The organism is Parazoarcus communis SWub3 = DSM 12120, assembly GCF_003226565.1.
GTDB classification, from domain to species: Bacteria; Pseudomonadota; Gammaproteobacteria; order Burkholderiales; family Rhodocyclaceae; genus Parazoarcus; species Parazoarcus communis.
In genome coordinates, this window is record NZ_QKOE01000002.1 from 115,343 (window position 1) to 230,685 (window position 115,343).

At 63.7% G+C, this 115,343-nt stretch carries 98 protein-coding genes, 1 tRNA gene and 1 pseudogene (2 of these 100 running past the window's edge); 54 read left to right on the plus strand and 46 right to left on the minus strand.

Features of this window, described 5'->3' with window-relative positions:
- The 8 genes from DNK49_RS04180 to DNK49_RS04215 all read left to right on the plus strand — a co-directional run.
- Positions 1-339 carry the 3' portion of a thiamine pyrophosphate-dependent enzyme gene (locus DNK49_RS04180; protein WP_110523081.1) on the plus strand. The gene continues 1,815 nt to the left of window position 1, outside the view, so the window shows 339 of its 2,154 coding nt (coding positions 1,816-2,154); the start codon falls outside the window, past its left edge; its stop codon occupies positions 337-339.
- A 22-nt stretch (positions 340-361) separates the two neighbouring features.
- On the plus strand, positions 362-1,978 hold the full coding sequence (locus DNK49_RS04185) for an indolepyruvate oxidoreductase subunit beta family protein (RefSeq protein WP_110523082.1): 1,617 nt from the start codon (positions 362-364) through the stop codon (positions 1,976-1,978).
- A 105-nt stretch (positions 1,979-2,083) separates the two neighbouring features.
- Entirely contained in the window at positions 2,084-2,968 is an 885-nt protein-coding gene (locus DNK49_RS04190) for a DMT family transporter (protein WP_110523083.1), read from the plus strand.
- Positions 2,969-3,242: 274 nt separating this feature from the next.
- A complete protein-coding gene (locus DNK49_RS04195; RefSeq protein WP_165843262.1) occupies positions 3,243-8,333 on the plus strand; it encodes an autotransporter domain-containing protein in 5,091 nt (1,696 codons plus the stop codon).
- 126 nt (positions 8,334-8,459) lie between these two features.
- Positions 8,460-9,341: a cache domain-containing protein gene (locus DNK49_RS04200; protein ID WP_110523085.1), complete on the plus strand. Its 882-nt coding sequence runs from the start codon at positions 8,460-8,462 to the stop codon at positions 9,339-9,341.
- 49 nt (positions 9,342-9,390) lie between these two features.
- Complete coding sequence (gene tpx / locus DNK49_RS04205) at positions 9,391-9,891, plus strand: thiol peroxidase (protein ID WP_110523086.1); 501 nt, start codon at positions 9,391-9,393, stop codon at positions 9,889-9,891.
- 311 nt (positions 9,892-10,202) lie between these two features.
- Entirely contained in the window at positions 10,203-11,279 is a 1,077-nt protein-coding gene (hppD, locus tag DNK49_RS04210; RefSeq protein ID WP_110523087.1) for a 4-hydroxyphenylpyruvate dioxygenase, read from the plus strand.
- Positions 11,280-11,424: 145 nt separating this feature from the next.
- Positions 11,425-12,651, plus strand: a complete 1,227-nt coding sequence (locus DNK49_RS04215) for a glycoside hydrolase family 2 TIM barrel-domain containing protein (RefSeq protein ID WP_110523088.1) — start codon at positions 11,425-11,427, stop codon at positions 12,649-12,651.
- Positions 12,652-12,684: 33 nt separating this feature from the next.
- On the opposite strand, the gene DNK49_RS04220 is transcribed toward DNK49_RS04215, so the two are convergent.
- Entirely contained in the window at positions 12,685-13,539 is an 855-nt protein-coding gene (locus tag DNK49_RS04220) for a tellurite resistance TerB family protein (RefSeq protein ID WP_110523089.1), read from the minus strand.
- A gap of 33 nt (positions 13,540-13,572) precedes the next feature.
- Positions 13,573-15,081: an AMP nucleosidase gene (locus DNK49_RS04225; protein ID WP_110523090.1), complete on the minus strand. Its 1,509-nt coding sequence runs from the start codon at positions 15,079-15,081 to the stop codon at positions 13,573-13,575.
- Between the two features lie 139 nt (positions 15,082-15,220).
- Between DNK49_RS04225 and DNK49_RS04230 the strand changes: the two genes are divergently transcribed.
- Entirely contained in the window at positions 15,221-15,505 is a 285-nt protein-coding gene (locus tag DNK49_RS04230; protein WP_207806881.1) for a hypothetical protein, read from the plus strand.
- Entirely contained in the window at positions 15,492-15,812 is a 321-nt protein-coding gene (locus DNK49_RS04235; RefSeq protein WP_110523092.1) for a hypothetical protein, read from the plus strand. Before DNK49_RS04230 ends, DNK49_RS04235 begins: the two co-directional genes overlap by 14 nt.
- 168 nt (positions 15,813-15,980) lie before the next feature.
- On the opposite strand, the gene DNK49_RS04240 is transcribed toward DNK49_RS04235, so the two are convergent.
- Positions 15,981-16,532, minus strand: a complete 552-nt coding sequence (locus DNK49_RS04240; protein ID WP_110523093.1) for a cohesin domain-containing protein — start codon at positions 16,530-16,532, stop codon at positions 15,981-15,983.
- A gap of 58 nt (positions 16,533-16,590) precedes the next feature.
- Positions 16,591-19,539 (minus strand): fibronectin type III domain-containing protein, encoded by a 2,949-nt coding sequence (locus DNK49_RS04245; protein WP_110523094.1) that lies wholly within the window; start codon positions 19,537-19,539, stop codon positions 16,591-16,593.
- A 484-nt stretch (positions 19,540-20,023) separates the two neighbouring features.
- On the opposite strand from DNK49_RS04245, the gene DNK49_RS04250 reads away from it, so the two are divergent.
- The 3 genes from DNK49_RS04250 (at position 20,024) to DNK49_RS04260 (ending at position 22,309) form a co-directional block, all read left to right on the plus strand.
- Positions 20,024-20,470 carry a hypothetical protein gene (locus DNK49_RS04250; protein WP_110523095.1) on the plus strand — a complete coding sequence of 149 codons (447 nt, stop codon included), beginning with the start codon at positions 20,024-20,026 and terminating at the stop codon, positions 20,468-20,470.
- A 103-nt stretch (positions 20,471-20,573) separates the two neighbouring features.
- A complete protein-coding gene (locus tag DNK49_RS04255; protein WP_110523296.1) occupies positions 20,574-21,047 on the plus strand; it encodes a GNAT family N-acetyltransferase in 474 nt (157 codons plus the stop codon).
- A gap of 257 nt (positions 21,048-21,304) precedes the next feature.
- A complete protein-coding gene (locus tag DNK49_RS04260; RefSeq protein ID WP_110523096.1) occupies positions 21,305-22,309 on the plus strand; it encodes a zinc-dependent alcohol dehydrogenase family protein in 1,005 nt (334 codons plus the stop codon).
- Positions 22,310-22,393: 84 nt separating this feature from the next.
- Here the strand turns inward: DNK49_RS04260 and DNK49_RS04265 are convergent, their stop codons facing one another.
- From DNK49_RS04265 to DNK49_RS04275, 3 genes are all read right to left on the minus strand, one after another.
- Positions 22,394-23,188, minus strand: a complete 795-nt coding sequence (locus tag DNK49_RS04265) for an ABC transporter ATP-binding protein (protein ID WP_110523097.1) — start codon at positions 23,186-23,188, stop codon at positions 22,394-22,396.
- A gap of 50 nt (positions 23,189-23,238) precedes the next feature.
- Positions 23,239-24,129 (minus strand): ABC transporter permease, encoded by an 891-nt coding sequence (locus tag DNK49_RS04270; protein WP_110523098.1) that lies wholly within the window; start codon positions 24,127-24,129, stop codon positions 23,239-23,241.
- A 96-nt stretch (positions 24,130-24,225) separates the two neighbouring features.
- Positions 24,226-25,197 carry an ABC transporter substrate-binding protein gene (locus DNK49_RS04275; RefSeq protein ID WP_110523099.1) on the minus strand — a complete coding sequence of 324 codons (972 nt, stop codon included), beginning with the start codon at positions 25,195-25,197 and terminating at the stop codon, positions 24,226-24,228.
- Positions 25,198-25,460: 263 nt separating this feature from the next.
- Here DNK49_RS04275 and DNK49_RS04280 point away from each other — a divergent pair, with 263 nt between their 5' ends.
- From DNK49_RS04280 to DNK49_RS04315, 8 genes are all read left to right on the plus strand, one after another.
- Positions 25,461-26,582 (plus strand): alpha/beta hydrolase, encoded by a 1,122-nt coding sequence (locus tag DNK49_RS04280; RefSeq protein WP_110523100.1) that lies wholly within the window; start codon positions 25,461-25,463, stop codon positions 26,580-26,582.
- A gap of 307 nt (positions 26,583-26,889) precedes the next feature.
- A complete protein-coding gene (locus tag DNK49_RS04285) occupies positions 26,890-28,932 on the plus strand; it encodes a cation:proton antiporter (RefSeq protein WP_110523101.1) in 2,043 nt (680 codons plus the stop codon).
- A gap of 95 nt (positions 28,933-29,027) precedes the next feature.
- The gene (locus DNK49_RS04290) at positions 29,028-29,954 is read left to right on the plus strand and encodes a LysR family transcriptional regulator (RefSeq protein WP_110523102.1); all 927 of its coding nucleotides are present in this window, start codon (positions 29,028-29,030) and stop codon (positions 29,952-29,954) included.
- A 2-nt stretch (positions 29,955-29,956) separates the two neighbouring features.
- The gene (locus tag DNK49_RS04295; RefSeq protein ID WP_110523103.1) at positions 29,957-31,852 is read left to right on the plus strand and encodes a sensor histidine kinase; all 1,896 of its coding nucleotides are present in this window, start codon (positions 29,957-29,959) and stop codon (positions 31,850-31,852) included.
- Positions 31,849-33,183, plus strand: a complete 1,335-nt coding sequence (locus DNK49_RS04300; RefSeq protein ID WP_110523104.1) for a sigma-54-dependent transcriptional regulator — start codon at positions 31,849-31,851, stop codon at positions 33,181-33,183. Before DNK49_RS04295 ends, DNK49_RS04300 begins: the two co-directional genes overlap by 4 nt.
- A gap of 229 nt (positions 33,184-33,412) precedes the next feature.
- Complete coding sequence (locus DNK49_RS04305; RefSeq protein WP_110523105.1) at positions 33,413-34,378, plus strand: TAXI family TRAP transporter solute-binding subunit; 966 nt, start codon at positions 33,413-33,415, stop codon at positions 34,376-34,378.
- Between the two features lie 82 nt (positions 34,379-34,460).
- Positions 34,461-37,076 (plus strand): TRAP transporter permease, encoded by a 2,616-nt coding sequence (locus tag DNK49_RS04310; RefSeq protein WP_110523106.1) that lies wholly within the window; start codon positions 34,461-34,463, stop codon positions 37,074-37,076.
- 222 nt (positions 37,077-37,298) lie between these two features.
- The gene (locus DNK49_RS04315; RefSeq protein WP_110523107.1) at positions 37,299-38,609 is read left to right on the plus strand and encodes a Glu/Leu/Phe/Val family dehydrogenase; all 1,311 of its coding nucleotides are present in this window, start codon (positions 37,299-37,301) and stop codon (positions 38,607-38,609) included.
- A gap of 102 nt (positions 38,610-38,711) precedes the next feature.
- Here the strand turns inward: DNK49_RS04315 and DNK49_RS04320 are convergent, their stop codons facing one another.
- The 3 genes from DNK49_RS04320 to DNK49_RS04330 form a co-directional block, all read right to left on the minus strand.
- The gene (locus DNK49_RS04320) at positions 38,712-39,644 is read right to left on the minus strand and encodes a branched-chain amino acid transaminase (protein WP_110523108.1); all 933 of its coding nucleotides are present in this window, start codon (positions 39,642-39,644) and stop codon (positions 38,712-38,714) included.
- A 261-nt stretch (positions 39,645-39,905) separates the two neighbouring features.
- Positions 39,906-40,787, minus strand: coding sequence for a LysR substrate-binding domain-containing protein (locus DNK49_RS04325; RefSeq protein WP_110523109.1), 882 nt, complete (start codon positions 40,785-40,787; stop codon positions 39,906-39,908).
- A gap of 16 nt (positions 40,788-40,803) precedes the next feature.
- Positions 40,804-41,145, minus strand: coding sequence for a hypothetical protein (locus tag DNK49_RS04330; protein WP_243632234.1), 342 nt, complete (start codon positions 41,143-41,145; stop codon positions 40,804-40,806).
- 426 nt (positions 41,146-41,571) lie between these two features.
- Between DNK49_RS04330 and DNK49_RS04335 the strand changes: the two genes are divergently transcribed.
- The 5 genes from DNK49_RS04335 to DNK49_RS04355 all read left to right on the plus strand — a co-directional run bounded on the left by DNK49_RS04335 (position 41,572) and on the right by DNK49_RS04355 (position 50,173).
- Entirely contained in the window at positions 41,572-46,104 is a 4,533-nt protein-coding gene (locus tag DNK49_RS04335; protein ID WP_165843263.1) for an EAL domain-containing protein, read from the plus strand.
- A complete protein-coding gene (locus DNK49_RS04340; RefSeq protein WP_110523111.1) occupies positions 46,097-47,557 on the plus strand; it encodes a GAF domain-containing protein in 1,461 nt (486 codons plus the stop codon). The genes DNK49_RS04335 and DNK49_RS04340 overlap by 8 nt, the downstream gene beginning before the upstream one ends.
- On the plus strand, positions 47,538-48,152 hold the full coding sequence (locus DNK49_RS04345; protein ID WP_110523112.1) for a biliverdin-producing heme oxygenase: 615 nt from the start codon (positions 47,538-47,540) through the stop codon (positions 48,150-48,152). Before DNK49_RS04340 ends, DNK49_RS04345 begins: the two co-directional genes overlap by 20 nt.
- Before the next feature lie 264 nt (positions 48,153-48,416).
- Positions 48,417-49,160, plus strand: a complete 744-nt coding sequence (locus DNK49_RS04350) for a hypothetical protein (RefSeq protein ID WP_110523113.1) — start codon at positions 48,417-48,419, stop codon at positions 49,158-49,160.
- Positions 49,157-50,173, plus strand: a complete 1,017-nt coding sequence (locus tag DNK49_RS04355) for a DUF6976 family protein (RefSeq protein ID WP_243632235.1) — start codon at positions 49,157-49,159, stop codon at positions 50,171-50,173. The genes DNK49_RS04350 and DNK49_RS04355 overlap by 4 nt, the downstream gene beginning before the upstream one ends.
- A gap of 92 nt (positions 50,174-50,265) precedes the next feature.
- On the opposite strand, the gene DNK49_RS04360 is transcribed toward DNK49_RS04355, so the two are convergent.
- Together DNK49_RS04360 and DNK49_RS04365 are read right to left on the minus strand one after the other, a co-directional pair.
- Entirely contained in the window at positions 50,266-51,963 is a 1,698-nt protein-coding gene (locus tag DNK49_RS04360; RefSeq protein WP_110523114.1) for an AAA family ATPase, read from the minus strand.
- Positions 51,964-52,143: 180 nt separating this feature from the next.
- Positions 52,144-53,106, minus strand: a complete 963-nt coding sequence (locus tag DNK49_RS04365; protein WP_110523115.1) for a TerC family protein — start codon at positions 53,104-53,106, stop codon at positions 52,144-52,146.
- A 603-nt stretch (positions 53,107-53,709) separates the two neighbouring features.
- Between DNK49_RS04365 and DNK49_RS04370 the strand changes: the two genes are divergently transcribed.
- Together DNK49_RS04370 and htpX are read left to right on the plus strand one after the other, a co-directional pair.
- Positions 53,710-55,053 (plus strand): hemolysin family protein, encoded by a 1,344-nt coding sequence (locus DNK49_RS04370; protein ID WP_110523116.1) that lies wholly within the window; start codon positions 53,710-53,712, stop codon positions 55,051-55,053.
- A 33-nt stretch (positions 55,054-55,086) separates the two neighbouring features.
- A complete protein-coding gene (gene htpX, locus DNK49_RS04375; protein WP_110523117.1) occupies positions 55,087-55,962 on the plus strand; it encodes a protease HtpX in 876 nt (291 codons plus the stop codon).
- A gap of 197 nt (positions 55,963-56,159) precedes the next feature.
- Here the strand turns inward: htpX and DNK49_RS04380 are convergent.
- Positions 56,160-56,244: transfer RNA gene (locus tag DNK49_RS04380), tRNA-Leu, on the minus strand.
- Positions 56,245-56,435: 191 nt separating this feature from the next.
- Here DNK49_RS04380 and DNK49_RS04385 point away from each other — a divergent pair.
- The 5 genes from DNK49_RS04385 (at position 56,436) to DNK49_RS04405 (ending at position 60,126) form a co-directional block, all read left to right on the plus strand.
- Entirely contained in the window at positions 56,436-57,146 is a 711-nt protein-coding gene (locus tag DNK49_RS04385) for a Crp/Fnr family transcriptional regulator (protein ID WP_110523118.1), read from the plus strand.
- An 89-nt stretch (positions 57,147-57,235) separates the two neighbouring features.
- Positions 57,236-57,541: a N(2)-fixation sustaining protein CowN gene (cowN, locus tag DNK49_RS04390; RefSeq protein ID WP_110523119.1), complete on the plus strand. Its 306-nt coding sequence runs from the start codon at positions 57,236-57,238 to the stop codon at positions 57,539-57,541.
- Positions 57,542-57,736: 195 nt separating this feature from the next.
- The gene (locus DNK49_RS04395) at positions 57,737-59,089 is read left to right on the plus strand and encodes a (Fe-S)-binding protein (protein ID WP_110523120.1); all 1,353 of its coding nucleotides are present in this window, start codon (positions 57,737-57,739) and stop codon (positions 59,087-59,089) included.
- A 62-nt stretch (positions 59,090-59,151) separates the two neighbouring features.
- Positions 59,152-59,565 carry a group III truncated hemoglobin gene (locus tag DNK49_RS04400; protein WP_110523121.1) on the plus strand — a complete coding sequence of 138 codons (414 nt, stop codon included), beginning with the start codon at positions 59,152-59,154 and terminating at the stop codon, positions 59,563-59,565.
- Positions 59,566-59,652: 87 nt separating this feature from the next.
- Positions 59,653-60,126 (plus strand): hypothetical protein, encoded by a 474-nt coding sequence (locus DNK49_RS04405; RefSeq protein ID WP_110523122.1) that lies wholly within the window; start codon positions 59,653-59,655, stop codon positions 60,124-60,126.
- Between the two features lie 26 nt (positions 60,127-60,152).
- Here the strand turns inward: DNK49_RS04405 and DNK49_RS04410 are convergent, their stop codons facing one another.
- On the minus strand, positions 60,153-60,857 hold the full coding sequence (locus DNK49_RS04410) for an EF-hand domain-containing protein (RefSeq protein WP_110523123.1): 705 nt from the start codon (positions 60,855-60,857) through the stop codon (positions 60,153-60,155).
- A 350-nt stretch (positions 60,858-61,207) separates the two neighbouring features.
- Here DNK49_RS04410 and DNK49_RS04415 point away from each other — a divergent pair, with 350 nt between their 5' ends.
- From DNK49_RS04415 to DNK49_RS04425, 3 genes are all read left to right on the plus strand, one after another.
- A complete protein-coding gene (locus DNK49_RS04415) occupies positions 61,208-61,918 on the plus strand; it encodes a response regulator transcription factor (protein WP_110523299.1) in 711 nt (236 codons plus the stop codon).
- 107 nt (positions 61,919-62,025) lie between these two features.
- On the plus strand, positions 62,026-63,141 hold the full coding sequence (locus tag DNK49_RS04420) for a HAMP domain-containing sensor histidine kinase (RefSeq protein ID WP_110523300.1): 1,116 nt from the start codon (positions 62,026-62,028) through the stop codon (positions 63,139-63,141).
- A 151-nt stretch (positions 63,142-63,292) separates the two neighbouring features.
- A complete protein-coding gene (locus DNK49_RS04425; RefSeq protein WP_165843264.1) occupies positions 63,293-66,889 on the plus strand; it encodes an EAL domain-containing protein in 3,597 nt (1,198 codons plus the stop codon).
- A 48-nt stretch (positions 66,890-66,937) separates the two neighbouring features.
- On the opposite strand, the gene DNK49_RS24940 is transcribed toward DNK49_RS04425, so the two are convergent.
- Positions 66,938-67,072, minus strand: a complete 135-nt coding sequence (locus tag DNK49_RS24940; RefSeq protein ID WP_279386403.1) for a hypothetical protein — start codon at positions 67,070-67,072, stop codon at positions 66,938-66,940.
- Here DNK49_RS24940 and DNK49_RS04430 point away from each other — a divergent pair.
- Entirely contained in the window at positions 67,071-68,684 is a 1,614-nt protein-coding gene (locus tag DNK49_RS04430; protein ID WP_110523125.1) for a methyl-accepting chemotaxis protein, read from the plus strand. The two genes, DNK49_RS24940 and DNK49_RS04430, sit on opposite strands and share 2 nt — an antisense overlap.
- A gap of 51 nt (positions 68,685-68,735) precedes the next feature.
- Here the strand turns inward: DNK49_RS04430 and DNK49_RS04435 are convergent, their stop codons facing one another.
- Positions 68,736-69,713, minus strand: a complete 978-nt coding sequence (locus DNK49_RS04435) for a LysR family transcriptional regulator (protein WP_110523126.1) — start codon at positions 69,711-69,713, stop codon at positions 68,736-68,738.
- Positions 69,714-69,832: 119 nt separating this feature from the next.
- On the opposite strand from DNK49_RS04435, the gene DNK49_RS04440 reads away from it, so the two are divergent.
- The 4 genes from DNK49_RS04440 (at position 69,833) to DNK49_RS04455 (ending at position 74,355) form a co-directional block, all read left to right on the plus strand.
- Complete coding sequence (locus DNK49_RS04440) at positions 69,833-70,291, plus strand: (2Fe-2S)-binding protein (protein ID WP_110523127.1); 459 nt, start codon at positions 69,833-69,835, stop codon at positions 70,289-70,291.
- A gap of 11 nt (positions 70,292-70,302) precedes the next feature.
- Positions 70,303-72,516 (plus strand): xanthine dehydrogenase family protein molybdopterin-binding subunit, encoded by a 2,214-nt coding sequence (locus tag DNK49_RS04445; RefSeq protein ID WP_110523301.1) that lies wholly within the window; start codon positions 70,303-70,305, stop codon positions 72,514-72,516.
- 95 nt (positions 72,517-72,611) lie between these two features.
- Entirely contained in the window at positions 72,612-73,631 is a 1,020-nt protein-coding gene (locus DNK49_RS04450; RefSeq protein ID WP_110523128.1) for an XdhC family protein, read from the plus strand.
- A 265-nt stretch (positions 73,632-73,896) separates the two neighbouring features.
- Positions 73,897-74,355, plus strand: a complete 459-nt coding sequence (locus tag DNK49_RS04455) for a bacteriohemerythrin (protein ID WP_207806882.1) — start codon at positions 73,897-73,899, stop codon at positions 74,353-74,355.
- A 42-nt stretch (positions 74,356-74,397) separates the two neighbouring features.
- On the opposite strand, the gene DNK49_RS04460 is transcribed toward DNK49_RS04455, so the two are convergent.
- Positions 74,398-75,036 carry a pyridoxamine 5'-phosphate oxidase family protein gene (locus DNK49_RS04460; protein WP_110523129.1) on the minus strand — a complete coding sequence of 213 codons (639 nt, stop codon included), beginning with the start codon at positions 75,034-75,036 and terminating at the stop codon, positions 74,398-74,400.
- A 92-nt stretch (positions 75,037-75,128) separates the two neighbouring features.
- Between DNK49_RS04460 and pdxR the strand changes: the two genes are divergently transcribed.
- Positions 75,129-76,565 carry a MocR-like pyridoxine biosynthesis transcription factor PdxR gene (pdxR, locus tag DNK49_RS04465; RefSeq protein ID WP_207806883.1) on the plus strand — a complete coding sequence of 479 codons (1,437 nt, stop codon included), beginning with the start codon at positions 75,129-75,131 and terminating at the stop codon, positions 76,563-76,565.
- A gap of 150 nt (positions 76,566-76,715) precedes the next feature.
- Positions 76,716-78,335 carry a methyl-accepting chemotaxis protein gene (locus tag DNK49_RS04470; protein ID WP_110523131.1) on the plus strand — a complete coding sequence of 540 codons (1,620 nt, stop codon included), beginning with the start codon at positions 76,716-76,718 and terminating at the stop codon, positions 78,333-78,335.
- Here DNK49_RS04470 and DNK49_RS04475 read toward each other — a convergent pair.
- From DNK49_RS04475 to DNK49_RS04510, 8 genes are all read right to left on the minus strand, one after another.
- The gene (locus DNK49_RS04475; RefSeq protein WP_110523132.1) at positions 78,329-78,916 is read right to left on the minus strand and encodes a histidine phosphatase family protein; all 588 of its coding nucleotides are present in this window, start codon (positions 78,914-78,916) and stop codon (positions 78,329-78,331) included. The genes DNK49_RS04470 and DNK49_RS04475 overlap by 7 nt on opposite strands.
- Positions 78,917-79,046: 130 nt before the next feature.
- Positions 79,047-79,529, minus strand: a complete 483-nt coding sequence (gene nikR / locus DNK49_RS04480) for a nickel-responsive transcriptional regulator NikR (protein WP_110523133.1) — start codon at positions 79,527-79,529, stop codon at positions 79,047-79,049.
- Positions 79,530-79,657: 128 nt separating this feature from the next.
- Positions 79,658-80,329: an energy-coupling factor ABC transporter ATP-binding protein gene (locus tag DNK49_RS04485; RefSeq protein ID WP_110523134.1), complete on the minus strand. Its 672-nt coding sequence runs from the start codon at positions 80,327-80,329 to the stop codon at positions 79,658-79,660.
- Entirely contained in the window at positions 80,326-81,093 is a 768-nt protein-coding gene (locus DNK49_RS04490) for an energy-coupling factor transporter transmembrane component T family protein (protein ID WP_110523135.1), read from the minus strand. The genes DNK49_RS04485 and DNK49_RS04490 overlap by 4 nt, the downstream gene beginning before the upstream one ends.
- Positions 81,090-81,704, minus strand: a complete 615-nt coding sequence (gene cbiM, locus DNK49_RS04495; protein WP_110523136.1) for a cobalt transporter CbiM — start codon at positions 81,702-81,704, stop codon at positions 81,090-81,092. The genes DNK49_RS04490 and cbiM overlap by 4 nt, the downstream gene beginning before the upstream one ends.
- Positions 81,704-82,201: a carboxypeptidase-like regulatory domain-containing protein gene (locus DNK49_RS04500; protein WP_110523137.1), complete on the minus strand. Its 498-nt coding sequence runs from the start codon at positions 82,199-82,201 to the stop codon at positions 81,704-81,706. The genes cbiM and DNK49_RS04500 overlap by 1 nt, the downstream gene beginning before the upstream one ends.
- Positions 82,198-82,920 carry a DUF4198 domain-containing protein gene (locus tag DNK49_RS04505; RefSeq protein WP_110523138.1) on the minus strand — a complete coding sequence of 241 codons (723 nt, stop codon included), beginning with the start codon at positions 82,918-82,920 and terminating at the stop codon, positions 82,198-82,200. The genes DNK49_RS04500 and DNK49_RS04505 overlap by 4 nt, the downstream gene beginning before the upstream one ends.
- Before the next feature lie 17 nt (positions 82,921-82,937).
- Complete coding sequence (locus DNK49_RS04510; protein ID WP_110523139.1) at positions 82,938-84,956, minus strand: TonB-dependent receptor; 2,019 nt, start codon at positions 84,954-84,956, stop codon at positions 82,938-82,940.
- Positions 84,957-85,184: 228 nt separating this feature from the next.
- Here DNK49_RS04510 and DNK49_RS04515 point away from each other — a divergent pair, with 228 nt between their 5' ends.
- The 4 genes from DNK49_RS04515 to DNK49_RS04530 all read left to right on the plus strand — a co-directional run bounded on the left by DNK49_RS04515 (position 85,185) and on the right by DNK49_RS04530 (position 89,406).
- On the plus strand, positions 85,185-86,993 hold the full coding sequence (locus DNK49_RS04515; protein WP_110523140.1) for an ABC transporter transmembrane domain-containing protein: 1,809 nt from the start codon (positions 85,185-85,187) through the stop codon (positions 86,991-86,993).
- A gap of 8 nt (positions 86,994-87,001) precedes the next feature.
- Entirely contained in the window at positions 87,002-87,247 is a 246-nt protein-coding gene (locus tag DNK49_RS04520; RefSeq protein ID WP_110523141.1) for a VF530 family protein, read from the plus strand.
- Between the two features lie 152 nt (positions 87,248-87,399).
- A complete protein-coding gene (locus tag DNK49_RS04525) occupies positions 87,400-88,962 on the plus strand; it encodes an MFS transporter (RefSeq protein WP_207806884.1) in 1,563 nt (520 codons plus the stop codon).
- 105 nt (positions 88,963-89,067) lie between these two features.
- On the plus strand, positions 89,068-89,406 hold the full coding sequence (locus DNK49_RS04530; RefSeq protein WP_110523142.1) for a zinc ribbon domain-containing protein YjdM: 339 nt from the start codon (positions 89,068-89,070) through the stop codon (positions 89,404-89,406).
- 42 nt (positions 89,407-89,448) lie between these two features.
- Here DNK49_RS04530 and gstA read toward each other — a convergent pair whose 3' ends face one another.
- From gstA to DNK49_RS04580, 10 genes are all read right to left on the minus strand, one after another.
- Positions 89,449-90,054: a glutathione transferase GstA gene (gene gstA, locus DNK49_RS04535; RefSeq protein WP_110523143.1), complete on the minus strand. Its 606-nt coding sequence runs from the start codon at positions 90,052-90,054 to the stop codon at positions 89,449-89,451.
- 74 nt (positions 90,055-90,128) lie between these two features.
- Positions 90,129-92,063 carry a sigma-54-dependent Fis family transcriptional regulator gene (locus DNK49_RS04540; RefSeq protein ID WP_110523144.1) on the minus strand — a complete coding sequence of 645 codons (1,935 nt, stop codon included), beginning with the start codon at positions 92,061-92,063 and terminating at the stop codon, positions 90,129-90,131.
- A gap of 213 nt (positions 92,064-92,276) precedes the next feature.
- Complete coding sequence (locus tag DNK49_RS04545) at positions 92,277-92,888, minus strand: VOC family protein (RefSeq protein WP_110523145.1); 612 nt, start codon at positions 92,886-92,888, stop codon at positions 92,277-92,279.
- A gap of 70 nt (positions 92,889-92,958) precedes the next feature.
- Complete coding sequence (locus tag DNK49_RS04550; RefSeq protein ID WP_110523146.1) at positions 92,959-94,533, minus strand: GMC family oxidoreductase; 1,575 nt, start codon at positions 94,531-94,533, stop codon at positions 92,959-92,961.
- A gap of 35 nt (positions 94,534-94,568) precedes the next feature.
- Entirely contained in the window at positions 94,569-95,153 is a 585-nt protein-coding gene (locus tag DNK49_RS04555; RefSeq protein ID WP_243632236.1) for a twin-arginine translocation signal domain-containing protein, read from the minus strand.
- Between the two features lie 66 nt (positions 95,154-95,219).
- On the minus strand, positions 95,220-95,990 hold the full coding sequence (locus tag DNK49_RS04560; RefSeq protein ID WP_110523147.1) for a lipoate--protein ligase family protein: 771 nt from the start codon (positions 95,988-95,990) through the stop codon (positions 95,220-95,222).
- Complete coding sequence (locus DNK49_RS04565) at positions 95,990-96,700, minus strand: dihydrolipoamide acetyltransferase family protein (RefSeq protein ID WP_110523148.1); 711 nt, start codon at positions 96,698-96,700, stop codon at positions 95,990-95,992. The genes DNK49_RS04560 and DNK49_RS04565 overlap by 1 nt, the downstream gene beginning before the upstream one ends.
- A 3-nt stretch (positions 96,701-96,703) precedes the next feature.
- Positions 96,704-96,949, minus strand: a complete 246-nt coding sequence (locus DNK49_RS04570; protein ID WP_110523149.1) for a lipoyl domain-containing protein — start codon at positions 96,947-96,949, stop codon at positions 96,704-96,706.
- Positions 96,950-96,967: 18 nt separating this feature from the next.
- Positions 96,968-98,002, minus strand: coding sequence for an alpha-ketoacid dehydrogenase subunit beta (locus DNK49_RS04575; RefSeq protein ID WP_110523150.1), 1,035 nt, complete (start codon positions 98,000-98,002; stop codon positions 96,968-96,970).
- 16 nt (positions 98,003-98,018) lie between these two features.
- Positions 98,019-99,029, minus strand: coding sequence for a thiamine pyrophosphate-dependent dehydrogenase E1 component subunit alpha (locus tag DNK49_RS04580; protein ID WP_110523151.1), 1,011 nt, complete (start codon positions 99,027-99,029; stop codon positions 98,019-98,021).
- Between the two features lie 452 nt (positions 99,030-99,481).
- Between DNK49_RS04580 and DNK49_RS04585 the strand changes: the two genes are divergently transcribed.
- Positions 99,482-100,369, plus strand: a complete 888-nt coding sequence (locus DNK49_RS04585; RefSeq protein WP_110523152.1) for a transporter — start codon at positions 99,482-99,484, stop codon at positions 100,367-100,369.
- A 106-nt stretch (positions 100,370-100,475) separates the two neighbouring features.
- Here DNK49_RS04585 and DNK49_RS04590 read toward each other — a convergent pair whose 3' ends face one another.
- From DNK49_RS04590 to DNK49_RS04610, 5 genes are all read right to left on the minus strand, one after another.
- The gene (locus DNK49_RS04590) at positions 100,476-100,853 is read right to left on the minus strand and encodes a c-type cytochrome (protein WP_110523153.1); all 378 of its coding nucleotides are present in this window, start codon (positions 100,851-100,853) and stop codon (positions 100,476-100,478) included.
- A gap of 75 nt (positions 100,854-100,928) precedes the next feature.
- A complete protein-coding gene (locus DNK49_RS04595) occupies positions 100,929-102,917 on the minus strand; it encodes a pyrroloquinoline quinone-dependent dehydrogenase (RefSeq protein ID WP_110523154.1) in 1,989 nt (662 codons plus the stop codon).
- Between the two features lie 295 nt (positions 102,918-103,212).
- The gene (locus tag DNK49_RS04600; protein WP_110523155.1) at positions 103,213-103,737 is read right to left on the minus strand and encodes a TPM domain-containing protein; all 525 of its coding nucleotides are present in this window, start codon (positions 103,735-103,737) and stop codon (positions 103,213-103,215) included.
- A gap of 24 nt (positions 103,738-103,761) precedes the next feature.
- Positions 103,762-104,655 (minus strand): TPM domain-containing protein, encoded by an 894-nt coding sequence (locus DNK49_RS04605; RefSeq protein WP_110523156.1) that lies wholly within the window; start codon positions 104,653-104,655, stop codon positions 103,762-103,764.
- A gap of 42 nt (positions 104,656-104,697) precedes the next feature.
- Positions 104,698-105,327 (minus strand): LemA family protein, encoded by a 630-nt coding sequence (locus tag DNK49_RS04610; RefSeq protein WP_110523157.1) that lies wholly within the window; start codon positions 105,325-105,327, stop codon positions 104,698-104,700.
- A gap of 150 nt (positions 105,328-105,477) precedes the next feature.
- Between DNK49_RS04610 and DNK49_RS04615 the strand changes: the two genes are divergently transcribed.
- On the plus strand, positions 105,478-105,690 hold the full coding sequence (locus DNK49_RS04615) for a dodecin (RefSeq protein ID WP_110523158.1): 213 nt from the start codon (positions 105,478-105,480) through the stop codon (positions 105,688-105,690).
- Between the two features lie 17 nt (positions 105,691-105,707).
- Here DNK49_RS04615 and DNK49_RS04620 read toward each other — a convergent pair whose 3' ends face one another.
- The gene (locus DNK49_RS04620; protein WP_110523159.1) at positions 105,708-106,643 is read right to left on the minus strand and encodes a sensor domain-containing diguanylate cyclase; all 936 of its coding nucleotides are present in this window, start codon (positions 106,641-106,643) and stop codon (positions 105,708-105,710) included.
- Between the two features lie 187 nt (positions 106,644-106,830).
- Between DNK49_RS04620 and DNK49_RS04625 the strand changes: the two genes are divergently transcribed.
- Positions 106,831-107,253: a hypothetical protein gene (locus DNK49_RS04625; RefSeq protein ID WP_110523160.1), complete on the plus strand. Its 423-nt coding sequence runs from the start codon at positions 106,831-106,833 to the stop codon at positions 107,251-107,253.
- A gap of 139 nt (positions 107,254-107,392) precedes the next feature.
- Entirely contained in the window at positions 107,393-107,701 is a 309-nt protein-coding gene (locus DNK49_RS04630) for a Rieske 2Fe-2S domain-containing protein (RefSeq protein WP_110523161.1), read from the plus strand.
- Positions 107,702-107,711: 10 nt separating this feature from the next.
- Here DNK49_RS04630 and DNK49_RS04635 read toward each other — a convergent pair whose 3' ends face one another.
- From DNK49_RS04635 to DNK49_RS04645, 3 genes are read right to left on the minus strand one after another with little or no spacing between them, the layout of a single operon-like run.
- Complete coding sequence (locus DNK49_RS04635; RefSeq protein ID WP_165843273.1) at positions 107,712-108,074, minus strand: isochorismatase family protein; 363 nt, start codon at positions 108,072-108,074, stop codon at positions 107,712-107,714.
- Between the two features lie 18 nt (positions 108,075-108,092).
- On the minus strand, positions 108,093-108,599 hold the full coding sequence (locus DNK49_RS04640) for an ankyrin repeat domain-containing protein (protein WP_165843265.1): 507 nt from the start codon (positions 108,597-108,599) through the stop codon (positions 108,093-108,095).
- Between the two features lie 23 nt (positions 108,600-108,622).
- On the minus strand, positions 108,623-109,099 hold the full coding sequence (locus DNK49_RS04645; protein WP_110523162.1) for a hypothetical protein: 477 nt from the start codon (positions 109,097-109,099) through the stop codon (positions 108,623-108,625).
- Between the two features lie 264 nt (positions 109,100-109,363).
- Here DNK49_RS04645 and DNK49_RS04650 point away from each other — a divergent pair, with 264 nt between their 5' ends.
- A complete protein-coding gene (locus DNK49_RS04650; protein WP_110523163.1) occupies positions 109,364-112,066 on the plus strand; it encodes an AAA domain-containing protein in 2,703 nt (900 codons plus the stop codon).
- Between the two features lie 302 nt (positions 112,067-112,368).
- Here the strand turns inward: DNK49_RS04650 and DNK49_RS04655 are convergent, their stop codons facing one another.
- Positions 112,369-113,346, minus strand: a complete 978-nt coding sequence (locus tag DNK49_RS04655; protein WP_207806885.1) for a hypothetical protein — start codon at positions 113,344-113,346, stop codon at positions 112,369-112,371.
- A gap of 316 nt (positions 113,347-113,662) precedes the next feature.
- On the opposite strand from DNK49_RS04655, the gene DNK49_RS04660 reads away from it, so the two are divergent.
- On the plus strand, positions 113,663-114,127 hold the full coding sequence (locus tag DNK49_RS04660; RefSeq protein WP_110523164.1) for an Lrp/AsnC family transcriptional regulator: 465 nt from the start codon (positions 113,663-113,665) through the stop codon (positions 114,125-114,127).
- A gap of 115 nt (positions 114,128-114,242) precedes the next feature.
- Positions 114,243-114,404, plus strand: a pseudogene (locus DNK49_RS24555) (IS21 family transposase); the annotation flags it as partial.
- Between the two features lie 402 nt (positions 114,405-114,806).
- On the opposite strand, the gene DNK49_RS04675 reads toward DNK49_RS24555, so the two are convergent.
- Positions 114,807-115,343 carry the end of a PQQ-dependent dehydrogenase, methanol/ethanol family gene (locus DNK49_RS04675; protein WP_110523165.1) on the minus strand. Its footprint extends 1,539 nt past the window's final position, so only the last 537 of its 2,076 coding nucleotides appear in the window; its start codon lies off the right edge, out of view — the gene reads right to left on this strand; the stop codon is at positions 114,807-114,809.

Here is a 115,343-nt window from a genome sequence, read left to right on the forward strand (position 1 = left end):
GTCAAGCCCTGGGTGGCCGGACGGCTCAAGCGCGGCGAACGGGTGCAGCGGGTCAAGTACGGGGTGGACGAGGATGTCTGTTCCGGCGATCACGCCTGCATCCGCCTGTCGGGCTGCCCGACGCTGACCCTCAAGGACAGCAGCGATCCGCTGCGGGTCGATCCTGTGGCCACCGTCATCGACGGCTGCGTGGGCTGTGGCCTGTGTGGCGAGAATGCGCATGCGGCCACCCTGTGCCCCTCTTTTTACCGTGCCGAGGTGGTGAGCAACCCAGGGGTATTCGAGCGTCTGCTTGCCCGTCTGCGCCAAGGCGTCATCGGCCTGCTGCAACCCGCCTGAACCTGTTTCGGAGACTCCCGCCATGACTGCCGTGCCCGCGTTCGCTTCCGTCCCTGCTTTTGATTCCCTCCACGCTGCCGCCGACCCCCAGGCCGGCACCCGGCCGCTGACAATTCTCATTGCCGCACTGGGCGGTGAGGGCGGTGGCGTGCTCGCCGAGTGGCTGGTCGAACTGGCCACCCGATGTGGCTATGTTGCCCAGAGCACGTCGATTCCCGGTGTGGCCCAGCGTACCGGCGCCACCACCTATTACGTGGAGATCCATCCCCAGCCAATCAGCGAACTGGCGGGGCGCCGGCCGGTGCTGGGGCTGGCTGCGGTTCCGGGGGCGGTGGATGTCTTCATTGCCTCCGAGTTGCTCGAGGCGGCGCGCCATGCCGGCAATGGCATGCTCGATCCGGCGCGGACCCTGGTCATCGCCTCCACCTCGCGCAGCCTCACTACTGCCGAACGCATGCAGATGGGCGATGGCCGCAGCGATGGTGAGCACCTGCTGCGCACGGTGCGTGAGCACAGTCTGGCCTGTGTGGCCTTCGACATCGCCGGTACTGCGCGTGCCTGCGCAACGGTGCCCAGCGCGGTCATGTTTGGTGCCCTGGCCGCCAGTGGTCGCCTGCCTTTTCCGCGCGAAGCCTGGGAAGCGGTGATCCGTGCCTCCGGCCGTGGCGTCGAGGCCAGTCTGCGCGGCTTCGATCGCGCCTGGCAAAACGTGGGTGGCGCATTTGCCCCGGCGGCCGGGTTCGTGCAGCCGCCGCAGTCCTTGCCCGCCAACGCAGCCGCCGGGTTTCCTGCCGAGGTTGCCGACATCGTGAATTTGGGTCTGGCACGTGTCCGTGACTATCAGGATGCCGCATATGGCGAGCGTTACCTGGCGCGTGTCCGTGCCGTGCTGGCCTGCGAGCGCCGTCTCGATCCCGAGGTGGCCCAGGGTTACGCCCTGACGCGGGAAACGGCACGTTTTCTCGCATTGTGGATGGCGTTCGATGACATCGTCCGGGTCGCACGCCTCAAGTGCAGCGCTACCCGCTTTGCCCGCGTGCGTCGCGAGGCCGGTGCGGGCGACGATGATTTGCTGCGCATCGTCGATCACTTCAAGCCGGGCGTTCCCGAGCTTGCCGGTCTGTTGCCCGCCCGGCTCGAGGCGCCTTTGCTGCGTTGGGCGGCGCGGCGCCGTGCGAACGGCAAGGCACCGCTGGAGCTTGCCCTTCATCTCGATGTGACCCGCATCCGTGGCTTCCTGGCCTTGCGTCTGGTTGGCGGTCTGCGCTGGTTGCGCCCGCATGGTATGCGGTTTGCCCGCGAGCAGGCGATGATCGAGCAGTGGCTGGCCTGCATCGTCGACACGGGCGACTGGGGGCTGGCCCACGAGTTGGCGCTGTGCGGCCGGCTCATCAAGGGCTATGGAGCGACCAATGATCGCGGCCGCGACAATCTGGCCCACATCCTGACCCACCTCGCGGTCGGCGCACAGCCGGCGGCCGTCCGCGCCGAGGCGGTACGCCGTGCCCGCGAGGCGGCCCTTGCCGACGAGGCCGGCACCACGTTTGACCAGGTGCTGCGCGAGCATGGCGCGCCATCGCGCCCGGTCAAGGCGCAGCCCATCAACTTTGTTCCACGTCGTGTGCAGGGGTCACGCTGATGCAGCGGATCACGACATCCCGCCGTGTCTTGCCGTATCGCGGTCTGGCAGCGGTGGCAGTCGTTGTCGTGTAGGCTGTTCGTTTGCCGACCGGAGTCGTCTGTCTTGCTGCCCACCCGCACCCTTGTCGCCCTCGTCCTGCTGACCTTGTTCTGGGGCGTCAACTGGCCGGTGATGAAGCTGTCGCTGGGCGAGATCACGCCGCTTTATTTCCGCGCCATCACCATTACCGGTGGCCTGCTGTTGCTGCTGGTGTGGTTTCCCTCGCGTGGCATCAGCCTGCGTGTGCCGCGCAGCCAGTGGGGGCGGGTGCTGGTGCTGGCCTTGCCCAATATCATCGGCTGGCATTGCTTTTCCATCTTTGGCCTGCAGGCACTGGCTTCCGGACGAGCGGCCATCCTGGGCTTCACCATGCCGATCTGGACGGTGTTGCTCGGCGTGCTGTTCTTCCGGGAGCGGATGAGTCCGCGCCTGTGGCTGGCAACCGCCTGCGCCGCCGGTGCGGTGTTGCTGCTGCTGTGGCATGAACTGGGCCAATTGTCAGGCAGTCCGGTCGGCATGGCCTGGATGCTGGCTGCCGCGGCATCGTGGGCGACCGGCACCTTGCTCCTGAAGCGCCTGGGGCCGGCGGTTTCCACCGAAGCACTGACCGTCGCCATGCTGGCCTGCGCCCTGCCCGCGTTGTGGACGCTGGCGGTGGTGATCGAGCCGGTTCCGTCCTTCGACTTCTCGCCACGCATGTGGCTCGCCCTGGTTTACGGTGTGGTCATTGCCTGTGCTGCGGCCCAGGTGCTGTGGTTCTCCATTGCCCGCAGCCTGCCACCGGTGGCCAGCGCGTTGTCGGTAATGATGATTCCGGTGATCGGCCTGCTGTCAGCCATGCCGATCACCGGCGAGACACCGCACGTGCAGGACATGATGGCCGCCGCGCTGATCATGGTCGCGCTGTCGGCGGCGCTGTTGCCCAGACTGGAGAGGTCAGAGCTATAACTTTCGGCTGAAACTCAGTCAGGGTTCTTCGGGCTGCACGGGCTTTTGAAGCGAAGAAAAAACACAATGGAATTGCTTCTTATTGCCCGGATCGTGCGTTATTGCGTCATTTCAGCCTTTTCAGGCGCATTTGTTACGATATGTTGGTGATAGCATGTGCATGCTTTCATTCGATAATCCTGATGTTCCCGGATTGCGTCGGGTCAGCCCCGGATGCATCTGCCGACTAGCCCGAAGGGCAGTGGGAACGATCATTTCGGAGTTGTGCCCGATTATGTCCAGTCCTTTGTCCTGCCGCCCTCGCCTCAGCATTCTTGCGCTGGCGCTAAGTCTGACGTTCAGCCAGCAGGCCGCTGCCGGAAATTTCCGTTGGACGGGTAGTACCAACGATCAATGGGAAACCTCAGGTAATTGGGATTGGGATGGGTTTGCCCCCCCTGGGCCTGCGGATACGGCTACGTTCGATCTACTGGCGGCACCGGTTGCGCGGCTGTCGACGACCACCTCGATCAACATGCTCGTGTTGGGTGGCGCCAGCGTAGGTCGGCTAAACATCACTGGCTCATTGACTACCGGGGCTGCGCTGATCGCCAACAGTTCGGGTTCAACGGGTGAGCTGACCGTTAGTGGAAATGGTGCAGCGTTCGTTGTTTCGGGTGGGGCACTGACGCTGGGCCAGGCCGGTACCGGCACCCTGACGGTGCAAAACGCGGCCAGTGCTTCGTCATCTGCAGGTTCGGTATATATCGGTGGTGCCCCGGGGGGCAACGGAAATCTCATCTTGCAGACCGGAGGTAGTTTCGATGCCGGTACCTCGTTGCTGTACGTGGGCTTCGGCGGCAGCGGTAATGTCGGGATCACCGAAGGGCAATTGCATAGCGATGGTGCGCGCCTGGGAGATGGCCTTGGCAGCGTTGGCGAGGTGAGCCTGACCGGTGTTGGCAGTAGTTGGACCAATGCCGGATGGCTTGATGTTGGTGGTGGAGGCACCGGCACGCTGACACTTACCGCAGGTGCGACGGCGAGCACCAATGGTGCAGCCGTTGCAAGTACAGCAGGTACATCCAGCTCAATCGGTGTGTCCGGTATCAACAGCATGCTGACGATCAATGGTGCCTTCTCCTTCTACCTGGGTCTTTATGGCAACGCGACCTTGACCCTTGGCACTGGCGCAGCGATCAGCTCGGGTGAGACCTTGATTTCCCGATACAGCACCTCCACGAGTTCGGCCACGGTGACCGGAGGCACATGGACAACAGGTCGCCTGATCATGGGGGGCGATCCGTTTGACGTCCTTTCAACAGGTGGCACAGCAACCCTGATTGTGCAGGCCAGCGGCACGCTGAACACTGCTGATGCTTGGTTGGGTGCCGTTGATGGCGGCACCGGTACAGTGAATTTGAATGATGCCAGCTGGGTGGCGAGTGACCGGATTTCTGTCGGGTTTGGCGGCAGTGGCATTTTGTCGCTGACCAACGGCGCGGTGGTGAGCAGTACGGGGGGCTTGGTTGGTCATCTGGCCAGTGGCGACGGAACAGTCACGGTTTCCGGTGCTGGCAGCGCTTGGCACAACAGCGGGGTACTGTATGTGGGCAACGAAGGCGAAGGGGCGCTCACGGTGTCGGCGGGCGCTGCCGTGACCAGTACTGATGGATATGTCGGTGTTGCCAATGGCGCGCAAGGTGAGGCTGTGATCACCACAGGCGCAAGCTGGATAAATAGCGGAGATCTATTAGTCGGGCAGAGCGGTGGGGCTGTGGGCGAGGTCACTGTCAGCGGTGGTGGAAGTCTGTCCAGCCTGCAGAACATTCTCGGGGATCTGGCGGGTTCGCAAGGCACACTGACTGTTACTGGTGCCGGATCCACGATGACCGCAAGTTCGGACTTCAATGTCGGCCGTTTTGGTTCGGGGATCCTGTCGATCAATGCGGGTGGTCAGGCTAGTGGTAATCGTATCTTCATTGCCAACGAGAACGGCAGTAGTGGCGAGGCGGTGGTTTCAGGCAGCAACTCGCAATGGACCTCCACCAACAAGCTTCATGTTGGTCTTGGCGGGAGCGGCGAACTGACCGTGGCCGATGGGGGTACCGTCAGCGCGACCGAACTGGGTATCGCCACTCAAGCGGGTTCAACCGGGGTGCTCAACGTTGGTGCCAACGCCGTTTCCGCGCCTCAGCTTGCGGGTGTGCTCGATAGCCCGGCCATCGTGTTTGGTGCAGGTAACGGAACCCTGAACTTCAACCATAGTGGCGACTACAGCTTGGCAGCCGCCTTGACTGGTAACGGGACGGTAAATCAGCTCTCCGGTAACACCATTTTCAGCGGGAACTCTCTGGCTTTCGCTGGCAATACCACGATCAGTGGAGGGGTGCTGACGGTCGGTGGCAGCCTAGGGGGCACCTTGCAGGTGTCATCGGGAGGAACCTTGTCCGGGGTTGGAACGGTGGGTAGTACCACGGTTGCAAGCGGCGGCACGATTGCACCCGGCGATACCACGGGCGAGCTGATGGTGAATGGCGACCTGGTTTTGGCAAGTGGGTCGATCTACCGGGTGCAGGCGACTACGACAGGCGCTGATCGCATTTCCGTTAGCGGCAATGCCTCGTTGGCGGGTAACTTGAATGTGATTGCCGGCTCTTCCTCCTATGTTCCCGGTACCCAGTACGTCATCCTCAGTACTGGAGGCACGCTCAGCGGTCTGTTTGCGAGCGTCGCGAGCAACTTCAACTTCATGAACCCAGTGGTGACCTACAGTGGAAATGCAGTTTACCTGACGCTCAATGCGATCGAGGAAACCTCTGTATCGTCTTGGACAGGCTTGGCAAGTAGTGATTGGAACAATGCAGCCAACTGGGGCTGGGATGGCGTTGTGCCTGCTGCCGGCAGCAATGCCACGATTGATGTGGCTAGTGGCACCCGCATGCCAGTGTTGGACGGAAGTGGTGCGGTCGAGACTCTGATCGTCGGTGCCACGGCAACAGGGGGGTTGACTGTTAATGGCGCATTAGCTTCCGGAACGTTGGTGGCCGGCAATGGGATGGGATCCAGCGGGGAGATTGCCGCCAGCGGCAGTGGGGCGTCGATCCAGAACAGCAGCGTACTGATCCTAGGTAACTCGGGCACTGGTCGCCTGAATGTGAGTGGCGGTGCGACGGTGACGTCTGCGGGTCTGGTGTCGCTTGGTGTCGAAAGCGGCGGCTCCGGCGTGATCGACGTATCCGGTGGTGCTCGGTTGGAGGCTGATTCAGGCTTGCGTGTCGGTAGCAGGGGCAGTGGTGTTCTGGTCGTGCGTGACGGGGGACAGGTAAGGGCGTCAAGTGTTGAGCTTGGCCAGTTTGCCAGCGGTCGGGCGTCGGCAACAATATCCGGCATGGGCAGCACGCTCGCCAGCATAGGTACCTTGCATGTGGGTGGTGTAGGACAGGCAGCATTGACGGTGGTCGATGGTGGCAAGGTGAGTACCCCAAGACTGGAGATCGCGGCTCAATCGGGGGCCACTGCTGTAGTCAATGTGGGTGCAGCAGCTGGTTCGGCGCCCCATGGTGCGGGCTGGCTTGATACGGCTTCCATTGTGTTCGGTGCAGGCAGCGGTACGCTGAACTTCAATCACAATGCAGACTACACGCTGGCGGCGGCGTTGTCTGGCAGGGGGAACGTGAGACAACTGGGCGGCAACACCACGCTGTCCGGTGACTCGTCGGCCTTCACCGGCACGACGACGATGAGTGGCGGCAGACTGCGTGTAGATGGCACCTTGGGCGGTGCTTTGAATGTGATAGCTGGGGGAACCTTGTCGGGAAGCGGAACTGTGGGGAATACCACGGTGGCGTCGGGTGGCACCTTGGCGCCGGATGCACTGGGTGGAATGCTGCGTGTTAACGGCAACCTGGCCCTGGAAGCGGGTTCGACCTATCGAGTGCAGACCACGGCGGAGGGTGAGTCGGATCGCCTCGTCGTTACCGGTAATGCCGAGCTGGCCGGTGTGCTGAGTATCCGCGCGGGAATGTCGAAATATGCCGCCAGTACGCAATACACCATTCTGAGCGCAGGCGGGCTGGTTTCCGGCACCTTCGATACTGTCATCAGTGATTTTGCCTTCGTTACCCCAAGCCTGAATTATGAGGCACAGACCGTCGAGTTGACCCTCACGCCCAATGGCGCCAGCTACACCTCGGTCAGCCAGACGTCCAACGAGTCAGGGGTAGCTGAGGCATTGAAGTCGGCTGCGCTGAACACTGGAACGAGTAGCGAGTTCGACCAAGCTCTGATGCGGATCAACACCTTGTCTGCCGGGCAGGCACGTGCCGCCTTCAATAGTATGAGCGGTCGTGCCCACTTGGGCCTGGGTACGTTGGGGGTGTTGTCCTCAACCATGCAGACCTTGGGCCGGCGTACGATTGGAGACATCGGAAACAGCGGAGCAGGTGGGTCGGGATTCGCATATGCGGGGGGGGAGCCAGTGTTGCTGGCGACCAGTACTCATGCGGACACGGCCAGTGATGCAAGTGTCGGGCTGCAACTGTGGCCGAAGCGTCGTGATCGGGGTTTGTGGGCACAACTGCTGGGGGGGCATGGTAATACCCGCTCCGATGGCAATGCCGTTGGTTATAAAAGTGACACCAGCGGCGTGCTGCTGGGTGCAGACAGCAAACTGAACGATCGTACCGCCGTTGGCTTGGCTTATCAGTACGGGGACACCCGGCTGGATTACGCCAGTGCTGGCCACGATGATGCTCGTGTGCGGGGGCACCAGTTGGCAGCGTATGGCAGCCATGTGGTGGACGACTGGCGTCTGCAGGCAATTGCGGCTTACGGATGGAATGCCTATTCGACTGATCGCGACATCACCATCGGCGAAGCTTCGAGCCGGGCCCGAGCCGAATACGATGGTCGCGAACTCGGTGTTTTCCTCGAAGCGGCCTATCGTATCGACCGCGGCAATCATGTTCTCGAGCCAGCGCTGTCCTTGCAGAACGTCGTGCTGAAGCAGGACGGGTTCCGAGAAAAGGGGGCTGGTGCGCTGGGCCTGGAAGCCGATAGCCAGACTACACGGTCGCTGGTGTCGATGCTGGGTGGCCGTCTGCAACTGTCATTGGCACAGACCGGCCTGAGCGCCGAACTGCGCGCGTTCTGGCGTCGTCAGTGGGCGGATCGTGGTAGCGAGATGGAGGTTGCCTTCCAAGGCGCCCCTGGATCCAGTTTCCGGGTGACAGGCGTGTCGCAAGAGCGTGACAGCGCTGTTGTTGGTCTGGGGTTAAAGGGGCGGACCAGCGACAGTCTCAGCTTGGAACTGGACTACAACCTGGGTGTGGACAGACGTCAGACCCAGCACACCCTGATTGCAGGGTTACGTTATACCTGGTAAGCGCCGTGTGCTTTGAGCGGAAATGCTCTTGAAGAGGGTCCGGAATCACGCGTTAGACAAATCTCGACTTTCCATCCCGATTTGTCTATCTTTCTGTACACTCGTTCAATAAGTCAGGAGACACCCATGCCCAGCGCTTCCCGCACCACCCTTGGATTGGCCTTATCGCTTGCCCTGCTTGGCGGGGCGATGTCGCCGCCAGTGCTGGCGCAGGGTGGCGAGACCGTGCGTTTGTCCGAGCGTTGGGACGAAAAGCGGGCCACCGCCTTGCTTGAACGTGCGGTCAAGCATGTCGAGGCCAAGGGTGAGGCAGCGCTGGCGGATTTCAGCCGGCAGGGCGAGTTCATCGACCGCGACCTGTATGTTTACGCCATGGCCATGGATGGGCGTTTTCTCGCCAGTGGTGGCTCGTCGGCTGCATTGATCGGGCAGAACGTGGCCGAGCGTACCGATGCAGCCGGCAAGCCCTTCTTTCGCGAACTGCTGGACAAGGCTGCCGCACAAGGCGGTGGCCGGGTGGAATACCGCTGGCTGAACCCGGTGCAGAACCGCGAGGAGCCCAAGGTCACGCTGTTCCGCAAGGTGGGCGACACCGTGGTGGCGGTGGGTTTCTACGCACCGCGGGCAACGGCGGCCCAGGCCCAGGCCATGCTGGAGCAGGCGGTGGCGGCACTGGCGCTGGATGCCAATGCCGCGCTGGCCGATTTCCAGAAAATCGGCGGCAACTACACCCAGGACGACCTGTATGTGTTCGTCGTCGACATGAAGGACGGACGCTTCCTTGCTCACGGCGCCACGCCCGCACTGGTCGGCCGCAATGGCCACGAACTGCGCGATCCCAAGGGTAAGGCGATCATCACCGACATGATCAATGTGGCCAGCCGCAAGGGGGCGGGCGAGATCGACTACGCCTGGCGCAACCCCACCACGTCCAAGGTGGAAAGCAAGCATACGTATTTTCGAGCGGTCGACGGCAAGCTGGTTGGTGTAGGCTACTACATTCGCTGACCGGTCCCGCCTTCAGAGTGCCGGCAGCTTCATCCCTCGGAGGAAGACAATGAGCACAGTAACCCTGGGTGGAAACCCGATCGAAGTCGCCGGCCGCTTTCCGCAACAGGGCGCGGCCGCACCCGCGTTCTCGCTGACCGCAGCCGACCTGAAGGATGTGGGGCTGGAGGCCTTTGCCGGCAAGCGCAAGGTGCTGAACATCGTGCCCAGCCTGGATACTCCCACCTGCGCAACGTCCACCCGCAAGTTCAACGCCGAGGCTGCCGGCCTGACCGATACCGTGGTGCTGGTGGTATCGGCCGACCTGCCGTTTGCCGCCAAGCGCTTCTGCGTAGCCGAAGGCCTGGAGAACGTGCACACCCTGTCCACCTTCCGCAGTCTGGGTTTTGCCACCGATTACGGTGTGGCCATTACGGCCGGCCCGCTCGCTGGCCTGACCGCGCGTGCGGTGGTGGTGCTCGATGTCGACGACAAGGTGCTGCACGCCGAACTCGTGCCCGAGATCAAGGACGAACCCAACTACGCCGCTGCGCTCGCGGCGCTGGGCTGAGCCGGTCAACCGGCGACACCCGCCGCGATGACCCGCCGTCCTTCCGCCTGCACCGGCCGTCCGGCCCGGCTACCGGTTTCCGGCCGTTGCCTGATCTTCATCGGTGATCACCTCGCGCGCAGCACGCGCGGGGTGCCGGGGGCGCCTCCGCCGCAGACGGTGTCAGCGGAGGCGGTCAGGCTCGCCTGATCGACGCATGTCCTGCGGGCAACCGGGCCAAGGCCTGACCCGCAGCGTCCTGCCGTCGACGGTGGGTCGGGCGGTCTCCTGCCTTTCGTGTCTGTTCCCTTACCGAAATCAGGAGTGCCAAGATGGCTGATCTGTTTGAAAATCCCATGGGGCTGATGGGCTTCGAGTTTGTCGAGTTCGCATCGCCCGTTCCCAATACGCTCGAACCGGTGTTCGAGATGCTCGGTTTCACGCTGGTGGCCCATCATCGCTCCAAGCGGGTAAAGCTGTACCGCCAGGGCGAGATCAACTTCATTCTCAACGAAGAACCGCGCAGCAATGCCGCCTACTTTGCCGCCGAGCACGGCCCTTCGGCCTGCAGCATGGGTTTCCGGGTGCGTGATTCGCATATTGCCTATGACCGCGCGCTGGAACTGGGCGCCCAGGCGGTGGAGATTCCAACCGGGCCGATGGAGTTGCGGCTGCCGGCCATCAAGGGCATTGGCGGTGCGCCCTTGTACCTGATCGACCGCTTCGAGGACGGCCAGTCGATCTATGACATCGATTTCCGCTTCATCGACGGGGTGGATCGCCGTCCGGTCGGTCATGGACTGAAGTTCATCGACCACCTGACCCACAACGTCTATCGGGGCCGTATGGCGTACTGGGCCAACTTCTACGAAAGACTGTTCAACTTCCGCGAACTTCGCTATTTCGACATCAAGGGCGAATATACCGGCCTCACCTCCAAGGCGATGACCGCACCCGATGGCCGCATCCGCATCCCGCTCAACGAGGAGGCTTCGGGCAAGACCGGGCAGATCGAGGAGTTCCTGATGCAGTTCAACGGCGAGGGCATCCAGCACATTGCCCTGTACACCGACGACCTCATCGCCACCTGGGATGGGCTCAAGCGTGCGGGTCTGCCGTTCATGAGTGCCCCGCCCGCCACTTACTACGAGATGCTGGCCGAGCGCCTGCCAGGCCATGGCCAGCCGGTGGCCGAGTTGCAATCGCGCGGCATTCTGCTTGATGGCAGCACCGAGGGCGGCCATCCGCGTCTGTTGTTGCAGATTTTCTCTGGCACCTTGCTGGGCCCGGTGTTCTTCGAGTTCATCCAGCGCAAGGGCGACGAAGGCTTTGGCGAAGGCAATTTCAAGGCCTTGTTCGAGTCCATCGAGCGCGACCAGATCCGCCGTGGGGTCATCACCCCGTCCTGATCGCAGTCGTCCGCAAGCCGTCCCGCCTGGGGCGGTTTGCGGGAACGGATCGACCCGGGTTCCGGAACGCACCCGACCGGTGGCGGTCATACCGCCCGGTAGCTGCCCCAAGATGCAGTGCCGACCTTCCACGTCGGAGCCCCGCATGCCCCAGATCGTCCCACCTTCCCGTCTTTGCCTGCGCCTGTGCGCGGCCTTCGCCCTGACCTTCAGCCTGACTGCACCCGTGGCCGCAGATCCCCAGTGGCAGGGCGCGGCCTTCGAAGGCAGCCGCGCCTCCCTGCAGCAACTGGCCGATGCCGGCGCCAAGGTGATCCGGGTGTATCGCGAATCCGATGCCTGGGTGCTGGACGAAGCACGCCGGCTGGGCCTCAAGGTGGTCATGGGGCTGTGGCTGGAGCACCCACGCCATGGTTTCCGGCTGGATGACGCCAAGGCCTTGCGCGAGCAGGAGTCGCGCATCCGCGCATTCGTCAGACAGCACCAGAGTCACCCGTCCATTGTTGCCTGGGGGGTCGGCAATGAGGTGGAAACCGACCAGCGTGATCCGCGCCCCGCCTGGCGGGAAGTCGACCGCATGGCGGCCGTGGTCAAGCAACTCGACGCCACGCGCCCCACGCTGATGGTGGTGGCTGATACCAGTCTGGACCATCTCAAGCAGTTGGCCGACTGCTGCGCCCATGTCGACATGATCGGCATCAATCTCTACGCCGGTGCGGTATTTGACCTGCCCCAGCGCCTGCGCGATGCCGGCATCCGCAAGCCGGTGGTGGTCACCGAGCTGGGCCCGCTGGGGCAATGGCAGGCCGGGCGCAAGCCCTGGGGCGCGCCGGTGGAGCTGACCAGCCGGCAAAAGGCCGACTTCTTCCGTGCGGCGCTGCCTTTTCTGCGCGATCAGCCACAGATTCGCGGCGTGTTTCCCTTTTTGTGGGGTGCCAAGCAAGAGCAGACTGCCACCTGGCATGGCTTGCTGCTGGCCGACGGCAGCCTGACCGAAATGACCGACGCGCTGAGCGCAAGCTGGGGGCAGCCGGTATCCAGCCCGGCGCCCACGATCATGGGCATCGGCATCTCTGCCGATGTATTTGCGCCCGGCAGTCTGGTATCGGCTGGCGTCGATGCGCGCAGCCACAACGGCACCCGCTTGCGCACCGAATGGCAGGTTCATGGCGAAGCCACCGACCTGCGTCTGGGGGGGGACGCCGAACCCCCCCCGCCCAAGGTCGAAGTGCCACTGCTGGCGGCTGACGCCGGGCACATCCGCTTTCACGCGCCCCGGCAGCCCGGCGCCTACCGCCTGTTCATTACCGTGCGCGACGAAAACGGCAAGGCCGCCACCGCCAACCTGCCCTTTCTGGTCAAGGCCGATTGACCGAAGGGCTGTGTCGGCGTGCTGACGTCAGGGTCAGACCTGAGGTGCGCCGGTAATCTGATGCAGGCGGCTGATCGTGGGCGCATCCAGCCCCAGTCCGTTGCCCAACTGGCGCAGGTAGGCTGCCTCGGCTGGCGTGTCCAGTTCAATGGCGAGCAGGCTGGCCGCATAGACTTCGGCGGCCACCACCGGGTTGGGCACATCGGCAATCAGGCCGGCCATGTCCAGCGGTTGGCGCAGCGCTTCGATCAGGAAGCGTTTTTCGTCTGCACTGACACCATCGTCGTCGATCTTGCCAATAATGCGCTGAATCTCATCCTCGCTGACCTGTCCGTCGGCCTTCGCCGCCGAGACCATCGCCCGCAGGATCAGCTGTTCGGTTTCGGGGGCACTGACCGCAGCCAGCTCCTGCGCTGAAAAGCCGCTCTCCTTGCCGGCAAATGCCGCCTGCGCCCGCTGGCCGTCGGTCCAGTTCTTCAGCGCGGCCATCGCGATCGTGGCCAGGATGGCCATGCCGGTATTGCCCTGCCCCCGGCTGGCACTGGCTCCGCCACGTCCGCCAAGGGTGCCGCCCAGCGCACCACCCAACAGGTCGCCCAGCGGGTTGCCGCCGGCCCGGCCACCACCGCCCAGCATCCCGCCTAGCAGATCGCCCAGGCCACCCGTGGCCGCTGCCCCACCCCCAGCCCGGCTAGCGCCGCCCAGCAAACCACCCAAGGCATCGGCCAGCCCGCCCGCCGCGGCGCCACGGCCACCCGTCTGACCACCCAGCACTGCGCCCAGCAGGTCGCCAATGCCGCCTGCACTGGCTGCGTGTTCCAGCCGCTGCCGTCCCTGTTGCGCCATACCTTGCTGCAGGATCTGTCCCAGCAGATTGCCAAAACTCATGGTTGATTCTCCTCGTCCTGTTGTGTCTGCGCCCTACTGGAACGCCACCTCGGCAAAGCTGCGCAGCTTGCGGCTGTGCAGCTTGTCGACTCCTTGCTGGCGCAGGCGCTCGATGGCGCGAATGCCAATGCGCAAGTGCTGGTCGACGCGCTCGCGGTAAAACTGGTTGGCCATGCCGGGCAGCTTGATTTCGCCATGCAGCGGCTTGTCGCTGACGCACAGCAAGGTGCCATACGGTACGCGAAAACGAAAACCGTTGGCGGCAATGGTGGCGGATTCCATGTCCAGCGCAATCGCCCGGCTCTGGCTGAAGCGTCGCTCGGGGCTGCTGGCGCCCTGCGAGGGCAGCAGCTCCCAGTTGCGGTTGTCGGTGCTGGCCACGGTGCCGGTGCGCATCAGGCGCTTCAGCTCGTAGCCCGACAATTGGGTGATGTCCGCCACCGCGGCCTCGAGCGCAAGCTGCACTTCGGCCAGCGGCGGAATCGGCACCCACAGCGGCAGCTCCTCGTCCAGCACGTGGTCCTCGCGCACATAACCGTGGGCCAGCACATAGTCGCCCAGTTCCTGGGTGTTGCGCAGGCCAGCGCAGTGACCCAGCATGATCCACGCATGTGGGCGCAGTACCGCGATGTGGTCGGTAATGGTCTTGGCATTGGCCGGGCCCACGCCGATATTCACCATGGTGATGCCGCTGCGGTCGTCGCGGGTCAGGTGGTAGGCCGGCATCTGCGGCAGGCGGGGCGGGGCGCTGCCCAGCTCATCGCCCGGCTGCGGCGGATCCCCCACCCAGCGGCTGATCACATTGCCCGGCTCGACGAAGGTGGTGTAGCCATGGTCGGCCTTGGCATCCTCCATCAGGGTATGCCCCAGCTTGATGAACTCGTCGATGTAGAACTGGTAGTTGGTGAACAGCACGAAATTCTGGAAATGCTCTGGCGCGGTGCCCGTGTAGTGGCGCAGCCGGTGCAGCGAATAATCCACCCGCGGCGCGGTAAACAGCGCCAGTGGATGCGGCTCGCCCGGCAGCGGCTCGCACGTGCCGTTGGCAATGCCGTCGTCCATCGCGCCAAGGTCCGGCAGGTCGAACACATCGCGCAGGCGCTGGCGCTGCGCGGCATCCAGCTGGCCTTCTACGTGGTCATGATCCTTCAGCGAAAAATGCACCGGTATCGGCTGCGTACTGCTACCGATCTCCAGCGAAACCCCATGGTTCTGCAACAACAGGCGGAACTGTTCGGGATAGTAGTCGGCAAACAGATCCGGCCGTGTCAGCGTGGTCTCGTAAATGCCCGCCCCGGCCACAAAGCCATAAGACAGACGCGAATCCGCCCGTGCCACGGTGTCGGTGCGCACGCGTACAAAAGGATAGCAGGCGCGCACATGGCGCCCCACATCCTCGCCAGCAACATAGCGCTGCAGCGCCTGGCGCAGGTAATCGACGCTGCTCTGGTAGATGTCCCGCACCCGCGCCATCGCAGCGTCGGCGTCGTCAAAACGGGTCGGGGCAAAATAAGGGGCGTCGGTGGAGATGTCTGGGGGCATCGCGGGCTCCTGGCTATGCGCTCAGCCATCAGCGTAACCCAGAATAATGGACGTAGCGCTGCTCGAGCGCCTTCATTACGCACCTTGAATTCGTGCTGCACGAAAATTATAATTTCGTGCATTGTGACCAAGGAGCCTCATGATGGCCATCACTGCACACTCTCCCACCGTCAAGGTCGTTGGCGCCAACGGCCAAATCTCGCTGGGCAAGCAGTACGCTGGTCGCCAGGTACTGGTGGAAGAATACGAGCCTGGCGTCTGGCTGGTGCGCACGGCCACCGTCGTTCCTGACAACGAGCGCTGGTTGCACGCGCCCCAGGCCGCCACCGATCTGCAAGCGGCCATGGCCTGGTCCGTGGCCCATGCCGCATCGGATGCCGATACCGAAGACACGCTCAAACGTCTTGGCCATGGCGAGCGTTGAAGCCAAGGTCAGGCTCGACCTGAACAACCCGGTGTTTCAGGACAACTTGCTCACGCTGCAAAAGCCCGAACGTCATGCAGCCCTGGATACGCTGCACAAGATCCGCCAGCTAAGCTGGAACCAGCTGTACCGCGACCAGGGCCTGAAATGGGAGAAGATCACCAGCATCAGGCCGTCCCAGGGCATCGACGCGATCTACTCCCTTCGCATCACCCAGGCACGCCGGGCGACCGCATACCGTGATGGGGATTTCATCCGTCTGCTCACCATCGCGCCCGATCACGATGCCACCTATGGCAGGAAGTGAGCGGGCAGCGCTCAGGGTCAATGGGGTCAGACTCCATCGATTTCGCCATCGACTCCCCGCTCCGGCCCTTAACTTCCGTGCCCTGCGCGGATGGCCGACGACATGGCACCCCGGCCTCGGGGTGCCGAGGTGGTCAGTCCGCGCAGGGATGGTGACCAGGGATGCGGATCAGCCTCGGCGGCGCACCGCCAGCGACAGCAGGCCGAGGCCAGCCAGCATCATTGCGTAGCTGCCGGGTTCCGGCACGGCAAGCGCCAGTGCATGGGTAGCCTGTATGTCCAGCGTGGGTGACATCTGGTAGATGAGCCCTTGATCGAAGCTGTTTGCCGAAAGACCGGACAGACCGACCGAGGTGCTACCCGCCCCCAGCACTTCGAAAGACAGGGTGGCCAGTGTCAGCGAGGTCTGGCCGTTATCGGCCACGCCGGGGAAGGCCGAACCGGACAGAATGAGGCCGGTGAAGGCCGAATCGTCGTCCCAGCCTGACCCGAGAGAGACTCCCAGCAACTTCAGCAGTCCGCTATCGAAGGACAGGTCCATGCCGAAAGTCAGTAGTTCGTCACCGGCACGCTCGCCGTCGAAGGGTTGGAGCAGCAGCACATCCAGCGTGAAGGTCTGGCCGATCGAGGCGACCGCGCTGCCTGACAGTTCCACAGTGGCGGCTTGTGCCGACAGGGTGCTGGCGGCAAACAGCGCGGCGAAGAGGGTTTTGATCATCATGTGATTCTCCTTGTGGGGCGGTGCCTTCAGGCCCCGCCCTCATTCGTTTATCGGCTGCTTACTGCTTGACGAACAGTGCGTACCAGAGCTTGTAGTCGGCCTGGGTGATGCAGTGGTCGTTGTCGAAATCGGCCAGCGGCTGATACCGCGCGTCGCCGTCACAACTGCCCAGCGCGGCGCGCTGGGTGTCGCGGTCGGCCACGTTGATGATGCCGTCACCGTTGATGTCGCCACGCTTACGCACCGAGAAGGGCACTCGGGTGGCTGCCTCCTCGTAGCCGTCGTTCAGCAGGAAGGCGACGTAGTATTCGCCGACAGCCAGGCCGCTGAACGACGCAGTGCCCGCGGCTCCACCCGCATAACGCCACTGCACTGACGGGCTGCTGCTGCCCGGCGTCTGAGTCGAGCGGTAGATGCCTAACCAGTCTTTCGCATTGCCGGGCATGCCCGACCAAGTCACCTCCAACGCGTCGCCGGTGCGGATGAGATTGAGGGTGACCCCCAGTGCGCGCGGATCCGGTTCGGGCGTGTTGCCGGCACCCACTGTGAATTCGACGCGGTTCGACACTTCGGTGTAGGAATCATTGATGTAGAGCGCGAGGAAGTACTCACCATCAGGAAGTGCTTCCAGCGGCGACAGGCTGCCGCTGGCGCGGCCATCGACGTAGTAGTAGTTCACCAGCAGGTCGATGCCCGGCACAGCGCCTTTGCGGAATACGCCGATGTAGTCCTTCGCCGTAGCGGGACCGTCGGAGAAGCGGATGTCCAGACGCTCGCCGCTGGCCAGTGCGGTGTTGACCAGACTGACGCTCGCGATCTCGCTACCCACCGCGAAGGGCACGCGGTCGGAAATTTCGAAGTAGGCGTCGTTGATGAAGAAGGCCGCGTAGTAATAACCCTTGTTCAGCGCGCCGAGCGTGACCGTCCCGGATTCGGTCGGCGTGTAGGCCCAGGTGGTGGAACCGATCCCGCCCGGTGTCTGGCCGACGCGATACACACCGATCCAGTCCTTGCTGCCGGCTGGTGCGCCGCTCCAGTTGAAGGTGGGGCGTTCGCCGACATTGAACTGGGTCTTGTTGACTGCAAGTTCGGGCATATTGCCGACATAGAAAGCCAGGCGTGGCGCGATTTCGACATAGCTGTCGTCGGTCAGGAAGGCCGCGTAGTACTCGACGCCCGCGGCCAGCCCCGTAAATGCCATCTGCCCGCTTACGCCCGACACATAAGCCCACTTGATGGACGGCGTGGCAGAACCCGGCGTCTGCCCCTTGCGATAGATGGCGACCCAGTCCTTCGCCTTGCTGCGGCCGTTCAGATACTCGACGGTGACCGGTTCATTTGGTGCCCAGACCTTTTTCGCCATGCGTAGGGCCGGGTCTCCGTCGGCGCTGCCTTCGACCTTGAAGCTTCGAGCGTCCGACCACGAAGACCATTCGGCATTGGCGTCGCGGTGGCGGGCACGGATGTAGTAGCTGCCGTTGTTCAGACCGTACTGCTGCACGGTATAGGTTTCGATATCCACGCCGGCGTGGATGTCCACCGGTTCATAGTCTGGCGAGCCGGTATCGCCGTAAAGGTTCTCGACGTCGCGGATCAGGTCGACCACGGTGCTGGAGAAGGCTGCATCACGCGAGATCTGGAATTGCGTACTATTCATCGCCATGCCCGATGTCGACATGAAGGGCGACAGGCTGAAGGACTGAGGCAGCGTGACGGTTGCACCAGAGGCCGCACCATTCAGCTCGGGTTTTTCCGGCGCGGCGGCGTCCAGGCGGCGTTCGAATTCGTCGATCAGGCGGCTGTTGTAGGCGAAGCCCAGTTTCGGGTGGCCTTCGGCATAGGTTGACACTTTCATCGAACCGGCGTCGAGATCGAATTCGATCAATTGCCAGGTCCAGTTCGCGATGGTTTTTTGCACGTCATCCATGTCGCGTTCGGTCGACTGGCCCCAGAACTGGTCCCAGGCGGTACCGCCGCTGATGATGTGGTAGATCGGCCAGTCGCGAGTCTGCCCGCGTGCGTACAGGTGGTGATGGGCTCCGATGTTCAGCACATGCTTGCGGGTGCCGGCCAGTATCGGCATCGCCGTGTCGCGGAACCACTGAGAGATGTCACCGACGTACTGCTCGGCCTGATATGGACGATGCACGACGCTGATCACCCAGTCGACGTCCGGATCGGTGTTGGCCGCAGCCACTACCTTGCGCAGCCATTCGGCCTGCGCCGAAAAGCCCGACTCGGAGTTCAGATACACCAGCAGCACACGGCCGACCTGGTGCGCATAATAGGTTTCGTCGGCTGCAGCGGCGATGCCCTTGTAGCTGATCTGGTCGTAGAAGTTGTGCGCGCGCCAGTTGACCAGGCCAGGGTCGTAATACGTTTCGTGGTTGCCCAGCGCCGTCATGATGGCCAGATTGCCGGATACCACGGCGGACGGCTTCATGTGCACGAATTCGTAGTGGTCCAGTGTGCCGACGTCGACCTGGTCGCCGTTGTTCAGCATCAGCTGCACCGACTCTTCCAGCGGCAGGCCGGTCAGGGATTCGATCTTGGCCTTGGCTGCCTGCAGCAGCGGCGTGTGGCGATCGTCGTTGCGCAACTGGTGGTCACCAGTCACCAGGATGCGGAAGTGCCCGCTCTTGCGTGCCGCAGTGGGCTGGGTTCGGAAGCGGAACACCGGCGACACCTGGCTGCCGGTGCGCACGCGGTAGGTGTATAGCGTTTCCGGTTGCAGGCCTGTGAGTTGTACGCCGTGCAGGCGGTAGTTCGATGCCAGTGTCTGCGTCGCACCGGACGCCGTTCGGTCCAGCGGTTCGCCATCTACGCCGTACTCGACGATGGATGCGTCGCCTTCGGCGGTTTTCCAGCTGACCCAGATCGAGTTCGCGGTGGGGGTTTGCAGATAGGGTGTAATATCTTCAGCGCTGGCGTTCAATGCGGCGCAGCCGCATACCAGCGCCGCAGCGGCGACGCGAAGCCGTCGCGCGATAGCGGCAGGCAAAGTCATGATCACTGAATCCAGGAGGAGAGGGCTGGATTACAGCGAAATCGCGTTACATCCTGATGCGCGGGTGGCGCAGGTTTCGTAGGCTGTTTGGCTTACTGGACCGACAAGATGGGGCGATTCAATCTCGGGATATCCATTCGATGATGAAAAGGTGATGGGTTAGCCCTGGCCTGCCAAGAGGTTGCATATAAAATCAAGTAGTAAGCCTGCATCGTACCCAGCGTCAGGAATGTTTCGTATTCTTCAGGTTAAGGGCGGTTGGCATGGCGACCCTCAATGCAAGAAGAACGATTGCATGGTGGGACATCCCGACGCCGTGGGCAATCGCATGTGGCCTGACGTCATGGTCAAGCGAATACCGACAAAAATAATGCGATTGGTATTATCATGGCCCTTATCGGTGTCCTTCACTTGCTGTTTTCCTTCCGGTGCCGCTTACCTTGGGCTGATGTAGTAGTTGGCACCCGTCGACTGAGGATGAGAATTGAAATCTGATGGCAATACCTTGCTGCTCGCTGCTGCACTTTCGTGCTCGTTGGCAGCACTTGCTCACCTGGGTTGTATCGTGTTCGGCGGAGACTGCTACCGTTTTCTTGGGGCGGGTGAGCAGATGGCCCAGATGGCTGACCAAGGTCTCTGGTACCCCACGATGGTGACTTCTACCATTGTTGCCGTGCTGCTGATCTGGACCCTTTACGCTCTTTCCGGGGCCGGCGTGATAAGGCGTTTGCCGCTAACACGGTATATCCTGATCGCCATTGCAGCCGTGTTTCTGGCCCGGGGAGCCGCATTTGTGAGTTTGATGCCGCTGTTCCCGGAGAACAGCCTGACGTTCTGGATCGTCAGCTCAGGTATTTGTCTGTTTATTGGTGGGTTATTTTCTGTTGGTACGTTTCAGCAATGGTCAAGCTTGGGTTCCCGGGTAGCGTGATGCGGCACTGATCCTTGATTCTGTTCGCTTGACACCCTTCAAGCTGTGCGACGGGGCGACCCTTGCCCTGTACATTCGCAACTCTCAACATCAGGAACGCAGGGTGAGCATCACTATTCGGCAGGCAGGCACAGCTGACGTAGCCGCGGTGGCATCGCTGTTCGATCTGTATCGGCAGTTCTATGAGCAGCGGCCTGATCCAGAGCTGTCTCGGCAGTTTATCTTCAATCGCTTAAGCGGTAGAGAGTCTGTCGTGCTGATGGCGGAGTCGTCATCATCTGGCTTGCTCGGCTTCTGCCAGTTGTACCCGACATTCTGCTCGGTCGAGGCTCAACCGATCTATTCGCTCTACGACCTGTTCGTTATTCCATCCGCCCGACGCTCCGGGCTTGGCCGCATGCTTCTGTTGGCTGCTGAAGAGAACGCTGCTCGTGAGGGCAAGGTACGCATGGACCTCACCACAGCGCGCACAAATAAGGCCGCCCAATTGCTGTACGAGTCCTTGGGATGGATTCGTGACGACGTTTTCTTGGCCTACAGCCGTCGGGTTGGCGAGCTTGCGCGCAGCGGTCTTTAATGGCTGCTGATTGTTCATAAGCGTGTGTGGTGTCGGTATTGGGTCGAACTGACGACAACGACGTTTTGACCGATGGTCGTTAGATGTTTCCGTCGCGACTCTTGTTGATCCTCTGAAATGCATCGATTGACTTGAGCTCCTGCGGAGTCGCGTTGACGCCGGAACCATGTGGCGTCGCGTCCGCCTCCACACCTGTTCAGCCTCTCCATGCATCGCGCGTATCATCTACACACCGGGTTTCCTCAAGGGGCTTCGAAATGCGCGCCATGGTGCTTGATGTACCCAACAATCCGCTACGCCTGACCGAGCGTGCGGTGCCCAGGCCGGGTGCCGGGCAGATGCTGATTCGGGTGGAGGCCTGTGGGGTGTGCCGCACGGATCTGCATCTGGTCGATGGCGAGTTGCCGTCGCCGATGCTGCCAGTGATTCCCGGGCACGAGATCGTTGGCCGGGTGGCGGCGCTGGGTGAAGGGGTGGTGGGTTTTGCGGTGGGCCAGCGGGTGGGTGTGCCCTGGTTGGGGTGGACCTGCGGCGAGTGTGAGTACTGCCTGTCCGGGCAGGAGAACCTGTGTGATGCGGCCCGTTTTACCGGCTACACGCTGGATGGTGGCTATGCGGAATTCACCGTGGCCGATCAGCGTTACTGCTTTGCCCTGCCCGATCCATTGCCCGCTGCCGAGCTGGCGCCGCTGCTGTGTGCGGGCCTGATCGGTTACCGGGCGCTGGCGATGGCGGGTGATGCGCGCCGTGTCGGTATCTACGGTTTTGGTGCGGCGGCACATATTGTGGCCCAGGTACTGCGCCATCAGGGGCGGGCGTTCTATGCCTTTACCCGGCGTGGTGACGATGCCAGCCAGGCGTTTGCGGCTGAGCTGGGGGCGGCGTGGTGTGGAGCGGCGGACGAATTACCGCCCGTGGCGCTGGATGCGGCCCTGATCTTTGCGCCGGCTGGCGAGCTGGTGCCGGCGGCCTTGCGTGCGGTGCGCAAAGGGGGAACGGTGGTGTGTGCCGGCATCCACATGAGCGATATTCCGGCCTTTCCCTACGATCTGTTATGGGGTGAGCGGGTGTTGCGCTCGGTGGCCAACCTGACCCGTGCCGATGGTGATGCCTTCTTGCGCATTGTGGCGGAATCGCCGGTGCGCACGCATGTCACCCCGTTTGCACTCGAGCAGGCCAACGATGCGCTGGATGCCTTGCGCGCCGGGCGTTTGCAGGGCGCAGCGGTGCTGCTGCCGGGGTGGGATGGGCGCTACGGTTAGCGTACGGGGTGGCGTGACGACGATGCCATCCGTTCGGGCCGCAAGACCCGCCCGGACGGCATCGCCAAGGTGCGCTGTGCGGGATCAGCCCAGCAGCAGGGCGTCGTCGTCGAGTGCCTCGCCACGCACCTTCTCGAACATTTCCAGCAGGTGATGCACGTCCATCCCCTCGCGCTCCTTGCCGGAGACGTCCAGCACCACACGGCCCTGGTGCAGCATCACCGTGCGTTCGCCCACGTCCAGCGCCTGACGCATGCTGTGCGTCACCATCATGGTGGTGAGCTTGTGTTCGGCAACGATGCGGGCGGTCAACTGGATGACGAAATCAGCGGTGCGCGGGTCGAGCGCGGCGGTATGCTCGTCGAGCAGCAGCAGGCGTGAGGGCTGCAGTGCGGCCATCAGCAGGCTGACGGCCTGGCGCTGGCCACCGGACAACAGGCCGATGCGGTCCGAGAGGCGGTTTTCCAGGCCCAGGCCCAGCGTGGCGATCTGTTCGCGAAACGCCTCGCGCAGTGCCGGTTTGACCGCAAACGAAAAGCCGCGCCGTTGGCCGCGCATCTTGGCCAGGGCCATGTTCTCTTCGATGGTCAGGTCTTCGCAGGTGCCGGCGAGCGGGTCCTGGAACACACGCGCAACGTGACGTGCCCGGACCCAGACCGGTTGCCGGGTCATGTCGATGCCGTCGATCTCGATGCTGCCGCTGTCGACACGCTGTTCGCCCGATACCGCATTGAGAAAGGTGGATTTGCCGGCGCCATTGGAGCCGATCACGGTGACGAACTGACCGGACGGGATCTCCAGCGACAGGCCGCGCAGGGCCTGTGTTTCGATCGGCGTGCCGGGGTTGAAGGTCAGGCGCAGGTCTTGGGCTTTCAGCATGTCAGGTCTCCCGCCGGGTGACGAACGAGGTGAGCGTGGGGGGCGTCACTCTAGCCTCCCTTCTTGCCGGCGTTGCGCTGGCGCAGCCTGGGCAGGACCAGGGCGACGGTGACCAGCAGCGCGGTGACCAGGTTCAGGTCCTGCGCCTGCAGTCCGATGAAGTCGGAGTTGAGCGCAAGCGCGATGAAGAAGCGATAGACGATGGCGCCTAGGATGACGGCAAGCGTCGCCAGGTAGAGTTTGCGCGAAGGCAGCAGGCTTTCGCCGACGATGACCGCAGCCAGGCCAATGACGATGGTGCCGACGCCCATCGAGATGTCGGCGCCCCCCTGAGTCTGGGCAAACAGCGCGCCGGCCAGGCCGACCAGTGCATTGGACAGCGCCATGCCGGCCAGCACCGCCAGCCCGGTATTGACGCCCTGGGCACGCGCCATGCGTGCGTTGGAGCCAGTGGCGCGGATTGCCAGCCCGGTCTGGGTGGCAAAGAAGCCGTCCAGCAGCAGCTTGACCGCCAGCACGACAAACACCAGCAGCAGGGGGCGGAAGACATAGTCCACCAGCATCTCGGGCTGCAGCAGGTTGAACACGGTGGGTTCGGCGATCAGCGGGACGTTGGGCTTGCCCATGATGCGCAGGTTGATCGAGTACAGTGCGATCATCATCAGGATGCTGGCGAGCAGGTCCATGATCTTCAGCCGCACATTGAGCCAGCCGGTGATGAAGCCGGCACAGGCGCCGGCCACGGTGGCGGCGATGGTGGCGGTGAAGGGGTCGCTGCCGCTGGCGATCAGCGTGGCGGCGACGGCACCGCCCAGCGGAAAACTGCCATCAACGGTCAGGTCCGGAAAGCGCAGCAGGCGGAACGAGATGTAGACGCCAAGGGCGACCAGGCTGAAGATCAGCCCGATTTCCAGCGCCCCGAGCAGGGTGTAGGTGGACATGGGGAACAACCGGTTGGCGGCGGGACATCCGCCCCGCCCTTACGGACGTACGGCGCTTGTGGCGCCGCACGCGAATCACGAGAGGTGCTGGACGGCTTACTGCACCACTTTGGAGGCCGACTTGACCAGCTCGTCGGACAGGGTGATGCCCTGCTTCTGCGCGGCCGACGGATTGACGTGAAGCTCGAGCTTCGAGCTGGTTTCCGACGGGATGGTGCCGGGCTGTTCGCCTTTCAGGATGCGGGCGACGATCTGCCCGGTCTGCACGCCCAGCGAGCGATAGTCGATGCCGTAGGCGGCCACGGCGCCGCGCGCGACGCTGTCGGTGTCGGCGGCGACCAGGGGAATCTTGGCATCCATGCCCACCTTGACCAGCGACTCATAGGCCGACACCACATTGTTGTCGGTGTTGGTGTAGAACACGTCGACCTTGCCGATCAGGCTGCGCGCGGCCGAGCCGACGTCCACCGAACGCGGCGCGGCGGCTTCTACCAGACTCATGCCGTGCTTGGGCAGCAGCTCGCGCAGTTGCTGGATCACCACCACCGAGTTGGCTTCGCCCGGGTTGTAGACGATGCCGACGCGCTTGGCGTTGGGGCTGACGCGCTTGATCAGGTCGACCTGCTTGTCGAGTTCGAGCATGTCGGAGACGCCGGTGACATTGGTGCCGGAGGCGGCCATCGACGGCACCAGCTTGGCGGCCACCGGGTCGGTGACAGCCGAATACACCAGCGGAATGTTCTTGGTGGCGGCGACCACGGCCTGTGCCGAGGGGGTGGCGATGGCGACGATGACGTCCGACTTGTCGCCAACGAACTTGCGCGCGATCTGTGCGGCCGTGCCGGTGTTGCCCTGGGCGCTCTGGTACTGCCACTTGAGGTTCTTGCCCTCCTCGAAGCCGGCGCTGGCCAGGCCTTCCTTGACGCCGTCGCGTACCGCGTCGAGCGCCGGGTGCTCGACGATGGCGGTGATCGCCACGGACTTTTGTTGCGCCATGGCTGGCGGCACCAGTGCGCAGGCCAGGGCCATCGCACCAATCAGCATCTTGGGTGACTTGATGAAATTCATTGTTCTCTCCTCTTTTTGCCGTGGTGGCTGTATGCGGTGCTCGAGACCGGCATTGTGCCGGCAAGCTGCCTAGCGGGGGCGAGTTTAAAGCGTCCCCGGGATTTCGGCGACTGGGGCAGCCCCGTATGCGGTTCATGGCACCTGTTGTCTTCTCCGGCAGTGCTTGAATGTGCGGCCCGCTACGCTATATTGCATTCATCCTGCATGCGCGAGTGCGAGTCCTTGAGTGTGCCGGAGCCGATACCAACAGGGAGGAGACAAGCATGTTCATCGTGACCAATCGCGAGGTGGACGAAGCCCGGACCACCGTCAAGGATGCCTTCAAGTCGCAAGCCAACGCACGTGGCCCCAATGAGTTGCGGCTGGCCGAGGCAGTGCGCGAAGGCGGCAAATGGAAGGTGCGCATCCTGCCCGACCAGATCACCGACAAGATGGCCAAGGAGGTGGGGCTGGAGCCCACGCTCGATGCGGCAGGCAAGCCGCAGCCGATCTTTGCCAGCAGCTATGTGGCGCGCCGCATCCTGGCGCGGGTCAACCCGAAGATGGCCGGTGGCACAGGCAAGGGTCGCAACCTGCTGTTTTTCGTGCATGGTTTCAATAACAACGTCGAGGCGGTGCTGGACCGCGCCGAGCAGCTTGAACAGACCTATGGGGTGGAAGTGTTGCCCTTTACCTGGCCGGCCAATGGTGGCGGCGTGCACGGGGTGGTCAGCTACAAGAGCGACAAGCGTGACGCGCTGGCTTCCACTGGCGCGTTCGACCGCTGCCTGGGGCGGCTCGAGCAGATCCTGCATGCCATTCACGAAGAGCATGTGCAGCGTGTCGAGGCACTGGCCAACAAGCGCTACGGTAGCGGCGACAAGATCGATGCCGAGCAGTGGGATCGTTTCTTTACCGAGCAGTCGCAGAAATGGTGCCCGTTCAGCGTCAGCATGATGACCCACAGCATGGGCAACTACCTGTTCAAGCATCTGCTGAAATCGTCCATCTACCGCGGCGACCGCCTGTTGTTCGACAACGTCGTCATGGTGGCAGCCGACACCAACAACGAGGGCCATGCCGAGTGGGTGGACAAGATCCAGTGTCGCAACCGGGTCTATATCACCCTCAACGAGCGCGACAGCGCACTCAGCGCATCACGCATGAAGCTGGGGGAACAGCAGCTGGCCAGGTTGGGGCATTACCCGCACAAGCTGGATTCCCGCCAGGCGGTCTATGTGGATTTCACCGGCCAGCCGAGCGTGGGTACTTCGCATGCCTATTTCGAGGGCGAGCCGCTGAAGAACGAGCGGGTCAAGCGTTTCTTCCAGGCCGCCTTCAATGGCGAAACGGCCGAGGACGGCCTGCGCTTCGAGGCTGCGCGCAATCTGTACCGGCTGAAATAGCACCCGCATTACTTGTCGAGCTTCTGCTCGTTGATGTGTGATACCGATGCCGGCGGGGTTGGCACCCCACCCTTCGTGGGGCTGTTGGGTGGTGTTGCTGGGAAGGGCGGGATGGAATCCCGCCGGTGGTTGTGATCGCGCTTGCTTGCGGGATGGCGCATGGACAAGGGGGCTTTTTTGACCGGTTGGGGACGTTGTGGCGCCTGCGGCGGCCGGCCGGTCCTGCTGGCCTGAGGCATTGTGCGATGCAAAAAAGTGTGCATACTGGCACTCCGAGCGCCTTGCGCAAGCCCGTACCACGACGCCCATGATCGATCATCTGCCGATCAGCAACCCGGTTCTCGTCTTCGCCATTGTTGCGTTGTTGATACTGCTCGCCCCTATCGTCATGGGGCGCTGGCGCCTGCCCGGCATGATCGGGCTGCTGCTTGCGGGCGCCTTGCTGGGGCCGAATGCCCTGGGCGTGCTCGAGCGCGATTCGTCCTTCGTGCTGTTCGGCACCGTGGGTCTGCTCTACATCATGTTCAGCGCTGCGCTCGAGATCGACATGACGGTGCTCAAGCGTTACGGTGTGCACAGTGTGGTGTTCGGCCTGCTGACCTTCACCATTCCGATGGGGGTTGGCCTGGTTGTGGCGCGTCATCTGCTGGGTTTCGAGTGGCCGGGGGCGATCCTGCTGGCCAGTACCTTTGCCTCGCATACCTTGCTGACGTATCCGATCGCCAGTCGTCTGGGCATCACCCGCAACCGCGCGGTGACGGCCGCGGTGGGCGGTACCATTGTTACCGACACGCTGGCACTGCTGGTGCTGGCGGTCATTGCCAGCTCCACCCGGGGGGAGATCGATGAGTTCTTCTGGTATCGCCTGGGGGCCAGCCTGCTGGTTTATGTGCTGGCGATCCTGATCGGATTGCCGATCATGGCGCGCTGGTTCTTCCGCAATGTGGCGCGCGATGGGGTGGCCGAATTCGTCTTTGTGCTGGCGGCGGTGTTTGCGGTGGCGGCAGCGTCCCACCTGGCGGGGTCCGAGCCCATTGTTGGCGCTTTCCTTGCGGGTCTGGCGCTCAACCGCTTGATTCCGCACCACGGCACGCTGATGAACCGCATTCAGTTCACTGGCGAGGCGATCTTCATCCCCTTTTTCCTGCTGTCGGTGGGCATGCTGCTGGACCTGCACATCTTCCTCAGCGGTCCGCGTGCATGGGCGGTGGCGTTTGCCATGGTCGCGACGGTGCTGGTGACGAAATGGCTGGCCGCCGAGGCCACCCGCGTGTTGCTGCGTTACAGCAAGGACCAGGCGCGGCTGGTGTTCGGCCTGAGCGTGCCGCAGGCGGCGGCGACGCTGGCCGCCACCATTGTTGGCTACGATCTGGGCCTGTTCGATGATGCGGTGGTCAATGGCGCGATCCTGATGATCCTGGGCAGTTGCCTGATTGCACCGATCATGGTCGATCGCCACGGCCGCGCCCTGGCGCTGGCGGCCGAGGCCGAGCCGGTGGAGGCAGTCGGGCCGCAGCAGCGCATCGTCGTGGCGTGCTCCACGCTGGCGTCGGCGCGACCCTTGCTGGAGCTGGCGATGCTGACCCGGGATACGGCCCAGCAACAGCCGGTGTTTCCGTTGACCGTGGTTGAGGACGGGCGCAGCAGCATGGAGGACGTGGCCCGTGCCGAAGCCGAACTTGGCAAGATGGTGGCAATGCTGTCGGCTGCTGCGGTGCCGGCCCAGCCGGTGACGCGGATCGCGTTCAACGTGACCTCCGGCATCCTGCGGGCACGGCGTGAGCTGCGGGGCAGCGATGTGATCATCGGCTGGCGTGGGCGGTCCACGCCGCATGAGTTGTTCTTTGGCTCGCTGATGGAGCAGATGCTGCGCGACCGCCACTTCAACCTCACCATCGCCCGTCTGCCCGAGCCGCTCAACACCAATCACCGCATTGTGGTCGCTGTGCCGCCCAACGCCGAGCGTGAGGAGGGTTTCGTTCAGGCTGCCGGCACGATCAAGCGGCTTGCCCAGCAACTGGGGGCGCCGGTGGTGCTGGTGGGGGCGCAGGCGGGTGAGGCGCGGGTGCAGCGCGCATTCGAACGCATCAAGCCGGCCTGCGACGTACGGCTGCAGTCGTTGCCGCAGTGGAAGTCGGTGCTCGAGGCCCTGCCGGGGCTGGTGGGCGATGGCGATCTGCTGGTGGTGTACGGCGTGCGTGCCGGTGGCCTGGCCTGGGATGCGCGGGCAGCGATGCTGCCCGAGCGCCTGGCCGAACAGCGGCCGCGCTTGAACCTGCTGGTGATGTATCCGGCCGAACGGGTGCCCGAGCTCGAGGGTGAAGAGCCGATGACCGAGATCCGTCTTTGATTCCGGGCTTGGCTTCGCTGCGGCCCCGCTCCTAGAATGCGGAGCCCGACCGGGCCACGGGTGCCGGTCTGCCGCGTTCAACGGAATGATCGACGATGGAACTCAAATGGCTGGAGGATTTCCTCAGTCTCGCCGAGACCGGCAGCTTTTCGCGCTCGGCCGAGCAGCGCCATGTCACCCAGTCGGCGTTCTCGCGCCGGATCCGCGCACTTGAGGCCTGGCTTGGGGTGGCGGTGGTCGATCGAAGTACCTACCCTACCCGGCTGACGGCGGCGGGCGAGGCCTTCAAGGGACCGGCGGCGGATCTGGTCAGCCGTCTGCATGCAGCCCGTACCCTGGCGCGTGGCCAGCAGCCGGCCGCGGGTGATGCGCTGGTGTTTGCAGTGCCGCACACCCTGGCGTTTGCCTTCTTTCCTGCCTGGCTGGGCCGGCTCAAACGGACTTTCGGCGAGGTGCCGACACGCCTGATGGCCGGCAATGTGCACGATGTGGTGACCACCCTGGTCGAGGGTGGCTGTGATCTGTTGCTGTGTTATCACCACCCTTCCCATCCGGTATGGCTGGATCCAGCACGTTTCGAGGGTCTCAGCCTGGGGGTGGAGCAGGTGCGCCCCTTCATTCCGCGGCAGATGGCCGACAATCCGCGCTGGCAGTTGCCAGGCCGTCCCGATGCGCCGATTCCCTTCCTGCGTTATGGACCCAATACCTATCTGCGGCGCATGACCGACATCATCCTTGATCGTGCGAGTCCGCCCGCCGAACTGGCGCTGCAGTACGAGTCGGACATGGCCGAGAGCCTGAAAGCCATGTTGCTGGCCGGCCATGGTCTGGCCTTTCTGCCGACAAGTGCGGTGGCACGCGAACTGGAGCGGGGCGAGGTGGTGAGCGGCGGTGGGGCAGCGTGGTCGCTGCAGATGGAGGTGCGCCTCTATCGCGACCGCGCCAACATGCGTCCTGGCCTGCTGCGCTTGTGGCAGCACCTGATCACGGCGGGTGCTGCTGATAAGGCGCCCGACGCGTGAGCATGCGCCAGCCCTTTTCGGTCGATGAACTGCGTGCCGGGCGCATGCGCCTGCTGCGTCTGGTGGGTGTCGTACTGGTGTTGCTGGTGCTTGCGGTGACCACCTATCGCTACAGCGAATCGCGCGCCATGCAGTTGGCGCGTGTAGAAGCCGGCCACCGGCTGGAGCTGTTTGCGGCGGCGGTCGATGGGGTGATCCGCCGCCTGGAGCACGTGCCGTCAACGGTCGAGCTGAACCCGGATGTGCGTGCCCTGCTGGTGGCGCCTGAAGTCGTCACCCGCATGCGTGTCAATGCCTATCTCGAGGTCATGAGCCGGCAGGTGGGCGCGATTGCGATCTTCGTGCTCGATCACGATGGCGTTGTGGTGGCAGCGTCGAACTGGAACGATGTCACCAGCTTCATGGGGCTGGACCTGTCCTACCGCACCTATTTCCGCTGGGCCTATGCCGGCCTGACCGGACGCCACTTTGCCGTTGGCACCGCGCAGGGCGAGCCGGGGTACTACGTATCGCGTCCTGTACGCGACAGCGAGGGCGTGGTGGTCGGTGTCACCGTGGTCAAGATCGGGCTGGGTGACATCGATCTGGCGCTGGGCGCACTCAGCGAGCCGGCCCTGGTTGCCGACAGCAATGGCGTGGTGATCATGAGCCCGCGGGAAGACTGGCGGTATACCGCGCTCGAGCCGATGCGCCCCTCGCTGCAGGCCGACATCGAACGCAGCCGTCTGTACGACAACCGGCCGATCCGGCCGTTTCCGGTGGCGGTACCGTTCCGCAACTGGTCGGCGGACGCCACCGTCAGCCTGCCGGTGCCAGCCTTGCACCCGCCGCGTGGCCGGACGCAGATGGTGCGTCATCAGATGGTGTCGCGCCCGCTGGAGCGGGTGGGTTGGTGGCTGGTGTTGTTCTCCGATCTGTCGGCGGTGCATCGTCAGGCGCTGGCGCATGCCGCGCTGGCCGTGACGATGGGCGGCTTGCTGCTGATGCTGTCGCTCTATCTGGCACAGCGGCGGCGCATCGTGCGCCAGAAGCTGGAAAACCAGGCCATGCTGGAGCAGGCCAACCTTGAACTGGAGGAGACCGTGCAGCGGCGCACGCAGGATCTGTCCACCACCAATGCCCGCCTGCGCGAGGAGATCGTCGAGCGTCGCAATGCCGAACGCACACTGCGTGCGGCACAGGACGAGCTGGTGCAGGCAGCCAAGCTTGCGGTGCTGGGGCAGCTCGCCACCGGCATCACTCATGAGCTGACCCAACCGCTGGGGGCGATCCGCACCTTGTCCGGCAATGCGGCCGAGTTCCTGCGGCGGGGCAGCGTGGAGACCACCGCGAAGAACCTGTCGATCATCAGCCGGCTGGCCGACCAGATGGGCGCCATCATTTCGCCGCTGCGCACCTTTGCACGCAAGTCGCCTGCGGTGCCGGCACGGGTGGATGTGGCGCACGCCGTTGCCAATGCGCTGTTGCTGCTCGATCAGAAGTTGCAGCGTAACGCGATTGAGCTGGACAACCGGGTGGCGGCGGAGACGGCGATTGCCTGGTGCGACCCGATCCGGCTCGAACAGGTGCTGGTGAATCTGATCGGCAACGCTGCTGACGCCATGGCCAGCCAGGCGGGTGAGCGCCGGCTGGTGTTGAGTACGCACACCGATGACGCCGGGCGGCTGTTGTTGTGCGTGACCGACAATGGTCCCGGGCTGGCGCCAGAAGTACTGGCTCGTGTGTTCGAGCCCTTCTTTACCACCAAGCCGGTCGGTGAGGGCCTGGGCCTGGGTCTGCCGATCTCGCGCGATATCGTGCGTGAATTTGGCGGCGAACTGAGCGCGTCGAATGCGCCCGGTGGCGGCGCCTGTTTCTGCATCACCTTGCCGGTGCCACACCTGGAGACTCCGACATGAACACGCTGAACGTCCTGCTGGTGGAGGACGACCCCAATATGCGCCTGGGGTGCGAACAGGCTTTTGAACTGTCTGGCATCCCGGCGGCCTCGGTGCCGTCGGCAGAGGCGGCGCAGCGCGAGATCGAGCACAACCCGCCCGCGGTCATCGTGACCGATATGCGCCTGGGTGGGGCAGATGGCCTGCACTTGCTGCGCTGGAGCCAGGCCCGCGATGCCAATCTGCCGGTGATCATGGTCACCGGGCATGGTGATGTCACCCTGGCGGTGGAGGCGATGCGCAGCGGTGCCTACGATTTCATCACCAAACCGTTTGCGTCCGACCACCTGGTGGAGGTGGTGCGGCGGGCGCTGGAGAAACGCAGCCTGACGCTGGAGGTGGCCGAGCTGCGTCGCCGCCTGGCCCAGCGCGAGGGGGCGGAAGCCAGCCTGATTGGCCGTTCGCCGCAGATGGCGCGGGTGCGTCAGCTGGTGGCGGATGTGGCGGGCAAGGCGGTGGATGTGTTGATCCACGGCGAGACCGGCACGGGCAAGGAGCTGGTGGCGCGCTGCCTGCATGACCTGGGTCCGCGTGCCAAGGGCAATTTTGTCGCACTCAATTGCGGCGGCCTGCCCGACAACCTGATCGACAGCGAACTGTTCGGCCATGAGCCGGGGGCGTTTACTGGCGCGACACGGCGTCGTGTGGGCAAGGTGGAGCATGCCCACGGTGGCACGCTGTTTCTCGACGAGGTCGAGAGCATGCCGGTGGGGGTGCAGGTCAAGTTGCTGCGGGTGCTGCAGGAGCGGGTGGTGGAACGTCTGGGGGGCAACCAGCAGGTGCGGGTCGATACCCGGGTGGTGGCGGCCACCAAGGATGATCTGAAGCAAAGGGCCGAGGCGCAGCAGTTTCGTGCCGACCTGTACTACCGCTTGAACGTCGTCACCATTGAGCTGCCGCCCCTGCGTGAGCGTCGCGAGGACATCCCCTTGCTGCTTGAGAACTTCATGCAGCAGGCGGCGCGCCGGCATGAGCTGCCCTTGCCCGAGCTGTCGCCGGCCGATCTGCGCCACCTGATGGCGCAGGACTGGCCAGGCAATGTACGCGAGCTGCGCAATGTCGCCGACTGCATGGTGCTGGGCATTCCCCATGCGCGGGTCGACGCGGCCTGCGGTGAAGGCCCTTCGCTGGCGGAGGCGGTGGAGGCTTTCGAGCGTAGCCTGATCGGCGAGGAACTGCGCCGCCAGGGCGGTAATCTGACCCGTGCGGCTGAACGTCTGAGGGTGGCCAAGACCACCTTGCACGACAAGGTGCGCAAGTATGGGTTGGGTGGACGGCTGGGTGAAGTTTGAGCCTGTTTGTTCGGATTTCCGAACGCGAATTCGGCCGGAAATCCGGTTTTCCGAACATCTTGCCGATAAGCGAGGCATTTTTTATCGACGATTCAAAGCGTTACTGATTGTTACCGGCTGGCGTGCTTCGTGCTGAAGGATGACGGACTGCTGACAGCGCGCCAAGGTATCTGCGCTGGGGTGGTAGCCTTGTTTACACCTTCGTGTTGTATGTCCAGGAGACGAGAGAATGATCAAGCTTGGTGCAATCGCGGCGATGCTGGCCGTTGTCGGTGGTGGTTTTTCCGGGGCGGCGCATGCCCAGCAGAAGTTCGTCACCATCGGTACGGGTGGCGTCACCGGCGTGTATTACGCCGCAGGCGGGGCGATCTGCCGGCTGATGAACAAGGACCGCGCCCAGCACGGTATCCGCTGTTCGGTCGAGAGCACCGGCGGTTCGGTATACAACATCAACACCATCAAGGCGGGTGAGCTCGACTTTGGCGTTGCCCAGTCCGATGCCCAGTTCAACGCGATCAAGGGCCTGGCCCAGTTCAAGGATGGTGCGGTGTCCGATCTGCGTGCCGTGTTCGCGCTGCATCCCGAGCCGCTGACCGTGCTGGCACGCAAGGAAGCCGGCATCACCAGGTTTGAAGACTTCAAGGGCAAGCGCTTCAACGTCGGCAACCCGGGCTCGGGCACCCGCGCCACCATGGACCAGTTGCTGGCCAGCCTGGGCATGAAGACCGCCGATTTCTCGCTGTCGTCCGAACTCAAGCCTGACGAGCATGGCGCTGCCCTGTGCGACAACAAGATCGACGGCTTTGCCTATGTGGTCGGCCACCCGGCTGCCAACATCCAGGACCCGACCACCACCTGCGGTGCCAAGCTGGTGTCGATCACCGGCCCGGCAGTGGACAAGCTGATTGCCGAATACCCCTACTACGCCACCGCCACCATCCCCGCTAGCATGTACGCAGGCAACCCGGATGCGACCAAGACCTTCGGCGTCGTGGCCAGCTTCGTGACCTCGGCCAAGGTGGGCGACGACGTGGTCTACACCATGGTGAAGGCGGTCTTCGACAACTTCGAGGACTTCAAGAAGCTGCACCCGGCCTTTGCCAACCTCGAGCCCAAGGACATGATCAAGGGCGGCCTGTCGGCGCCGCTGCACAATGGTGCGGTGAAGTACTACAAAGAAAAGGGCTGGATGTAATCCTGCACGGGGCGGGGCCGTCCGTCGGCCCTGTCCTGATCGAGATGGGCTCGGAAAATACTAAAATACGGAGATCCGGCACATGGCTTCAGCGGACCAGGCAAAACCCGTACATGAACTGACCGACGAACAGCTCAAGCAGATCGTCGCCGAAGCGGACACTGGTGGCCGCAAACCCACCGGCTTTGCAGCCGGACTGCTGCTGATGGTGGCGCTGGCGTGGTCGCTGTTCCAGCTCTGGATCGCCTCGCCGCTGCCGTTCTCGCTGGGCATCTTCGTACTCAACGACACCGAGTCCAGGGCCATTCACCTGGCTTTTGCGGTGTTCATGGCGTATGCCGCCTATCCCGCCTTCAAGCGTTCGCCACGGGCCTATGTGCCGATTGTGGACTGGGTGTTTGCGCTGGTTGCGGCGTTCTGCGCGGCTTATCTCTTCCTGTTCTACCGCGAGCTGGCTTCCCGGCCCGGCTCTCCCACCGATTTCGACCTTGCCATTGCCGTGGTCGGCCTGGCCTTGCTGCTGGAAGCGGCACGTCGTGCATTGGGTCTGCCGATGGTGATTCTTGCGGTGGTCTTCCTGGTGTATATCTTCTTCGGCCAGTACATGCCGGATGTCATCGCCCACCGTGGAGCCTCGCTGTCCAAGGGCATGAGCCATCTGTGGCTGACGACCGAGGGGGTGTTCGGGGTGGCCCTGGGCGTGTCGGCGAGTTTCATCTTCCTGTTCGTGCTGTTTGGCGCCTTGCTCGAGACGGCCGGGGCGGGCAACTACTTCATCAAGTCGGCCATTGCGCTGCTGGGCCACATGAAGGGTGGTCCGGCCAAGGCGGCCGTGGTGGCGTCGGCCAGTACCGGGGTGATCTCGGGCTCGTCGATTGCCAACGTGGTGACGACGGGTACCTTCACCATTCCGCTGATGAAGAGCGTGGGCTACCGCGCCGACAAGGCCGCCTCGGTCGAGGTGGCCTCCTCGGTCAATGGCCAGTTGATGCCGCCGGTGATGGGCGCTGCAGCCTTCCTGATGGTCGAATATGTGGGTATCAGCTACATCGAGGTCATGAAGCATGCCATTGTGCCGGCCTTGATTTCGTATATCGCACTGTTCTACATCGTGCACCTTGAAGCGCTCAAGATGAACCTGCAAGGTCTGCCGCGACGCGAACCGCTGCCCTGGCAGCGCGCGATGATCAGCACCTTGATGACGGTGTCCGGGGTGATCATCCTGGCTGCCATCGTGTACTGGGGCTTTGGCTGGATCAAGACCTTGGTGGGCGATTACGCCTTTGCCGTGGTGGGCCTGCTGATGCTCGGTGCCTATATCGCCATCGTGCGCTATGCGGCCAACTACCCCGAACTGCACATGGATGCACCGGGCGAGAAGATGGAATACCTGCCCGAGATCGGCGCCACGCTGAAGTCCGGCCTGCATTACCTCTTGCCGGTCGCGGCCTTGATCTGGAACCTGATGGTCGAGCAGCTCTCGCCTGCGCTGTCGGCGTTCTGGGCCACGCTGTTCCTGATCTTCATCCTTGTCACCCAGCGTCCGCTGTTTGCGCTGTTCCGCGGTACGGGCGCCTTCGCGCCGGCGCTGCGTCAGGGCTTCCGCGATCTGTTCGACGGTCTGGTGACCGGGGCGCGCAACATGATCGGCATCGGCATCGCCACAGCGACCGCCGGTGTCATCGTCGGCACGGTGACGCTGACTGGCATCGGTCTGGCAATGACCGAACTGGTCGAAGTGCTGTCGGGCGGCAACCTGATGGTGATGCTGTGCCTGGTGGCGGTGATCTGCCTGATCCTGGGCATGGGCCTGCCAACCACGGCGAACTACATCGTGGTGTCCACGCTGATGGCGCCGGTGATCGTCGAGCTGGGCGCGCAGACCGGCTTGCTGGTGCCCTTGATTGCGGTGCATCTGTTCGTGTTCTATTTTGGCTTGATGGCGGATGTGACGCCGCCTGTGGGGCTGGCGTCCTATGCCGCCGCCGGCATCGCCAAGAGCGATCCGATCAAGACGGGCTTCACGGCCTTCGGCTATAGCGCGCGGACGGCGATCCTGCCCTTCATGTTCATCTTCAACACCCAGTTGCTGCTGATCGGGATCACGGACATCTTCCATCTGGTGCTGACCATCGGCAGTGCAACCTTGGCCAGCCTGATGTTTGCCGCGGCGACCCAGGGCTTCTTCGTGACCCGCAACCGCATTCACGAGACCCTGATCCTGTTGCTGGTGACCTTCAGCCTGTTCCGGCCCGGTTTCTGGATGGACATGCTCTATCCGCCCTATCAGGAATTGCCGGCGACCGAACTGACCCGCATGGTCGAGGAGGCGCCACGCAATGCCAATCTGCGCGTGTGGGTCGAAGGCACCACGATTGAAGGCCGTGACATTGCCAAGGGCGTGCTGCTGCCGCTGGGTGACACGGCGGGCAGTGCGCGTGAACGCCTGGCGGCGATGGGCTTGACGGTGATGGCATTGGGCGATGATGTGCAGATTGCTGCCGTGCGCTTTGGCAGCCGGGCCGAGAAGCTGGGGCTGGAGCAGGGCTTCACCTTTACCGCGATCGAGATACCGTCGCCGGAGCGTCCGGACAAGGAGTGGATCTTCATCCCCACCCTGGCCTTGCTGGCCCTGGTGTGGTTCACGCAGCGAGCCCGGCGTCAGCGTGAGCTGGCGAGCAAGCCGGCTGCCGTCTGAGCCTGCCCGGACAGCGACCCCCGAACCCTCCGCACGGCGGGGTGTTCGGGAGTTTTTCATTTACACGGTGATATCGTGAAGCTCATCTCGAGCGGGTGAAAACCGGACCCATGTCGAGGTATGGCAAGGTTATGCGTGCAACGCATGACCCGATGAGGCAACAGCATCATGCTGCAGCGCACGGGCTCGCAGAATGCGTCATCGCCAACACGGAGACCCGCGATGACTGCACTGCCCAATACCGATCAAGCGTCTGCCCGCCTTGCCGGCTTGTCCTATCTCAATCCGGCTGCGCCCGAACCGTGGGCGAGTTTTGTTGAGCAGATCGAGCGCGTCCGCCCCCATCTCGGCGCGCTCGAACGCTGGATCGAAACCCTCAAGCACCCCAAGCGCACCTTGATCGTCGACGTGCCGATCGAACGCGATGACGGCACCATTGCCCACTACGAGGGCTATCGCGTGCAGCACAACCTGTCGCGCGGCCCCGGCAAAGGCGGTATCCGCTTTCACCCGGCTGTCACCCTCAACGAGGTGATGGCGCTGGCGGGCTGGATGACGGTGAAGAATGCTGCCGTCGGCCTGCCTTTTGGTGGCGCCAAGGGGGGCATCCGGGTTGATCCGAGCAGCGTCAGCAAAGGCGAGCTGCAGCGCATCACCCGCCGCTTCACTTCCGAGATCGGCATCATCATCGGCCCCGATCGCGACATTCCGGCACCGGATGTCGGCACCAACGAGATGACCATGGCGGTGATGATGGATACCTTCTCGATGAACCGAGGCGGCACCGCCACCGGTGTGGTCACCGGCAAGCCCATTGCACTGGGCGGTAGCCTGGGGCGCAAGGAGGCGACCGGTCGCGGGGTGTTCATCGCCGCACGCGAGGCGGGTCGGCACCTGAAGCTGCCGATCGAGGGCGCAAGGGTGGTGGTACAGGGTTTTGGCAATGTGGGCGGTATCGGTGCCCGCCTGTTTCACGAGGCCGGTGCGAAGGTGATCGCGGTGGCCGACCACACAGCCACGCTGGTCAACGAAGCAGGGATCGATATTCCGGCTGCGCTGGCGCATGTGGCGGCAACCGGCGGGCTGGCCGGCTTTGGCGGTGCTGCGTCGATCGACATCGAGGATTTCTGGCAGCTGGCGTGCGATTTTCTGGTACCGGCCGCGCTCGAGGGCCAGATCACCGAAGCCCGCGCCAACGGCATCCGTGCGAAGGTGGTGGTGGAAGGCGCCAACGGCCCGACGACGCCGGCAGCAGACGACATCCTGCGCGAGCGTGGCATCCTGGTGGTACCGGACGTGCTGGCCAATGCTGGCGGCGTGACCGTGTCCTACTTCGAGTGGGTGCAGGATTTCTCCAGCTTCTTCTGGACCGAGGACGAGATCAACGCTCGCCTGGAGCGCATCATGGTCAGTGCCTTCGATGCGATCTGGCAGGTTGCTGCGGACAAGCGCATCTCCTTGCGCACCGCCGCCTTTGTCATCGCCTGCCACCGGGTGCTGGAAGCACGCGCCGAGCGCGGTCTGTACCCCTGAGGCCTGTATGTTGTAGGCGGGATGGCATCCCGCCGGGGTGGTGGTGTTGATGGGGCGGGGTGTGTGGCCTTGTCGGGTGAGGTGCCGGGGCCGGCGGGGTTGTCACCCCGCCCTACTGGGTGTCAGCCAGTCCGGATGGCCGTTACCCGGTTCGCCACGCACGCAGGCAAAGAAGCGTCTTTGCAGTTCTCGGGTCACCGGGCCTGGTCTGCCATTGCCGATCCGTCTGCGGTCCAATTCGATCACCGGTGTCAGTTCGGCCGCCGTACCGGTAAAGAACACTTCGTCGGCGACATAGAGTTCGTCGCGGGTGATGCGGCGGGTGCGGATCTCGAAGCCGGCGTCGGCGGCGAGGGTATGCAGCGTGCGACGGGTGATGCCGTCGAGTGCGGAGGTGATCTCGGGTTCGTGGATCACCCCGCGTTTTACCAGGAACACATTCTCGCCCGGCCCCTCGGCGACAAAGCCGTCGGTGTCCAGCAACAGGGCTTCGTCGTAGCCTTCGGCGCGGGCCTCGCGGCAGGCGAGGATGGAGTTGGTGTAGGTCGACACCGACTTTGCCCGGCACATCTGCACATTGACGTGATGTCGGGCAAAACTCGAGACCTTGACCCGGATGCCGCGGTTCAGGCCATCCTCACCGAGGTAGGCGTTCATCACCCAGGCGGCCACCATCACATGGGTGGCCGCCCCCAGTGGGTCGATACCGGCTTTTTCCGCGCCCAGGAACACCAGTGGGCGAATGTAGGCCTGCCGCAGGCCGTTGCGGTGCACCGCCGACATGCAGGCCTGCTTCAGCGTGGGGCGATCGAATGGCATGTCCAGGCCGAGGATGTGAGCCGAGTCGAACAACCGCTCGATGTGTTCGTCCAGCCGGAAGATGGCTGGACCGGCCGGGGTGTCGTAGGCGCGGAGGCCTTCGAAGCAGCCCAGGCCGTAATGCAGGGTGTGGGTCATTGCGTGGACGGTGGCGTCGCGCCAGGGCAACCATTGCCCGTCCATCCAGATCCAGCCGTCGCGGTTTGCCATGCTCATGGTGTGTTCCTCAGTCGATCGATAGGGCGCTGATCCGGCGATGCCGGGCGTCGTGGCACACCACGGTTGGCGGTGCGTTCGATCCACGTGACGAAACGGCTATGGGTTTCAGCGGCGGGGCGAGGGTGGTCGCGTGGCCGTGTGGAAATCGAGCAGTGCGTATGGAGGCAGATTGCCGATTGGCGTCCGCTGGCTCAAACGAAAACAGTGGGGTTTGAGGTGAACGTGATTCACTTCAAATGCGACCCTGCTGTGCACCGCTCAGGTGCTGCTGTCCTCGCGTGCGCGTACCTGCAACCAGCGGACGAACTGCCGGATCCACGCTTGGGCATAGGCTTCCGGGCGCAAGACTGCATGGAAACCCTTGCCGGCGATGGTCGTGTCGAAGGGCCGGACCAGCGTGCCGTCGGCCAGGTACCCGCGTGCTAGCAGGCCCACTGTCAGCGCAATGCCGACGCCGGCGGCGGCGGCTTCGAGCATCAGCATCGAATCCTCGAACAACAGGCCGTCGGCGGGTTCGGCGCGCTTCAGGCCAGCGGCCTCGAACCAGGGTTGCCATTGCAGCAAGGGGTGGCGCAACAGCGCGAGGGTGTCGAGTCTGGCCGGATCGGGTGGCGTGCCCAGACGGGCGGCAAGTGCCGGGCTGCAGACGGGAAAGACGCTTTCCTGGCGCAGGGCATAGGCCTCCAGCCCGGGCCATGGAGGGTCGCCATAATAGATGGCGACATCGGCGCGACCGCTGGCGACCGGTTCCAGGGTGGAGGCGGAGGACAGCACGAATTCGATGCCGGGCTGGGTTGCGCGATAGTCGGCCAACTGAGCGACGAACCATTTTGCGCCCAGGGCGGGTGCCACCGACAGGCGCAGGCTGCGGGTGTGGGTGCCGCGCAGGCGGGTGCTGGCATGCGTCAGCCGCCCCAGTGCGGCCTGTACCTCGGCCAGATAGGCGCGTCCGGTCTCGGTCAGCACAACCTCACGGTGGCGGCGTTCGAACAAGGGCTGGCCCAGCCAGTTTTCCAGCGTCTTGATGCGGTGGCTGATTGCCGATGGGGTCAGGTTCAGCGTCTGTGCCGCGGCCAGGAAGCTGCCGCAGCGCGCGGCGGCCTCGAACGCCGCCAGGGTGTGAAGCGGAGGCAGATCCACTGTAGCCGAGCGGTGCTTAGCGCCCGCAAGGCCGGCGCTCGGCCCCGCAGCGGTCGAACTCGCCCAATGGGCGGTCGAAGGTGTACTCCAGCGGATCGCCGATCCACTCTTTGGCGGTTTCGCCGACGGTGCCGGTGGGCAGCGTGAAAGGCAGCGCGAGAATGAAGCCGGCGGTGCCGATCACGGTGGCAACCAGCCCGAGCGGGCGCACCACGATCAGATCCACCGCCATGTCGCTGCCACGGTCGCCAGTCACCGGCTCGCCATGCTGGGCCGCGGCGGGCAAGCTGCCCGCAAGGGTCAGGCTGGTAACGAGTACCAGGCGGAGGAGTCTTGCGTGAAGGGTGGGTGTCGGCATCGATGGCGCCTCCGATACGGACGGAACAGTCGTGATGTTACGCGCAATCGGTGCAGTGGGGGGGCTGGAAGCGCGCCTGTCAATTGCGTGATGTTTGACACAGTCCGGCGTCGTTCTGCGGCACAAGGTGGAATTTCTGCCCGAACGGACGTGTCTCAGCGCGGCAAACCGCGCACAAGTCGCGATACACTGCGTATCGGCAACGGCTGATGCGGCACCGCAATGTAACGGTATCAGTGTACGGACATTCCTCAGCATCCAGAGCTGGATGGGGAGAGGGCGTTCGTTGATTAGGACCGGAAGATTGCCGGAACCAGGTGAGGGTCGCGTGCCGGGCGGGAAACAGCGGAATGAGGGCGTGTTTCTTGACAGGTGCGGCAGATCGCCGGTTTGACGGCCTTCTGGCATGACCAGATGACAGGCAACATGAAGAACAAGAAAAATCCGCATCCTGTGCCGCCGACGCCGGCTGGCCGCAAGACCTTCATTGCCGGTATCGGCGCTTCCGCTGGCGGCCTGGAGGCGTTGACGCAGCTGATCGGCCAGTTGAGGCCGGGTCTGTCCTGTGCGTATGTGGTCCTGCAGCATCTGTCCCCCAGCTATCGCAGCATGATGGCGGAGATTCTCGGTCGTGAGACCGATCTCAGGGTGAAGGAGCTGGAACAGGGTGACGTGCCTGAGCCGGGGGTGGTGTATGTGGTGCCGTCCAACGCCAATGCCTTGCTCAAGGACGGACGTCTGGTGCTGGTCCATGCGCCACCCGAAGTCGTGCCCAAGCCCTCGATCAATCAGTTCTTCATCTCCCTTGCTGCAGAGGAAGGCGAGTCGGCCATTGGCGTGATCCTTTCAGGCACCGGGTCGGACGGGGTTGCGGGCTTGCGTGCGATACAGGCAGCCGGCGGCTTCACGCTGGTGCAGCAGCCGGACACCGCCAAGTACGACGGTATGCCACGTGCGGCGATCGAGGCCGGGGTGGCCGATCACGTGCTGGCCCCGGATGACATCGCGGCACAGATCGCCCGTTTGCTTGAGTTGCCAGCCGAGCACAATGACGTGGAGGCGCCTGTCGATCTGCTTGCGAGCCTGTTCAAGCAGTTGCGCGAACGGCTGGATTTCGATTTTTCCGGCTACAAGATGGGGACGCTGATGCGACGCATCCGGCGTCGTCAGTTTGCCACTGGCTGTTCGGACATGCCGGCCTATCTGAAGTGGGTGGAGTCCAACCCCGAGGAGCTCGACCACCTCGCACGCGACATCCTGATCTCGGTGACGGCTTTCTTCCGTGATCGCGATGCCTTTGTTGCACTGCGCCAGAGCGTCGCCGACATCGTGGCGCGCAAGCCGGCGGGCAGCGAGATTCGTGTCTGGGTAGCGGGTTGTGCAAGTGGCGAGGAAGCGTACTCGATCGCGATGCTGTTCGCCGAGGCACTGGGTGACCGGCTGATGCTCTACCGCATCCAGATCTTTGCGACCGATATCGACGACGACGCACTCAATGTGGCACGCCGCGGCGTGTACCCTGCGGCATCGACCACCGAGGTGCCGGCCGAGTTGCTGGAGCGTTTCTTCCGCCATACCGGCAATACCTATGAGGCGGGCAAGCAGTTGCGCGACATGATCGTGTTTGCGCGCCACAACCTGGTGAGTGATCCGCCCTTCCTGCGGCTCGATCTGGTCTCATGCCGCAATGTGTTGATCTACTTCGATGCCCCCCTTCAGGCCAAGGTCCTGCAGACCTTCCACTTTGGCATGAACAAGGAGGGCGTCCTGTTTCTCGGCCGGTCCGAGAGCATTGCGCAAGCCGAACAATTGTTTGTGCCGCTCAATCGCCGGGAGCGCTTGTTCCATGCTTCGGGTGAGGTCGCGGCCAGGTCGCCACAGGCGACAGTGGCACTGGCCTCGAGACCGCGCGAAAAGCGCCGCGAATCGCAGCACGAGATCCTGCTGAAGGGGCTGGTGTCGGGTCTGGGTGTGACCGTGGTGATGTGTGATCGCCATGCCAACGTGCTGCATGCCGCTGGGGATACCGAGCGCTTCCTGCATTTTCCTGCGGGGGCCTCACGCTTGAGCCTGCCGGATCTGGTTTCCCCCGCCTTGCGGGCCGAAGTCATTGCCCTGATGCGGCGCTGCGATCAGCAGGCACAGGTCCAGTGCAGCCGGCCGCGACGCGTCGGCGAGCACTGGATCAAGCTCGTGGCCGAGCGTGTGTCGAGCGCGGACGAAGTGTTCTACCTGTTCATCTTCTGCCCCGAGCCGGAGGTGGCGCCGGTTCCGGGCGGTGCTGCCGACGTCCATGCCGGCGAGACCGACGCCCGTGGTGAACAGGCGCTCGCCGATGAGTTGATGGCCACGCGTGAGCATCTGCAGGCGCTGATCGAGGAGATGGCCACGGCCAATGAGGAGATGCAGGCCCTCAATGAAGAAGCCCAGGCATCGAATGAGGAACTGCAGGCCACCAATGAGGAGCTCGAGGCCGCCAACGAGGAAATGCAGGCGACCAACGAGGAACTCGTCAGTCTCAACGAAGAGCTCAATGTCAAGACCGTCGAGCTGTCCGGACTGTATGAGGAGTATGCCCATCTTTACGATGCGCTCGAGTTTCCAGTGCTGGTGTTCGACCGTGAACTGCAGCTGACCCGCTTCAATGCGCCTGCGGCGCGGCGCTTCGACCTGCGCACCACGGCGCTGCGTCAGCACCTTGCGCGCCTGAAGCTGCCGGTTCCCCTACCGGTGCTCGAAACCTTGCTGGGCCGGGCAATGGCTCATGGTGACCGCGAGCAGGAGATGGTCATGGTCGAGGATCGGCACTTGCGCATCATCGTCACCCCCGGGCTGAACAAGCGTGGTGATGTCCGGTCCCTGGTAGCCAGCTTCATCGATGTCAGCGACATTGTCCGTACCCAGGTTGCTTTGTCGGAATCGGAGCAGCGGCTGCATGCCCTGATGGACAAGACAACGGTGATGTTTGCGATGCGCAATCTGGCGGGTCAGTACCTGTATGTCAATCGCCGCTTTGTCGAGTTTTTTGGCCTGGAGGGCAGGGAGGTCGTCGGCGCCAATGATTTCAGCCTGTTCGATAAAACCCTGGCCGGTGATATCTGGGGGGCAACCGTCGAGTCCATGCGCACGCGTAGCAACATCGTCGTCGACCATCGCCTGGAACGGGAAGCGGAAACACGCTACCTGCGCGCCGTCCATCAGACACTGAGTGATGAGGCGGGGCAACCTGTTGCGCTGATCTTCGAGGCCGAGGATGTCACTGCCAGCCGGCATGCGGAGGAACAGCTGCGGATCACCGCCAAGGTGTTCGACCATGCCGGTGAGGCCATTGTGGTGACTGATCCGGACGGCTTCATCCAGACCGTCAATAGCGCTTTCTGCCGCATTACCGGTTACGGGGTTGGCGATGCGATGGGCCGGCAGATCGGCCGCCTGTTGCGTTCTGGCCGTCATAGTCGCGAGTTCTACGAGGCGATGTGGCAGGCCCTGAAGGGTAACGGCTTCTGGCAAGGAGAAATCTGGAACAAGCGCAAGAATGGCGAGATCTTTCCCGAGTGGCTGACCATCAACCGGGTGGAGGGTGCCGAAGGTCAGATCGAGCATTTCGTTGCGGTGTTTTCGGACATCAGCGACATCAAGAATGCCCAACGTCGTGCAGAGTATCTGGCCACTCACGATCCGCTGACCCGCCTGCCCAACCGTTCCCTGTTTCAGGACCGTCTCCGTCAGTCACTCGCGCATGCACGCCGGCATGGTGCGCGCGTGGCGCTGATGTTCATCGATCTGGACAATTTCAAGACCATCAACGACACGCTGGGCCACGATATCGGCGACGAGTTGCTGAAGGCGGCTGCATTGCGCCTGCAACAGGTGGTGCGTGATTTCGATACCGTGGCTCGTCTGGGGGGTGACGAATTCACCGCCATCCTGGGTGACTGCGACGCAGATGGCGCAAGCCTGGTCGCCAAGCGGGTTGTCGACGAGTTGTCCACCTCGTTCGACATCGAGGGGCGCAAGCTCTTCGTGTCGGCCAGTGTCGGGATCGCCTTCTATCCGGAAGACGGGCAGGACAGCAACACCCTGGTGAAAGCGGCTGATACCGCGATGTACCGTGCCAAGGAGCTGGGGCGCAACCGGGTGGAGTTCTTCGTGCCCGATCTGCATGTGCGCCTGCTCAAGCGCGCGACGCTGGAGAGTGCGCTGCGTGCGGCGCTGGAGCAGAAGCGCTTGCGTCTGGTGTTTCAGCCCCAGTTCACGGCCTGTAGTGAGCGCCGTCTGATTGGTGCCGAGGCGCTGGTGCGCTGGAAGGATCCGGTGCTCGGTGAAGTGTCGCCGGCGGAGTTCATTCCGATGAGTGAGAGCAGCGGGCTGATTCTGGAGGTGTCGAAGGAAGTCGAACGCCTGCTGATCGAGCATCTGCACCTGTGGATCACCGCCGGGATGTCACCGCCACCGATCTCGCTGAACTGCTCGCCGCGCAGTATGCGCGAGCCGGATATGGCGCTGCGCCTGATCTCTGCGCTCAAGCGTGCGGCGGTGCCGGCCGAATTGCTGTGTATCGAGATTACCGAAGGGGCTCTGCTCGAGAACACGCAGCACGTTACCGACAACCTCGGCACCCTTGCACGGCATGGCATCAGGATCAGTGTCGATGACTTTGGTACTGGCTACTCGTCATTGATCTACCTGAAGCGTCTGCCCTTGTCCGAACTCAAGGTCGATAAGAGTTTTGTCGATGGGCTGGGTGAAGATCAGGATGACGAGGCGATTGCCGAGGCCATTCTCGGGCTGGCCCACTCGCTTGGACTGGATACCGTTGCCGAGGGGGTGGAGACCGAGCGTCAGCTCGAATGGCTGCGTCGGCATGGCTGCAAGGCGGTGCAGGGATATCTGTTCTCCAGACCGCTGGAGGCGGGAAGTTTCGAAGCCATGATGGAACAACGACATCACGATGAATAAGCGATTTCTGGCCGAGTGCGAACGTGAACGCCTGCATCTTTCCGGCCACATTCAGCCACACGGGGCCTTGCTGGTGGTGGATCAGGCCGCGCGGATAACGCATCGCTCGTGCAATTTCCCGGCTGTCCTGGGGGATGAGATCCTTGCCCCGGGTGATCTGTTGCCGCCGGTGCTGGCTGCGCACTGCGATACGCTGCCCGGGCAGGCCGGCGCCCGCCTGCACGTCCGTCACGCCCTCAGTAGTGCCGGCCTGTCGTTCGATCTGACCATCAGTCGTAATGCGGCAGGCGAGCGGGTGCTTGAACTGACGCCTGCACCGGACGACGACCTGGACTGGCAGGGCTTGCCGGCAAAGGTTGTCGGCCAGCCCCGGGATCATGACGAACTGGCCGCGCGCAAACAGGCGCTGGTCGAGCGGATCGCCGGAATTACGGGATTCTGCCGGGTGATGTATTACCGTTTCCGCCAGGATGGGGATGGTGAGGTGATCGCAGAGGCGCGCAATCCCGATGTATATGGTAGCTATCTTGGCTTGCGTTTTCCTGCGAGCGATATTCCCCAGATCGCGCGCGAGCTGTATCGGCAGAGCCCCTGGCGTTTGATTCCCGATGCCAGTGCGGCGCCGGTGGCCGTGGAGGGCATTGACGGTGTGCCGGATCTGGGGCTGGCCGATCTGCGCAGCGTGTCGCCGGTGCATCTGGTCTATCTTGCGAACATGGGGGTGCAGGCTTCGTTGTCGTTGCCGGTGATGGTAGCCGGTCACCTGCATGGCCTGATTGCCTGTCATCACCATCAGCCCCGGCTGTTGTCGCTGGCCGTGCTTGAGGCTGCGGCCGGAGAGGTACGCACGCATGGTCTGGTTCTGACCGCCTTCATTGCCCAGCACCGGATCCGGCTGGTGGATGGTCTGGTCCGGCGGTTTTCGGGGATCGAGGATATTGTCACCCGGGCGGGAGGGCTGCTCGCCGCCTGGGACACGCTCGGCCCCTTGCTCGCGGACGAACTGGAGAGCGAAGGGGTGCATCTCTTGCTCGATGCTGAGCAGGTGGCGTTTGGAGAAACCTTTGAACCTGAGGCGTTGGCCCGCGTCGATGAGTGGTTCTGCGATGAGCTGGCCGACGCCCTGTGGTTGTCCGATACCTTGAGTAGCGAGTTGCCTGGCATGCCGATGAGCCGGATTGCCGGCATGGTGGCAATCAAGGGGCGAGCCGCCGATGGCCGCATGTTGCGGGTGTATCTGACCCGCCAGGAACACATTCACGAGGTGGCCTGGGGAGGCAATCCCGACAAGCCGGTCGAGCATCATGATGGCCAGCTGGGGATTGCGCCGCGGCGGTCCTTCGAGAAGTGGATTGAAAAACGCATGGGGCACAGCCGGCCCTGGGAAAACGAAACCCGCCTGCTTGGGTTGCGTCTGCGGGAGATGCTGCTGGATGTCGCCAACCGATATTGATCCTGTGCAGGTGCTGCGCGAGCGCACACGCGATGCGCATCGCGCCCTGGAGACCACGCCACCGGTGCGGCGCCTGATGGCCGCTACCGTCGGTCTTGGCGATGTCGATGCATTTCTCTGCTTGTCTTATCGCTTCTTCACCGGGCTGGAGCGGGCGCTCGGTCATGCCCTGAGTGCTTCGCCGCTCTATCGTACCCGCAGTCTGGCCCTTGGGGAGGCATTGACTGCGCGCGGCCTGGTCTTGCCGTCTGCTGCCGACACCGGAAACTGGATGGAGGATGAGGCCGCCTTGCTCGGTGTGATCTATACCGTCGAAGGCTCGTCGCTGGGGGCGGCGGTCATCGATCAGCATCTGCGTGCCAGACTGGGTGCCGAGGCCGGGCCTGCGCTCGAGTACTTCCGCCGTTTCGGGCGGGACAGCCGGGAGCACTGGATGCATGTCGTCCATGCGCTGAGGTGCTCGCTCAGGGATGAGGCGCAGATCGGGCGCGCCTGTGACGGAGCCATCCGTGTCTTTGATGGCATGCATGCCTTGTTCGAGCGTGATGTTGCGCATTGCCTGCCGTCTTGCCAGAGGGCGTCCGCACCCTGCTGACATGGTTCATTCCGTGACACGCTGTTCAGAGTTGAATCGCTCGATCCGCCGGGGTGCGTACAGGCGACGCATGCTGCACTGCAGGTGAACTGCCGCTTCTGCAGAGTGCGATGGCATGGAAACGCTTGATGATAAGCGGATGATGCGATGCACTATGCCTAGTTGATTGAGTCTTTTGGCATGCATTGTGCAAATGCTGGTGTTGATTTGGGGGCCGGGAGTTGACTGCCCTCCGTGTCATCGGCTGCAGGAGCGTGTCGAAAGATGAATGATGAACGTAGTGTCTGGTGCAGGCTGCTGGGCGTCGGGGCGCCGTGGACGGTTGTCGAGTCTCGAGTGGATGAAGCCCGCCGACAGTGTGAGGTGTCAATTGCGCTTGAAGCGCCGCGTGGGTGGTTCGGCCTGTCGAAGCGAATTCAGCCGGCGACGCGTGAACTGTCCTGGCGGCACGTCAACTTTGGTAACTGGGACGTGCGTGTCAGCCTGATGGCGCCGGCAGATGTCACCCTGCCTACCCTGTCTTGGGCGGGTGAGCCGGATCTGCCCTTTACCCGCGAACTGAGCCAGCAGGTTTTTGCCTACCTGCGTGAAGGGTGCAGCCTGCAGAGTATCTGTACCCTGTTGCGTCTTCCGATTGCCGAACTCTGGCGCTTCCGCTATGCCATCGACAATGGTCGCTGGCTGGCGGGTGACGTCGTGGCCGCCCCGAGCCCTGTGGCTGCAGTATCTGGTGAGTCCGGCCTGGATGCCGCTGCCGGCACGGTGTCAGCTACGGGAGGTGGGGTGCCGGATGTGAGCGATCCGGTCTGGCTGGATCTGGTGCATGGTTCGCGGGCGCTGGATATCCGGGTGCTGGGGCTCAGGTTGTTGCTGAGCCGCTTGCGCACCCAGTTCGAAGTGATTGCCGATGACGAGGTGCGCCTGCTCAAGCTGCAGGAACTGCATCGCTATTTCGTCAAGAACCGGCGCCTGCTGACGCATGAGTTGGCGCAACTGGAGGAGGCATGAACATGCTGCTGACCGAACCATCACCCGTGCGGCCGCAGGGCGGGCAGCTGATGAGCGTGGCCGAGGCGGCGCGCCGGATCGAGCAGGGTGGCTTCTTCAGCATCGCGGGTGACGAAGCGCTGTTGCGTCAGTTGCCGCGCGGCAACTGGATTGGCGGGACGATCTGTTACTTCATGGCGCAGCAGGGTGGGCAGCATAGCCGCGATCAGGTGTTCGTGTGTGAGGCGGAGGTGCTGGATGCCCGTCCGCAGGTCCGCTTTTATGATCTGGGCTCGATCGGGCAGGTGTGTGTTGACGCGCCGGACAATGGCTATTCGATCATCATTCTGCCGGCGTTTTCGGCGATTCATGCCCACTATGCGCAGCATGCGCCCGAGTTCGACGACATGTTCGTCAAGCCTCTGGTTGGCTGGGTGTCGGGCACGGAGCCGGGTGCGCGTGACGCCGGTTTGCCGGCTGTCATCAACGGCCAGACGGGCGAGCTGGATCACGATCGTGCCATCGTCATGCATGTGCCCTTGCCGGAGGAGTGTTATGCAGCGGTGGAGATCATCAACCTGCAGCGACCGGGCGAGGGTGATCGTTTCCGCTTCGATGAGACCGGCTTTTCCGCCGGCGAATGCTGGGTGAATGGCACCAGGGCGCGACTGGCCGAGTATCTGGAACGCGCGGGGACGGATCTGAGTCTGCCGCTGGTGGCCGATTACGCCGGGGCAATGATCAACGTCTCGTTCAAGGGCATTGACCAGACACATGGGCGGGTGGATTTCTTTGCCCCTGTGTTTGCCGGCGTCGACTATCGGCTGGCGGCCCCTCAGCGGCTTGGTGGTGCGGCGCTGCAGGATGGGCGCGCCGTCGCCTTTTCGTGCAACTGTATCCTCAACTACATCAACGACAAGCTGGAGGGGCGGCGCACCGGTCGTTTCACCGGGCCGATGACGTTTGGCGAGATTGCCTGGCAGTTGCTCAACCAGACCCTGGTGTACCTGACGATCGAACGTGTGGAGGGTTGATCGCTCACTGCACCCGGAAGCGCATCGTTTGCGCAGGTCGATAGCGGCCTTGCCCGCCTGACCCGTGCGCGACGATGCGTTCACACACCCGCTCAGGCAGCCTGTCCCAGGTTCATGCCACGGAATACCGCGCAACGGTCGAACACCGCCAGGCTGGGGGCCACCTGTTTGTGGCCGCAGTACTTGGCGACCAGCTTGGCCAGGCCCTTGATGTCGCGACCGGTGGCCTGCGGAAACCGTCGGGCAAGTTCGGACAGGTGTGCCGCATCCACGTCCAGGCCGAACTGCGCTGCCATGACCCCCCAGATGCGGGTGCGTTCGGTCTCGGAGGGTGGGGTGTAGCGGATCATTGCGATGCAGCGCGATACCACCGCTTCGTCGATGTCGTCCATGCGGTTGGTGGTGAGGAAAAGCAGGCCGTTGAAGTATTCCAGCACACGCAGGAAGACGCCGACCACCGCATTGGTAGTGAGCTGGTCGTCACGGCGGCGGATGTAGACGTCGGCCTCGTCGATCAGCATTACGGCGCCCCAGCGCTGGGCACGGATCAGTGCTTCGCGCAGGATGCGCTCCATGTCGGCCACATTCAGCCCGAGCTGGCCGGAATGTACGCGGTAGAGCGGGCGCTGGATGATTTCGGCGTAGACCTCGGCCGTCAGTGTCTTGCCGACCCCCGCCGGGCCGGTGCACAACACGGTGGTGCCGCCGGACTTGCCTTCGACGATGTCGTCCATCAACACATCCATCTCGGCGGTGAGGATGTCGATCAGGTCCACCTGCTCGGACGGTAATACCAGCTTGTCCTTGAGTTCGGGCTGGTAGCGGTAGGGCTGCATCTGATCCACATCCACCCAGACGTGGTGATGCAGTTCAAGATGGAACATCAGCACATAACCGTGGATCGGCACCTGGGAGAACAGCTGTGGCGACAGGGATTCGGCGATGCGGTCCAGGGCCTGTTCGACCGGGCGGGTGAACATCGACTTGCGCTCGGCGCGTTTGAGCAACTGAACCAGTGGGTTGCCGGCGATCTCGAGGGTGAGCTCGCGGTTCTGCAGGATGGCTTCGTCGTTGACCAGGCGCGCCGGTTGGCCGCTGGTGGAGAGCACGACCACGTTCTTGCGCGCCCAGTCGGTGTTGCGGTGGCTGGCATTGGGGTCTTCGGCGAGCAGGCCGGTGCCGATGGCGGAGAACTGCGCGGAGTAGTCACCGCGCCACTGGTGATAGCGCGCCAGTGATTCGTCGTAGGCGGCGATCAGGGTCGGGGTTTCGGCCAGATAGCCCTTGGCGGCGAGGATGCGTGCAATCGAGCGTCCGCCCAGGTCGCGTTCGGAAATGAAAACGTTGGTATGGGCCACCTTGCCGCAGCTGTTGGCCTTGAGGTCGATGACGATGCGTGCACGCTCTTCGGTGCCGGCGGGGGTGTAGTCGATGCGTGACACGACATAAGGCTTGAGCATGCCACCGGGGTCGAGATGGAACAGCCAGCCGCGGCTGCCGCGCGACAGCCAGTCGACCAGGGCTGGAATCATCGGCTCGATCTCGCTTTCCTCGAACGTCGGTGCGTTGCAGTCGAAAAGCGGCTGCAGCGCCTCGAGCATGGCCACTCGGGCGGAGTTGTTCGGGCGCTGGCGGGTCAGTCCGATCAACGCGTCCAGCCGCGCTGCGTCAAGCGCCTCGACCGGCACTTCCATGCGGTTGGCGATCTTGAGCTGTTCCAGGTAAACCTGCCAGGCGGGAAAGCGGGCACACATCGCTTCGGCGACCACACGTTCGATCTGCAGCTTCATTTGGCTTCTCCCGGTTCTCGACCATGACCCCGATGGGCTGGGTCGGACCGGGATCTGCAAGTGTCGTACCAGATTAAATATCCATTTAATTCAATGTATTGAAACATTCACGAGTGTTGGCTTCGCGACAACGCTGTTACGGCGGGGTCTTGTGCCGACACGGGTGTCACTCTGCCTGCGTCAGCTCGCTTCAGCGCGTTTCCGCGCCGAATACCACAGACTGGCAAAAACGGCGCAGGCCAGCAGGGTAGCGACCACTGCAAGCGACACCATCACCGGAATCTTCACCCAATCGACGATCAGCATCTTGGTGCCGATGAACACCAGGATGGCGGCAAGGCCGTACTTGAGCAATTCGAACCGGTCGCCAAGGTCGGCGAGCAGGAAGTACATCGCGCGCAGCCCGAGGATGGCGAACAGGTTGGAGGTGAGCACGATGAACGGATCAGTGGTGATGGCGAAGATCGCAGGGATGCTGTCGACCGCAAAGATCACGTCGGAGATCTCGACCAGTACCAGGGCAAGGAACAGTGGCGTCATCATCCTCACGCCGTCGCGCATGACGAAGAAGCGTTCTCCTTCCAGACGTTCGGTGATCGGGTAGTGGTTGCGGATCCAGCGGATCAAGGGGTTCTTTTCGAGATCCGGATCGTGTTCGGCAAACCAGACCATCTTGATGCCGGTGACGATGAGGAAGGCGCCAAACACGTAGAGCAGCCAATGGAACTCCGAGATCAGCCAGCTGCCGGCGAAGATCATGACCGTACGCAGCACGATTGCGCCGACGATGCCATACAGCAGTACGCGGCGCTGTAGTTCAAGCGGTACTGCGAAGAAGCTGAAGATCATCATCCAGACGAAGACGTTGTCCACCGCCAACGATTTCTCGACCAGGTAGCCGGTCAGAAAGGCAATGGTCTTGTCGTTGGCGATCGTACGGCCGAACTCCGCGTCCAGGTACCACCACAAGCCGCCAGCGAACATCAGGGCCACACTGACCCAGGCGATCGACCAGGCGCCGGCTTCCTTCAACGAGACCCGGTGCTGCTGTCCCCCCTTGAAGACCAGCAGATCCAGCAACAACATCACGACCACAATGGCTGCAAACGCCACCCATAACCACCACGTACCAATCGATTCCACGAAACGCTCCGCATAGAAGGCAAAAAGGGCCTGTTCCCGAAGGACACAGACCCTTGCATGCGCACTACGCACGGACCTTGCCCATCGGGCAAGGTCTCGCTTGCAATCCGTACCGCTGGAACGGACTGCCCGCAACACCGGGTACGACATGGCTGCATGTCGTGGCCGTGATGACGATGATGCGGCGTGAAAAGCTACTCCCCTTGATGGAAGCGAGTGTAGGCGGTCGCTCGGCAAAGTCAAGGTCGTAATGGAAGCCGGGAGACACACATCGTGACAAAACTGGAGTTGTGCGGCATGCTTGCATTTGTCACAACAAATAAAGGATGCGGCGGGGTCCCCTGACTCCGCGCTATGAGTTGTCTTTGCCTATCATCTGCCCACATCGAGCCGCCTTCAGGCGACGATGAGGCGCCCCTGGCGGGAGATGAATCCCCGGACCGATGTTGGGCCGGGTCGTATCGCTCCCCCTTCGATGCAGCCGGTGGTCATTCACCTTTCCGGCTCCCATCGCGTTTTCTGCATGTTCCTGCGCTTTTTTCTGGCGATGCCTTGTGGCAGGCCGGCGCACGTCCCTATGCCTTGCCCTGAATTCACGACACCATGGAAATCCTTGTTCTTGTTGCCCTGATCATCCTGAACGGCCTCTTCGCCATGTCGGAGATTGCCCTTGTCACCGCGCGGCGGGCCCGCCTGGCCCGTCTTGCCGAGGATGGAGACGGTGCTGCGGAGGTGGCGATCAAGCTTGGTGAAGATCCCACCCGCTTTCTGTCCACCATCCAGATCGGCATTACCTCGATTGGCATCCTCAACGGTATCGTTGGTGAAGCGGCGCTGGCCGGGCCGCTTGCACTCTGGTTGCAAGGCCTGGGACTGGAGCAGCGTTTCAGCGAGATCGGCTCGACCGTGCTGGTCGTGGTAGTGATCACCTATGTGTCCATCGTGGTCGGCGAACTGGTGCCCAAGCGCATTGGGCAGATCAACCCGGAAGGCATTGCCCGTCTGGTGGCGCGGCCGATGAACATGTTGTCGATCGCCTCACGTCCCTTTGTGCACCTGCTGGCCGGGTCAACGGCGCTGTTGTTGCGCGTGATGGGACAGCGCGAGGTCAATGGGCCGAGCGTGACCGAGGAAGAGATCCACGCCATGCTGACCGAAGGGTCGGAGGCCGGTGTGATCGAGAAGAGCGAGCATGAGATGGTGCGCAATGTGTTCCGTCTCGACGACCGCCAGATCGGCTCGTTGATGGTGCCGCGTTCGGATATCGTCTGGCTCGACCTGAACCGGCCGATGGCGCAGAACCTCGCACTGATGGCCGAATCCGACCACTCGCGCTTTCCGGTCTGCCGTGGCGGGCTGGATGACATCCTGGGTATTGTCGGATCGAAGCAACTATTCAATCAGACGCTGCGCGGCACCGAGGTCGATCTGACCGAGGCCTTGCAGGCGCCGGTCTACGTGCCCGAATCGCTGACGGGCATGGAGCTTCTCAGCCAGTTTCGCAGCAGCGGCACACACATGGTTTTCGTCATCGACGAGTATGGCGAGGTGCAGGGTATGGTGACGCTGCAGGACTTGATCGAGTCGGTCACAGGCGAGTTCCAGACCCAGGATCTGGATGAAGCCTGGGCGGTGCAGCGTGAGGATGGCTCGTGGTTGCTCGATGGCCTGATTCCCATCCTCGAACTCAAGGACCGGCTGGGTCTGAAGGCGGTTCCGGAGGAGGAAAAGGGCCGTTATCACACCCTGTCCGGCATGGTGATGTGGTTGCTCGGTCGCTTGCCGGGCACGGGCGATATCGCCACCTGGGAGGGCTGGCGCTTCGAAGTCGTCGATCTCGACGGCAAACGCATCGACAAGGTGCTGGCCAGCCGTCTACCGGAACCCGAAGCCGAATTTCCCGTCGAAGCCGACCGGACAGCCGATGTGTCGGATCGTCCCCAATAACGGCACCCCATCCCCGCTTTACACGGAGTCAAGATGAAACGTATCGCCCTTTTCCTGATGACCAACCTGGCCATCGTGCTGGTGTTGGGCATTGTGGCCAACCTGCTTGGCGTCAACCGATTCATGAGTGCCAATGGGCTGAACTTTGGCGCCTTGCTTGGCTTTGCTGCGATCATGGGTTTTGGTGGCGCCTTCATCTCGTTGCTGATGTCCAAGATGATCGCCAAGTGGAGTACCGGCGCGCAGGTCATCGAGCAGCCGCGCAATGCCACCGAGCAGTGGTTGGTGGATTCGGTGGCCCGTCTGTCCAAGGCCGCCGGCATTCCGATGCCTGAGGTGGCAATTTATGAGGGTGAGCCCAATGCCTTCGCCACCGGCCCGAGCAAGCGCAACTCGCTGGTGGCGGTGTCCACCGGCCTGCTGCAGTCAATGTCACGCGAAGAGGCCGAGGCCGTGCTGGCCCACGAGGTGGCACACGTCGCCAATGGCGACATGGTGACGCTGACCCTGATCCAGGGGGTGGTCAACACCTTCGTGGTCTTCCTGTCGCGTGTGGTCGGCTACCTGGTGGATTCCTTCCTGCGCCGCAACGATCAGGAGTCCAGCGGTCCCGGTATCGGTTACTTCGTCACCACCATCGTCTGTGACATCCTGTTCGGCGTGCTGGCCAGCATCATTGTGGCCTGGTTCTCGCGTCAGCGTGAGTTTCGGGCGGATGCCGGTGCTGCGCAGCTGATGGGGAGTGCGCAACCCATGGTAGGCGCCTTGCGTCGTCTGGGTGGCATGCAGGCAGGCGAACTGCCGAACAACGTCGCGACTGCCGGTATCAACGGTCGTCCGGGCTGGATGGCGCTGTTTTCCAGCCATCCGCCGATCGAGCAGCGCATCGCTGCATTGCAGGGGCGTTGACGGTCTGTCCGGGCTGGACGCCCGGACAGACGAAAGACCGTCTCGTGACCATCCTGCACGAGCACAGGTGTCAGATCGGGAGCTTCAGGGTGGATTGTCGCGCTGAGCAAGCGCCCGCCGGAGACGGTGGCCGATGGGGCTGACCTGCGGATGGGCCTGGCGCCGGATCGTCACGGCGCTTGGCTCTGAATAGGTATTGGTGCCTTGGGCGAGACTCGAACTCGCACGTCTTGCGACACTACCCCCTCAAGATAGCGTGTCTACCAATTTCACCACCAAGGCATCGGCATCGATTGATGCACGTAGAGCACGTGCAAATGATGCGAAAGGGCGCGGATTATAGCCGGAAACCCTTGCTGCGGGTCAAGTCCGTTGCTGGGCCGGGGGTTTGGGCGAGGTGGTTGCGGGCGGATCGTGTTTGTGGCCGAGTGGATGTGCGTTGTCCGTGCCCAACGCGGGCATAATGGTTTGCCATGTCTTCACGCCCCTCCCATCCGGTCGGTCGCTTGCAGCCCGATCATCCGCCGACGGCTGCCTTGCCAGGCTTTCTGGCTTTTTTGCAGACGGAGGCAGGCCGCGGCTTTCTGCAGGGCTTCGAACGTGTGTCCTACGCCAAGGGGCAGTTGATTGCGACCCCGGGTAGCAGTCTGGACCGCGTGTTCATTGTGCTGAGCGGGCGGGTGCGGGCCTATCTGGCCAATGATGAGCGTGAGCTGACCTTGTCCTTTCTCGAGCCCGGGGACATCTTCAGTACGCATACGCCGACCTATCTGGCCAGTGTGGGGGCATCAAGCATTGTCGCGATGGAAACCCGGCGCTTTGCCGAGCGCATGGCATCCCAGCCTGGTCTGACGCCCTTCCTGATGCGTGCCTTGGGCAAACTGCTCAACGACGCAATCCACCGCATCGAAAGCTTGTCGCTACAGGATGTGGGCGCTCGGGTGGCCGGATTCCTGGCCGAAGCTACCCGTCAGCGTGGTCGCTTCGACGGTGTGGTGTGGCAGGTGCCTCTGGGGTTGTCGGCAAGCGATATTGCGCTCCTGCTTGGCACCACCCGGCAGACGGTGTCCTTCCATCTCAGTGCGATGGCGCGGCAGGGCATTCTCGAACGCAAGGGGCGTCATGGCCTGTGCGTTCATCGCCTGGATCGGCTCGAGGGCTGGCGCAGCAGCGATCCCGGCTGATCACGATTCGTCGGCTGGCCGACAGACAGGATGGCGGTCTTGCCGCGAACATCGGGGCCTCTTCAAACCCGAATGGTCACGCCGCCGCCATGAATCCGCAAACTTCCTGCCCCTGCACCCAGGGCCCCGACCGCTACATCAGCTTCAAGGGCATCGACTGCGATGGCAACGCCCGTCGCATGATGGAGATGCTCGACCGCCTGCAGACCGACGATGCCGACGAACGGGCGCTGATCCGGTTGTTGCAGGAGCGGCGGGTGGCCACGCGTGGCGTGCAGTGTGACAACCTGCTGTTGCTGGCGAGCTTCGTCAATCCGATCCGCGAGCTGTTCGAGAACCATCGGGACGAGGCGGCACTGGCGCTGCTGGAGCAGCTTGAAGCGGAGTGCTTCTGACCACCCCCGATAGATGATCCACATGTTCTTTGATTGGTTGGAGCGTCCGCAGGCCGGTCCCGAGGTTAGGGCAGGATGTGTGCCGGAACAGTGGCATTGTCGGACACGCGTCATTCGTGCGCGTTGAAGGTGGCTTTGTTTTCAATGGCTTGAGCCTGGCCCTTGATTTGCTTGCCCCTCGGCCTGGAGGCAAGCATGAAACATCATCTCGATTGGTCATCGTACGAGACCGCCGGCCAGGGCGACGCCTATGCCGGCATTCCCGCCACGGGGGGCGATTTTGCCAAGGCGGTGGCGGTATGCATCAGCGACCGGCTGTGCCAGCGCAAGCCCAAAGGGGTCATGTGCCCGAGTTTTCGCGTCAGCGACGACGCGGTGCAGTCGCCCGGCGGCCGGGTGCTGGTGCTGAAGGCCGCGCTCAATGGCGAGTTTGGCCCGACGCCGTTTGCCGACCCGCGGCTGGCTGAGGCCATGGACCTGTGTGTGGGCTGCAAGGGGTGCAAGCGCGAGTGTGCCAATCAGGTGGACATGGCGGCGATCAAGATCGAATGGCAGGCCCAGCGTAATGCACTGACGGGTGTGCCGCTGCGCGACCGCCTGTTTGCCGGCCTGCCGCGCTGGTTGCAGTATCCGCATCTGCTGCGTTGGGGAGTCAAGTTGCGCAACCGGGTGCCATTACTGGCGCGCCTGCTCGAAGCCTATACCGGCATTGCCGCCGACCGTCGCCTGCCCGAACCTGCAGCCCGGCCTTTTGTCACACCGGCCCGAGCGGCGGATACGGACATGATGGCGGCCGACGGTCGGGATGTGGTGCTGTTTGTCGATACCTTTGCCCGCCACTTTGAACCCGGAATTGCCGATGCCGCGCTGGCCGTGTTGCGGGCCGCGGGCTACCGGGTGCAGGTGCTTGCCCCCGCGGCCGACGATGCCGAGCCCGCACGCCCCTTGTGCTGTGGCCGTACCTGGTTGTCGCTGGGACAGGTCGAGGCCGCCCGCAACGAGGCCCGCCGCATGCAGGCCGCGCTGCGTCCCGCGCTTGCGACCGGCTTGCCCATCATTGGGCTGGAGCCCTCGTGCATCCTGTCCTTGCGCGACGACCACCTGAAGCTTGGTCTGGGGCCGGAGGCCGAAGTGCTGGCGAAGCAGGTGTGGCTGTTCGAGGAGTTCATCGCTCGCGAGCACGACCGCAAACGTCTCAGCCTGGCACTGAAGCCACTGGGCGGCGAGAAATTGCTGGTGCACGGGCATTGCCACCAGAAGGCGGTGGGGGCGATGAAGTCCCTGCGTAAGGTGCTGCGACTGATTCCGGATCTCGAGTTCGAGTTCGTCGAATCCAGTTGCTGTGGCATGGCCGGCAGTTTTGGTCTGGATGCCGAGCATGCCGCGATTTCACGGCAGATGGCGGAACTCGATCTGCTGCCCGCGCTACGTGCCTTGCCCGATGCGCCGGTGCTGGCCAATGGCTTTTCCTGTCGCCACCAGATTGTCGAAGGGGTGGCGCGGCGGCCGCAGCATGTGGCAGAACTGATGTGCGCCGCGCTGGCTTGAGTGTGCCCACCGGCAGGCGGGTTGTCTGAGGTATCGTCTGTGCCATGCGTATGGAGCCCATCATGAACGACGAAAGACCGCCAACCGAAGACGAGATCGCGCTGCTGGTGCAACGCTTTTACGATCGTGCCCGTCTGCACGACGAACTGGGACCGGTGTTCAACAATGCGGTAGGTGACTGGGATCACCACCTCGCGGTCATCCGTGACTTCTGGTCCAATGCGCTGCTCGGGACCCAGCGCTATGGCCGCCACCCCTTTCCGGCGCACATGCGCCTGCCGATCGAGCGTCAGCATTTCGAACAGTGGTTGAGCTTGTTCCGGGAGACGGCGGTGGAGGTGTTGCCGCCGGCCGCTGCGCGTCAGGCGATCGGTCGTGCTGAATTCATGGCCGAGAGCTTTCGTGCCGGGCTGTTTCCGTTTGATCCGGTGGGGCGTCCGCGGCAATCGCCGGGCGACGGGGGTGCGCCCTCCTGAGCATGCCTTGTGATGGGTGGGGGCTGTTTGCCGGTGGTATGTAATTTGCGTGACGAGGTGCTCATTTCCTGAATCAGGAGCCTGGTCATGAAGATCGATGGTCTGTATGACGGGCGCGCGGTGCAGCGTGCGTCCGGTGCGGTGGCTGCCGGGGCAGCTTCCGGGTTTGCCGCAGCCCTGGACCGGGCACGTGCCGCTACCCGTGTCGCGCCCGCCGAAGCGTCCCCCGAGGTCAGCACTGAGAAACCGATGACTCGCGCCGAGCGGATCCGCGCGGCCAACGAGGCGGCGTACGCCGAATTCCGCGAATACATGGACAAGTCGCCCGCGGAGCGCATGCGCGATGTGATCCTGCGTGAGATGGGGCTGACCGAGGAGCAACTGGAGGCCCTTCCGCCCGAACAACGGGAAGCCGTCGAGAAGGAGATCGCCGCCCGCATCAGCGAGCGCCTGTTGCTGCAGGCCGAGCGCGAACTCGAGGCGGCCAGCCGACGCATCGAGCTGGCCGTTCGCGGCGTCACTGTGCCGCCCGGAGAGGAAGTCCCCTTGCCGCCCCTGTAAGTGCGTGCAGTGGGCGCGGCGTCCGATCAGGCGTTGACCGAGATGGCGGCAGCGGGACGGGTGCCCTGTTCGCTGTCGCCGTAGGCCTGCATCAAGCGCATGATCTGCATCATCACCTTCAATCCATCGTCGCTGCTTGCACCGCTGGCCGCTGCCGTGCTGGTGCCCGTACCTGTCGCCGCGGCGCTGCCGTCCGCGGCCTGCTTGGCGGCCATTGCTTCGGTGAAGCTGACCTTGCCATCCCCGTCGGTGTCGGCCGCAGAGAAGTTGTTGAGCACGGTTTCGAGCAAGTCGGCTCGGACATCGTCGGTGTCGCCAATCTCGGCAAGCTGCGCGTTCAGTTCGTCTTCGGTGAATCCGCTGTCCTGGGCCGGCGGGGGAGGTGGCGGCATGCCGCCCATGCCGCCCATTGCACCCTGCATGCGCAGGCTGTCGAACTGCTGGTCGAGCTGATCCGACAGGCGCTGCAACGAGTCGGTCAGCTCGGTCTGCGTCAGCTTGCCGTCGCTGTCGGCGTCGAGTTGCGCAAAAACCTCGTCCAGCTCGCTTTCGCCTGTGCTGCCGATCTGGCTCAGCGCCGATGCCAGGTCGGATTTCTCGAGATAACCCTGGCCCTGGGTGTCGAGTGCGGAAAACAGCTTGTTGGCCATGTCGGCGGCACTGGGCCGGCGCATGGCGCTCATGCTTTGCATCATCGCGGCAGTGCTGCCGACGCTTCCTATGCTGCTCATGAAAATCTCCTGGGTATCGATCCGGTCAGAATGGGTGTGTGCACACCCTCGATATTGAGCAAGATCGCAGCCAGATACCGCGTCGATACAGGGAAAAATGGGTAAATCAATGCAAAGTGATGTAAAGAAGATATGCCATATGCGCTGATCCGGCAGGTCTGTCCGGTGGCGTGAAGAGCTGGCGGGTCAATTTCGTGATTGCGCGTCCGGCTGCCGGCAGGATTTGCCGCACGCGGCAGGTCGTGGCGTCCGGTGCGGCAATCATTGCCGACAGGCAGTGTGCTGTTGCAACGCGTAAATGCACGTAAAGGCGTGCAAAAGGCGAGGCATGATCCCCTATGATCAGCGGGATGAACCCGGAAAGCCCCACCGAAACGCCCCCTTGCGTACTGCTTGTCGACGACGATGTCGAGCTCGTGGGCTTGCTGCACGACTATCTGGAAGGCGAAGGCTTTGCCGTGACGGCCACCCATGACGGCGAAGCCGGCGCGAATGCGGCACTGTCCGGTCACTACGACATTGTCGTGCTTGACGTGATGATGCCAAGGGTCAATGGTTTGCAGGCCTTGACCCGTATCCGCGCGGCCAGCCAGGTCCCGGTGCTGATGCTGACCGCGCGTGGCGACGATACCGATCGCATCGTCGGACTCGAGCTGGGGGCCGACGACTATGTAGCCAAACCGTGCACACCGCGCGAGCTGGTCGCGCGCTTGCGCTCCATCCTGAAGCGCGCAGGCGGGCGTCGGGATGCCCCAGCCGCGGTGTTGAGTGCGGGTGGCCTGCAGTTGTGGCCCGGTGCCCGCCGTGCCGAATTCCTGGGACGCCGGCTGGATCTGACTGGAACCGAATTCAGCTTGCTGGAGGTGCTGGTGCGTAACGCGGGGCGACCGGTCGACAAGGCGACCTTGTCCGAGCAGGCGCTTGGCAAGCCGCTTTCACCCTACGATCGCAGCATCGATGTACATGTCAGCCGTATCCGCCAGAAGATGGGACCGCTGGCCGATGGTCGCTCGTCCATCCAGACCGTGGTCCGCAAGGGCTATCAGTTGCTGGTGATCTGAGGACGTGTCTTGATGATGAGTTTGCTGCACCGATGGCGGGATCGAGCCAGGACCGTCAGGGTGCCTGTCCAGGTGTTGTCACGGGGCTGTCGGGCAGGGAGCTGAACATGGGCAGACTGTTCTGGAAGTTCTTCGTGTATTTCTGGCTGGCGCAGGTGCTGACCTCGATCGGCGTCGGGGCGACGATCTGGCTGACACATCGCGATGATCCCGGACCTCAGCAGGGGCGTGGCGGTCCGCCGCCCGAGTGGGTGACGCCTGGCGCGGGTCGCGCACCGCCACCTCCGCCGCCCATGCCGCCGCCGGGCGGGCTGCCGTTTCCACTACTGCCGCTGCTTGCAGGTGGCGTGGTCAGTCTGCTGTTTGCCGCGGCATTGGCGGTTCACTTCGCACGCCCGATCAGGCGGCTGCGTGCGGCCTTCGAGGACCTGGCGGACGGTCGCCTCGATACCCGGGTGGGGGCCGCCTTTGCTGGGCGTCGCGACGACCTGGCCGACCTGGGCGCTGACTTCGACCGCATGGCCGAGCGCTTGCAGCAACTACTGGACAGCCAGCGCAGCCTGTTGCACGACGTCTCTCACGAGATGCGCTCTCCACTGGCCCGTCTTCAGGCCATGGCCGATCTGCTGCGCCAGCGTCCCGAGCGTTCTGCCGAACTGCTCGAACGGCTTGAGCGTGAGACCGACAGGATGGATCGTCTGGTCGGTGAGTTGTTGAGCCTGGCGAGGTTGGAGGCCGGCGGGGGCGCTGCGGCCGGTGATCCGCTGGATCTGGTCCAGGTGCTGACGCAGCTGTGCGCGGACGCTGGGGTTGAGGCAGAGCGACTGGCCTGCCATGTCGAGCTTGATGCGCCACCTCATCTGCCCATGGTGGGGCATGCGGCCCTGCTGCAGCGGGCGGTGGAAAATGTGGTTCGAAACGCCTTGCAGCATTCGCCTTCGGGCGGGCATGTCCGGGTACGTGCTGCAGTGGTGAGCGCGCATGCCGTGGTCACGGTCGAGGATCAGGGGCCGGGGGTTGCGGTGGATGAGCTGCCCGCGATATTCCTGCCCTTTCGCAGGGGTGAGCGGGCAGGTCCGCATGAGGGTTTCGGGCTGGGGCTGGCGATTGCTGCGCGCATCTGTGCCCAGCATGGCGGAGATATTCAGGCCAGCAGATTGCCTGACGGCGGCTTGCGGGTGACGCTGCGCTTCAGTGTGCCCTCCGCCGGTGCCGCTGCGTAGCCCGAACAGGATGAATGAACGTCAAAAGTGACATAATCAATAAATATACTATAACTTTAGGTGTAGAATGGGCTCGTGTGTGCACCCGTCAGCGGTAACAGACGGGTACGATATCTGCCACGCATGCGAACATGCCGAGCCGAGTCCCTTCATGACTGCCAACCTGCCACATCCCGTCCCCGACGCGTTCGAGATCTTCCCTTGGAGCAGCAATCTTGAGACGGGTATCCAGGAGATCGACGAGCAGCATCACAAGCTGGTCGATCTGCTCAACCGGCTTGCGCAACAGTATGTCGAAGGTGCTAACGAAGTCGAGGTGACGCGCATTCTCGATGGGCTTGCCGACTATGCCGATTACCACTTTCGCACCGAGGAAGCGGTATGGCGCAGCGGACTGGAAGGCGATGCCTGGTTCGATTCACATGTCGACAGTCACGGCGCCTTCTTTGCCCGGATACAGATCCTGCGTGCCGGGCAGGAGCCCTTCGCTCAGCGGGTCGACAGCCTGTTTGCCTATCTGACGCAGTGGCTGGCCTATCACATCCTGGAAAGTGACAACCGCATGGCGACGGCTTTGCGGGCCGTACGCGAGGGGTGCTCCTTCGATGAGGCGCATGTGCGGGCCGAACAGGCCTTGAGCGGGGCGGCCGGGGTGCTGGTCCGCACCGTGCTGTCGATGTACGAGCGTGTTTCGGCTCAGGCGCTGGCGTTGATGCGGGAGAAATTTGCACGCAACCGGGCAGAAGCGGCGCTTCAGGACCAGGCCGCATTGCAGCGTGCTCACGACCGGCAGGCGCTGGCGGGGGAGCTTGCCCGGGGCTTGCTGGCGTGCAAGGGTGAGGCGTTCGATTCCGCCTTGAACGCTGCCCTGCGGCGGGTGGGTGAAACGCTTGCAGTCGACCGGGTGCTGGTCTTCCTGGTGGCGGACGATGGTCAGTATTTCGGAAACGCCTACGAATGGTGCAGTAGCGGCACGCGTGCCCTGGTTGCCAGCATGGCGCGTCAGCCCCTGTCACGCATCGGATGGTGGATGGACACCCTGGCGCGGAAAGGCTTGATCGTCTTGTCCGATCCCGAGTCCTTGCCGCCGGAAGCCGCCTACTCCGCCCAGCAGATCCGGGATGCCCAGGTGAAGTCCCTGTGTGCGGTGCCCTTGCGCCAGGGCAATGACGACATCGGTTTTCTCAGTGTGGATGCGGTTCATCGGGCTCGCGACTGGAGCGACGATGACATCGAACTGCTGCGTCTGGTCGCCGGCATGGTGACGTCGGCACTGTTGCGCCGACGTTCCGAGCGTGACAGCCAGGCCAGTCTGGCGCGCTATCAGGCCTTGTTCGAGTCGATTGCGGATGCAGTGATCGTGGCGGACGATGTCTCGGGCCGTGTGACCCAGGTCAATCGGCAGGCCGAGACCTTGTTCGCCTGTCCTGCCCACGAGTTGGTCGGCCGGCATTTCACTGAACTCCATCCGCCGGCGCGACTCGATGCCGAACGCGCGGATTTCTCCCGTGCCTTGAACCAACGTGATGAGCTTTTCGTCCACCGCTCGGTGATCCTGCGTGCCGACGGCCACGAGGTGCCGGTGGAGCTGAGCAGTGGGCGCCGTTTCGAACTGGGCGGGCGGCGTTTCCATGTCGGCGTCTTTCGCGACATCACCACCAGGCTGCGTGACGAGGCGGATCTGCAGGAGCAGCGCGAGCGACTGCAGAACGCAATCGATGCGATCGAAGCCGGTACCTGGGACTGGAATGTCGATAGCGGAGAGCTGCGTATTGACGAGCGCTGGGCGGGCATGATCGGTTATCACCTGGATGAGCTCGCTCCCGCCGATATCGGGACGTGGGAGCGTCTGACCCATCCGGATGATCTGGCCGAGGCCATGCGCCGGCTGTCGCGGCACTTCGATGGGCATGATGACCACTATGAGGTCGAGTTCCGCATGCGTCACCGGGCAGGCCACTGGGTATGGGTTCGGGCGCAGGGGCGGGTCATCCGCTGGCATGCGCAGGGGCAACCCGCGTGGATGGCGGGTGTTCATGTCGATGTGACCGCGGACAAGCTGCACCAGCAGCAACTTGATTTCGTCGCCCATCATGACGTATTGACCCGCCTGCCCAATCGCAGCCTGATCACCGACCGCTTGTCGATGGCGCTTGCCGAGTGTCGGCGCACCGGGCAAGCCCTGGCCGTGGCCTATATTGATCTGGATGGTTTTGCCGACATCAATGCACGTTATGGACGCCATGCGGCCGATGAGTTGTTGATCACGCTGACCGGCCGTTTGCGCGAGCAATTACGCGAGAGCAACAGCCTGGCGCGCATTGGTGGCGATGAGTTTGCCGTGGTGATCAACGGCCTGATGCGAGCTGACGACTGCTTGCCTGCAGTGGCCAGGCTGCTCGACATCGTGTCCCGCCCGATGCAGATTGGCAGTGATACCTTGTCCGTGTCGGCAAGCATCGGCGTGTCGACCTTCCCGCAGGTGACCGCGGTGGATGCCGAACAGCTGATCCGCCAGGCCGACCAGGCGATGTACCAGGCCAAGCTTGCCGGCAAGAACCGGTTTCATGTGTTCGACCCGGAGCACGATCGCACGCTCCGCGGTCGTCACGAGAGTCTTGAGGCGATCCGCCATGCGCTGGTGGCCGGTGAGTTTGTGCTGCACTACCAGCCCAAGGTCAATATGCATACCGGCGAGTTGCTGGGCTTCGAGGCCCTGATTCGCTGGCAGCATCCCGAACGCGGCCTGCTGCCGCCCGCGGCCTTCATTCCGGTGATCGAGTCCCACGCGCTGTCGGTGCAGGTGGGTGACTGGGTGATCGAAACCGCGCTGGCGCAACTGGCACAATGGCGTGCCCAAGGTTTGCGCACGTCGGTCAGTGTCAACATCAGTGGTGAGCAACTGCAGGATCCAGGCTTTGCCGACCGACTGCAGAGGCAGCTGGCAGCATGCCCCGAGGTCGCACCCACCCAGCTCGAACTCGAGATTCTGGAGACGGGTGCGCTCGAAGACATGGCGCATGTCTCCTCCCTGATCGAACGCTGTCACAGCTTCGAGGTCGAGTTCGCGCTGGACGATTTCGGTACCGGCTATTCGTCGCTGACCTATCTGAAGCGACTTGGGGCGCAAACAATCAAGATCGACCAGAGTTTCGTCCGCGGCATGCTCGATGACCCCGAACATGTGGCAATCATCGACAGTGTCCTCGGTCTCGCAAGAACCTTCGGACGTCGTGTGGTCGCCGAGGGCATCGAAACTGAAGCACATGGCGAGATGTTGCTGCAACTCGGCTGTCAGATCGGCCAGGGCTATGGCATTGCTCGGCCCATGCCTGCTGCTGCCGTACCCGACTGGATTGCTGCGTGGCAACCGCCTGCATCTTGGGTGCATACCGAAGCCATCCGCCACGATGACGTTTCCGTGCTGATCGCCGAGGTCGAGCACCGTGCCTGGCTGCTGGCGCTGCAGTCCTACCTCAGGGGTACCCAGTCTCAGCCGCCGGCGCTCGATGGTCAGCGTTGCCGCTTCAGTCGCTGGTTGGCCAGTACTGCGACGATCAAGCGGCATGGTGACAAGCCGGCATACGCAGAACTGTGTCGTGTGCACGGTGAAATCCACCAGCTGGCCGCCTTGCTCGCAAGTGATCCGAAGACTGCACCGGACGACTTGAGCGCGGGGCTCGATCGCTTGTCGGCACTGCGGGATCAGTTGATTGACGCCTTGCGCGGCTTGAGGGCTGTAGCCTGATCTTCCGTCGTTCGAAAAAATTCATTCAAGTTTGCTGAAACCGGGTCGTTAGCGCGCAATATGCACGCGTGCTTCGATCTGGGCGGAAAAGGGTTGTCCGCTGCAACCATCCACATAACGAACGTCGGCTACAGCCAGGCCTGCCCAAGAGACCGGACGCAGGCCCAGCCAGGAGAGCAACATGACAATCGCCAACAGAATGCAACTGCTGCTGGCCATCCTGATCACCGCCCTGGTGGTGGTCGGGGCGGCAGGCCTGGTTCAGATGAGCCGTATCAACGGCATGGTGGTGTATCAGGGCGAGAACATCCTGCCCAGTATCGAGACGCTGGCCCTGGCGGATCACCAGGTGCTCAATTTCCGGGGCCTGGTATTGCTGCATGTGCTGGCGACGGATGCCGAAGCGATGGGCAAGGTCGAGGCCAGGCTCGCCGAGACCCGCAGCGCGGCGGAGCAGGCGCTCAAGGCCTACGAGCCCCTCATCAGCAACGATGAGGATCGGCGCTTGCTTGAGGCTGACCGGGCGGCGCTCAAGGCCTATCTGGAGTCGGCTGATCGCGCGCTTGCGCTGTCCCGGGACAATCGCAACGAAGAGGCCCAGGCCCAGGTATTGGGCGATGGTGCGACGCGCGCACGCGAATTGATTGAAACCCTGCGTCGTCATATGGATTTCAACGAGAAGATGGCTTCCGACTTCGAGAAAGAGGCAGAGTCAAGCTATCAGTCCAGCTTCATGATGACGGTCGGTCTGGTGCTGGCGGCAGCGATTGGTGGCGGTGTGTTCGGCATGCTGACCTATCGCCGGGTGGTCGGCTCACTGAAGTCGATGAACGAGGTCATTCAACAGATTGCCTCCTCACTGGACTTCACCCGTCGGGTGACGGTGCAAGGTAGTGACGAAGTGGCTGATACAGGGCGTGCCTTCAATCAGCTGATCGAGCGCGTACAGCAAAGCCTGCACGCGATGGCCGATCATGCGGGCAAGGTGTCCTCGGCTGGCACCAGCCTGGCGACCTCGGCACAGCAGGTTTCGATCGGGTCGAGTGAGCAGAGCGAAGCGGCGTCGGCGATGGCTGCGGCGGTCGAGGAAATGACGGTCAGCATCAATCATGTTGCCGAGCGCGCAGCCGACGCCAATAAGCTGGCTACGCGAGCAGGCGAGGATGCGCATAGCGGGGCCGAGGTGATTGGACTGACGCTGGCCGATATCCGGCGCATCGACGAAGCGGTGCGCAAGGCGGCAGACCGCGTGCGTCAGCTTGATGCCGACAGTGCCAAGGTCAATGCGGTGGTGACGGTGATCAAGGAGGTGGCTGACCAGACCAACCTGCTGGCGCTCAATGCGGCGATCGAGGCGGCACGTGCGGGTGAGCAGGGACGTGGATTCGCCGTGGTGGCGGACGAGGTGCGCAAACTGGCCGAACGTACTGCGCAGTCGACACAGGAGATCTCCTCCACCATGGAGGCGATGCAGTCAGGGGCGCGCAACGCGGTGTCCGGCATGGACCAGGCGGTGGAGCAGGTTGAGCGTGGGGTGGTGCACGCCCAACAGGCGGAAGAGTCGATTCGCCAGATCGAAGACGGGTCGGCACGTACCGTGGAGATGGTTGCGGAAATCTCGGATGCGATACGCGAACAGAGCGTCGCCAGCTCCAACATTGCACAACAGGTGGAACGGGTGGCGCAGATGACCGACGAGAACAGCGCCGCGGCGGGCAGTACCTCGGACACCGCTCATGTGCTGACCGGGCTGGCGCGGGAAATGCAAGCCGAAGTGTCCCGCTACCGGGTGTGATGCCACGGAGGGTGTGGCCCGTCAGTTGCTGGTGGGCACATCCTTGACACTTTATCGCAAGGGCTTTCCCTTGCCCGTCTCCAGCGCTTCGATCAGGGGTTGATCATGCGGAGGCGGCGCATTGGCCTGCTGGAAGTGATCGATGAATACCCGCAGGCGCGCGGGCATCTGTGCGCGACTGGGAAAGTAGAGGTGGGCGCGGTTCAGGCTGGGGGCGTGTGCATCCAGCACGCTGCGCAGACGGCCATCGCGCAGGTCGTCGACCACCATTGATTCGACCACCTGGGCCAGCACCAGATCGCGGCGCACCAGGTGCAGCTCTGCGTCCACGTCGTTGACGATGAAGCGCCCGTCCACCTCCACCTCGATCGACTCACCATCGCGCTGAAAGTACCAGCGCGACAGCCGGCCGCTGGTCGGGTAGCGAAAGCGGCTGCAGTCATGCTGCGCCAGGTCCTCGAGCGTCTGTGGTGCGGGATGGCGGGCGAGGTAGGCCGGGGTGGCGACGGTGATCAGGCGTTCGGGCTGGCCGATGGGCACGGCAATCATGTCCGCCTCGATATTGCCGGCGAAGCGCACCCCGGCATCGAAACCGGCCGCGACAATGTCGCTCAGGCCGTCATCCAGCGCGAATTCCAGACCAATTTCCGGATAGCGTTCGGCAAAACCCGGAATGTGCTCGGCGAACAGACGGGCGAAAGCCATCCGTGGCAAGGTGATGCGCACCCGTCCGGTGGGGCGGTCGCGGTGGTCGTCCAGCGCATTGATTGCGCTACCCAGTGTGTCCAGCCCGCGGCGCACGCCATCGAGCATGCGGCTGCCTTCTTCGGTCAGGCCCACCCGGCGGGTCGTGCGCGCCAGCAGGCGCACCCCCAGGCGCTGCTCCAGCGCACGCATCGATTGCGACAGGGCAGAGGTGGAGAGGCCCATCTCGGCCGCCGCGCGGCTGAAGCTGGCGTGGCGGGCGATGCATTCGAAGGCGGCTAGCGCGGGCAGGAGCGCGGGGTCTATTGTTAAGTATGGCTTCATGACTTTTCCATCATTACGCGGTCGATCTTAACGGAATAAGGGTCTAGTCTGCTGTATTCGGTCCGTCTGCCAGATGAGCGGACGATCGCCCCCGCATTTGCCCCTGGGAGATTCTTCGCATGACGTCCTTCACCCTCAATGGCCGGCCGGTCAGCGCCGACCTGCCCGACGATACCCCGCTGCTGTGGGTGGTCCGCGACCACCTCGATCTCACCGGCACCAAGTTCGGCTGCGGCATGGCCTTGTGCGGTGCCTGTACCATGCACCTGGACGGCGAGCCCATCCGCTCCTGTTCCACGCCCTTGTCGGCCGCGGCCGGCAAGTCGCTGACCACCATCGAAGGCATCGGCGAGGCGCGTATCGGCGCAGCGGTGCAGGCGGCCTGGCAGAAGCTCGATGTGGTCCAGTGCGGCTATTGCCAGTCTGGCCAGATCATGTCGGCGGTCGCCCTGCTGGCATCCAATCCCAAGCCCAGCGATGCCGACATCGACGCGGCGATGAGCGGCAACCTCTGTCGCTGCGCCACCTATGTGCGCATTCGCGCCGCCATCCACGAAGCCGCTCAGGCCCTGGCATGAAGGAGCGCGACATGACGAATCTGACCCTGCATAACGTTTCCCGCCGCAACTTCCTGAAGGCCGGCAGTGGCCTCACCCTGGCCATGGTGCTGCCGCTGGCACACGCGGCGCCAGCCGGTGTCGCCGGCCCGGGCATTGCGGGCAGCGGCCCGCTGGCGGCGGGCAGTTTCAGCCCCAATGCCTTTGTCGGCATTGGCACCGATGGTGTTGTGACCGTGCTGTCCAAGCATCTGGAGATGGGCCAGGGGGTGTATACCGGACTGGCCACGCTGGTTGCGGAGGAGCTTGACGCTGATTGGAGCAAGCTGGTCGTCGAAGGCGCACCGGCCGACGCGGTGCGCTACAACAACCTGTTCTGGGGCGCGGTGCAAGGCACGGGCGGTAGCACGGCCATTGCCAACTCTTTCGAACAACTGCGTCAGGCGGGTGCGGCGGCACGGGCGATGCTGGTCCAGGCGGCCGCGGCGCGCTGGTCAGTGCCGGTGGCCGAGATCGTGGTTGCCGAAGGCGTCGTCAGCCACCCGGCCAGTGGGCGGCGCGCCGGTTTCGGTGAGCTGGCCGAGGCGGCTGGTCGCCTGCCAGTACCCGAAAACGTGGTGTTGAAGGATCCGAAGGATTTCAAACTGATCGGTCGTCGTGCGCCGCGTACCGACAGTGTGGCCAAGACCACCGGACGGGCGATGTTCACCCAGGACGTCAAGCTGCCCGGCATGCTGGTCGCCGTCGTTGCCCATCCGCCGCGCTTTGGTGCGGTCGTACGTGAGGTGGATGACAAGGCGGCGCGCGCCCTTCCCGGGGTCGCCGAGGTGGTGCGGATTCCGTCCGGGGTGGCGGTGCTGGCTGGCGATTACTGGACGGCGAAGCGCGCCCGTGAGGTGTTGAAGATCGATTGGGACGAATCCAAGGCCTGGCGCGGCAGCTCCGGTCAGATGTTTGCCGATTATCGCAAGCTCGCCGCCGGGCCGGGTGCGGTGGCGCGCCGCGATGGCGATGCCGACAAAGCACTGGGCAACGCGGCCAGGGTGATTGAGGCAGAGTTCGTTTTTCCCTACCTTGCGCACGCGGCAATGGAGCCGCTCAACTGCGTGATGCGGCTGGATGCGAATGGCTGCGAGGTGTGGAACGGCGAGCAGTTCCAGACCGTCGATCAGGCGACGTTGGCGGCGATCCTTGGCCTCAAGCCCGAGCAGGTCAAACTGAACATGCTTTATGCCGGTGGCAGTTTCGGCCGTCGTGCCAATCCGCAATCCGACTATCTGGTCGAGACTGCCCATATCGTCAAGGCGATTGGTGGGCGGGCGCCGGTCAAGCTGGTGTGGTCGCGCGAGGATGACATGCGTGCCGGCTATTACCGTCCGGCTTACCTGCACCGTTTGCGTGCGGTACTGGACGAGAAGGGCCGGCCGCTGGCCTGGGCACAACGCATCGTCGGCCAGTCGATTGCGCTGGGCTCGCCCTTTGAGTCGATGATGATCAAGGACGGGGTCGATGCGATCTCGGTCGAAGGCGCCGCCAATCTGCCGTATGCGATTCCGAATCTGACCGTGGATCTGCACACCACCAACGCCACGGTGAAGGTACCGGTGCAATGGTGGCGTTCGGTGGGCTCGACGCATACCGGTTTTTCTACCGAGGTCTTCATTGACGAACTGGCGGCGGCAGCCGGCGCCGATCCGGTGGCGTACCGGCTGGCCTTGCTGGAATCGCACCCGCGCCATGCCGCGGTGCTGAAGCTTGCGTCCGACAAGGCGGGCTGGTCGCGTCCATTGTCAGCGGCAGCCGGCGGCAAGCGGGGTCGCGGCGTGGCAGTGCATGAATCCTTCAGCAGCTTTGTCGCCCAGGTGGTGGAAACCACGGTTGCGGCAGATGGCAGCTTCAAGGTTGACCGGGTCGTGTGCGCGGTCGATTGCGGCATCGCCATCAATCCGGATGTGATCCGTGCGCAGATGGAGGGCAGCATCGGCTTTGCGCTGGCGGCGGCGCTCAGCGGCGAGATCACGCTCAAGGACGGGCAGGTCGAGCAGTCCAACTTTCATGATTATCCGGTGTTGCGCATCAACGAGATGCCGTTGGTCGAGGTGTATATCGTGCCTTCGGCAGCAAAGCCGTCCGGGGTGGGGGAACCCGGGGTGCCACCGCTGGCACCGGCGCTGGTCAATGCCCTGTTCGCCGCGACTGGCAAGCGCATCCGGACCTTGCCGATCGGCGAGCAGTTGAAAACCTGAGTGGCGGGACTGCGTGCAGGCGCCCGGGCTGGCAGGTCCGGTTCCTGCTTGTCGCGAGGGTGAGTCCAAGGTGAATGCAAGGATGTATCGAGAACATGGATAGTCTGGATCTGGAAGTGTTGCAGCGCGCTCGCGCCTGGCTGAGTGCCGGCCGGCAGGTGCTGCTGGCCACCGTGGTGCGCACCTGGGGTTCATCGCCACGTCCGCCGGGCGCATTGCTGGCCTTGCGGGACGATGGTCGCGCAGTGGGTTCGGTATCCGGGGGGTGCATCGAGGATGACCTGATTCACCGCCTGCGCGCGGAAGGCATGCCGACGCGGGCTCAGTTGGTCAGCTATGGGGTCGGGGCCGAGGAGGCGCGTCGCTTCGGCCTGCCCTGCGGTGGAACGATGGAGTTGGTGCTTGAGCCCTTGTCGGAGGCCGGGAGCCTGACGGCATTGCTCGATCGTCTGGCCGCCGGGGAGCTGATTGAACGCCGGCTGAGGCTGGCCGATGGCAAGGTCAGCATTGGGACAGCGCACGCGGAGCAGGGCCTGTCTTTTGACGGTGAGGTGTTGACCAGTGTATTCGGCCCGCGCTACCGCTTGTTGCTGATCGGTGCGGGGCAGCTGTCGGCCAGCCTTGCACGCATCGCGTTGAGCCTCGATTTTGCGGTGACGGTATGTGATCCGCGCGAGGAATGGTTCGAGGAGTGGAGCGTCCCCGGTACCACACTGACCCGTGAAATGCCCGACGACGTGGTGATGGCAATGAAGCCGGATGCCCGTACTGCGGTGCTTGCACTCACCCACGACCCCAAGCTGGACGACCTCGCGCTGATGGAAGCACTGCGTTCGCCGGCATTCTATGTGGCGGCCCTGGGTTCGCGCCGCAACAATGCCCTGCGGCGCGAGCGCCTGCGGGAGTTCGATCTCGACGAGGCCCAGGTTGCCGCCCTCAGAGGTCCGGCGGGGCTCTATATCGGTAGTCGTACGCCGGGTGAGATCGCGGTATCGATTGCGGCCGAACTGGTTGCAGTCAAGAACGGAGTGGTGGCTGAGCGCGTATTACCGGTTGCCGAAGCCAAGGCGGCACTCGAGGTCGCACAGGATACCTTGTCGGCGTGCCGGAGTTAGGCCTGGTTCCGGGCGTCTGGCGTCGTTGAGCTGCTTGCTTGCAAGGGGTGGGCATGGCTCGGGTGGTCTTGCCACGAGTGATTGACCGAATGATGACAAAGTCGTAATGTTTCGGGCGTCGCGTTAATCGAAGCCGGATTGCGCACGCTTGTCCCTATTACAAACGTGGCTATGCGCGGTATACCGTCGTTTGCCCACTCGCGAAGCCACCCGTCCATGTGACAGGGCGGCCTTCATTTTTTCCGTCATCTTGCCGGAGCCCCAATTGCCTATTGCCTGGACCCTCGATCTGAATACCGACATTCCGGTCATTGATCAACAGCATCGCCGGATCGTCGATTACATCAACGATCTCGAAGTCGCCAACACGGGGCACGACCGTGGCCTGGTGGGTCGCATCCTCGATGACCTGGTGGACTACACCCTGTCCCACTTTGCTTTTGAAGAGAGCCTGCAGGAAGAAGCGGGCTATCAGTACTGCAAGCCGCACAAACGGGTGCATGAACTTTTCGTCCGTCGTGTCGGTGAGTACGTCGAACGCTACCGCGCTGGCGAGGATATCGGTGTGGAGCTCCATACCCTGCTCAGCGCCTGGCTGATCAACCACATCAAGCGTGACGATGCCGACTATGTGGCTGCGGTGAAGTCCAACATGGTCGGTATCATTGCCGAGAAAGAGAAGAAGAAGGAAACCGGCGGATGGTTCCGCCGTTTCTTCAAGTAGTCCGGGTTTCCCGCCGGATCTGATCGATCCGGCGAGCACCCCCTATTTCAGCACCGGTGTCGCGGGTGTCTGCACCACGCTGTCGACCTCGGCAAGGGCCGGGCCGAAATGTGTCTGCAGTGGAATGACGCCGGCCCAGACCGGCCAGTCCAGGTCCTCTTCATCGTCCTTCACGCCCCAGGCCCGCACCTTGGCCGAAGCCTCGTCCAGCGCGATGCGCAGCAACCGGGTGGCATTGAGTTCCTTGTCGTGGATCGGGCGCAGGGTGTCCCAGCGCCCGGGCACGATACCGTCGATGAAGCGCTGCAGGCTATGGCGCTTGTGTTCGGGATCGACGATCTCCTCAAAGCGGCCATAGATCACCACAGAACGATAGTTCATCGAGTGATGCATGGCCGAGCGCGCCAGCACCAGACCATCGACCCGGGCCAGCGTGATGCAGGCCTCGCCCTCGCACAGGGCCTTGAGCAGGCGTGAGGCCTTCGCGCCGTGAATGTACAGATGCCCTTCTTCGCGCCAGTGTGAGGTCGGGATGGCGTGGACCGAACCGTTCCACTGAAAAGCCACGGTGCAGATGTGGCAGGCATCCACGATGGCGGCGATGGTAGCGAAGTCATGATGGCCGCGATCCGGCAGGCGATGCAGGCGGGTACGGGCGGAGGGGGCGGCGGTGGAGGACATGCGGTGATCCTGTGCAGATGAGCGGGATGTCAGCGTATGCTTGCAGTGGCTCCTGCGTAAGGGCCACAGATCATTCACTTTATGGAGCCACCGTGGTGCTCGACTGGTTGCTGAGCGAAGCGCTGCCGCCCCCTGGCATGTCACGACAGCAGGCGCTGTACCGTAGTTTGCGTGACGCCATCCTGACCCGCCGCCTGGCTGCTGGTACGCGGCTGCCCTCCACCCGGCAGCTTGCCGCCAGTCTGGGCATTGCGCGCAACACGGTGTTGTTCGCCTACGAGCAGTTGGTGGCTGAAGGCTGTCTGCTTGCCGGTCGCCACGGTACCCGGGTGGCGGACCTGCCGGTATCCGCGATGCCTGTCAGGCCTGCTGCGCCGCCTGATGGGCCGGGCTTGTCGGCACGGGCGGCGTTTGCACTGGAGCGTGAAACCACGGGTGAGCTCTCGAATCTGCCGTTCTGCCCAGGCTTGCCGGATCTGGGCGCCTTTCCGTTCCGCGCCTGGCGGGCCTGTCTCGAGCGAGCGTGGCGTGAGGCGGGATGGCGACAGCTCGCGTATGCCCGCGACGGTGGCGAGCCCCTGCTGCGCGAGGCGCTGGCCGAGCATCTGGCCAGCGTCAGGGGCTTTGCGGTCACGCCGCAGCAGGTGATCATCACCGCCGGCATGCAGTCCGGACTGGAATTGTGTGCCCGCCTGCTGGCCGACCCGGCGCAGATCGCCTGGGTGGAAAATCCGGGATATCCGGCAGCGCGCACGGCGCTCGGCCTGGCGGGCCTGAACCTGCATGATGTCGGGGTGGATGACGAAGGCCTGGCGCCCTCTGCGGAGGACTGGGCATGCCATCCGCCCCGCCTGATCATGGTGACGCCGTCGCATCAGTATCCGACTGGGCGGGTGATGTCGCTGGCCCGTCGGCTGGCGCTGCTGCAGCACGCCCGAGGGGCCGGTGCGTGGATCATCGAGGACGACTATGACAGCGAGTTTCGTCGTGATGGCGCGGCACTGCCCGCGCTCTACGGCCTGCAGTTCGATGCACCTGTCGTGTACGCCGGCACATTCAGCAAGACGATGTATCCCGGCTTGCGTATCGCCTATCTGGTGGTGCCGATGGCCATCGCGGAAACCTTTGTCCGCGCTGCAGGGCAGGCTACCCGACCCGGGCAGGGGATCGAGCAGATGGCGCTTGCCGACTTCATCCGCCGTGGCCACTACACCCGCCACCTGCGGCAGATGCGCACGCACTATGCACGGCGTCAGGCTGCGCTGCGCACTGCACTGGCACGCCATCCCGGGCCGGAGTTGAGGATTACCGGCGGTGCCGCCGGCTTGCATCTGGTGCTGTGGTTGCCGCCGGCACTGCCGGATCAGGAGGTGGTGCGGCGGGCCCTGGCTCTGGGTCTGGGGCCGCGCCCATTGTCAGACTATGCGCGTTCCCCCTCATCCTGCAACGGACTGGTGCTGGGCTACGGGACGCTGGCTGAGGACATGGCCGATGGTGCGGTTCGCCGCCTGCGCGCTGTCATGCAATAGCGGCACACTGCTTGCCCGATGCGTCTAAAGTTGAATACCGCCGCTGCCGATAAGAGCGTACGGCGGACTGGCGTATTGGTGGGCTGTGGATGTGATGGCCGGGCAGGATCCCGGTTCGGTAGCGCGTATAACGATCGGGAGGAGTGAGACATGTTCAATTCGATGAGCCTGAAGTCGAGGCTGCTGGTTTCGGTCGCCATCGCGGTGATCGGCATGCTGGCGCTGGCCGCCTTCCAGATCTCCCACCTGCGTACGCAGTTGCTTGAGGATCGCAAGGCAACCTTGCGTGCAGCGGTGGACATTGCAGCGTCGACGGTGGCTGATTTTCATGCCCGCGAGACCAAGGGCGAGCTGTCGCGCGACGAAGCCCAGAAGCGTGCCAAGGAGGTGTTGCGCAGCATGCGCTATCTGGGTACGGAGTATTACTACGTTTACGACAGCAAGGCGATGGGGGTGGTGCATCCGGTGCGCCCCGAGTATGAAGGGGCCAGCCATTGGGAGCGCAAGGACAAGGCGGGGCGCTACACCGTCCGCGACCTGTTGGCGGCTGCACAGGGCAGCGGTTTCACCAGCACGCTGACACCCAAGCCGGGTAGCGATGTGCCAGTCGAGAAGCTGCAGCATCTGCGCTTTTTTGGCCCGTGGGACTGGATGATCGGCACCGGGCTTTACGTGGACGATCTGGATGCGTTGTTCTACGAGCAGCTTGCCAAGGCGGCGGTCGTCATCGTGCTGGTGCTGCTTGTGGTGATCGGGGTGACGTGGATGATTGCGCGCTCCATCCTGCGCCAGATCGGAGGCGAGCCCGCCGAGGTGATGCGTCTGATGGAGATCGCCAGCCGGGGCGATCTGACGCTGGAGCTGAACAATGCGCCGGCGGGTAGCGTACTGGCGTCGCTGGGCAACATGCTGGGCGGTTTGCGTCAGGTGATGCGTGAGCTGGGGCAGAGCGCAAGAGGCCTGGTCACCAATGCCGAGCAGATCTCGACCGCGGCCGAACAGGTCTCGATTGCCTCGCGTACCCAGTCGGACGCTACGGCGGCGATGGCCGCTGCCATCGAGGAATTGACCGTCAGCGTGACCCATATCTCCGAGAGCGCGCTCGATACCGAGACCAATTCGCAGGAGGCGGTCAGTCTCGCGGGCAATGGCGAGGAAACGGTTCGCCGTGCGGCCGAGGAGATCGGACGTATTGCCGAAGCTGCCGGTGCGACGGCGGTTCGCATCAGTAGCCTGAGCGGACGGGCGGACGAGATCTCGACCATTGCAGGCGTGATCAAGGATATTGCAGCCCAGACCAATCTGCTGGCGCTCAATGCGGCCATTGAAGCGGCGCGCGCAGGTGAGCAGGGGCGTGGCTTTGCCGTGGTGGCCGACGAGGTGCGCGGGCTGGCTGAGCGAACCGCGGCAGCGACGGTGCAGATCGAGCAGATGATCACTGCCATGCAGGCCGAAACGGGCGATGCGGTGGAGGGGATGAAGCTCGCGATGCCCTTGGTGCAGCGGGGCGTGGGGCTCACCCAGGAGGCTGCCGAGGCCTTGCATACCATCCGGACCGGTGTCGGTGGTACGCTGGAACGTGCCCGTGAGGTGGCCCTGGCCACCCGCGAGCAGACGGCCGCCAGCACCGCGATATCGCAACAGGTCGAGGCAGTCGCGCAGATGGTCGAGGAGACCAGCGCAACCGTGGTCAGTACGGCGGATTCGGCCAAGGCGCTGGAGCAGATTGCGGCCGATCTGGAGCGGGTGGTGGCGAAGTTCCGCTACTGATTGCTGGGGTGTATCCCGATCAGTCCCAGCGCTTCGAAATCTCCACTCCTGGGCTGCAGCACCAGAAAGGCGGCGGGGGCGAGGTGCTCGCGTGTGAGGGCGACGATATTCGGCTCGTGTGTCACCAGGATCAGATTACGCCTGCCGTGATGGCTGGCGATCAGGGTACGCAGCGTGGCGGTGTGACGGGAGGCGTCGTCCGGGTCCAGGGCATCGAGCAAGGTCAGTTCGGCCAGTGGGGTGCCGGATTCAAACGCCAGGTGCGCGGTGGCGGTGGTGCGGCAGTAGGGGCTGTGCAGCACTTCGCCCACCGGGATGCCGCGGCGCCGGAAGCTCTGGCCCAATGCCCGTGCCTCGGCCTTGCCATGATCCGACAGCCGCCGCTCGCGCAGGCAGCTTGGGTCGCGCAACAGCGCGCTGCCGCTGCCGGGACCCGAGGCGACGGAGGCATGGCGCATCAGTACGACGTGTCCGCCTTCGGCCAGTCGCCCCCACAGCAACTCCTTTGCCTGAGCCGCTGAAACGGCCGTACCGCCCAAGGCCTTGCTCAGGCCGGGCAGCATTCTTGCACTGCAGTCCATCTTGTCTCCCCCTCCGCCAGGTGACCGGTATCCTGTCTTGGTGGGCTGTCGCGTCTGGTGCGTGGATGCACTCTGGTTTCACGGCAGTCTGCAGGGTTCTGTTACCGGTCGATGTATTGATTTATTCGGGTCAGCTCCGAGGTCGGTAGTGCACGTGGTGGGCGCTATGCGGGTGCGGATGGCTGTGACCATGTGCCTGCGACGAGGCACTGACCTCGACGCTGATCAGGTTGAGGCTGCCATGGCGCACGCCGCTTTCGGCCATGATCGATTCGGCAAAGCGTCGCACCCCGGCGGTCGGGCCGCGCAGGATGGCGCATTCAATACAGTTGTCGTGGTCGAGATGGGCATGCAGCGTGGACACGGTGAGGTCGTGGTGGTCGTGCTGCAGCCCGGTCAGGCGTTCGGCCAGATCGCGTTCGTGATGGTTGTACAGGTAGCTCAGCGTGGCGACGCATTCACCGTCGGCTTCGCTGCGCTGACGTGCGCTTTCGAGCTCGCGCCGCAGCAGGTCGCGCATGGCCTCGGAGCGGTTGCGATAGCCTCGTTCGGCAATCAGCGCATCGAAAGCGCTGGCCAGATCCTCATCCAGGGAGATGGTGATGCGTTCCATCGACGTCTCCGCGTCATCGTTCGTATTGTGTCGTGAGCTTAGCACGTTGGCGGGCGTGTGCTCAGTGGGCGTACTGCCCGGCGCGGGGTGTCTCACGCGGGAGGGCCGTGGTGTGTGCCGACCCGGCGTCAGCGCGGGGCGTCGAGCGACAGGCGCCGTGTTGCCAGCCGTGCGATCAGGGCGTCGTCATGAGAGGCGACGATCATGGTCAGGCCACTGCTCGCCAGGACCGTGGTGATATGGTCGGCGCTGCGCGCATCGAGCGAGGCGGTGGGCTCATCCAGCAGCAGTACGCGAGGCTGCATTGCCAGCACGCCGGCCAGTGCGGCCAGCCGTTGTTCGCCGCCGGACAGCGCATGGACCGGACGTTCGGCAAGGTCGCCAATGCCGACCTGCAGCAGTGCTTCAATGGCGCGTGCCTGCGCCGCGGCGGGGTCGAGCCCCTGGTTGAGTGGGCCGAAGGCGGCATCCTCGAGCACGGTCGGGCCGAACAACTGATCGTTGGAGTCCTGGAACAGCATGCCGATGGGACCGCGCAAAGGCGCAAAATCCGCCTCCCGCCGGCAATCCCGGCCGAGCAGGCGGATGTGGCCCGCATCGATCGCCACGAAGCCCAGCAGGCTTTGCAGCAGCGTGGATTTGCCGGCACCGCAGGGGCCGAGCACGAACAGACGTTCTCCCGCATGCACATCAATGTCGAGCTTGCCAAACACGGTACGTCCACGACGACTGACGCTGAGCCCACGGGCTTCGATCAGCGGCGTGTCGGGTAGGGACGAGGATGCGGCGCCTTGAGTCATGTGATCAACAACCAGCCGGCACCAACGATGCTGGTGCTGGCCAGAAGCACGGCAAATGCCAGCGTTGCCGCCTGGCCCATGGCCGGCCGGGGGCGTCCGGCAATACGGTCTTCGGTTTGAGGCCGTGGCGCCACGTGCGGCGCAAACCCGCGAGCGCGCATTGCGATGCCAATCCGTTCCGCGCGCAACATGGCGTGCACCAGCAACAGTGCGACTTGTTGTGCCAGCACCTGCACGCTGCGGCGATCGCAGCGTGCCTGAAAGCCGCGTGCACGCATCGCGCGGTCGATGCGGCGGCGACTGTCGTCGAGCAGGCTGAAGTAGCGCACCATCAGGGTCAGCAAGCGTGCCATCTTGTGCGGCAGGCCCAGGCCTGCCGCTGCCCGGCCGATGGCGAAAGCGTCCATACCGGTGAGCAGGCCGATGCACCACAGTGCGATGGCGTTGGTGCGCAACGAGATCAACCCGGCCAGTTCGCGTCCAGCGGCAGAGGCCGTGATGCCATCCAGGCTGAGACTCCAGGGCAAGGTCAGCCACAGCATGGCGACAAACAGGTTGACCACCAGCATGCGGCGCAACAAGTGCAGGCGCTCGGACGATTGCCAGAGCGCAATCGACATGAGCGCTGCACCGCCTGCAAGGCCCACCACCAGCCATCGCGGGTCAGCCAGCAAGGAGATGATCGTACTTGCGATGACTGCCAGCGCCAGACGCAGGCGGGGTGCGCGCGGAGGGGGGGGAAGGGTTTGTGGGTGCGCGTTCATGATCGCAAGGGCGCCAGGGCCTGCGGCATCATGCGCACCAGCGTCGCCACGGTGAACGCACCAATTGCGCCATCTGCGGCCATGACCGGCAGGTGGGCGAGGCCAAACAACACGATCAGTTCGCCAAACATCCGGCCACCGGACAAGGTCAGCAGACCACCCGCCAGCAGTGCAGCACCACCGATGCCGATCACGCCGCAACCCGCGCCGGCCAGCAAGGCCTGGCGCCGCGAGGCCTTTGGGCCGACCTGGGCGTGCAGCAGATAGTGGGCGATGACGCCGGGCAGGGCCATGATCAACAGGTTGGCGCCGAGTACCGCGAACCCACCAAACGAGAACAAGGCTGCCTGCAGCAGCAGGGCCACGCACAGCACCGGAAACACCGCCCAGCCCAGCAGCAGCCCGGCCAGTCCATTGAGGATCAGATGCACGCTGCCGACACCGACCGGCAGATGGACGGTGCTGGCGACAAAGAACACCGCGCCCAGCAGTGCGGCCAGGGGCAGCTGCGCTTCGTTCAGCCGGCGCAGGCCGATGGCCACCCCGCCCACGGCCAGGGTGGCGCTGACCAGCAGCACCGGTGCGCTGAGCACGCCATCGGCCAGATGCATCAGCGCCTCCGCTTTGCCATGAACCAGGCGCTCAGCCCGGCCAGGCCCAGTATGTAGCCCAGGCCGCCGAGGATGTCCTGCAGCCGGATGCGTGCCTCCAGCCGGGCGATATCCTCACGCAGCAGGCGCACGGTGTCGGCGTCCAGCGTGCTGCCTGCCGCAAGCCGCAGCGCCTGGGTTTCGGCGCGATGGCCTTCCTCGCCCTCCACCACGACCCGGTACGCGGCGAGCGGTGGTGCCAGGATGCGGAAACGACCATCGTCGCCCGTGGTGCCCTCGGCCAGTTTTGCGTCATTGCCCGGATCATGAATGTCGACAAACAAGCCGCTGGCTGGTGACAGGTCGGAGTAAAGGGCCTGACCGACGACCGCCCCGCCTTCGGCCTGTGCGCTGACCCGCAGGCCGTGAGCAAATGTTTGGGCACTGCCCGCAAGCAGACCCAGCGCCAGCGTGGCGCGGCACACCATATTGGCAAGGGTGGGGCGGGCGGACATCATCGCGACGGCGGGACCTGGAAACTGAGGATGTACTCGATGGAGACGGTGGTGTAGCGCGGGTCGCCCTTGACCTCGGTGCGCTGGCCGGCCCAGATCTTGTTGAAGCCGGCGCTGGGCACGATGGAGGCGAGCCCCTCGGCATCGCTGGTCACCCCCGGGGCGTCCTCGTCAATGGCCAGCTTGATGCCAGCGGCAGGTTTGCCGTCGACCAGTACGCGCAATTTCAGGGGCACACCGGCTTGCGGCTGGAGCGGCTCGACCGGCACCAGCTCGAAAGGCTGGCCCCAGGCTCGGGTGGCACTGTCGGTCCATTGTGCGATGGTCTTGTGGTACTTCATCGCATGGACGCCGCTGGTGGCGCCGGCAACCTCATTCATCGGCTTATTGACGCTGCGCCCGCCGTCGGGCTTGCTCCAGATGCCGTTGTCGAAGCGCATCAGCAGTACCGCGGCCTTGCCACCGACCTGCAGTTGCACCCCCTCTGCCGTGTCCCGGCGCTCGACCGCCAGTGCTGCGCCATTGGTGGCAAACGCGCTGACTGCGCCCACCTTGCTGGCGGCGTAGGGCTCGGTCTTGCCCTCATGACCACCGAACACGACGCGGTACTGCCCGTCGCCTCCGGCGGGTTCGAGCCAGGCGGTGTGGGCGAGCACGGTACCGGCGGTGCCGACCAGGGCGACCGCAATCACACCTTTTGAGAGCAGCGTATGAAGTTTCATGGGCGTATTGTCTCCGATCAGAAGCTGAATTGGGCACCAACACGCAAGGTGCGGGGCGCACCCGAGGCGTAGCCGATGGTATTGACGGCGGTGGCGTATTCGCGGTCGGTCAGGTTGTCGATGGCGGCGTACAGCGTATAGGGCTGATTGCCCGCGGGGGTGTAGGCCAGGCGCAGGTCGAGCACGTCATAGCCGCCGTAGTGCTGGGTATTGGCGGCATCCACTTCGTAGCGGCCGATGCTTTGCCAGGTCAGCGTGCCTTGCCAGCCCGGCAGGGGACGCCAGTTGGTTTCCAGCGTGGCGGTGTGGCGCGGCACACCGGTGACCCGGTTGCCGACCAGCGCCGCATTGCCGTTGCGGGTGATCTTCGAGTCGGCGGTACCCAGTGCGAGGCGGAAGTCGAGGTCGTCGTGCGCCAGCCAGTTGAGCTCGAGCTCGTAACCGGTGCGGCGGGTGTTGCCGAAGTTCTCATACACGCCGGGCGACACGGTACGGATCTCGTCGGACGACTTCATGCGGTAGGCCGACAGGTCGATGACCAGTCCTGGCAGTGCAGTGATGCGGGTGCCGATTTCGGTCTGGCGGAACACATTGGGATCGAGATCGGCGGCGCCCAGCGCGTACTTGGCAAAGTTGCTCGGCAGCGCGAAACCCTCAGCCCAGCTCGCACGCAGTTCGATACCTCTGGCCACTTCCGAGCGCACACCGAATTTGGGTGAGGTGTGTTCGACCGGGGCCATGCGTATGCAGGGCGAGGTGTCGGTTTCGGGGCCGTTGAAAGAGCACTTGCCGGTAAAGCGATCCCAGCGGATGCCGACGCTGGGCTTGAACAAGGCGTGCACCACCGCTTCTGCCTCGCCGAACATCGACAGGCTGTTCAGGCGGGAGTTGCGGTCGTTGGCGGCCGGTGTGACGCGGCGGCGGTTGTTCAGGCCGTCGTAATATTCGTAGTCGGTGGATTCGCGGAAACCTTCGATGCCCGCCACCCAGTGCAGTGGAATACCGTTGTGGTGGTGTCCGTTGAGGTTGAGGCCAGCGCCTTCGACCTTGCGGTCATAGCTTTCCTCGCGCTGGCGCATCACGCCGCTGACCGGTCGGGTAAACCAGCGGCTGAAATCCTGCCGGGTGGCGTAAGCAAAGCCGAGCAGCTTCAGTTCGTCGTTGATCGCGTAATGAATGTCGGTGCGGAATGTGGCGAAGTTCTTCTCGGCCCCATCGTTCTGCACGCCCGCCGCCTTGGCGTAGGGGTCCGCCTTGAACTGGGCTTTGTTGAGGTAACCGGGGTTATCTGCCTCGGCCTTGTGTACCCGGGCCGACAGCGCAATGCGCAGACCACCGGTCAGATCCACGCTCCAGCGTCCGGCCAGCGTACCGCGCCACGAATCGGACTGCTCGCGAAAGCCATCGCTGCGCCATCGCTGCGCGGCCAGATTCAGATGCTGAGTGTCGGACAGCTTGATGCCGAGTGCGGTCTGCGCATCGACGGTGCCGAAGCTGCCTGTGGCCAGGTCGACCTCGCGGTATTCGCCCCCCTTGCGGGTTTCAAGCTCGACGCTGCCGGCGCGGTTGAAGTTGCCGTACAGCGCCGAAACCGGGCCCTTGCGCACCGTCATGGTGCGCAACTCGAGCGGCACGATGACGTTGAGATCGGCATAACCGTCAGCGTGCGACATCGCTTCGTTGAGTGGAATGCCATCGACGCTGAAGGCGATATCGCCTCCGTGGCCGCCGCCGCCAAAACCGCGCAGTACGATGGAGTCGGCGACACCGGTCAGGCCGAGGCCGCGGATGTCCATACCCGGCACCTGACGGTACAACTGCTGCACCTGATTGACGCCGCGCGCACGGATGTCGTCGGTTTCCAGCCGGGTGCTGGTGAAGGTGGCGCTGCCACCGGCCATGGCCTGGCCCTTGACTTCAATGCTGGCCAGCGCCGCTTCGCGACCATCGTGAGCAGCGGCGGGGCCGAGGCCCAGACTGGCGACCAGGATGGCGTAACAGGATTTCACCCGCAAGGCGGAACGGTTGGAGGCCATGTGCGTGTTTAGTGTGAACGTTAAAAAAATTCGTATGATTTATTGTATGAGGCTTTTAGCAAACTTCATACCCGGTTCTTTCGTTCCGGATTTGCCCCAGCAGAACGGCCCCGCCCGCGCGCCTTGCGCACGAGGTGGACGATGTGTTGCCGTGTTGACTGGCGATGCGCAAGGCTTGCTGGCAGTCATGGTCCGGGACAGCGGCGGGTGGATCGACGATAATCGGCCATGCCCCAAACTGCCCAAACCGCTCCAACGCTTGCCGCCGCGCCCGATGTCGCGCCGGCGCGCCAGGTGTCCTCACTCCGTGGCTTGCTGCCCTTCTTGCGCCCCTATCGCGCACGCATCGCGCTGGCCTTTGTGCTGCTGTGCCTTGGTTCGGCCACCTTGCTGCTGGTACCGCTGGCGTTTCGCGATCTGATCGATTTCGGGTTTGGCAGTGCCGGCGGCCAGGCGCCTGCCGGGGCGCTCGATGGCCACTTCCTGCTGCTGTTCGCGCTGGCGGCGTTCTGGGGCGTGGTGGTGGCGGCGCGCTACTACACCGTATCCTGGATCGGAGAGCGGGTGACGGCGGACCTGCGCAGCGCCGTGTATGCACGGGTGCTGAAGCAGTCGCCGCAGTTTTTCGAGACCTTGCAGACGGGTGAGGTGTTGTCGCGCCTGACCGGCGACACCACGCTGATCCAGACCGTGGTCGGCAGTTCGGTCTCGATGGGCTTGCGCAGCCTGTTCCAGTTCGTGGGTGGCATGGTGATGCTGGCGATCACCAGTTTCAGCCTGTTCGCGCTCAATTTCGGCTTGATGGCCTTACTGGCCTTGCCCATCGTGCTGATCGGGCGCCGCGTGCGGCGGCTGTCACGCGAGTCGCAGGACCGCATTGCCGATGCCTCGGCGCTGGCTGGCGAGATCCTCAACGCCATGCCCACGGTGCAGGCCTTCACCCAGGAGGCGCGCGAGGCGGGTCGCTTCGCCGAACGTTGCGAGACCGGCTTTGCCACCGCCATCCGCCGTACCCGGGTGCGTGCGGCGTTGACGGCAATGATCATTGCGGCGGTGATGGGTACGATCATCTTCGTACTCTGGGTCGGCGCCCAGCAGGTCCGGGCCGGCAGCCTCAGCGGTGGCGAGCTGGCGGCCTTCGTCCTGTATGCGGCGCTGGTGGCCGGAGGGGCCGGTACCTTGGCCGAGGTGTGGGGCGACGTGATGCGCGCGGCCGGTGCCACCGGCCGGCTGCTCGAACTGCTGCATGCCGAACCCGCGATCCGCGAGCCGGCACTTGCACAGCCCGCGCGCCGTCCGCCGCAGATGACGATCCGGTTCGACCACGTCGGCTTTGCCTATCCTGCACGTCAGCAGACCCGTGCGCTCGACGACATCAGTCTGGAGATTGCCGCAGGTGAACGGGTGGCTCTGGTCGGGCCGTCGGGGGCGGGCAAGACCAGCCTGTTCCAGCTGTTGCTGCGCTACTACGAGATTTCCGCCGGGGCCATCCTGATCGATGGCCAGGACATCCGCAGCCTGGCGCTGGGTGCATTGCGCGGCGATATTGCGCTGGTGCCGCAGGATCCGGTGATCTTCTCTGCCAGCGCGCTGGAGAACATCCGCTACGGTCGCCCCGATGCGGACGACGATGCGGTGCGCGCAGCGGCAAGGGCGGCCGGTGCGGACGACTTCATCGCCCGTCTGCCGGAGGGCTATGACACTTTCCTGGGTGAGCGTGGCACGCGGCTGTCCGGTGGTCAGCGCCAGCGCATCGCGATTGCCCGCGCCATCCTCAAGAACGCCCGTCTGCTGTTGCTCGACGAAGCGACCAGTGCGCTGGATGCTGAATCCGAGATCCTGGTGCAACGCGGACTGGACGTGGCGATGCAGGGTCGCACCACGCTGATCATCGCCCACCGCCTGGCCACCGTGCAGCGCGTGGATCGTATCGTCGTGCTCGATGGCGGGCGCATCGTCGAAGTCGGTACCCCGGCAGACCTGCGTCGCCAGGGCGGGCTCTACGCGCGCCTGGCCGCGCTGCAGCTCGATCATTGAGGTCTTTCATGTCTACTCAAGCCAACAACCCCCTGCATGGCATCACCCTCGAGCGCCTGCTCACGGCCCTGGTCGAGCACCACGGCTGGGCTGAACTCGGCCGTCGGGTGTCGATCCGCTGCTTCACCCACGATCCCAGCATTGCATCCAGCCTGAAGTTCCTGCGTCGCACGCCGTGGGCGCGTGAGCAAGTGGAGGCGCTGTATGTGGAGATGGTGGAGACCGGTGGCACAACCACTACGTACCGTCGCTGAGCTGGAGGCGCGCATCATCAAGCTCCCGCATCGGGGCCAGACAAGCAGCGGCGCCAAGCCCGAGCATCCTTTTGTTGGGTTGTGGAGATTTTCGATGGTGGCATTGTCATGATCCCGGCGCGATAATCGGCGATTCGTTTCAGGTTCCATCGATGTCGATGTCTTCTGCTGTTTCCAATGTTTCACCCCGTCCCGCGACCCGTCGGGAATGGTGGGGGCTGGCCGTGCTGGTGCTGCCCACCTTGCTGCTCGCGCTGGACATGACCGTGCTGCATCTGGCGGCGCCGCATCTGAGTGCAGACCTGCAGCCGAGCAGTACCGAGTTGCTGTGGATACTCGACATCTACGGCTTCATGATTGCGGGCTTCCTGATCACCATGGGCACCCTGGGCGATCGTATTGGCCGGCGACGGCTGTTGCTGGCGGGGGCGTTTGCGTTTGGTGTGGCCTCGGTGCTGGCGGCGATGTCGACCAGCGCGAGCATGCTGATCGTCACCCGTGCGCTGCTGGGCATCGCTGGCGCGACCCTGATGCCGTCCACGCTCTCGCTGATCCGCAACATGTTTCATGTCGAGCGCGAGCGGACCGTGGCGATCACGGTGTGGATGACCGGTTTCATTGTCGGCAGCGCCATCGGTCCCCTGGTTGGCGGTGCGTTGTTGCAGTTCTTTCCGTGGGGGGCGGTGTTCCTGCTGGGGGTGCCGGTGATGCTGGTGTTGCTGATCGCCGGCCCGTTGCTGTTGCCGGAGTTCCGTGACGAGGCAGCCGGTGCGCTGGATCTGCCGAGTGCGTTGCAATGCGTGACGATGATGCTGACGGTGATCTTCGGCATCAAGTCGATTGCGCGCGACGGAGTCAGCCTGCTGGCAGGTGGGGCGATCGCCCTTGGCGTGGTGATCGGTGTGCTGTTCGTGCGTCGTCAGCGGTGTCTCGCGCAGCCGATGTTCGATCTGGCCTTGTTTGCAAACCGTGGTTTCTCGGCGTCGGTGACGGCAATGTTGCTGACCATCCTGGCGCTGTCGGGCACCTGGTTGATGATCTTCCAGTACTTGCAGGGCGTGCTGGGGCTGTCGCCGCTGGAGGCCGGCATTGTGATGTTGCCGCCCGCGCTGATGCAGGTGGCCGCATCGATGTGGGTGCCGCGGCTGGCACGCCGCTTTCCGCCTGCGCAGCTGGTCAGTGCCGGTCTGTTGCTGGCGCTGCCCGGATTCGTTGCGATGATGCTTGTCGGCGGGCCGGCTTCGGTATGGTTGCTGGTGGGTGGGGCGCTGCTGATGGGGGTCGGGGTGATGCCGATGATGATCCTGGGCACCGATCTGGTTGTCGGTGCAGCACCACCGACCAAGACCGGTGCGGCCGCAGCGACGTCGGAGACCGCATCCGAACTTGGCATGGCCCTGGGTATCGCCATCATTGGTAGCGTGGGGGCCGCGGTCTACCGTCGCCAGATGCTCGACACCCTGCCTGCGGAGCTGCCGCCCATGCTGGCCGCAGCGGCCGTCGATACCCTGGGCGGCGCCCTGGGTGCGGTGCAGCAGCTCCCGCCGCCACTTGCTGAGGCCTTGCTGAATGCAGCCCGCAACGCGTTTTCTGAAGCGCTTCACGTGAATGCGGTCATCGGTGCGGTGATCATGGTGGCGACGGCAGTGATTGCAGCGGTGTTTCTGCGTCGCAGTCCGGTTGCGGTGGACGGACAGGCGGGGCGCCAGCACTGAGCATCGTCCGTGCCTGGTTGCGGTATTTCCCCTGCTCGCAGCAGGGGCGTATAGTGCGGCCTCTTTTCCGGCGGGCGATGGTCCGCGTCGATTCAAGGAGTTCGCATGAGCACCCTGCCCGCCTGTCCGCAGTGCGCGTCCCAATATACCTACGAAGACGGCGACAACTTCGTCTGTCCCGAGTGCGCTCACGAATGGCCCAAGCTTGCTGCGGTGGTGGCCGATGAGGTGAAGGTGGTGCGCGATGCCAACGGCAATGTGCTGCAGGATGGCGACAGCGTGACCGTGATCAAGGATCTGAAGGTCAAGGGCTCGTCCTCGGTGGTCAAGGTTGGCACCAAGGTCAAGAACATCCGCCTGGTCGATGGCGATCACGACATTGACTGCAAGATCGACGGCTTTGGCGCGATGCAGTTGAAGTCGGAGTTCGTCAGGAAGGCCTGACCGACTGCCACCCGTGCAGGGTGGCAACCTGCCGGGCAGGGATCAGATCAGCCCTTCGGCCTTCAGTGCAGCCTGAACGGCCGGGCGCGCGGTGACGCGGGCCTGGAAGGCGGTAATGGCGGGCCAGCGGCTGAGGTCGAGCTGGACGAACTTCATCCAGCTCAGCACGGTGTAGAGATAGGCATCGGCCACGCTGAAGTCGGCACCCATCAGGTAGTTGCGGTTTTCAAGATGCTGCGCGACATATGCCAGGCGGCGCTCCAGGTTGGCCATGGCTGCCGCGCGCCAGTCCGCGCTGGCGTTGGGGTTGAAGAAGGGCGAGCATGATTTGTGCAGCTCGGTACCGATGAAGGTCAGCCAGCCTTGCAGCTGGTAACGCTCGAGGCTGCCGTTGGGTGGCGCGAGCTTCTTGTCCGGCACCTGGTCGGCGAGATACTGCACGATCGCGGGGCCTTCGGTCAGCAAGGTGCCGTCGTCCAGTTGCAGTGCCGGTACGTAGCCCTTTGGGTTGATCTGCAGGAAGTCCGCGCCGCTGGCCGTGAGCTTGGTCTGCAGGTCAACGGTCTCGAGCTGATGTGGAAGGCCGCATTCCTCAAGGATGATGTGGGGTGACAGTGAGCAGGCGCCGGGCTTCAGGTAGAGCTTCATCGCACGTTTTCTCGAGGTGGTTGGGGAAGCGGGATTATGACGAATTGACCGGGTGCCGGGCAGTGGGGTGTGCGTCAGGCCTGGTTGGGCGGCACGATGCCGTAACGCTTCATCTGGCGATAGACGGTGGCCCGACAGATGCCCAGTTCGGCTGCGACCGCGGTGACGTTCCAGCGTTGCCGGCGCAGGGCGGCCTGCAGCACGGACGCTTCATCGTGGGTGCGGGCGATCGGGGCGGATGCGTCCGGTACGGGAGAAGGCTCGATGCGGGTCATCAACTCTGCGGGCAGGTCCTCGATGTTGATCGTGGTGCCGTCGCATACCGCAAGCGCAAACCGCAGCACGTTGCGCAACTGGCGTACATTGCCCGGCCAGTCGTAGGACAGCAGTGCGGCATGTGCGGCCTGATCCAGCCGGGCCCGGCTGTCGAGTTCCGCGCTTTCGGCTGCCAGCAGGCGCTCGATCAGGTAGTCGCGGTCGAGGCGCTCCCGTAACGGCGGCAGGTACAGGATGGCGCCACACAGCCGGTAATACAGGTCCTCGCGGAAGCGTCCTTCGGCAATCAGTTTGCGCAAGTCGCGATGCGAGGCTGCCACCACGGTCAGTCTGACCGGCACCGGCTTTTCTGCACCGAGCGGCAGCACTTCGCGCTCGGCCAGCACACGCAGCAGCCGGGTCTGCAGATGCAGCGGCATGTCGCCGATTTCGTCCAGGAACAGGGTGCCGCCGTCGGACTGCTGGATCAATCCGCGCATGCCCTTGCTGCGGCCACCGGTAAAGGTGCCGGCGGTATAGCCGAAGAGTTCGCTTTCGATCAGCGATTCGGGAATGGCAGCGCAGTTGACCGCAACAAAAGGCTTGCTGCTGCGACTGCTTGACTCGTGCAGGGCCTTGGCCAGCACTTCCTTGCCGGTGCCGGTCTCGCCGTGGACCAGGATGTTGACCGGACGATTGACCAGACGTGAGGCCTGGCTGATCAGGCGCTGCATCTGCGGATCATCGCCGGCCAGACGTTCGAGTGCAGGCGCGCAGGGGGTGTCGGCGGTGGACGGCATGATCCGCTGTGGAGTGACCCGCGGTGCCTGGACGGTGCCGAAATAGACTTCGCCACTGCCGGTGGACAGTGCACTCCGGTCTGCACTGGCGCCGGCTCGGGCAATCCGCCAGATGGCATCCATGCCTTCGCGGAACACGTCGCTCAGCGGACGGCCGATCAGTGTGTCCGCGCCCGGCCCGTTACGTAGCGGACGCAGTGCCCGGCGTGCGCCACTGTTGGTGCCGACAATGACCCCGTCGCCATCGAAGGCGAGCATGATCTCGCCGGCCACATCCACCATCGACCATGCCGACCCCAGGCGCAGCACCCAGCGGTCGCGGAAGTAGCGCAGGAAGTTGGCATCCTCCACCATCTGCGCATACATGGTCACCATCTGCAGGGCCAGATGCTGGCTTTCGCGCGGCGACGGGGAGGTGAGTGCGGAAACGTCGAGCACGCCGAGAAAGCCGCCGGTGGGGTCGAACAGCGGTGCGGCATTGCAGGTCAGGCTGATGTGGGTGGCGTCGAAATGATCGGTGTGGTGGACCGTGATCGGGGCCTTCTCGACGATGCAGGTGCCGACCGCACAGGTGCCCGCGCGCACTTCGCTCCAGTCTGCACCCAGATACAGGCCCGACTGCTTCAGTTCGCGCGCCCAGGCATCGTTGCCGATGAAGTCCACCGCAATGCCGTGCGCGTCGGTCAGCAGCAGCACATAGCCAATGCCGGCCATGCGCTTGTACAGCTGCTCCATGCCGGTCCGGGCAACACCGAGGAACTCTTCGATCTGGTCCTTGTGTTCGCGCAGTTGCGCGTGTTCGACGATATGGGCGCGCGTCGGCCGACAGGGGTCAAGGCCGTAATCGCGCACGCAACGGACCCACGAGCTGTGGATCGGGTCGGATGCGGCGGCGCCGGTCTGGGATACGGCGAGCACATTGTCGATATGTTCCCGCTGGGATGGGGCCAGCATCTTGTCTCCTCCTGCAGGCGGTGTGATCACCCTGCCCGGTTGCGGACCGTGTATCGGTCTCTGCGTGTAACGGTACAAGTTACTCCTCCCTCGACGGCGACTCAAGAAAAAAGGCGGGGTGGCGGTCAGGCACACCCCGGAAAAACGCCTGGAGGAGGGAGTCAGGCATCTGGATCGTGGCCCCCGGACCCGCGGTGTCCGGGGACATCGGGCTTACTTTTCGGGGAAGCGCGGATCCCACAGCTTGCGCTTCAGGTCCTTTTCATGGGCCATGCCTTTGGGCGCGCTGACCAGTTCCAGCTGCAGCCCCCAGGGTGACAGGAAGTAGACCCAGGTCAGGCCGGCTGCGGGCCCTTCGGTGAAGGTGCTTGGTGTGCCGAGTACGCGGACGCCCTTGCTCTTGAGCGCGGCGACGGCGGCGTCCATGTCATCGACGTAGAAGGCAAGGTGATGTCCGCCGATGTCGCTGTTGCGCGGGCCGCGCCGGTTCTGGTCCGGCGAGCTGTATTCGAATACCTCGAGGTTGGTGCCGTTACCGCAGCGGACCATCTGGAAGTCACTGATGACGGCGCGCGGATGCACGTCGAGATGGCGGCTCATCCAGTCGTCCTCGAACTTGAAGGTACCGAAGGTGAAGGACGGCTCGCAGGCCAGCACATCCTTGAAGAAGGCGACCGCTTCCTTCATGTTGGGCACCGTGATGCCGATGTGCTGCATGCCGCGCATGCCGGGAATCGGCGCGGCATGCGCGGTTGCGGTAGCGCCTGCCAGGGTGGCGGCGCAGGCGAGCGTGGCGCACAGGCGTTGGAACAGGGGGCGTGGCATGGTGGGTGTCTCCTTGATGTTGATGAAGCGCGGTCCGGCAGCGTTGGCCGGACCGCCGGGGTGAAGTGGGTCAGATTTCGCGGCGTTGCATGGCGCCGGCGATGTACTCCGCCTGGCGCACTGCCAGTGCGACGATGGTCAGCGTCGGATTGGCCGCCGAGCTGGAGGTGAACTGGCTGCCGTCGGACACGAACAGGTTCTTGATGTCGTGGGTCTGACCCCACTTGTTCAGGACGCCGTCGCGGGCGTTGGCGCTCATCCGGTTGGTCCCCATGTTGTGGCTGGCCGGGTAGGGCGGCATGTCGATCACCCGGGTCGCGCCCACCGCCTCCGACACCTTGCGCCAGGCCGCCAGGCCATGACGGCGCATTGCCGCGTCATTGGTGTGGTCGGTCTTGGTGACGATGGGGATGGGCAGGCCGTACTGATCCTTCTCGGTCGGGTGCAGGGTGATGCCGTTCTCTTCCTGCGGCATGTCTTCGCCGCACACCCATACGCAGCTCATGTGGTCGTACTGTTCCAGCGCCGACGTCACCTCGCGTCCCCAGCCTCCGGGCTTCATGAAGGCGGCGGTGAAGGGCAGATGCAGCGCCAGGCCTTCAAGGTGATAGCCGCCCAGGAAGCCGCGGTCGGGGTTGAGCTGCGCCTCGTCCGAGATCACCGCGGCAATGTCGAAGCCACGGTACATGTACACCGGCCCCTTGTGGATCGCCACGGCGGCGGCGGTGGTATGGTTCATGTAGTTCTTGCCGACCTGACCGGAGGAGTTCGCCAGACCGTTGGGGAACAGGCTGGAGGCAGAGTTCAGCAGCAGCCTTGGCGACTCGATCGAGTTGCCGGCCACGCACACCACGCGCGCCTTCTGCAGGTGCTGGCGGCCGTCCTTGTCGGCGTAGAGCACACCGCTGACCTTGCCCGACTTGTCGTGTTCGATCCTCAGCACCATGCTCTGCGGACGCAGTTCGGCCCGGCCGGTCTCGATGGCGCGCGGAATTTCCGAGTACAGCGTCGACCACTTGGCGCCGATCTTGCAGCCCTGCATGCAGAAGCCGATCTGCTGACAGGCCGGGCGACCATCGTTGGGCCGGGTGTTGGAGGCGACCGGCCGGCTGATGTCCTTGTAGCCGACCTTCTTCGCGCCGGCCGCGATCACCTTGTAGTGGTTGTTGGGCGGCATCTCCGGCAGACCGCTGGCCTTGGTGCCGGCCACGCCCATCTTGCGTTCGGCGATGTCGTAGTAGGGGGCGAGCTCGTCGTAGCTGATCGGCCAATCGATCACGTTGGCGCCCTTGACCTCGCCGTAGGTGCTGCGAGTCTTGAAGTCGTGCGGCAGGAAGCGCAGCGCCAGGCCGGAAAAGTGCATGGTCGAGCCGCCCACACCCTTGACGATCCACGCCGGCAGGTTGGGATAGGTTTCGGTGTGATGCCAGCCGCCAGCCGAGATGCGCTTGTCCAGCCATGAGATCTTCTTGAACATGGCCCACTCGTCGTTCTCGAAGTCGGCCTGGGTGTAGTGCTTGCCGGCTTCGAGGATGACCACATTCACCCCGCGCTGGGTCAGTTCGTCGGCCAGGGTGCCGCCGCCGGCGCCCGAGCCGATGATCACCACTACGCCGTCATCGTCCAGCGAGAATTTCGCTTTCATGGTTTGTCTCCTTTGGTGTTATCGGGGGCCCGGTTTCAGGCGTCGTTGTCGAGCCAGTCGATGTCGTCGAAGCCCCGGTTGATGTAGCCGCCCTTCTCCCAGGACGAGCCCTCGTAGCCAAACAGTGGCCACACCGCCTTGTTGTCGTAGAAGCCGGTGACCAGGTGCCCCTTCACCTTCTGGAAGAAGGCGCCGTGCTCGATGACGTAGAGCAGGCTGAGGCGGTCGCTTTCCTTGGGCAGTTCGGTGTAGGCCTTCTTGAAACGCAGCTTTGCCAGCCGGTCCAGCGCGGCCACGCCCTCGGTCAGCAAGGCCTTCAGCTTGTCGTCCTGTGCCGCTTGCGCTTCCAGTGGCTCGAGCGCCTGCAGGTAGTAGCGGTCGGAGATACGGTCGTGCGGGAAGATGTCGCGTGCCAGTTGCAGCAGGGTCTTGCCGTTGGCGGCGCCCAGTACCTTGAAGTTGGCGGCCAGGGCTTCATCGGCCGGCATCATCAGGGTGGCGGTGGACAGTGCGCCGACACCCAGGGCGGCCATGCCACCCCCCTTGAGGAAGCCGCGACGGGAGAGGGTGACGCGTTTTTCAATGACGCGCATCGGTGGGCGCGATGAGGTATTGCTCATGGTTGTCTCCTTGCTGTTATTCAGGCCGTTTGGCCGGTTCTCTGCGGAATCGGGGGTGGTGCGGTGTCAGGTGCCGTTCTCCTCCTCGCACTCACCAAGGACGTCGGTCAGCATTTGCTGCAGGCCGTCGGCCAGGGTTTCGATATGGATCGGGGTGCCAAGCTGGTCGGCGCAGGAGGTGGTGGCGGCGTCGAGCCGGGCGACGTCCTCATCCGGGCGGCCGAGGGCGCGGCACAGCAAGGACCAGTCCGGGCGCTGGAGCAGGGTGCCGGTGGTCAACAGCACGCCATGCTGACGGCGCAGCTGTGCCAGCCCGACCAGCTTGCGGCCATCGGCAATCACTTCCCATGGCGACAGGCCGCCGAAGCAGGCCCAGGCCAGGGCGGGGTCGGATTGACGCCGGGCCAGTTCGTCCGGCGCCAGTGCATGCGCGGCGATGCCGAAGTCGCGCAGCAGGCCGGCATGAAGGATGCCCAGCCAGCGATAGCTGGTGACGGTACCGCCGGCCAGCAGGCGGTGGTGAGGCGGCAGGACCACCGAGGATGACAGCATCCAGGGACCGGTCAGTACGGCGCCGCCACCCGCACGGCGTTGCACCAGCTCGCATTGGGTGCGCGCTGCCTGCACCGCTTCGTCATGCAGCACCGCCTGGGCGCAACCGAACACCACGCCCGGCACCGGGTAGGCCCACACGCGTACGCGCGGTGCGGTCACCGGTGCGGCAAGCTGGCGCGTGTTCCAGTCCTGCTCGGCGGTTGCATGGGCCAGTGTCAGCGCGCTGCAACTGCCTGTCGTACGCTGACGCGTGCCGGAAGGGGCGAGGGCAACGCTGGGCATCAGTCGAACTCCGCCTGTTCCAGCCGGCGCGCGATCTCGCCGAGGAAGAGGGCCGCGGGGTAGCCATCCACCGCGCGGTGGTCGAACACCAGGGTCAGGTTGACGACCGGGGCTGCGACCACGGCACCGTCCTTCACCACGGCTTGCTGACGGGTGCGGCCAACCCCCAGGATGCCGACCTGCGGTGGGTTGAGTACCGGACTGAAGCGGTCGATCGGGGTGCTGCCCAGGTTGGTCACGGTGAACGTCCCGCGCTGGTAGGCGCCGCCGGTCAGGGCGCCGGCACGGGCGCCTTCAGCGAGCTGTCGGGTTTCGGCAGCGAGCACCGATACCGGCTTGGTGTCGGCATGGCGGATCACCGGCACCATCAGGCCGTCGTCCAGCGCGACTGCGACGCCAATGTTGATGTCGTCGATCAGCTCCACCTCCTTCTCGCGGATCAGTGCGTTCAGGCGGGGATGGGCGCGCAGTGCCTGAGCGACCGCATGTAGCACGAAGGCATTGAGGCTGAGCTTGTCGCCGGCAGCGGCACGTTCGCCCCGCAGGGTCTCGACGCGGCTCAGGTCCACGTCCACCGAATGCGCCACCCGGGGTGCCTGCCAGCCCTGCGTCATGTTGCGTGCAATGGCGCCGCGCAGGCCGGTCAGCGGCACGGTCTGGCGTGCCGCTGCACTGGCGCCTGGAGGGTGGGTCGCCACACTCGTGGTCATGGCTCAGGCCTCCAGCTCGGCGAGTACGGCGCCGCGGCCAAAGGTGTCCTGCTCGGCGACCTTGAGCCTGACGATACGGCCTGCCGCGGGCGCGAAGACCTCATGGCTGGTCTTCACCAGCTCGGCAACGGCCAGCACCTGACCGGCCTCCACGCGATCGCCTTCCTTCACCTGCCATTCCTGCAGCAGGGCTTCGGTGCCTTCATCGACGTCGGCCCACACCGCGTCGTCGAGGATGATGTCTGTCATGTTGTGTCTCCTGAAGGGTCAATCGAGTTTGAAAGTCATCAGCCCGCGCACGCTGGCGACGATGTTGTCCACCTGTGGAATGGCGAACTGCTCCAGCGGATGGCTGAAGGGAATGGGAACGTCGGGCACCGCAAGGCGGCGCACCGGTGCCTTGAGGCGCAGGGTGTCGAGGTTCTCCGCCACCAGTGCGGCGATTTCGCCGGACAGCCCGTAGCTCAGGTAGTCCTCGTCCGCGACCAGCAGACGCCCGGTCTTGGCCACCGAAGCGAGTACCGCGGCACGGTCCAGCGGGACCAAGGTGCGCAGGTCGAGGATTTCGGCCGAGATGCCCTCGGTGGCGAGCTGGTCGGCGGCCAGCATCGACTTCTGCACCATCTGCGACAGGGTCACGATGGTCACGTCGCTGCCTTCGCGCACCACGCAGGCCTCGCCGAAGGGAATGGTGTATTGCGCTTCGGGGACTTCGTTGGTGCTGCCCTCGAAATAGGACATCCAGCTCAAACCCATGATGCCCTTGTGATAGAGGAAGATCACCGGGTTGTCGTCGCGGATTGCGGTGGTCATCAGGCCCTTGGCGTCATAGGCATTCGACGGCACGACGACCTTCAGGCCAGGTACGTGGGCGAAGATCGAGTACAGGCACTGAGAGTGCTGTGCGGCATCGTTGTAGCCGCCGCCGATGCCGGTGGTGATCACCAGCGGGTACTTGCAGGCGCCGCCCGACATGTAGTGGTTCTTGGCGATATGGTTGTAGATCTGGTCGAAGCAGACGCCGAAGAAGTCGACGAACATCAGCTCCGAGATCGGCCGCAACCCTTCAGCCGCGGCGCCGAGGGCCGCGCCCATGAAGCCGGTTTCGGAAATTGGCGTGTCCATCACGCGCTCCGGGCCGAACTGCTCGAGCAACCCGGTCGTGGCGCTGAAAATGCCACCGTACTTGCCAACGTCCTCGCCCATGACGAAGACGCGTGGATCGCGCGCCATCTCCTGCGCAGTGGCTTCCGAGATCGCCTGCGCCATGGTCAGGCGGCGGGTGGTAGTGGTCGTGCTCATGCGGATCTCCTGGGGGTCAGTCGGCGAAGACGTGCAGCAGCGCGTCCTGCGGTTCCGGATAGGGGCTGTTGCGACCGAAGTCGTAGGCGGCCTGGACGCGTGCCGAGACACGGGTGCGCAGTGCAGCATCTGATTCGTCGTCGAGCAGGTCGCGACTGCGCAGCAGGGCGCCGAGCGCGGGAATGGGGTCGTGCTGGCGCAGGGCTTTTGCTTCGCCCTTGGGGCGGTAGGTTTCCGGGTCGCCCTGGAAGTGGCCGTAGTAGCGGTCGGTCTTGACCTCGATCAGGGTCGGGCCTTCGCCGCGGCGCGCGCGCGCCACCGCCTCGCCAGCGGCTTCGAACACTGCCACCGCGTCGTTCTTCTCGACCAGCACGCCTGGCATGCCGTAGGCCACCGCGCGGTCTGCGTTCGACGCGATCGCGGTGGAGGCGGACTTCTCCACCGAGATGCCGTACTTGTTGTCCTCGACCACGAACACCACCGGCAGCTTCCACAGCGCAGCAAGATTCAGCGCTTCATGGAAGGCGCCCTGATTCGCCGCGCCCTCGCCAAAAAAGGCAATCGCCACCGCGTCGGTGCCCAGCTTCCTTGCCGCCAGCGCGGCGCCGCAGGCTTGCGGTGCGCCCGCCCCGACGATGCCGCTGCAGGAGAACTTCACCGCCGGGTCGAACAGGTGCATGTGGCCGCCTTTGCCACGACCCAGGCCGGTGGCCTTGCCGTACATCTCGGCGGTCATTGCGTTCAGGTCCACATCCTTGGCAATGGCGAAATGGTGTGGGCGGTGAGCCCCGACCACGGTGTCGTCGCGGCGCAGGTGGGCGCATACCCCGACGGCCACCGGTTCCTGGCCGGCAGCCAGGTGCATTTCGCCGGGCACCGGACCGGCGCCGATGTCGAAGGCCAGTCCCTTCTGGATCTTTGGCGGGAGCTTGGCTTCGAGATAGACCTTGGCCATGGTCTCCTCGTACTCCCGGATCTCGACCATTTTTTCGTACATCCACAGCAATTGTTCAGTTGTCGCTTGCATCGCTGCAACGCCTCCTCGTCGATGGGTGGTGTTCGCGCTGCGGTCATAGGTGGGAGCGGGGCGCTCAGCCTGCTCTGCCTTGCCACTGCGTCTGAGGCTGACATCGCAACTTCGATGCCACCGTTGCGCCGGCTGTATTGGAGTGCTTGCAGGGTATTGAAAATAAAGAGAATGGTTGCTCAGGTCACACAAGGGGCGGGTCCCGCTGTCGCTGCGGCGGGCGAAAGACTGTCGCAGCGCGAGCGACACCTGTCGCAGGCGGGGCGCAACAGTTGCGACCCGGGTGTTGCGGGTGTCTGGCGCTAAGGCATTGATTTGGAAAGGAGCGGCTTCATGGCACCGAAAGTGCAATGAGCAGCTTCGGTACGTGGGCACCGCTGCACCGGGAACGGTCAGCGTGATGGCCGCGATATCGAACCTGATGATCCGCACCAAAACAAAAGGAGACACCCATGCACACCCCCTTTCCTCAATCGCGTCGGGCCCCGAAGCGTGTCCTTGCCCTGTCCAGCCTGTGTGCTGCGCTGGCCGTGGCATTGCCAGCCCAGGCCCAGGTCACCCTGGACGTGATCGGACCGCACGAATACGACCTGCCGGTGGGTTTCAAGCCGTTCAACGTATTCGTGCAGTACGCCACCTTCCAGAACGGCTCACGCGCATGGGACAGTCGCGGCGATGACCGACGCGCGGCGGAAAAGACGCGGACCATCGTCGGCATGTCCAAGTACGTGCGCTTCTGGACGCCGGAGTCGAACCCGAACATCGGCCTGGCCTACGAGGTGATCCTGCCCGAGGTTGGCGTCAGCAACGACGCCACCAATACGTCGAACAGCGGCTTGGGCGATCCGCTGACCGGTCCGGCGATCTGGTACAAGCCAACTCCGAACTCCACCCTCGGCTTTCAGACCTTCTTCCAGATTCCGGTGGGCAACAAGGATGTGGGCGGTGGCGATGTCTGGAAGAACCTGTCCAGCCTGTTCTGGGATGTCCAGTTCCAGCGCTTCAGCTACACCGCCGACGCCGGCTTCGTGTTCTTTGGCGAATCCACTGCCGCCGATGCGCGGCCGGCGACCGTGTTCCACACCAACCACCGCGTGGGTTACAAGCTCAGCGATGCGGTTCAGCCCTTCATCGCGCTTGACTATGAACGTCAGGGTTCATGGACCAATCGAGCAACCGGGGTCAAGGTGGCGGCCAGCCGTGAAACGACGGCCGGTATCGGGGTCATGTTCAGTTACTACGGCAATCAGTCGATTACCGTGCGCTACTCACGTGGCGTCAGCGGTGAGGATCATGGCATGACCAACAGCTTCAATCTGAAGTACGCCTACGCCTGGTAAAACGCCCGGTCGCCGCTCCCGGGTGGCGACCGGCTCCAATGCATGACGCCGCCGGGTCTTGCGACCGGCGGCGTCATGCATTGGGCTCAGGCAAGAAAGCTGTCGATTACCACTGCCCCAGTGACTTCAGGTAGGCGACCAGTTCCCAGATCTCTTCGGGTGAAAACACGTCGCCCCAGGGGGGCATCGGCGTGGCGCCACGACCACCCTCACGGATCGTGTTGTAGACGTAATCGGGATCGAGCCCCTGGCGGTCGATGAACAGGGCGGGTTGATGGCCATGACAGAAGTCGGCGCATCCGGATTGATAGCGCGCCTTGCCGGCCGCGACCCGGGCCTTGTCGGTGAGGTCGAACGGTGGGCCGCCGGCGGCGTCCGCAACGACTTCCTGTGCGGGTGCGGCCTCGGGCAGCACGGCATTGAAGGCCAGCGCCGGGGCTGCAAGCAGGGTCAGCGCAAAGGGGAGGAGGCGATATGTTTGCATGATCTTCGAACCTTGGTTCTGTTGACGAACGGCATGCGGGACACCCGGAGGGGCCGGGTGTCCCGCCGCCTGCGGTCAGTTGACCTGGACCGCGACCAGCTCGGCGGGCAGGCCTGCGCCGCCGATCGGTACCACGACGTACTGCTTGTCACCGGCGCGATACGTCATCAGCGCGCCGAAGGCAGCACCCGGCAGGCGCAGCTCGCCGACCAGATCGCCGGTGCGGGCGTCATGGGCGTAGAGGTAGGGCTCCTTCTCCTCCAGGCTGATCTGGGTGATCAGCGCATTGCCGCGCGAGGACAGGCCGATCACGCCGTGCGTGCCCTCAGGTGCAAGGAACAGGATCTCGTCGGTCAGCGCGATGAAGCTCTCGCGCGGTACGCCAACGCGGTCAAGTTTCAGGTCCTTGATCGCCGGGTGGTCAACCGGACCTTTGCCGGCGGGTATCTGCCACAGGTGCTTGCCGGTGTTCATGTCGATCGCGGTGACGGTGGAGAACGGCGGCTTGAACAGCGGCAGACCCTGCGGACCACCCACCCCGGCCCAGGTGCCGGTGTAGTCATAGACGCTGGCGTTTTCCTTCTTGATCTTGATCCCGAACGGAATGGTGAACGAGGGTACGTACAGCACATTGGTCTTCGGGTTGTGGGCCGCGCCGGCCCAGCTTGCACCACCCAGCACGCCAGGCACCTGCAGCGTTCCGGCCTTGTCCAGCGTGGGCGGGGTGTAGAGCGGACCGTAGTTGTAGCGCGCCAGGATCTTCTTCGCCTCTTCCTTGAGCTTGGGGGTGAGGTCGATCAGATCGTCTTCGGTCACCCCTTGCTGGACAAAGGGTGCAGGCACGGTCGGATGCGGCTGGGTCGCTGCGGAGCGTTCGCCCGGTACGGTGGACTGCGGGACCGGACGATCTTCGATTGGCCACACCGGCTTGCCGGTAGCGCGGTCGAAGGTGAACACAAAGCCCTGCTTGGTGACCTGGGCAACGGCCTTGATCTTCTTGCCGTTGACGGTGAGATCCATCAGGTTGGGGGCGGTTGGCAGGTCGTAATCCCACAGGCCATGACGCACCATCTGGTAATACCAGGCCAGCTTGCCTGACTTGGCATTGACCGCCACCAGCGACTCGCCGAACAGGCCATCACCCTTGCGGTGGCCACCATAGAAGTCATTGGTCGGGGTCGAGAACGGCAAATAGACCAGGCCGAGCTCTTCGTCACACCCCGGTCGCGCCCACATATTGCCCGAGCCGGTGGTCTTCCACGATTCGTCTTCCCAGGTCTCGTTACCGGCCTGTCCCTTTTGCGGCGGCTGTTCAAAGATCCACACCCGCTTGCCGGTCCGCACGTCAAAGGCCTGGACGTCGCCGGGCGGGTGGTATTTCATCGGCTGGCGGCCGATGGCGAAGGAGTCGAGCACGGCGATGCTCGGCACCACGGTATCGCCGCAGACGATGGGGGGCGAGGTGACCGCGATCAGCGAGCGGTCTACCTGCCGGCGCATGCCCTTGGTCAGGTCGACGCGGCCTTTTTCGCCCCACGATTCGATCGGCTTGCCATTTTTGGCGTCGAGCGCAATCAGGTAGCCGTCGCCGGTGCCGACGATGATGCGCTTGTCCTCGCCGTCGGCCCAGTAGGTCAGGCCGCGGTTGATGAAGCCGAGATTGGGCGGGGTACCGTCCTTATAGGCCTGCGGATCGTAGGTCCACAAGGTCTTGCCGGTCTGTCCGTCAATGGCCGATACCGTGCTCATCGGCGAAGTCGAGTACAGGATGCCGTCGATTGCCAGCGGGGTGGATTCGTTGACCCAGGTACGCAGCTCGGCGTTGTCCGCGGCGACGGCGTTGTCAGGCATGGACCAGCGCCACGCGACTTTCATCGACTTCACGCTTTCGGCAGTCACGCCCTTGCTCGCCAGATAGCGCGAACCGGCCTTGTCTCCGGTGTATTCGGTCCAGTTTCCGTCATCGCCGGCAAAGGCCATGCTCATCGCGGTGAGCAGTGCGGTGAGGCAGAGTGCGCCGCGGACGCCCGTGGGATGGGCGCGTGAGGTTCTCGACTTCTTCATCTGATTGTCTCCTTTCTGGTTTGTACGTCGCGCCAGGTGTGCCGGCGCGTCGTCGAGTGCCGCTACTGCAGCCGGTCGTCGGCGTGCCAGGGGAAGGAGAGCAATTTGGGTGCCACGAAGTTAAATTATTGTTTTTATTGATATTTTAAGATTTCTGCTGGCGAGGATCAAAGGCCTGACCCAAGGGAGTCTGTTTTTTTCCTTGTAATTCATGTGGTTACAGAGATGTGCCGATACGGCGCTGAGACAGCTGTCGCGCGAACGATGCGACACCTGTCGCGCCTGTCGCAGCGGGTCAGTCTATCCGGGGGCGGTTGTCCAGCTGATTGGTGCGCGACGTCGTGCTGGGGAAATGGCGTGTCAGTGCGTCATCGACGGCGTCGATCGCACGATTGAGGCCGGTCTCGTAATGGCCCTGGCGAAAATCTTCGCGCATCTGGGCAATGACATGCTGCCAGTCATCGGTGCTCAGTTCCTTTGCCAGACCCCGGTCGGCGACAATCTCGATCTGATGCTCGACCAGTTGCACGTAGATCAGCACGCCGTTGTTGTACTCGGTGTCCCAGACCCGCAGACGACCGAACTGGGCCAGTGCGCGCTCATGAACCACGGTCTCGATCGGTACCCGCTGTCGGAGATGGCGCCACAGGTAGCCGACCGGCAGCGTGGCCTCGACCTGCAGGCAGATCTCGCCGCTATGGCGGGTCTCGCTGGCAGCAATGCGTTTTTCCAGGCGGCTCAGTGCCTCGTCGCTCAGTACATGCCGGGCATCGCCCGCGTCGAGCCAGAGATGACGGAAAAGGCGGGACAGGCTGTTCATGCGCTGCAATCCTTGTGCATGGGCTTACCAGCGACCCGAGGCGCCGCCGCCTCCAAAGCTGCCGCCGCCACCCGAGCGAAACCCGCCGCCGCCTCCACCAAAACCACCACGGCGTCCGCTGCCACCCCAGATCACCGGTCCGCCGGGACCGCGACCGGAGCCCCCACCTCCGCCACCCCCCATGGCCAGCACGAAGATGAAGGCAAGTACGGCACCCAGCCCGGCCAGCAGCAGGCTGCCGGTCAGCAACTGGACCAGCAGGCCGGTGGCGCCGGCCGTGGCGACCGTTCCAAGCTTGCGCCCCAGCATGTTGTTGAGGATGCCGCCCAGCACCGGCACACCAACGAACAGGAAGACGGCAAGGTCGTACAGCGACATCGAGTCGCCCGTGGTTTCGCCACGTGAGGCAGGCAGTGGCAGGTCCTCGCCGCGGATCAGCTTCATCAGTGCATCGGTTCCAGTCTGCAGTCCGCCCGCGAAATCGCCCTGGCGGAAGGCGGGGGTGATCAGGCCATCGATGATGCGGTAGGCGGCAAGGTCGGGCACCGCGCCTTCGAGCGCGCGTGCGACTTCGATGCGCACCGTGCGGTCATTCTTGGCCACCACCAGCAGGATGCCGTCTCCCACATCACGGCGGCCGATCTTCCACTGGTCGGCCACCCGGTAGGCATAGGCGGCGATGTCCTCGGGGGCAGTCGTCGGCACCAGCAGGACCACGATCTGGCTGCCGCGTTCAGCTTCAAAGGCCGCCAGGCGGGCCTCCAGGGCCTGGCGCTGTGCGTTGTCCAGCGTGGCGGTCTGGTCGATGACCCGGGCGTTGAGTGTCGGCACCGGCTGGAGGTCCTGCGCCTGGGTCAATGCCGGCAGTACGCCAATGCACAGCAGGACAGCGGCGGTCCACAGGCGCCAGAGCGTCATGGGCAGCGACGGTGGCAAGATTGCTCGCATGCGTGGTGGTATTCAGCGCGCCGGCTGGCCGCCGAAGTCCACGGTGGGCGGGCGCGAGATCTCGGCTTCGTTGGCCACGGTGAAGCTGGCTTTCGGGCTGTAGCTGAACATCATGGCGATGAGGTTGGTGGGGAAGCTCCGGGCAAGGACGTTGTATTCCTGCACCGTCTGGATGTACTTGTTGCGGGCCACGGTGATCCGGTTCTCGGTACCCTCGAGTTGCACGCGCAAGTCCTGGAAGCCCTGATTGGCTTTCAGGTTGGGGTAGTTCTCCGCGACGGCCAGCAGTCGTGACAGTGCGCCGCCGAGCTGGCCCTGGGCCTGCTGGAAACGTTCCATGGCCTGCGGGTCGTTGAGTGTTTCCGGGGTGACCTGGATGGCGGTGGCACGCGAGCGTGCCTCGATGACCCGTGACAGGGTCTCCTGCTCGAAGCTGGCCTCGCCCTTGACGGTATTGACCAGGTTGGGAATCAGGTCGGCACGGCGCTGGTACTGATTCAGCACCTCGGCCCAGGCGGCCTTGCTCTGTTCGTCCAGACGCTGGAAGTCGTTATAGCCGCAGCCGCCCAGCAGGCCGGACAGCGCAGCGATCGTCAGCAGGGCAAACAGGCGGGAGCGGACGGATGGGGACGTGGCGCGCATGGGTGCTTCCTTGAAGAATGAACGATACAGCCCGCGGCTGCGGGGTCCTTACTTTACCAGTGTTATGCCTCTGGTGTTGGGCGCAGTCCCCTCGGCAGGTGCTTGCGCGGCTGCCTATACTGAATGACACTCAGCCGCAGGGAGACCGTCATGTCCGATCATGTCTACAAGCTGGTCGAGCTCGTCGGGTCATCGAAGACCGGCATCGACGACGCCATCCGCAACGCCATCGAGACTGCCAGCCAGTCGATCCGCCACATCGACTGGTTCCAGGTGGTCGAAACCCGTGGGCATGTTGCCGATGGCAAGGTTGCGCATTTCCAGGTCACGCTGAAGGTCGGGTTCCGCATCGAATCCGATTGAACAGCCGGCGGCCGGGGTCATTCCGCCATGGTGCGATTGCGGCCGGCATGCTTGGCGCGATAAAGGCGCTGGTCAATGAGGTCGATGAAGCGCAGCGGGTCGTCGTCGGCTTCCGGGATCAAGGTACCGATGCCCAGGCTGACGGTGAGCTGGGGGCTGACGCTTGATGCCGCGTGGGCAATGGCCAGCTGGGCGATGGTGTGGTGACAACGTTCGGCAACGAGCATCGCAGCACGGGCGTCGGTCTCGGGCAGCACGAGCACGAACTCCTCACCGCCGAAACGGGCGCAGAAGTCGCGTGCGCGGGTGGCGACCGTGGTGAGTGCCTGGGCCACCTGTTTGAGGCATTCGTCGCCTTGAAGATGCCCGTAGCGGTCGTTGTATTCCTTGAAGCAGTCGATATCGAGCAGCAGCACCGACAAGGGTTGGCGATTGCGTCGGGCGTTGGTCCATTCGAGCTCCATGATCGAATCGAACATGCGCCGGTTGGCCACCCCTGTCAGGCCATCCTTGTACGACAGCGCTTCGAGTTCGCGCTGTAGTTGCAGCAGCTTGTCCTCGGTCTGCTTGCGTTCGCTGATGTCGAACATGAAGCCGATCAGGGCTTCCACTTCTCCGTTGCGGCGTATCACATGGACAACGTCGCGTATCCACACATACCCGCCGTCCCGGCGCAGGGCGCGATAGTCTGCTTCATGATCACTACCGGCCTGGGACTGGGCGACACAGAATCCGACGACGCGGTCCCGGTCATCCGGGTGCATGCGGTTCGCCCAGTCCTCGACGCTGACCCAGCTGTCCGGTGTCCAGCCGAGGAGGGCTTCGATCTGGGGGCCGATGTATGTGAAGCGCATCGTCTTCCAGTCGATGCGCCAGGGAATGGCCCGGGTGGACTCGAGTAGTGTCTTATAGACGTCTTCGTCGGCGGAGGGGCAAGGCGGTGTGGAGCTCATGGGCGTTGGGGTGGGTATCGGTCTGATTTGATTGCTGGCGTTCGGATGCGCTCTGGTTTTGCATCCTCGCAGTGAAAAGCGCGTCGTGGGTGTGCGGTACTGCGCAGTCGACAGCAGAAAAGTGTGTATGGATGGTCCGCAGTTTGCTTGCCAACATCGCCCTGTCAGCCAACCGGACCCTTGCCTCATGACTGCACACCATGACGAAGCGCCGCCTTCTCCGCTTGAACTCGATGCCTTGATTGAAACCCTGCGCAACAGTATCGCCCACTATCTTGCGACCGGCAGCGGGCGTTCGGCCGAGAATGGCCGCCGGGCGCTGGTACGGCTGGGCGCGCTGCTCGACAGTGGGGGGCGGACGGCAGCGTGCGGGGGTGGGAGCATCGAGCATCAGCCTGCGCTGGCGGCCTTGCTCGCGTTGCTGTCGCGGCAGGCGCTGGCAACCTCGCATGCCGATGCGCGCACCATTGCGCGCAGTCTGGAGGCACTCAGCCACAGCGCAGATACCGGCATGGGCGAGGTGCTGCGCAAGCAGATCGTCAGGCTGGCAGAGGATTGGCGGCTGCGCGAGCGCCGGACGGGCGACCTTGAGCGGGGGTTCCGCGAGTGATGACCGGCCTGATGCAGGCCCCGGATTTGCTTTTGATCGACTTGAGGTGCGCGGGTCGGGCCTGGGGCCCTGCAAACTCGCGTGCCTCCGGGGTGCGCAGTTGCCGTCACCCTGTCGCAGACCCGACGGAGATCCGAAAATGGCCTACATCCCACTGTGCAAGCTCAGGAACCTGATGGAGGGCGATGCCGCCCCGTTCAATGTCGAAGGCCGCGAGATCATGTTGTTGTGGCCAGATGGCGGCGAACTGCAGGCCTTCGATGGCTTGTGCCCGCATCAACGGATTCCGTTCTCCCGCGGTGTGTTCAATGGCCGCTACCTGACCTGTACTGCGCACGACTGGGTGTTCGACGGGCGTAGTGGCGAATGCCGCCAGGGCGAGGACTGTACCCTGGCGCGCTACCCGCTGAGGGTGGTCGATGGCGTCGTCGAGGTCGAACTGACCTGACTTGTCCGCGTCAGTCAGGTATCGCCGCGTTGTCGGCCACCACGACCGCAAACAGGTCTGCCAATGCGGCCAGTGCCACGCGCTGTACCGTGGAAGCATCGATCACGCTGCCGTCAGGGGCAGGCAAGGCGCGGGTCGCGGTCGCTGCAGCCGGTACGCTGACCTGGTAGCCCAGACTGAAGGCGCCACGTGCCGTCGAGTTGATGCACATGTGGGTCATGAAGCCGGCAATCACGACACGGGTGACGCCAAGCGCCTTGAGGCGGGCATCGAGCTCGGTTCCGACAAAGGCGTTCGGGTAATGCTTCACCACGATGGGCTCGCCGTCTCGAGGTGCGACCTTGTGGGCAATTGCACCGATATCGCTGCGGATGTCATAGGGCGAGCCCGATCAGTGGCGTTCCGCCTCGGCAAGCATGCGGATCATTTTGCTACGATCCACAGTATCACGCTGTTCTGCCGCGAGACGGTTCGCCAGTTGCAGCGGAGTCAACCCATGCTTGGCGTCCAGCACATCAACTTGCGCGCCATGTTCGAGCAATAGCCCCACAGCTTCAGTATCGCCGAACAGCACCGCCGCGTGCAGCGGGTAGCCGCCATGGAGATCATCGACCAGATTGAGATCCAGTCCGCGCTCGACAAAAGCGCGAAGTGCCTTCTCCCTGAGCACCGCATCTTCGATCTGGATCAGAAAGCTGCCTCCCCCAGCGCGTTGAACATCGGCAACGTCCTGCGCATCGATGCGGAAGCGGAACAGGTACTGCCTGCAAAGAAAGTTGTCGAACGGAATCCGCCATCCCCCTTTGTCGGCGCAAAGCACCAAACTCAGTGCATCCTGCCTGCCTATCAGGCCAACCGCAACCGCAACATATCCCCCGAGCAGCGCCAACGCCGACACTACCGCGATTCGTCGCACCGCTCTCATCCCCACACCCGCTCTCCCTGAGAGTATGGCCCGTAACACACATAGGCACGATGTATGGACCCACCCCGGCCTGAGACGACAAGGCCGATAAGCTGGAACCTGAAACTGCGCGAGAGTTGATTACGCACGTGCTCGGAGATCTTGATGGAACTCAGATCCATATCCTTCGAGTTCTTGAACCATCGCTTTGCACTGCTCGTCGCCAGCTTTCGCAGTATCTGCTTCACCCCTGCTCCTGGGTTTGCCGTGGACCTGAAAAGCGTCTCAACCCAACCCAGTGCTGCTGTGGCGTCAATCGCCTCAATCAGCAGTCCTTGTGCGAATGCCCTAACAGCGTCTGTTATCACCGAGGCATCAATCACCTGGAAATCCCTCGGGAAAAAGAACTTGAGAATATCGCGCGTCTCCCGATCATCGAAAATCAACTCAGAAGGCAGGAACTCCCGCAAACCGACCCACGTGCCTGATTTCATTCTACTACTCCGTCAAATGCGCAAAAAAATGCATTTGGGATTATACGTTGTCCGGTTGACGATGAGCGACAAGCGTCAGGGGACTCACGGGATAGCAGTTGAATTTCCTATCCTTCCTGATTCATGCAAATGGCGTTTATCCGGTAAAGTTCGAAGATCAGCATTTCATTCGGTAACTAGGTGTCGGCTGAAGCCGGGGCGGTTCAGACACTCGATATTTGGCGTGAGGCGTAGCCGGATGTCGCGCATACAAAGAAGGGGTGTATGGTTTCGATTCAGGTGGGTGGCGAGGACAAAACCGCGAAGATCAGCGACTGGACGATTTACTGGAACGACAAGTACGAAGCCCTCCAGCTGAGGTGTTATTACCCCTCCAAGAAAACTTACACGCGCCCGCTCAGCGACTGCAGTATTTCTCCCACCCGCGAGTTGGGCGAGATGTTGCTGACCAAGCCCAACAGCACGATCGTCACGCCCATCGCCAAGGCGACAATCTATGGCGAGCGGTATGCCGTCATACACTATCCGGACGCCGACAAGCCCTACGTCTTCAAGTTGGATGATATCGGCTTTGCCGCGCCGACGGCGATGAAGGACGCGCCGGTCTTCCACTATTTCGCTACCGTGGCGAATGCCCGGAAGGATCACGCCGAGTCGCAGGCTGACCGTAAGATCGCCGCCAACGTTGTGCGCCAACTGGAAAAACTGCCCGCCAGTGCCGACACTGCTTTGCAGGCCTACTGCACGGGGCGCAACGGCACGCTGGCACCGGGCCAGGGGCTGATCTACCCGTTCGGGCTGAACGAGAGCCAGCTTGTGGCGGTCGAGCAGGCCTTCCGCGCGCAGGTCAGCGTGATCGAAGGGCCACCGGGAACCGGCAAGACCCAGACTATCCTTAACATCCTGGCCAATATCCTACTGCGCGGGCAGACTGTGGCGGTGCTGTCCAATAACAATGCGGCGGTGGAGAACGTTTACGAGAAGCTGGAGAAATGCGGCCTGGGTTACTTGGTCGCCAAGCTCGGCAATCAGGACAACCGCAAGGACTTCTTCGCCGACCTGCCGCTGTGGCCAACAAGCGAGCCCGAGCCCGCGCCAACTTTGGACGAAATCCAGGCCATGCTGGCCCGCTTGAAGCAGCACCTGCACGACCACAATCGGGCGGCGCAATTGCAGGTCGAGCTCGACGAGTTGGCCGTCGAGAGGCGCTACTTGCAGCAGTGGCAGGTAGACAGCGATGTGCAGGCTGCCACCTCGCTGGACAAGTACGGGTTGAGCCCGCGCAAGACGGCGGACCTGATGGCCTATCTGGCTCATCTCGGTGAGCAGCGCATCCGCCTTAAAGATCGCATTGAACTGCTTTTCAATTTCAGGATTTTCCGTGCCAAGCCGTTCACCCAGGGCGACGCGCGGCTGGCCGTGTTCCATGCTTTGCAGATGCACTATTACGACAAAGCGCTGCGGGACAAGGAAGCAGAGTTGCAGGCGTGCCGCGAGTCACTAGCGCGTGGGCATTTCATGGCCTTGCTGGATGAGTTGAAGAAGGCGTCGATGCGCCATCTGAAGCAGCATCTGCAACGAAAGGTGCTGCCATCGGGCAGCTTCGATGCCAAGACGTACCAGAATCAGCAACAATTCGACATCTTCTTACAGCGCTTCCCGATCCTAGGCAGTAGCACACACTCCATCGTCAATTCGATCGCGTCTGGGGCGATTCTCGACTATGTAATCATCGACGAGGCTTCTCAGCAGGATATCGTTCCGGGCATCCTGGCGCTGGGTTGCACGAAGAACCTGATCGTCGTCGGCGATAACCGCCAGTTGGCGCACATTCCGGTGGCGCTCGGCCTGCCGGCACCCGCCGACGCCTACGATTGCGAACGATACAGCCTGCTTGATTCGTGCATCAGCGTGTTCAAGGAGGAGCTGCCAAGAACTCTGCTGAAGGAACATTACCGCTGTCATCCTAGGATCATTCAGTTCTGCAACCAGCAGTTCTACGATAACGCACTGGTGCCTATGATCGAGGACAAGGGAGAAGCGCCACTGCGCCTGGTGGTGACCGCCAAGGGCAACCATGCCCGCCAGAATACCAACCTGCGGGAGCTGGACTCCCTGCTCAAGTTGCTCGACGATGAGGACGCGCCTGTCGGGCTGGACGGCAACGGCCGTGGTTTCATCGCGCCATTCCGGGCACAGGTCAACCTCTCCCGCACGCACCTGCCAGCGGATTTCGTCAAAGACACCGTGCACAAGTTCCAAGGCCGGGAGTGCGACGAAATTGTCTTTAGCACCGTGCTGGACAAGAAACGCTGTAACCAGGAGCGTAAACGCCTGGATTTCGTCGATGATCCGCGCATGATCAACGTAGCGGTGTCGCGGGCCAAGCACCGCTTCACCCTGGTGACGGGCGACGAAGTGTTCACCGGCAACAACGGTCACATCGCGGCCTTGATGCGCTACGTCGCTTATTACGCGCAGGACGAGCAGATCGTGCGTGCCCCCGTAGTATCGGCCTTCGACCTTCTTTACCGTGAGTATGACCAGTCCCTGGCGCGCTTGAACGCCCGCTTGCGGTCAGAGGATTCACGCTACAGATCCGAGCAGATTGCGGCACAACTGTTGCGCGAGGCGCTGTCCGATCCGTCCTGCCAGCCGCTGACCTGCCACGGCCAAATCAAGCTGGATCAGATCGTGTCGCCGACTAACCTAGTTTGGACGCCGCGCGAGCGGGCCTTCATGGCGCGTGCCAGTTGCGATTTCGTGATCTATTTCAAGGTGGGCAAGACCCCGCTGGGGGTGATCGAAGTCGATGGTGGCTCCCACGACCGGCCCGATCAGGCGGCGCGGGACGCCTTGAAGAACACTATCCTGGCGAAAAGCGGCATCCCCATCCTGCGTCTGCGCACCACCGAAAGTCATATCGAACAGAGAATCGCCGACTTTATTGCCCAGTGGGCGATCTAAAGTTACCTCACCTCACTTAGCACCGGCAAGCGAAGCATCAGCGGCACTCCGAGAGAAACTTTCATAGGCAGATGATCGGCCGAAAGCGGGCAGTAGACGAGTGGGCGGCTCGAGTCAGCTTTCCGACCTTTAGCGGCCGCCAGTCGTGCTGCCATTGAAGCCTGACTTAAACCAACCAGCCACCACGGAATCCGGGGCGATTCAGTACGCGAACTGCTGGACTGGCTAAGTACCGAAGCCGCCGCCGTGTCGGCGGGTGGCCGTCGTGGCGAGGGGGTGGGGGGGCGCCACGGCACGACACGTCAATGAGCGGGCGCCTCGGCCAGCCTGCGTTTCAAGGGCGGCAGGCGGGCCAGCAAGGCAATCACCACCACGGCGAAACCCAGCCGCGCCCACAGAATGCCGGACAGGTCTGCACCCAGTAGCAGAATCAACAAGGTGTCCTCGATCACGCTGTGACATAGGCCCAGAAAGCCCATGGTCAGGAACACGTCGCGGCGCGTCAGCGCGCCCGAGCGCGCCTCGCGGATCAGCAGGCCGGCGCCGAAGCTCAGCCCCAAGGTTGTCCCGATGATGGTGATGTTGGCCGCTTCGCGGCGGATGCCGATGAGCTTGAGCACAGGCGCGAGCAGCGCATGCATCAGGCGCTCCACGCCCAGCACCCGCAGCAGCCGCAGCCCACCCATCAGGGCGGCGATCACCACCAGCACCATCGCCAGCATGGTCACCTGATCCAGCGCCCAGCCGGTCAGGCTGGCGTCGACTGCGGCCGGCTGCCACAACATGCGGCTGTCGTGTTGCAGGCTGTCGGTCAGCGTATAGACCAGATTGAGCAACCCACCCAAGACTAGTGCGCCGCCAATGCGAAGGCACAGCGTGGCCCGCCAGCTCACGCCGGTGGCCTTGGCAACGGCCCCCTCCACCGGCAGCGAATGCGCCACCAGAATCATCACCCCCAGCACTGTGACCTGCGCGACGCTGAGCGGCTGCTGCAAGCCATAGTCGAGAAACACCACCAGTGCGGTGTAGATGTTGGTGAGCATCGCCGCTGCCCAGACGATCCCCAGCGTGTCGGGTAGCCCCACCAGCGCCATCAACGGCGCCAGCAAGCAGGCGAGCGCGGCCGTAGCGCCCAGCATGTCCAGCGCCTTCACCACGATCAATGCCGGCATCATGACCTTGAGGAGGGTGAAATAGACCGACAGCACGTCACGAACGAAGTCACGTCCGCGATGAATCCAAGAGGGGGGAGCGGGGGGAGGACGGGAGTCGATGTTCATGTCGGGCAAGCGTGGCAACGGGCAATGGTTGGAAAAAAACAGCGGGTGTGGACGTCGATGTACGAGGACGAAGGATTTATCCAGCAATGAAACAGGCGACACCGTTCGCCCGGATCCCTTCGGCTGTGCTCAGGACAGTCCTGCCGAAGGGCGTCTCTCGGCAGTGCCTTCGAGCGAGCTTGGACAATCCTGCTCCAACTGTGTCTAGGGGCGCCTCAGTTGGAGATTCTAGCGACGGGGCGTAGAAATATTTCAACCATTTCAAGCGATTCATTGCATAAAATTCACATGATTTCCTCAAAAAGAAATTTCCGAAATGCCCCATTTCCTGGACCGCATCGACCACCGCATACTGAGCCTGTTGCAGCAGGACTGTTCGCGCACCAACCTCGCCCTTGCCGAGGCAGTCGGACTGTCGCCACCGGCCTGCCTCAAGCGCGTCAAGCGCCTCGTGGCCGAAGGCTATGTCGCCCGTCAGGTGGCCATCCTCGCACCGGAGAAGCTGGGCCAGTGGCTGCACGTGGTGGTGGAAGTCCAGATGGAGCGCGACCGCAAGGACTTGTACGAGCGCTTCCTCGCGCGGGTGCGCGCGGCCCGCGCAGTCAAACAGTGCTACCAGGTCACCGGAGAGAGCGATTTCGTGCTGATCGTGGTAGTACCGGACATGGATGCCTACGACCGCTTCTGCGACGAGGTACTCTACGCGGATGACAACATGCGCAAGTTCCGCAGCATGGTTTCGCGCTTTCGCAACAAGTTCGACACCAGCCTTGATCTGTGAGGCCGGACGCACGCACGATTGACGGTCACCGCTGTCGAATCAGCGGGCGCGGATGCGGTCCGCCGGCCCCCAGTGGGGCGACCCCGCCACGGGCGAGATCCGCTGCACGTGAGCGTTCGTGATGACGCTCCGTTTTTCGCGCCACCAGGACGTGGAGTTCGTCTGGGACCAGAGCGTGCGCACCTGACTCGGCTGCTACCGTCGCGCCTTCGAGTGGCTCGGCGCCGTGCCCGCGCGGCTCGTCATCGACAACGCCAAGTGCGTGATCACCCGCGCGCGCCCGCACGGCGCTTTTCGCGCTGCTGATCCAGGACGAGATCGCCCGGCGCGAGCAGAAGAAGTTCGGCAACCGGCTGCTCGCCTCGGCCACCGTCGACCGGCTACGCCACAACGCCTATTGTCTCACCCTCGACGGGGTCTCTTGCCGCGCGCGCCGACAGGGTCCGAATCGGGCGAAGAGCGCCCTTGCCAGCACCCCAAAAACATCGATTCTTGACCCCCAACGACGTCCGTTAGCGCCCGGCTCGAGTGGCTTCTATATGCCGATCATCGGTGGCTCTATTGTGGCGGTCAGTGACAGGCGATGAGCGACAAGCGCCGGAGTACTCACGGGATAGCGGTTGAATATCCTATCCTTTTGAAGGCCGCGGCGGCCAAGCGACCACCGCAGCCAACCTACTTACTTCTTCGGTCGCACCGCGTCTGCTGTGCCGAGAATGAAGGCCTTGATCTTCTCCACTTCTCCGGGGGTCAGCTTGCCGGTGAAATCCGGCATGCCGCGCGATACGAACGGTCCTTCGAAGACGAACCGATCGAGATGTTCGATGGTTGTCGCCGCGGAATACCCCAGGTTGGGAATGGCGCCACCTTTGTCCACGCCCGGGACGCCGTGGCAGAAGGCGCAATTCATCACATAGAGCGCAGTTCCTTCGGGCACGTCGTCAGGCTTGTATTTGACGCCAGAAACCAAGTTGTTGACCTGATACTCGACGAAGGGAGGCATTTTCGCATTGCCGCCCAGGGCGAAGGTATATACCGTACCCGGCGTGCGACGCTCGGAGGCACGGGCCGACAGGCCATATACCCCACCCCAGCCGACTGCAATGGATACGTACTGCCTGCCGTCGACTTCGTAGGTTACTGGTGCGGCGATGACACCGGTGCCCATTGGTGCCGACCATAACTCCTTGCCGTCACGTGCGTCGAAGGCCATCAG

Bases quoted from the DNA above. Each gene is read 5' to 3' on its own strand.
- nikR (WP_110523133.1), bottom strand. From the start codon at position 79,529: ATGGAACGCATCACCATCTCCCTGGATGAGGATCTGGCCAGCGCTTTC.
- DNK49_RS04460 (WP_110523129.1), bottom strand. From the start codon at position 75,036: ATGTCCTCCACCGCCGCCCCCTCCGCCCGTACCCGCCTGCATCGCCTG.
- DNK49_RS04290 (WP_110523102.1), top strand. From the start codon at position 29,028: ATGGAACTCAAATGGCTGGAGGATTTCCTCAGTCTCGCCGAGACCGGC.
- DNK49_RS04655 (WP_207806885.1), bottom strand. From the start codon at position 113,346: ATGAACATCGACTCCCGTCCTCCCCCCGCTCCCCCCTCTTGGATTCAT.
- DNK49_RS04575 (WP_110523150.1), bottom strand. From the start codon at position 98,002: ATGAGCACGACCACTACCACCCGCCGCCTGACCATGGCGCAGGCGATC.
- DNK49_RS04295 (WP_110523103.1), top strand. From the start codon at position 29,957: ATGCGCCAGCCCTTTTCGGTCGATGAACTGCGTGCCGGGCGCATGCGC.
- DNK49_RS04410 (WP_110523123.1), bottom strand. From the start codon at position 60,857: ATGAGCAGCATAGGAAGCGTCGGCAGCACTGCCGCGATGATGCAAAGC.
- DNK49_RS04300 (WP_110523104.1), top strand. From the start codon at position 31,849: ATGAACACGCTGAACGTCCTGCTGGTGGAGGACGACCCCAATATGCGC.
- DNK49_RS04510 (WP_110523139.1), bottom strand. From the start codon at position 84,956: ATGGCCTCCAACCGTTCCGCCTTGCGGGTGAAATCCTGTTACGCCATC.
- DNK49_RS04220 (WP_110523089.1), bottom strand. From the start codon at position 13,539: ATGAGTTTTGGCAATCTGCTGGGACAGATCCTGCAGCAAGGTATGGCG.
- DNK49_RS04400 (WP_110523121.1), top strand. From the start codon at position 59,152: ATGAACGACGAAAGACCGCCAACCGAAGACGAGATCGCGCTGCTGGTG.
- DNK49_RS04305 (WP_110523105.1), top strand. From the start codon at position 33,413: ATGATCAAGCTTGGTGCAATCGCGGCGATGCTGGCCGTTGTCGGTGGT.
- DNK49_RS04360 (WP_110523114.1), bottom strand. From the start codon at position 51,963: ATGAAGCTGCAGATCGAACGTGTGGTCGCCGAAGCGATGTGTGCCCGC.
- DNK49_RS04195 (WP_165843262.1), top strand. From the start codon at position 3,243: ATGTCCAGTCCTTTGTCCTGCCGCCCTCGCCTCAGCATTCTTGCGCTG.
- DNK49_RS04585 (WP_110523152.1), top strand. From the start codon at position 99,482: ATGCACACCCCCTTTCCTCAATCGCGTCGGGCCCCGAAGCGTGTCCTT.
- DNK49_RS04620 (WP_110523159.1), bottom strand. From the start codon at position 106,643: ATGAGCTCCACACCGCCTTGCCCCTCCGCCGACGAAGACGTCTATAAG.
- DNK49_RS04485 (WP_110523134.1), bottom strand. From the start codon at position 80,329: ATGACTCAAGGCGCCGCATCCTCGTCCCTACCCGACACGCCGCTGATC.
- cbiM (WP_110523136.1), bottom strand. From the start codon at position 81,704: ATGCATCTGGCCGATGGCGTGCTCAGCGCACCGGTGCTGCTGGTCAGC.
- DNK49_RS04200 (WP_110523085.1), top strand. From the start codon at position 8,460: ATGCCCAGCGCTTCCCGCACCACCCTTGGATTGGCCTTATCGCTTGCC.
- DNK49_RS04490 (WP_110523135.1), bottom strand. From the start codon at position 81,093: ATGAACGCGCACCCACAAACCCTTCCCCCCCCTCCGCGCGCACCCCGC.
- DNK49_RS04580 (WP_110523151.1), bottom strand. From the start codon at position 99,029: ATGCAAGCGACAACTGAACAATTGCTGTGGATGTACGAAAAAATGGTC.
- DNK49_RS04555 (WP_243632236.1), bottom strand. From the start codon at position 95,153: ATGAGCAATACCTCATCGCGCCCACCGATGCGCGTCATTGAAAAACGC.
- DNK49_RS04405 (WP_110523122.1), top strand. From the start codon at position 59,653: ATGAAGATCGATGGTCTGTATGACGGGCGCGCGGTGCAGCGTGCGTCC.
- DNK49_RS04310 (WP_110523106.1), top strand. From the start codon at position 34,461: ATGGCTTCAGCGGACCAGGCAAAACCCGTACATGAACTGACCGACGAA.
- DNK49_RS04525 (WP_207806884.1), top strand. From the start codon at position 87,400: ATGTCGATGTCTTCTGCTGTTTCCAATGTTTCACCCCGTCCCGCGACC.
- tpx (WP_110523086.1), top strand. From the start codon at position 9,391: ATGAGCACAGTAACCCTGGGTGGAAACCCGATCGAAGTCGCCGGCCGC.
- DNK49_RS04590 (WP_110523153.1), bottom strand. From the start codon at position 100,853: ATGCAAACATATCGCCTCCTCCCCTTTGCGCTGACCCTGCTTGCAGCC.
- DNK49_RS04285 (WP_110523101.1), top strand. From the start codon at position 26,890: ATGATCGATCATCTGCCGATCAGCAACCCGGTTCTCGTCTTCGCCATT.
- DNK49_RS04215 (WP_110523088.1), top strand. From the start codon at position 11,425: ATGCCCCAGATCGTCCCACCTTCCCGTCTTTGCCTGCGCCTGTGCGCG.
- DNK49_RS04345 (WP_110523112.1), top strand. From the start codon at position 47,538: ATGTCGCCAACCGATATTGATCCTGTGCAGGTGCTGCGCGAGCGCACA.
- DNK49_RS04280 (WP_110523100.1), top strand. From the start codon at position 25,461: ATGTTCATCGTGACCAATCGCGAGGTGGACGAAGCCCGGACCACCGTC.
- DNK49_RS04650 (WP_110523163.1), top strand. From the start codon at position 109,364: ATGGTTTCGATTCAGGTGGGTGGCGAGGACAAAACCGCGAAGATCAGC.
- DNK49_RS04330 (WP_243632234.1), bottom strand. From the start codon at position 41,145: ATGCCGACACCCACCCTTCACGCAAGACTCCTCCGCCTGGTACTCGTT.
- DNK49_RS04315 (WP_110523107.1), top strand. From the start codon at position 37,299: ATGACTGCACTGCCCAATACCGATCAAGCGTCTGCCCGCCTTGCCGGC.
- DNK49_RS04230 (WP_207806881.1), top strand. From the start codon at position 15,221: ATGATGGCCATCACTGCACACTCTCCCACCGTCAAGGTCGTTGGCGCC.
- DNK49_RS04565 (WP_110523148.1), bottom strand. From the start codon at position 96,700: ATGACCACGAGTGTGGCGACCCACCCTCCAGGCGCCAGTGCAGCGGCA.
- gstA (WP_110523143.1), bottom strand. From the start codon at position 90,054: ATGAAGCTCTACCTGAAGCCCGGCGCCTGCTCACTGTCACCCCACATC.
- DNK49_RS04235 (WP_110523092.1), top strand. From the start codon at position 15,492: ATGGCGAGCGTTGAAGCCAAGGTCAGGCTCGACCTGAACAACCCGGTG.
- DNK49_RS04265 (WP_110523097.1), bottom strand. From the start codon at position 23,188: ATGCTGAAAGCCCAAGACCTGCGCCTGACCTTCAACCCCGGCACGCCG.
- DNK49_RS04355 (WP_243632235.1), top strand. From the start codon at position 49,157: ATGAACATGCTGCTGACCGAACCATCACCCGTGCGGCCGCAGGGCGGG.
- DNK49_RS04270 (WP_110523098.1), bottom strand. From the start codon at position 24,129: ATGTCCACCTACACCCTGCTCGGGGCGCTGGAAATCGGGCTGATCTTC.
- hppD (WP_110523087.1), top strand. From the start codon at position 10,203: ATGGCTGATCTGTTTGAAAATCCCATGGGGCTGATGGGCTTCGAGTTT.
- DNK49_RS04415 (WP_110523299.1), top strand. From the start codon at position 61,208: ATGAACCCGGAAAGCCCCACCGAAACGCCCCCTTGCGTACTGCTTGTC.
- DNK49_RS04340 (WP_110523111.1), top strand. From the start codon at position 46,097: ATGAATAAGCGATTTCTGGCCGAGTGCGAACGTGAACGCCTGCATCTT.
- DNK49_RS04550 (WP_110523146.1), bottom strand. From the start codon at position 94,533: ATGAAAGCGAAATTCTCGCTGGACGATGACGGCGTAGTGGTGATCATC.
- DNK49_RS04260 (WP_110523096.1), top strand. From the start codon at position 21,305: ATGCGCGCCATGGTGCTTGATGTACCCAACAATCCGCTACGCCTGACC.
- DNK49_RS04440 (WP_110523127.1), top strand. From the start codon at position 69,833: ATGACGTCCTTCACCCTCAATGGCCGGCCGGTCAGCGCCGACCTGCCC.
- DNK49_RS04595 (WP_110523154.1), bottom strand. From the start codon at position 102,917: ATGAAGAAGTCGAGAACCTCACGCGCCCATCCCACGGGCGTCCGCGGC.
- DNK49_RS04530 (WP_110523142.1), top strand. From the start codon at position 89,068: ATGAGCACCCTGCCCGCCTGTCCGCAGTGCGCGTCCCAATATACCTAC.
- DNK49_RS04420 (WP_110523300.1), top strand. From the start codon at position 62,026: ATGGGCAGACTGTTCTGGAAGTTCTTCGTGTATTTCTGGCTGGCGCAG.
- DNK49_RS04445 (WP_110523301.1), top strand. From the start codon at position 70,303: ATGACGAATCTGACCCTGCATAACGTTTCCCGCCGCAACTTCCTGAAG.
- DNK49_RS04225 (WP_110523090.1), bottom strand. From the start codon at position 15,081: ATGCCCCCAGACATCTCCACCGACGCCCCTTATTTTGCCCCGACCCGT.
- DNK49_RS04660 (WP_110523164.1), top strand. From the start codon at position 113,663: ATGCCCCATTTCCTGGACCGCATCGACCACCGCATACTGAGCCTGTTG.
- DNK49_RS04385 (WP_110523118.1), top strand. From the start codon at position 56,436: ATGTCTTCACGCCCCTCCCATCCGGTCGGTCGCTTGCAGCCCGATCAT.
- DNK49_RS04240 (WP_110523093.1), bottom strand. From the start codon at position 16,532: ATGATGATCAAAACCCTCTTCGCCGCGCTGTTTGCCGCCAGCACCCTG.
- DNK49_RS04540 (WP_110523144.1), bottom strand. From the start codon at position 92,063: ATGCTGGCCCCATCCCAGCGGGAACATATCGACAATGTGCTCGCCGTA.
- DNK49_RS04560 (WP_110523147.1), bottom strand. From the start codon at position 95,990: ATGCCCAGCGTTGCCCTCGCCCCTTCCGGCACGCGTCAGCGTACGACA.
- DNK49_RS04515 (WP_110523140.1), top strand. From the start codon at position 85,185: ATGCCCCAAACTGCCCAAACCGCTCCAACGCTTGCCGCCGCGCCCGAT.
- DNK49_RS04320 (WP_110523108.1), bottom strand. From the start codon at position 39,644: ATGAGCATGGCAAACCGCGACGGCTGGATCTGGATGGACGGGCAATGG.
- DNK49_RS24940 (WP_279386403.1), bottom strand. From the start codon at position 67,072: ATGTTGCTCTCCTGGCTGGGCCTGCGTCCGGTCTCTTGGGCAGGCCTG.
- DNK49_RS04350 (WP_110523113.1), top strand. From the start codon at position 48,417: ATGAATGATGAACGTAGTGTCTGGTGCAGGCTGCTGGGCGTCGGGGCG.
- DNK49_RS04370 (WP_110523116.1), top strand. From the start codon at position 53,710: ATGGAAATCCTTGTTCTTGTTGCCCTGATCATCCTGAACGGCCTCTTC.
- DNK49_RS04545 (WP_110523145.1), bottom strand. From the start codon at position 92,888: ATGCCACGCCCCCTGTTCCAACGCCTGTGCGCCACGCTCGCCTGCGCC.
- DNK49_RS04500 (WP_110523137.1), bottom strand. From the start codon at position 82,201: ATGATGTCCGCCCGCCCCACCCTTGCCAATATGGTGTGCCGCGCCACG.
- cowN (WP_110523119.1), top strand. From the start codon at position 57,236: ATGAATCCGCAAACTTCCTGCCCCTGCACCCAGGGCCCCGACCGCTAC.
- DNK49_RS04645 (WP_110523162.1), bottom strand. From the start codon at position 109,099: ATGAAATCAGGCACGTGGGTCGGTTTGCGGGAGTTCCTGCCTTCTGAG.
- DNK49_RS04475 (WP_110523132.1), bottom strand. From the start codon at position 78,916: ATGGACTGCAGTGCAAGAATGCTGCCCGGCCTGAGCAAGGCCTTGGGC.
- DNK49_RS04395 (WP_110523120.1), top strand. From the start codon at position 57,737: ATGAAACATCATCTCGATTGGTCATCGTACGAGACCGCCGGCCAGGGC.
- DNK49_RS04435 (WP_110523126.1), bottom strand. From the start codon at position 69,713: ATGAAGCCATACTTAACAATAGACCCCGCGCTCCTGCCCGCGCTAGCC.
- DNK49_RS04470 (WP_110523131.1), top strand. From the start codon at position 76,716: ATGTTCAATTCGATGAGCCTGAAGTCGAGGCTGCTGGTTTCGGTCGCC.
- DNK49_RS04425 (WP_165843264.1), top strand. From the start codon at position 63,293: ATGACTGCCAACCTGCCACATCCCGTCCCCGACGCGTTCGAGATCTTC.
- DNK49_RS04335 (WP_165843263.1), top strand. From the start codon at position 41,572: ATGAAGAACAAGAAAAATCCGCATCCTGTGCCGCCGACGCCGGCTGGC.
- htpX (WP_110523117.1), top strand. From the start codon at position 55,087: ATGAAACGTATCGCCCTTTTCCTGATGACCAACCTGGCCATCGTGCTG.
- DNK49_RS04505 (WP_110523138.1), bottom strand. From the start codon at position 82,920: ATGAAACTTCATACGCTGCTCTCAAAAGGTGTGATTGCGGTCGCCCTG.
- DNK49_RS04520 (WP_110523141.1), top strand. From the start codon at position 87,002: ATGTCTACTCAAGCCAACAACCCCCTGCATGGCATCACCCTCGAGCGC.
- DNK49_RS04615 (WP_110523158.1), top strand. From the start codon at position 105,478: ATGTCCGATCATGTCTACAAGCTGGTCGAGCTCGTCGGGTCATCGAAG.
- DNK49_RS04610 (WP_110523157.1), bottom strand. From the start codon at position 105,327: ATGCGCGCCACGTCCCCATCCGTCCGCTCCCGCCTGTTTGCCCTGCTG.
- DNK49_RS04185 (WP_110523082.1), top strand. From the start codon at position 362: ATGACTGCCGTGCCCGCGTTCGCTTCCGTCCCTGCTTTTGATTCCCTC.
- DNK49_RS04570 (WP_110523149.1), bottom strand. From the start codon at position 96,949: ATGACAGACATCATCCTCGACGACGCGGTGTGGGCCGACGTCGATGAA.
- DNK49_RS04605 (WP_110523156.1), bottom strand. From the start codon at position 104,655: ATGACGCTCTGGCGCCTGTGGACCGCCGCTGTCCTGCTGTGCATTGGC.
- DNK49_RS04625 (WP_110523160.1), top strand. From the start codon at position 106,831: ATGACTGCACACCATGACGAAGCGCCGCCTTCTCCGCTTGAACTCGAT.
- DNK49_RS04600 (WP_110523155.1), bottom strand. From the start codon at position 103,737: ATGAACAGCCTGTCCCGCCTTTTCCGTCATCTCTGGCTCGACGCGGGC.
- DNK49_RS04245 (WP_110523094.1), bottom strand. From the start codon at position 19,539: ATGACTTTGCCTGCCGCTATCGCGCGACGGCTTCGCGTCGCCGCTGCG.
- DNK49_RS04275 (WP_110523099.1), bottom strand. From the start codon at position 25,197: ATGAATTTCATCAAGTCACCCAAGATGCTGATTGGTGCGATGGCCCTG.
- DNK49_RS04630 (WP_110523161.1), top strand. From the start codon at position 107,393: ATGGCCTACATCCCACTGTGCAAGCTCAGGAACCTGATGGAGGGCGAT.
- DNK49_RS04450 (WP_110523128.1), top strand. From the start codon at position 72,612: ATGGATAGTCTGGATCTGGAAGTGTTGCAGCGCGCTCGCGCCTGGCTG.
- DNK49_RS04430 (WP_110523125.1), top strand. From the start codon at position 67,071: ATGACAATCGCCAACAGAATGCAACTGCTGCTGGCCATCCTGATCACC.